87 protein-coding genes and 1 pseudogene (1 of these 88 running past the window's edge) are annotated in these 115,343 nt (G+C 66.7%); 48 read left to right on the forward strand and 40 right to left on the reverse strand.

Annotation, left to right across the window (positions count from 1 at the left end; translation table 11 throughout):
- Both AC1Q6P_RS05015 and AC1Q6P_RS05020 read right to left on the reverse strand, forming a co-directional pair.
- The coding region (locus AC1Q6P_RS05015; RefSeq protein ID WP_492664531.1) for an RHS repeat domain-containing protein at positions 1-2,594 on the reverse strand (2,594 nt) is incomplete at its 3' end.
- Positions 2,595-3,997: 1,403 nt separating this feature from the next.
- A complete protein-coding gene (locus AC1Q6P_RS05020) occupies positions 3,998-6,202 on the reverse strand; it encodes a TonB-dependent receptor plug domain-containing protein (RefSeq protein WP_492664530.1) in 2,205 nt (734 codons plus the stop codon).
- Positions 6,203-6,565: 363 nt separating this feature from the next.
- On the opposite strand from AC1Q6P_RS05020, the gene lplT reads away from it, so the two are divergent.
- Positions 6,566-7,849, forward strand: a complete 1,284-nt coding sequence (gene lplT, locus AC1Q6P_RS05025; protein WP_492664529.1) for a lysophospholipid transporter LplT — start codon at positions 6,566-6,568, stop codon at positions 7,847-7,849.
- A gap of 39 nt (positions 7,850-7,888) precedes the next feature.
- Here the strand turns inward: lplT and AC1Q6P_RS05030 are convergent, their stop codons facing one another.
- On the reverse strand, positions 7,889-9,148 hold the full coding sequence (locus tag AC1Q6P_RS05030) for a glycosyltransferase family 4 protein (protein ID WP_492664528.1): 1,260 nt from the start codon (positions 9,146-9,148) through the stop codon (positions 7,889-7,891).
- Between the two features lie 233 nt (positions 9,149-9,381).
- On the opposite strand from AC1Q6P_RS05030, the gene AC1Q6P_RS05035 reads away from it, so the two are divergent.
- A complete protein-coding gene (locus AC1Q6P_RS05035; RefSeq protein WP_492664527.1) occupies positions 9,382-10,014 on the forward strand; it encodes a hypothetical protein in 633 nt (210 codons plus the stop codon).
- Positions 10,015-10,077: 63 nt separating this feature from the next.
- Here the strand turns inward: AC1Q6P_RS05035 and AC1Q6P_RS05040 are convergent, their stop codons facing one another.
- Entirely contained in the window at positions 10,078-11,727 is a 1,650-nt protein-coding gene (locus AC1Q6P_RS05040) for an aminotransferase class III-fold pyridoxal phosphate-dependent enzyme (protein WP_492664526.1), read from the reverse strand.
- A gap of 88 nt (positions 11,728-11,815) precedes the next feature.
- Between AC1Q6P_RS05040 and asd the strand changes: the two genes are divergently transcribed.
- The 7 genes from asd (at position 11,816) to AC1Q6P_RS05075 (ending at position 26,356) form a co-directional block, all read left to right on the forward strand.
- Positions 11,816-12,724, forward strand: a complete 909-nt coding sequence (gene asd, locus AC1Q6P_RS05045) for an archaetidylserine decarboxylase (RefSeq protein WP_492664525.1) — start codon at positions 11,816-11,818, stop codon at positions 12,722-12,724.
- A 430-nt stretch (positions 12,725-13,154) separates the two neighbouring features.
- Positions 13,155-15,929 (forward strand): TonB-dependent receptor, encoded by a 2,775-nt coding sequence (locus AC1Q6P_RS05050; RefSeq protein ID WP_171827518.1) that lies wholly within the window; start codon positions 13,155-13,157, stop codon positions 15,927-15,929.
- A 145-nt stretch (positions 15,930-16,074) separates the two neighbouring features.
- A complete protein-coding gene (locus tag AC1Q6P_RS05055) occupies positions 16,075-19,626 on the forward strand; it encodes an EAL domain-containing protein (protein WP_492664524.1) in 3,552 nt (1,183 codons plus the stop codon).
- A 211-nt stretch (positions 19,627-19,837) separates the two neighbouring features.
- A complete protein-coding gene (groES, locus tag AC1Q6P_RS05060; protein WP_102768033.1) occupies positions 19,838-20,128 on the forward strand; it encodes a co-chaperone GroES in 291 nt (96 codons plus the stop codon).
- 58 nt (positions 20,129-20,186) lie between these two features.
- Positions 20,187-21,836, forward strand: coding sequence for a chaperonin GroEL (groL, locus tag AC1Q6P_RS05065; protein WP_171827516.1), 1,650 nt, complete (start codon positions 20,187-20,189; stop codon positions 21,834-21,836).
- A gap of 262 nt (positions 21,837-22,098) precedes the next feature.
- Positions 22,099-24,117 (forward strand): DUF1631 family protein, encoded by a 2,019-nt coding sequence (locus AC1Q6P_RS05070; RefSeq protein WP_492664523.1) that lies wholly within the window; start codon positions 22,099-22,101, stop codon positions 24,115-24,117.
- The gene (locus tag AC1Q6P_RS05075; RefSeq protein WP_492664522.1) at positions 24,107-26,356 is read left to right on the forward strand and encodes a patatin-like phospholipase family protein; all 2,250 of its coding nucleotides are present in this window, start codon (positions 24,107-24,109) and stop codon (positions 26,354-26,356) included. The genes AC1Q6P_RS05070 and AC1Q6P_RS05075 overlap by 11 nt, the downstream gene beginning before the upstream one ends.
- A gap of 145 nt (positions 26,357-26,501) precedes the next feature.
- On the opposite strand, the gene yihA is transcribed toward AC1Q6P_RS05075, so the two are convergent.
- Entirely contained in the window at positions 26,502-27,293 is a 792-nt protein-coding gene (gene yihA / locus AC1Q6P_RS05080; RefSeq protein WP_102768037.1) for a ribosome biogenesis GTP-binding protein YihA/YsxC, read from the reverse strand.
- A gap of 71 nt (positions 27,294-27,364) precedes the next feature.
- Between yihA and AC1Q6P_RS05085 the strand changes: the two genes are divergently transcribed.
- From AC1Q6P_RS05085 to AC1Q6P_RS05145, 13 genes and pseudogenes are all read left to right on the forward strand, one after another.
- Positions 27,365-27,994: a c-type cytochrome gene (locus tag AC1Q6P_RS05085; RefSeq protein ID WP_102768038.1), complete on the forward strand. Its 630-nt coding sequence runs from the start codon at positions 27,365-27,367 to the stop codon at positions 27,992-27,994.
- Positions 27,995-28,277: 283 nt separating this feature from the next.
- The gene (locus AC1Q6P_RS05090) at positions 28,278-30,386 is read left to right on the forward strand and encodes a cytochrome c biogenesis protein ResB (protein WP_492664533.1); all 2,109 of its coding nucleotides are present in this window, start codon (positions 28,278-28,280) and stop codon (positions 30,384-30,386) included.
- Positions 30,383-31,768, forward strand: a complete 1,386-nt coding sequence (gene ccsB / locus AC1Q6P_RS05095; RefSeq protein WP_171827513.1) for a c-type cytochrome biogenesis protein CcsB — start codon at positions 30,383-30,385, stop codon at positions 31,766-31,768. The genes AC1Q6P_RS05090 and ccsB overlap by 4 nt, the downstream gene beginning before the upstream one ends.
- A gap of 132 nt (positions 31,769-31,900) precedes the next feature.
- Positions 31,901-32,635 carry a substrate-binding periplasmic protein gene (locus tag AC1Q6P_RS05100; protein ID WP_492664521.1) on the forward strand — a complete coding sequence of 245 codons (735 nt, stop codon included), beginning with the start codon at positions 31,901-31,903 and terminating at the stop codon, positions 32,633-32,635.
- Positions 32,636-32,768: 133 nt separating this feature from the next.
- Positions 32,769-33,767 (forward strand): protein-methionine-sulfoxide reductase catalytic subunit MsrP, encoded by a 999-nt coding sequence (gene msrP / locus AC1Q6P_RS05105; RefSeq protein ID WP_492664520.1) that lies wholly within the window; start codon positions 32,769-32,771, stop codon positions 33,765-33,767.
- A gap of 11 nt (positions 33,768-33,778) precedes the next feature.
- A complete protein-coding gene (gene msrQ, locus AC1Q6P_RS05110; RefSeq protein WP_171827510.1) occupies positions 33,779-34,390 on the forward strand; it encodes a protein-methionine-sulfoxide reductase heme-binding subunit MsrQ in 612 nt (203 codons plus the stop codon).
- Between the two features lie 43 nt (positions 34,391-34,433).
- Positions 34,434-35,210: pseudogene (locus AC1Q6P_RS05115) on the forward strand (NAD(P)/FAD-dependent oxidoreductase); the annotation flags it as partial.
- 210 nt (positions 35,211-35,420) lie between these two features.
- Complete coding sequence (locus tag AC1Q6P_RS05120; RefSeq protein WP_223696736.1) at positions 35,421-35,789, forward strand: dihydroneopterin aldolase; 369 nt, start codon at positions 35,421-35,423, stop codon at positions 35,787-35,789.
- A gap of 154 nt (positions 35,790-35,943) precedes the next feature.
- A complete protein-coding gene (ttcA, locus tag AC1Q6P_RS05125) occupies positions 35,944-36,927 on the forward strand; it encodes a tRNA 2-thiocytidine(32) synthetase TtcA (RefSeq protein WP_409994053.1) in 984 nt (327 codons plus the stop codon).
- A gap of 85 nt (positions 36,928-37,012) precedes the next feature.
- Complete coding sequence (locus AC1Q6P_RS05130) at positions 37,013-37,636, forward strand: DUF4136 domain-containing protein (RefSeq protein ID WP_171827507.1); 624 nt, start codon at positions 37,013-37,015, stop codon at positions 37,634-37,636.
- Between the two features lie 119 nt (positions 37,637-37,755).
- Positions 37,756-39,147, forward strand: coding sequence for a bifunctional UDP-N-acetylglucosamine diphosphorylase/glucosamine-1-phosphate N-acetyltransferase GlmU (gene glmU / locus AC1Q6P_RS05135; protein ID WP_492664519.1), 1,392 nt, complete (start codon positions 37,756-37,758; stop codon positions 39,145-39,147).
- Between the two features lie 139 nt (positions 39,148-39,286).
- Positions 39,287-39,757 (forward strand): hypothetical protein, encoded by a 471-nt coding sequence (locus AC1Q6P_RS05140; RefSeq protein WP_492664518.1) that lies wholly within the window; start codon positions 39,287-39,289, stop codon positions 39,755-39,757.
- 113 nt (positions 39,758-39,870) lie between these two features.
- On the forward strand, positions 39,871-40,410 hold the full coding sequence (locus AC1Q6P_RS05145; protein WP_492664517.1) for an SRPBCC family protein: 540 nt from the start codon (positions 39,871-39,873) through the stop codon (positions 40,408-40,410).
- Between the two features lie 163 nt (positions 40,411-40,573).
- Here AC1Q6P_RS05145 and AC1Q6P_RS05150 read toward each other — a convergent pair whose 3' ends face one another.
- Together AC1Q6P_RS05150 and AC1Q6P_RS05155 are read right to left on the reverse strand one after the other, a co-directional pair.
- A complete protein-coding gene (locus AC1Q6P_RS05150; protein WP_492664516.1) occupies positions 40,574-41,512 on the reverse strand; it encodes an REP-associated tyrosine transposase in 939 nt (312 codons plus the stop codon).
- A gap of 136 nt (positions 41,513-41,648) precedes the next feature.
- Positions 41,649-42,155: a thioredoxin family protein gene (locus tag AC1Q6P_RS05155; RefSeq protein WP_492664515.1), complete on the reverse strand. Its 507-nt coding sequence runs from the start codon at positions 42,153-42,155 to the stop codon at positions 41,649-41,651.
- A 107-nt stretch (positions 42,156-42,262) separates the two neighbouring features.
- Here AC1Q6P_RS05155 and AC1Q6P_RS05160 point away from each other — a divergent pair, with 107 nt between their 5' ends.
- The 4 genes from AC1Q6P_RS05160 (at position 42,263) to AC1Q6P_RS05175 (ending at position 45,222) form a co-directional block, all read left to right on the forward strand.
- Positions 42,263-43,189, forward strand: a complete 927-nt coding sequence (locus tag AC1Q6P_RS05160) for a DUF808 domain-containing protein (protein WP_492664514.1) — start codon at positions 42,263-42,265, stop codon at positions 43,187-43,189.
- 85 nt (positions 43,190-43,274) lie between these two features.
- The gene (locus tag AC1Q6P_RS05165) at positions 43,275-43,502 is read left to right on the forward strand and encodes a hypothetical protein (RefSeq protein WP_102768052.1); all 228 of its coding nucleotides are present in this window, start codon (positions 43,275-43,277) and stop codon (positions 43,500-43,502) included.
- A gap of 59 nt (positions 43,503-43,561) precedes the next feature.
- On the forward strand, positions 43,562-44,209 hold the full coding sequence (locus AC1Q6P_RS05170) for a UPF0149 family protein (RefSeq protein WP_492664513.1): 648 nt from the start codon (positions 43,562-43,564) through the stop codon (positions 44,207-44,209).
- Positions 44,210-44,223: 14 nt separating this feature from the next.
- Positions 44,224-45,222, forward strand: a complete 999-nt coding sequence (locus AC1Q6P_RS05175; RefSeq protein WP_492664512.1) for an AraC family transcriptional regulator — start codon at positions 44,224-44,226, stop codon at positions 45,220-45,222.
- 50 nt (positions 45,223-45,272) lie between these two features.
- Here AC1Q6P_RS05175 and AC1Q6P_RS05180 read toward each other — a convergent pair whose 3' ends face one another.
- A complete protein-coding gene (locus tag AC1Q6P_RS05180) occupies positions 45,273-46,136 on the reverse strand; it encodes an alpha/beta hydrolase (RefSeq protein ID WP_171827499.1) in 864 nt (287 codons plus the stop codon).
- Positions 46,137-46,350: 214 nt separating this feature from the next.
- Between AC1Q6P_RS05180 and AC1Q6P_RS05185 the strand changes: the two genes are divergently transcribed.
- The 3 genes from AC1Q6P_RS05185 to AC1Q6P_RS05195 are packed head-to-tail and all read left to right on the forward strand — an operon-like array spanning position 46,351 to position 50,671.
- A complete protein-coding gene (locus AC1Q6P_RS05185; RefSeq protein ID WP_492664511.1) occupies positions 46,351-47,685 on the forward strand; it encodes a hypothetical protein in 1,335 nt (444 codons plus the stop codon).
- The gene (locus tag AC1Q6P_RS05190; RefSeq protein WP_492703073.1) at positions 47,682-49,640 is read left to right on the forward strand and encodes an MORN repeat-containing protein; all 1,959 of its coding nucleotides are present in this window, start codon (positions 47,682-47,684) and stop codon (positions 49,638-49,640) included. Before AC1Q6P_RS05185 ends, AC1Q6P_RS05190 begins: the two co-directional genes overlap by 4 nt.
- Before the next feature lie 17 nt (positions 49,641-49,657).
- Positions 49,658-50,671, forward strand: a complete 1,014-nt coding sequence (locus AC1Q6P_RS05195; RefSeq protein ID WP_492664509.1) for a M14 family metallopeptidase — start codon at positions 49,658-49,660, stop codon at positions 50,669-50,671.
- Between the two features lie 33 nt (positions 50,672-50,704).
- On the opposite strand, the gene AC1Q6P_RS05200 is transcribed toward AC1Q6P_RS05195, so the two are convergent.
- The 5 genes from AC1Q6P_RS05200 to AC1Q6P_RS05220 all read right to left on the reverse strand — a co-directional run bounded on the left by AC1Q6P_RS05200 (position 50,705) and on the right by AC1Q6P_RS05220 (position 55,747).
- Positions 50,705-51,079 (reverse strand): VOC family protein, encoded by a 375-nt coding sequence (locus AC1Q6P_RS05200; protein ID WP_492664508.1) that lies wholly within the window; start codon positions 51,077-51,079, stop codon positions 50,705-50,707.
- Positions 51,080-51,206: 127 nt separating this feature from the next.
- Positions 51,207-51,785 (reverse strand): methionine biosynthesis protein MetW, encoded by a 579-nt coding sequence (gene metW / locus AC1Q6P_RS05205; protein WP_102768058.1) that lies wholly within the window; start codon positions 51,783-51,785, stop codon positions 51,207-51,209.
- A complete protein-coding gene (gene metX / locus AC1Q6P_RS05210) occupies positions 51,782-52,924 on the reverse strand; it encodes a homoserine O-succinyltransferase MetX (RefSeq protein WP_492664507.1) in 1,143 nt (380 codons plus the stop codon). Before metX ends, metW begins: the two co-directional genes overlap by 4 nt.
- Positions 52,925-53,084: 160 nt before the next feature.
- Complete coding sequence (gene sppA / locus AC1Q6P_RS05215; RefSeq protein WP_492664506.1) at positions 53,085-54,956, reverse strand: signal peptide peptidase SppA; 1,872 nt, start codon at positions 54,954-54,956, stop codon at positions 53,085-53,087.
- A 146-nt stretch (positions 54,957-55,102) separates the two neighbouring features.
- Positions 55,103-55,747: a glutathione S-transferase gene (locus AC1Q6P_RS05220; RefSeq protein ID WP_492664505.1), complete on the reverse strand. Its 645-nt coding sequence runs from the start codon at positions 55,745-55,747 to the stop codon at positions 55,103-55,105.
- Positions 55,748-55,909: 162 nt separating this feature from the next.
- On the opposite strand from AC1Q6P_RS05220, the gene AC1Q6P_RS05225 reads away from it, so the two are divergent.
- Complete coding sequence (locus AC1Q6P_RS05225) at positions 55,910-56,599, forward strand: response regulator transcription factor (protein ID WP_133155181.1); 690 nt, start codon at positions 55,910-55,912, stop codon at positions 56,597-56,599.
- Positions 56,600-56,726: 127 nt separating this feature from the next.
- Here AC1Q6P_RS05225 and AC1Q6P_RS05230 read toward each other — a convergent pair whose 3' ends face one another.
- Positions 56,727-59,462, reverse strand: coding sequence for a prolyl oligopeptidase family serine peptidase (locus tag AC1Q6P_RS05230; protein WP_492664504.1), 2,736 nt, complete (start codon positions 59,460-59,462; stop codon positions 56,727-56,729).
- Positions 59,463-59,563: 101 nt separating this feature from the next.
- Between AC1Q6P_RS05230 and AC1Q6P_RS05235 the strand changes: the two genes are divergently transcribed.
- Entirely contained in the window at positions 59,564-59,866 is a 303-nt protein-coding gene (locus tag AC1Q6P_RS05235) for a hypothetical protein (protein WP_492664503.1), read from the forward strand.
- Positions 59,867-60,056: 190 nt separating this feature from the next.
- Here the strand turns inward: AC1Q6P_RS05235 and AC1Q6P_RS05240 are convergent, their stop codons facing one another.
- Positions 60,057-63,092, reverse strand: coding sequence for a TonB-dependent receptor domain-containing protein (locus AC1Q6P_RS05240; protein ID WP_492664502.1), 3,036 nt, complete (start codon positions 63,090-63,092; stop codon positions 60,057-60,059).
- A 734-nt stretch (positions 63,093-63,826) separates the two neighbouring features.
- Between AC1Q6P_RS05240 and AC1Q6P_RS05245 the strand changes: the two genes are divergently transcribed.
- Positions 63,827-65,611, forward strand: a complete 1,785-nt coding sequence (locus AC1Q6P_RS05245) for a serine hydrolase (protein WP_492664501.1) — start codon at positions 63,827-63,829, stop codon at positions 65,609-65,611.
- A 118-nt stretch (positions 65,612-65,729) separates the two neighbouring features.
- On the opposite strand, the gene AC1Q6P_RS05250 is transcribed toward AC1Q6P_RS05245, so the two are convergent.
- On the reverse strand, positions 65,730-67,151 hold the full coding sequence (locus AC1Q6P_RS05250) for an esterase-like activity of phytase family protein (RefSeq protein WP_492664500.1): 1,422 nt from the start codon (positions 67,149-67,151) through the stop codon (positions 65,730-65,732).
- 194 nt (positions 67,152-67,345) lie between these two features.
- A complete protein-coding gene (gene uvrA, locus AC1Q6P_RS05255; RefSeq protein WP_492664499.1) occupies positions 67,346-73,084 on the reverse strand; it encodes an excinuclease ABC subunit UvrA in 5,739 nt (1,912 codons plus the stop codon).
- A gap of 371 nt (positions 73,085-73,455) precedes the next feature.
- Between uvrA and AC1Q6P_RS05260 the strand changes: the two genes are divergently transcribed.
- From AC1Q6P_RS05260 to ylqF, 4 genes are all read left to right on the forward strand, one after another.
- Positions 73,456-73,974 carry a response regulator gene (locus tag AC1Q6P_RS05260; RefSeq protein ID WP_492664498.1) on the forward strand — a complete coding sequence of 173 codons (519 nt, stop codon included), beginning with the start codon at positions 73,456-73,458 and terminating at the stop codon, positions 73,972-73,974.
- Between the two features lie 160 nt (positions 73,975-74,134).
- Entirely contained in the window at positions 74,135-75,718 is a 1,584-nt protein-coding gene (locus tag AC1Q6P_RS05265) for a malonate--CoA ligase (RefSeq protein ID WP_492664497.1), read from the forward strand.
- A complete protein-coding gene (locus tag AC1Q6P_RS05270; RefSeq protein WP_492664496.1) occupies positions 75,715-75,945 on the forward strand; it encodes a cysteine-rich CWC family protein in 231 nt (76 codons plus the stop codon). Before AC1Q6P_RS05265 ends, AC1Q6P_RS05270 begins: the two co-directional genes overlap by 4 nt.
- A 48-nt stretch (positions 75,946-75,993) precedes the next feature.
- Positions 75,994-77,013 carry a ribosome biogenesis GTPase YlqF gene (gene ylqF, locus AC1Q6P_RS05275; RefSeq protein WP_492664495.1) on the forward strand — a complete coding sequence of 340 codons (1,020 nt, stop codon included), beginning with the start codon at positions 75,994-75,996 and terminating at the stop codon, positions 77,011-77,013.
- 16 nt (positions 77,014-77,029) lie between these two features.
- On the opposite strand, the gene AC1Q6P_RS05280 is transcribed toward ylqF, so the two are convergent.
- The 5 genes from AC1Q6P_RS05280 to AC1Q6P_RS05300 all read right to left on the reverse strand — a co-directional run bounded on the left by AC1Q6P_RS05280 (position 77,030) and on the right by AC1Q6P_RS05300 (position 81,738).
- Complete coding sequence (locus AC1Q6P_RS05280) at positions 77,030-78,055, reverse strand: S1/P1 nuclease (RefSeq protein WP_492664494.1); 1,026 nt, start codon at positions 78,053-78,055, stop codon at positions 77,030-77,032.
- 126 nt (positions 78,056-78,181) lie between these two features.
- A complete protein-coding gene (locus tag AC1Q6P_RS05285) occupies positions 78,182-78,637 on the reverse strand; it encodes a type 2 periplasmic-binding domain-containing protein (RefSeq protein WP_223696728.1) in 456 nt (151 codons plus the stop codon).
- A 32-nt stretch (positions 78,638-78,669) separates the two neighbouring features.
- Positions 78,670-79,878: a hypothetical protein gene (locus tag AC1Q6P_RS05290; RefSeq protein WP_171827479.1), complete on the reverse strand. Its 1,209-nt coding sequence runs from the start codon at positions 79,876-79,878 to the stop codon at positions 78,670-78,672.
- A 240-nt stretch (positions 79,879-80,118) separates the two neighbouring features.
- Positions 80,119-80,505 (reverse strand): nuclear transport factor 2 family protein, encoded by a 387-nt coding sequence (locus tag AC1Q6P_RS05295; RefSeq protein ID WP_492664493.1) that lies wholly within the window; start codon positions 80,503-80,505, stop codon positions 80,119-80,121.
- Positions 80,506-80,550: 45 nt separating this feature from the next.
- Entirely contained in the window at positions 80,551-81,738 is a 1,188-nt protein-coding gene (locus AC1Q6P_RS05300; RefSeq protein ID WP_492664492.1) for a YbfB/YjiJ family MFS transporter, read from the reverse strand.
- A 95-nt stretch (positions 81,739-81,833) separates the two neighbouring features.
- Here AC1Q6P_RS05300 and AC1Q6P_RS05305 point away from each other — a divergent pair, with 95 nt between their 5' ends.
- Positions 81,834-82,685 (forward strand): M90 family metallopeptidase, encoded by an 852-nt coding sequence (locus tag AC1Q6P_RS05305; RefSeq protein WP_492664491.1) that lies wholly within the window; start codon positions 81,834-81,836, stop codon positions 82,683-82,685.
- Between the two features lie 15 nt (positions 82,686-82,700).
- Here AC1Q6P_RS05305 and AC1Q6P_RS05310 read toward each other — a convergent pair whose 3' ends face one another.
- From AC1Q6P_RS05310 to AC1Q6P_RS05330, 5 genes are all read right to left on the reverse strand, one after another.
- Entirely contained in the window at positions 82,701-83,291 is a 591-nt protein-coding gene (locus AC1Q6P_RS05310) for a protein phosphatase CheZ (RefSeq protein ID WP_492664490.1), read from the reverse strand.
- A gap of 180 nt (positions 83,292-83,471) precedes the next feature.
- Complete coding sequence (locus tag AC1Q6P_RS05315; RefSeq protein ID WP_492664489.1) at positions 83,472-84,152, reverse strand: CBS domain-containing protein; 681 nt, start codon at positions 84,150-84,152, stop codon at positions 83,472-83,474.
- Between the two features lie 25 nt (positions 84,153-84,177).
- Positions 84,178-85,407 (reverse strand): GGDEF domain-containing protein, encoded by a 1,230-nt coding sequence (locus AC1Q6P_RS05320; RefSeq protein WP_492664488.1) that lies wholly within the window; start codon positions 85,405-85,407, stop codon positions 84,178-84,180.
- Between the two features lie 42 nt (positions 85,408-85,449).
- Positions 85,450-86,322: a Rossmann-like and DUF2520 domain-containing protein gene (locus AC1Q6P_RS05325; RefSeq protein ID WP_171827472.1), complete on the reverse strand. Its 873-nt coding sequence runs from the start codon at positions 86,320-86,322 to the stop codon at positions 85,450-85,452.
- A gap of 41 nt (positions 86,323-86,363) precedes the next feature.
- A complete protein-coding gene (locus tag AC1Q6P_RS05330; protein ID WP_271008294.1) occupies positions 86,364-87,224 on the reverse strand; it encodes a class I SAM-dependent methyltransferase in 861 nt (286 codons plus the stop codon).
- Between the two features lie 406 nt (positions 87,225-87,630).
- Between AC1Q6P_RS05330 and AC1Q6P_RS05335 the strand changes: the two genes are divergently transcribed.
- From AC1Q6P_RS05335 to AC1Q6P_RS05345, 3 genes are all read left to right on the forward strand, one after another.
- Positions 87,631-87,975 (forward strand): zinc ribbon domain-containing protein YjdM, encoded by a 345-nt coding sequence (locus AC1Q6P_RS05335; RefSeq protein WP_102768089.1) that lies wholly within the window; start codon positions 87,631-87,633, stop codon positions 87,973-87,975.
- A gap of 175 nt (positions 87,976-88,150) precedes the next feature.
- Positions 88,151-89,023: a DUF4399 domain-containing protein gene (locus tag AC1Q6P_RS05340; protein ID WP_492703076.1), complete on the forward strand. Its 873-nt coding sequence runs from the start codon at positions 88,151-88,153 to the stop codon at positions 89,021-89,023.
- A gap of 95 nt (positions 89,024-89,118) precedes the next feature.
- Positions 89,119-89,424 (forward strand): hypothetical protein, encoded by a 306-nt coding sequence (locus AC1Q6P_RS05345; RefSeq protein ID WP_492664486.1) that lies wholly within the window; start codon positions 89,119-89,121, stop codon positions 89,422-89,424.
- A gap of 90 nt (positions 89,425-89,514) precedes the next feature.
- Here the strand turns inward: AC1Q6P_RS05345 and AC1Q6P_RS05350 are convergent, their stop codons facing one another.
- Positions 89,515-89,976, reverse strand: coding sequence for a VOC family protein (locus tag AC1Q6P_RS05350; RefSeq protein WP_492664485.1), 462 nt, complete (start codon positions 89,974-89,976; stop codon positions 89,515-89,517).
- Positions 89,977-90,237: 261 nt separating this feature from the next.
- On the opposite strand from AC1Q6P_RS05350, the gene AC1Q6P_RS05355 reads away from it, so the two are divergent.
- Positions 90,238-90,891: a LysE family translocator gene (locus AC1Q6P_RS05355; RefSeq protein ID WP_492664484.1), complete on the forward strand. Its 654-nt coding sequence runs from the start codon at positions 90,238-90,240 to the stop codon at positions 90,889-90,891.
- A gap of 25 nt (positions 90,892-90,916) precedes the next feature.
- Complete coding sequence (locus tag AC1Q6P_RS05360; protein WP_492664483.1) at positions 90,917-91,795, forward strand: AraC family transcriptional regulator; 879 nt, start codon at positions 90,917-90,919, stop codon at positions 91,793-91,795.
- Positions 91,796-91,805: 10 nt separating this feature from the next.
- Here AC1Q6P_RS05360 and AC1Q6P_RS05365 read toward each other — a convergent pair whose 3' ends face one another.
- The gene (locus AC1Q6P_RS05365; protein ID WP_102768093.1) at positions 91,806-92,276 is read right to left on the reverse strand and encodes an Lrp/AsnC family transcriptional regulator; all 471 of its coding nucleotides are present in this window, start codon (positions 92,274-92,276) and stop codon (positions 91,806-91,808) included.
- A gap of 127 nt (positions 92,277-92,403) precedes the next feature.
- Here AC1Q6P_RS05365 and AC1Q6P_RS05370 point away from each other — a divergent pair, with 127 nt between their 5' ends.
- Entirely contained in the window at positions 92,404-95,991 is a 3,588-nt protein-coding gene (locus tag AC1Q6P_RS05370; RefSeq protein WP_492664482.1) for an indolepyruvate ferredoxin oxidoreductase family protein, read from the forward strand.
- A gap of 166 nt (positions 95,992-96,157) precedes the next feature.
- Positions 96,158-96,895, forward strand: coding sequence for a substrate-binding periplasmic protein (locus AC1Q6P_RS05375; RefSeq protein ID WP_492664481.1), 738 nt, complete (start codon positions 96,158-96,160; stop codon positions 96,893-96,895).
- A 12-nt stretch (positions 96,896-96,907) separates the two neighbouring features.
- Here the strand turns inward: AC1Q6P_RS05375 and AC1Q6P_RS05380 are convergent, their stop codons facing one another.
- The 4 genes from AC1Q6P_RS05380 to AC1Q6P_RS05395 form a co-directional block, all read right to left on the reverse strand.
- Positions 96,908-97,552, reverse strand: a complete 645-nt coding sequence (locus AC1Q6P_RS05380) for a 2-hydroxychromene-2-carboxylate isomerase (RefSeq protein ID WP_223696727.1) — start codon at positions 97,550-97,552, stop codon at positions 96,908-96,910.
- A gap of 118 nt (positions 97,553-97,670) precedes the next feature.
- Positions 97,671-100,970, reverse strand: coding sequence for a CHAT domain-containing protein (locus AC1Q6P_RS05385; RefSeq protein WP_492664480.1), 3,300 nt, complete (start codon positions 100,968-100,970; stop codon positions 97,671-97,673).
- Complete coding sequence (locus tag AC1Q6P_RS05390) at positions 100,967-101,680, reverse strand: hypothetical protein (protein WP_492664479.1); 714 nt, start codon at positions 101,678-101,680, stop codon at positions 100,967-100,969. The genes AC1Q6P_RS05385 and AC1Q6P_RS05390 overlap by 4 nt, the downstream gene beginning before the upstream one ends.
- On the reverse strand, positions 101,680-102,228 hold the full coding sequence (locus AC1Q6P_RS05395) for an RNA polymerase sigma factor (RefSeq protein ID WP_165794578.1): 549 nt from the start codon (positions 102,226-102,228) through the stop codon (positions 101,680-101,682). The genes AC1Q6P_RS05390 and AC1Q6P_RS05395 overlap by 1 nt, the downstream gene beginning before the upstream one ends.
- A gap of 314 nt (positions 102,229-102,542) precedes the next feature.
- Here AC1Q6P_RS05395 and AC1Q6P_RS05400 point away from each other — a divergent pair, with 314 nt between their 5' ends.
- Genes AC1Q6P_RS05400 through AC1Q6P_RS05415 form a run of 4 tightly spaced genes read left to right on the forward strand, consistent with a single transcriptional unit; the run spans position 102,543 to position 107,725 of the window.
- Complete coding sequence (locus tag AC1Q6P_RS05400; RefSeq protein ID WP_492664478.1) at positions 102,543-104,477, forward strand: hypothetical protein; 1,935 nt, start codon at positions 102,543-102,545, stop codon at positions 104,475-104,477.
- Between the two features lie 46 nt (positions 104,478-104,523).
- Positions 104,524-105,513: a hypothetical protein gene (locus tag AC1Q6P_RS05405; protein ID WP_492664477.1), complete on the forward strand. Its 990-nt coding sequence runs from the start codon at positions 104,524-104,526 to the stop codon at positions 105,511-105,513.
- Positions 105,513-107,162, forward strand: coding sequence for a caspase family protein (locus AC1Q6P_RS05410; protein ID WP_492664476.1), 1,650 nt, complete (start codon positions 105,513-105,515; stop codon positions 107,160-107,162). The genes AC1Q6P_RS05405 and AC1Q6P_RS05410 overlap by 1 nt, the downstream gene beginning before the upstream one ends.
- Positions 107,163-107,203: 41 nt before the next feature.
- Entirely contained in the window at positions 107,204-107,725 is a 522-nt protein-coding gene (locus tag AC1Q6P_RS05415) for a hypothetical protein (protein ID WP_492664475.1), read from the forward strand.
- A 61-nt stretch (positions 107,726-107,786) separates the two neighbouring features.
- On the opposite strand, the gene AC1Q6P_RS05420 is transcribed toward AC1Q6P_RS05415, so the two are convergent.
- From AC1Q6P_RS05420 to AC1Q6P_RS05450, 7 genes are all read right to left on the reverse strand, one after another.
- Complete coding sequence (locus AC1Q6P_RS05420; RefSeq protein WP_492664474.1) at positions 107,787-108,707, reverse strand: COG1361 family protein; 921 nt, start codon at positions 108,705-108,707, stop codon at positions 107,787-107,789.
- Positions 108,708-108,864: 157 nt separating this feature from the next.
- Positions 108,865-110,538: a S41 family peptidase gene (locus AC1Q6P_RS05425; protein WP_492664473.1), complete on the reverse strand. Its 1,674-nt coding sequence runs from the start codon at positions 110,536-110,538 to the stop codon at positions 108,865-108,867.
- Positions 110,539-110,679: 141 nt separating this feature from the next.
- Positions 110,680-111,138, reverse strand: coding sequence for a hypothetical protein (locus AC1Q6P_RS05430; RefSeq protein WP_492664472.1), 459 nt, complete (start codon positions 111,136-111,138; stop codon positions 110,680-110,682).
- A gap of 72 nt (positions 111,139-111,210) precedes the next feature.
- Positions 111,211-112,887 (reverse strand): GNAT family N-acetyltransferase, encoded by a 1,677-nt coding sequence (locus AC1Q6P_RS05435; RefSeq protein ID WP_492664471.1) that lies wholly within the window; start codon positions 112,885-112,887, stop codon positions 111,211-111,213.
- A 196-nt stretch (positions 112,888-113,083) separates the two neighbouring features.
- Positions 113,084-114,214 (reverse strand): acyl-CoA dehydrogenase family protein, encoded by a 1,131-nt coding sequence (locus tag AC1Q6P_RS05440; protein ID WP_171827452.1) that lies wholly within the window; start codon positions 114,212-114,214, stop codon positions 113,084-113,086.
- 78 nt (positions 114,215-114,292) lie between these two features.
- Positions 114,293-114,964 (reverse strand): PEP-CTERM sorting domain-containing protein, encoded by a 672-nt coding sequence (locus tag AC1Q6P_RS05445; protein ID WP_492664470.1) that lies wholly within the window; start codon positions 114,962-114,964, stop codon positions 114,293-114,295.
- A 366-nt stretch (positions 114,965-115,330) separates the two neighbouring features.
- On the reverse strand, positions 115,331-115,343 hold the final stretch of the coding sequence (locus AC1Q6P_RS05450) for a hypothetical protein (protein ID WP_492703078.1). Its footprint extends 1,394 nt past the window's final position; 13 of the gene's 1,407 nt are visible here — the last part of the coding sequence; its start codon lies off the right edge, out of view — the gene reads right to left on this strand; the stop codon is at positions 115,331-115,333.

Consider the following 115,343-nt stretch of genomic DNA (forward strand, 5'->3'; position numbering starts at 1 on the left):
AAGAGGCCGGCTTCCTGCTGGTCGGTGATGGCGGTGACGTTGCCGTTGGGGTCGTAGCTGTACTGGTCTTGCATGACGCCAGCGTCGCGGTTCACCAGAGGCAGGCCGCGCAGGTTCTGCGTCAGGCTGTGGGCAATGCCGTTGCCCAGGGTGTAACTCGCCACCGCGCCATTGGGGTGGAACTTCACGGCGCTGGCGTAGGCGCCCACCTGGCTGGGCTCGCCCAGGGCGTTGGGCGCGTAGTTCACCACCGGGCCGCCTGTGGGGTAGCTCAGTTTGCTCAGGCTGCCGTTGCTGTCGTAGCTCCAGCGGAAGTCGAAGGTCTGGCCGGCGTAGCTGAAGGACTCGGTTTCCAGCAGGCGCAGGCTGTTGTAGCCGTAGGTCCAGGTGTCGCCGCTGCTGGTGCTGATGGTTTCGAGCTTGCCGTCGGGCGTGTAGCTGCGCGTGACCGAGGGGCTGCCGTCGCCGTAGCGGGTGAGTTCCAGCTGGTTGACCTTGTCGTGCTGGTGCGTGATGCGCGCGGTTTCTGGCACCAGGCTTCGGTCGCAGGTGTCCAGCCCGGTGTGGGTCTGGCCGGGTGCGCGCCAAGCGATGTTGCCGGCGGCGTCGTAGTCTTGAATGGTGGCGCCGGTTTCAGGCTCCACCGTCTTGCACAGGCGCTGGCCCTCGTCGTAGACGTAACTGCGGGTGACGCTGACACCGTGGCCGCCACGGGTGATGCGGGTGGGCTTGCCAAAGTCATCGCGCTCGATGCTGATGCTCATGCCGCCAGGCAGGCCGTCACCGGCGGGCACCTCGATGGCGCTGAGCTGGGATTCGGAGGGGTTGTCCAAGGCCCACAGGGTTTGCGTGCTTTGCTTGCCGCGCGGGTTGGTGTGGCGGACCTGGAAGCCGCTGAGGTACTCGGTGCTGCTGCTCAGGGGGCCGAGTTCGCTGTCGGCGACTTGCTCCTCCAGGCGGCCCAAGGCGTCATAACGGCTGCGTTTGCCGGGTGAGCTGACGGCCACGGTCTCGAAGTTGCCCTGCGGATAGCTCTCGAAGGTGACGCGGCCGTCGGCGTCATAGGACTTGACCGTGACCTTGCGGGTGTTGGCCTCGTCGCCTGCATCAAAGCTGCGCGTCATCACCGGGCGCCAGAGGGCGTCGAAGTAGGTGAGGGTTCGTGCATTGCCTTTGCTGATGGTCTGGCGCCAGTGGCCGGCGGGCAGGCCGTACTCGTCGGTCTGCACGGGCTCGAAACGCAGGGTCGTGGCGGCCCAGCCCGCAGGCGGGGTGATGCTGGCCAGACGGCCCATGCTGTCGTAGCCATAGCCGGTGGTGATGCCAGCAGCGCTTTTGACACTGGTGACCAAGCCCAAGTCGTTGACGACCGCGCTCTCGCTGCTGCCGTCTGGGTAACGCACCGCCTGTGGCAGACCGCGCTTGTAGTTGTCGAAGTAAGTGGTGTGGTTCCGTCCGTCGGTGCGGCTGGCCAGGGTGCCGTCGGTGTTGAAGTGCTGGGTGAACTGGGCGATGCCGTAGCTGCTGCGAGAGGAAATGTTCAGCTTCGAATCAAAGCCGTGTTGTACCGCGTTAAGGCCATTGATGGTTTGACTCTCTGTCAATCCGAGCACCCACATGGATGCATCGTCACGGAACTGCGTGCTGCGGTTTTGCTCCACATCGGTACCGATGCGCCGCTCTCGCGTCGTGCGCGCAAAGACATCAAACTCTTGTGCTTCCCACACAAAGCTCCGGCCTTGTTGCGTGGTGGTGATCTTGAGCTGAGGGCGATTGAGCGCGGTCAGTGGCCCGTCCCCGTTGACATCGTGGCTGAACCCGAAACGGGATGAATAGGTGGCGCCGGTTGCTGCGGCGTACTCGTACACCGTGCTACGCAGCGCGCTTGTGCCATTCCATCCATCATCGCGACGCAACAAGAGCCCATGATTGAACACAGCCTCGGCAGGATCCTGGTTGACCGCAGGCATCTCCAAACCGAAGGTGTATCGAGTGTTGCCTTGGTCGGGCGACGTCACTTCAAAGCTACCCTGACTGTTGCTGACGACGTAGTCGCCGTAGCTCCAAGTCGCAGCGTTCAAGCCAGGGCCCGACAGTTTTTTTCGAATCAAGCTCAAACGTTCGGCCAGAACCTGATTCGCGTTCAAGGTGTGGAAGGAAATCTTGCCCGCACGCATCGGCCCGACACGGCGCGCCAAAGTGAAGCTGCCCACCAATCCAGAAGGGTGGACAAAGTTCTTGGTCTTTTCCCCGGCTGACAGCACGTACGACGTTCCGACCAGCGGCTTGTACTGGAGAGAGGCACCGGAGAACTCCCAGGCACTTCCATCGGGCTGTCGAACACGCTTCAACAGCCGCAAGGACGCTTCGGATCGATCCGCGGTCTTGCTGCCTGTGTCTTCGTATTCGTAGGTCCAGGCACGACTCGTATCGCCTGCGATGGGAACGTTGACCCCAGAGATCAACTTGTTGGTGTACTGAAAGTTCACCACCCGCCCATCACTGCCGCTGATGCTGTCCAACTGCCAGGGGTCTTGGGCGTTCCAGAGGTAGTCCAGGGTGTTGCCAAAGCGATCTTTGACTTGGGAAGGCACCAACCTGACCTCGAAGCGCTCCACCTGAACACTGAGGTGAGGCGATAAAGGAGCTTCGACCTGCTGCTCTTGTTCGAAGGGCGCTGAACTCGCCAACGGTGAAGCAGGCTGTTGCGCGCTGGAAAAAGACAGGCGTGTCGCGGGGCGCGGGCCGCCCAGCGGCGACGGCTTGGTGGTTGGCAATACCCTTCGGCTGATCAATCGATCAAACCGATATTCAACACCCTGCGGGCTGACCGCGACAAAGCCCTCGCCTTCGTACGCAGGCGCAAGCAGGGGAATGCAGTAAAACTGCCAGCCGCTCTTGGTGACGGCAGTCACGGTCCTGGCTGCCAAAGTCGGGCGCGTACCGGCTGGGTCCAGCATTGCTTCGCTGACACCACCCAAAGCGACCATAGACGCTTGTGCAGCCGTTTCGACGGGATAGCTGAAGCTACTGGCCTCATCCCAAAAACGGCTGCAACGCGCATTGTTGTGGCTGGGTGTCGACTTCACGCCGACCTTCCAAGTGGGCTCTCCTACGATGGCCTTGATGTGCGGGTATTCAAGTTCCCAGTCGGCAAACATTCGCCGGGGCTCGTCCCAATGCGCAGCGGTGATGACGCCTGTGGTCAAGGTGCGGGCCACTTCAAGGGGCAATGCGGAATTGCCTGGAATGCTCACGTCCACTTGACGGAAGGAGACCGCCCCGGTGAACGGATCCCACCTCTCCCCAAAGGCATCTGCACCGACGGCCCGAGGCTTCTGGTGCCCACGCACAAGGCCACCGTCCTCGAAATAGTGTTGAAGGCCAGAGCTTTGTGCTGACCCCATCAACGCCAGCAAGCCCAAGACCAGCAGAAACCCCGCTCCCCCCGAATTGCTCATCACGTTCACTCGTTGTGTTTTTGAAAGACGGCAGCGTCGGCTTGAGGCCGCTCTGCACCTTGCCGCCGCCCCGTCCTGTTCATCCTATGCCTGTGGACCCACTGACACGATCCGGCTCGCTCCAGCGAACAGATCGCGAGCCATGGCGCTGCCATTGAACGCAATGGCGCAGCATTCATTCACGAAGGCCAGCAATGCGTGCCGTCTCGACGACGCAACTTGACTCATGGAACTCCCCCCAATTGAATAGTCGCCGTGATGCGACCCAACCATGCTGTTTGTCGTGGCGCCAGCATCAGGTACCGGCGGCTTTATTCTTGGTGCCGGAATCTCTCTGACAGCCACCCAGTTGTCCACCTGTAAAACCCGACAGATTGACAGCAAAGGTGAGTTGCAATAGGCGTCAACAGCAGCCCTGTACCGGCACTTCTTGGCAAGCTACGGCCATAGGCGCGGCAGCGAACTCAGCCCATCATTCGGCGCCCGCCCTTCACCCATACCCTTCACGGCGGCCATTGCGACTTCAGCGTTTGAGCTCAGTACTTGGCGTCCAAGTTGATCATCCAGCTTCGCTGTGCGGCCCGATCCTGGTCGCGACGCAGGGCCTGGCTCGTGGGACTTTGCGCAAACAGGGATCGACTCTCCTTGTGCCTGGCGAGCAGATTGCTGACTTTGAGCCGAAGCTGCAGTTCGGGACTGAAGCGCCAGCCGAGGCTGGCGTCCAGATCCCAATGAGCACCGACGTCCATCAATTCGTAAGGGCTGATTCTCGTCAAGCCGCCGGCCTGCCAGCGTGCATCCATGCTCCAGTTCAGAGGCAGACTCTTCAACTGCTGACCGAGACCCAGCTTGGCACTGCCACGCCCCTGATCGGCCAGATGGTTGTACGGTGCCGGGAGGGTTGCATCGCGAGAGCGGTACACGCTGGCCGACGCACGCAACAGCCAGGGCGGCAACGAGGAGGAAAGCATGTCCAACCTTTGCTTGAGCTCCAACTCCACACCCTGGCTCCAGGCTCGGCCGAGATTCAGGGGCAGATTCACCCAACGCGGTACGGAGGCCCATTCGACCGGCTGCTGAACCAACGCCAAAGCCAGGCGGTCCTGCAAGCGCCGATGGAAGAAGCCCACGCTGAACAAGCCCTCGCCCTCCAGGCTGCGCTCCCACGACGCATCCAGCCCCCAGGCACGCTCCGGGCGTAGCGCCGAGTTGCCAGCCGTATCGGGATGGAGCAATGAGTTCGTCAGATCGCAAAGGCGATCCGGCGGACACGGGAAGAACGGGCTGATCGTGGGCCTTTGCATCAACTGACTCAGCTCAGGCGCCTTGAAGCTGCGCGACAAGCCCAATCGAATCTGGTCACGGCCGGCCTTGTCCAGCTTGTGCAGCAGGTTGACTGAGGGCAGATGGACGCTGTAAGCGTTGCGCCGGTCGTAGGCCCCCAAGTTCCCAGCGAGACGCGAATGCTGCCAGCGCCAGCCCAGATTGGCACTCCAGCCCGGGCTCAGCTCCCATTCGTCTTGCACGAAAACAGCCAACTCATGCCGGCCGTACATGCCGGCCCCAAGGTAGCGCGACAACTCCAGATCCGGTTCACCCTGACGCCAGCGTTCGATCTTGGTGGTCTCGCGTTCGTAGGATCCCTCCAGGCCCGCGCTGAGCTGGTGGCCTTCCCGAAGCCCAGTGTCGTTCCACTTCAGCCCCCAGGAGGCGCGGCGCTTGTGCTCGCGACCGATACGCAGACGCTCCAGCAATGTGGCGGGGTCGTCGATGGCCTCCTGTCGCCTGGCATGTGAGTCGGCCCTGAAGTCAGACAGGCCCGACTCCAGCTTGATGGTGCCCGACTCTCCCCAGGGGCGCTGCCAACTCAGCTCGCTGTTGATGGCTTGCCCATCTCGCCGGCTTCGTGTGCTGACGTGGTCAAACGGCAGAGGATCCGCACTGCGCTGAGACTGTTGAACCTCGGAGCGATTGCCGAACACAAAGCCACCCAGATTCAAGCCCAGCTCACCCTGTTCGACGTTCTGCACCCGAGCCCGGACGCGTGCATTGACGGACTTGACCCGTCCTTGATTGGCAGTCTCGACATCGACCGCCCCCTGCCCTTCCCGGCCTTCCATTTCGCGGACCCGACCCGACCATTGAAAGCTGCTGTAGCCCAGCGAGCTGGTGTAGCTGGTGTCGCGGGTCCACTGACCATGGCGGACCCAAGACAACGATGGCGTGACGCCGCGGGAATCCACTCCGGCGCTGCCGCTCCACTCGTTCATTCGTTTGCGAGGCTTGACCGTGCGCAAGACCAGATTGATCGTGCCGCCGATGCCCTGACCGGCAAACTCTGCGGTGGCGCCCCGCAGCACCTCGACGCGTTCCAGCTGCGAGAGCGGAAGGTCCAGCGCTTGCACACCGGGCGCGGGCGGTTTGCCATCCACCAGGATTTGCGTATAGCCCTGCAAGCCTCGCAGGGCCAGGCCGCCATAACGGTTCAGTTCGATGCCCGGCAACTGCTTCAACAGCTCAGCAGCATTGGCTCCACCCAGACGTTCGATCTCTTCTCGACCGAAGGTCTGCTTTGCAGCTGTACTGTTCTTGCGATGAGCGAGGTCCGACTGCTGCCCGGTGACCTCCACCTTCTCGATCGAACCCTTGACCTCTGGCTTCGCTTCGCTCGCCTCGATGAGCGCTGAAAAGGAAAAGCCCAAGGCAAAGGCAATTCCTACACGCGTGTTGACGTTCCGCACAGCACCCTCCCCTTGACTCACACGTGACGCTGCGACCAGTTCTGCACCCCGGAAGCACCACCTGTGCACGACAGCCGCAACGCGCGACGGCTGCCTGTCTGCTCTTTGAAATATGTTCTTGAATCAGCGCACCCATGAAGAACGCAAATGGGTGCGCGGCGCAGACTACACAACGAGGGACTTTTGTCAGCCTGTAAGAACTGACAGTTTGACCCGCGTACGGAAAGATGATTTCACATCACCGCGACCCATGCAGGTGTCGCCGAAGATGTCCCGGGCGGCCCTGTCACCACGGTTTCACACCCCCCTGTCACGCTGCCGTCTTTCTTCTGATCGCCCGCGACAGCGCGGCGAGCCCACCCCATGCCCCCTGGCTTTCATCGGCTGATCGCGGCCCAGTTCGCGTCGGCGCTGGCGGACAACGCCTTGCTCATCGTCACGATTGCCCTGTTGGTGGAGCAGGGGTTCCCGGGCTGGTGGGCCCCGCTGCTGAAGTTCGGCTTCACCTTGTCCTATGTGCTGCTGGCGCCCTTCGTGGGGCCGCTGGCGGATGCCGTGCCCAAGGCGCGTCTGATGGCCTGGATGAATGGCGTGAAGATGGTGGGCGTGCTGGGCTTGCTGGCCGGCGTGCACCCGATGGCGGCCTTCACCCTGATCGGCTTTGGCGCGGCGGCGTATGCGCCGGCCAAGTACGGCCTGGTGACCGAGCTGGTGCCCGCCCAAGGCCTGGTGCAGGCGAACGGCTGGGTGGAAGTCTCGGTGGTGGGCGCGGCCTTGCTGGGCACGGTGTTGGGTGGGCTGCTGGTCAGCCCCTGGTTGCTGGGATCGGGCCTGTATGCCGCCGCACGTGAGGGTTTGGAAACCCTGGGGCTGACCCAGGCCAGCGGCCTGAGCCTGTCCATCCTGGCGCTGATGGCGGTGTACGGCAGCGCCAGCTGGCTGAACCTGGGGGTGCCGGACAGCGGTGCGCGCTATCCGGCCTGCCACCTCCGCCTGGGCCCGCTGCTGCGCGATTTCAGCGAGGCGAATATGAAGCTCTGGCGCGATGCCGAGGGCGGCCTCTCGCTGGCGGTGACCACCATCTTCTGGGGCTTTGGTGCCACCTTGCAGTTCGCCGTGCTGCGCTGGGCGGCCGATGCCCTGCAGCTGCCACTCAACCAGGCGGCCTACCTGCAAGCGGCCGTGGCCGTGGGCGTGGTGGGCGGCGCGGCAGCGGCCGGGCGCTGGGTACCGCTGCGCGCGGCCAAGAAGATGCTGGGATTTGGCGTGCTGCTGGGCCTGCTGGTGCCGGCCGTGGCCTGGATGCCCTCGCTGGGCCTGGCCCTGCCCTTGCTCGTGGCGGTGGGCGTGGTGGGCGGCTTGCTGGTGGTGCCGCTCAACGCGCTCTTGCAGCACCGCGGCTACTGCCTGCTCACCGCCGGTCGTTCGATCGCCGTGCAGGGTTTCAATGAGAACGCCAGCGTGCTGGGCATGCTGGCCCTGTACGCCCTGCTGCTCAAGCTGGAGCTGCCCATCATCACGGTGATGAGCGGATTCGGCCTGAGCATCGCGGCCACCATGGCCTTGCTGTGGCGGCGCGAACGCCGGCGCAGCGGCGCGGAGCGGCGCAGCGCCTTGCAAGACTTGCCCGACAGCGCCTTGCTCTGAGCCGGCGCCCCGCGGCCGCTCAGCGCCGCGAATGCAGGTTCACACCGCCGGGCGCTTCTTGCTCGCCTTGGCCAGCAGACCGACACCCAGGCTGCTGGGCACCGTGGCGCGGTGCATGACCGAATCGAGCACGCCTTCGAAGCGGGCGACGATGGCGCTCCAGTCCAGCTCCGAAGCCGTCTGGCAGGCGGCCGCGCCCATCTGGCGGCGCAGCGCGGCCTGGTCGGCCAGGCTGAGGGCTGCGCGGACGAAAGCGGCCTGGTCGTCCATGGGCACCAGCAGGCCGTTCTCGCCGCTGCGGATCAGCTGGGCGGCGGCGGCGTAATTGAAAGCCACCACGGGCAGACCGCTGGCCATGGCCTCGGTGGTGACGTTGCCGAAGGTTTCGGTCAGGCTGGGGAAGAGGAAGAGATCGCCCGAGGCATAGTGCGCCGCCAGATCCTCACCCTTGCGTTGGCCGGCAAAGATGGCTTGCGGCCAGCGGGCCTGCAGCTCGGCCTGCTGCGGTCCACTGCCCACCACCACCAGGCGGGCGCGCGGCTGCACTTGCTGGATGGCTTCGAAGGCAGCCGTCAGCGCGGCCAGGTTTTTCTCGGGCGCGATGCGGCCGACGTAAACCACCACCAGATCATCGTCCGCCACGCCCCACTCGGCGCGCAGCGCGGCGCTGCGGCGGCTGGGCGAGAACTGCTGCGTGTCCACACCGCGCGAGACCACCGTCAGCTGCTTGAAGCCGCCGGCCTCCAGATCGCGCTTGAGCGCTTCGGTCGGCACCATGGTGCACTGGGTGCGGTTATGAAACTTGCGCAGGTAGGCCATGATGGGCTTGTAGAGCCAACCAATGCCGTAGTGCCGGCTGTAGGCATGGAAATTGGTGCGGAAGTCCGAGCACACCGGCAGCTTGAGATGCAGGGCCGCCTGCAGGGCCGACCAACCCAGCGCGCCCTCGGTGGCGATGTGCACCACATCGGGCCGGTTCAGCGACCAGAGCTGGACCAGCGCCTTCTTGGACGGCACGCCCATGCGCAGATTGGGATAGCGCGGGATGGGCAGGCCGCGCATCAGCACCTCGTGGAAACGCACGCTGCGCTCGGCCGCATCGCTGGCATCCTGGCGCGGGCGGATCAGCTGCACATCGTGGTTGCGCCGGTGCAGGCCCTCAACGATGCGGGCCAATGTCATGGCCACACCATTGACCTCGGGCGGATAGGTCTCCGTCACGAAGGCAATCCGCAGTGACCGCTGGGCAGCGGGATAGTTGTCGACAACGATGCTGTCCGCGCTGGGTGTGGGTTCCATGCAGGGCATCTTGCCTAGGAGAGATAACAGTTCAATGACAGTGACCGGCACGCGCGTCGGCCGATGGGCACGGGGCGGGCGCCGCCTGGTTCCTTCGGCGCGGCCATGGTCACGCAGTTTTCATGCAGCAGCGTCACCATCGCGTCACGCAAGCCGATCGGGGCTGCGCCTGGGCGGCCAGCTCCCGGCTTGGCCGCCTCTTCCCCTTCACCATCACACCGCCGAGGTGACGCGTGCGCCACAACTTCCTGAAGAACCTTGCCCAAGAGCTGCGCGTGCAGCGCTGGGACGACCACCGCTACTACCACCACAGCCGCATCAACCAGAGCCTGCACCTGCTCAGCGCGATCAGCTTTGTGATCTCCTACGGCCTGCTGTTCGTGGACCCCGCCATGGCCGCACTGCTGGCCTGGTGCGTCTCCATGACCAGCCGCCAGGCCGGCCATTTCTTCTTCGAGCCGCGCGGCTACGACGAGGTCAATCAGGCCACCGACGAGCACAAGGAAGCGATCAAGATCGGCTACAACATCCGCCGCAAGATCGTGCTGCTGGCCGTCTGGGTGGCGCTGCCGGCACTGCTGTGGCTGCAGCCCTCGCTGTTCGGCCTGATCGAGCCGGCCACCGATGTCCGCGGCTTCCTGCACGATGTGGGCATCTCCTGGCTGTCGCTGGGTGTGGCCGGTCTGCTGTTCCGCGTGCTGCAGCTCTGGCAGCAGCAAAGCCTGATGACCGGCCTGACCTGGGCCACCAAGATCATCACCGACCCCTTCCACGACATCTGGCTGTATCACAAGGCGCCGCTCTACCTGCTGCGCGGCGAGTTGATCGACCCGATGGACCACGTGCAACACCCGCAAAGCCGCTGACACATCGGCTGAGAGAGCACAGGGCGCCCGAGGGCGCCCTGTTTTGCACTCCGCCGTCGCAGCTCAGAAACGCTGCTGCAGCATCTCTCGCAGCACCGAGCGGCGGATGGCCTTGTTGGTCAGCGCCTCGTCCTCCCACCACCAGCCATCGGCCTGCATGGCCTTGCAAGCCTTGACGAAGCGCTGCAGCACTGCCTCGAAATCCGCGTCGCTGTAGTTGAGGCTGAAGATCAGCCGCCCGGTCCCCACCCAGCTGAGAGCCAGACCTTGTTCACGCAAATAGAACTGCAGCATCCAGTTGTAGCGCGAAGGCTGGGTGTAGAACACCGTCCAGACCGATTGCAGGTGGGCGATCTGCACCGGCACATCGGCCACCTGCAGGGCTTCGTTGAAGTGCTGGGCCCGCTGATCCCAGCGCTCATCGGCCTGGGCGTAGATGGACTTCACCGGCGCGCTGTCCAGCCGGTCCAGGAACACCTTCATCGCGCCCATCACATAGGGGTGCGAGTTGAAGGTGCCGCGGGCGAAGCAGATGTCGGCCGGGCGCTGCTCGCGGAAACGCTTCATCAGATCGCGCCGGCCGCAGACCACGCCAACCGGCAGGCCGCCGCCCAGGGTCTTGCCGTAGGTGACCATGTCGGCGCGCACGCCGAAATACTCCTGCGCGCCGCCGGCGGCCAAGCGGAAGCCCAGGAAGACCTCGTCAAAGATCAGCACGATGCCGCGCTCGGTGCAGACCTCGCGCAAGGCCTTGAGCCAGCGGGTGTAGGCCTCGCGGTCGAAGCCGGCGCGGCGGCCGCTGTCCAGCAAGGACGAATCCCCCGGCGCGCCCTGGTTGGGGTGCAGGGCTTGCAGCGGATTGATCAGGACGCAGGCGATGTCGCGGCGCGTGCGCAGCACCTGCAGGCTGCGCGGATCCAGGTCCTCGAGCGTGTAGGTTTCGCGCGGCGGCAGCGGGTTGCCCGGGCCGGGCTGCACATCCTCCCACCAGCCGTGGTACGCGCCGCAGAAGCGCACCAGATGGCGGCGCCCGGTGTGATAACGGGCCAGGCGCACGGCCTGCATCACCGCCTCGGTGCCAGACATGTGGAAGGACACCTCGTCGAGCTTGGAGATGGCCTTGAGGCGCTCGACGTTCTCAGCCACGCAGGGGTGGTAGGCGCCCAGCACCGGGCCCAGCTTGTGGGTCAGGGCAATGCCCTGGTCCACGCAGTCGCGGTAGAAGTCATAGCCAAAGACGTTGACACCGTAGGAGCCGGTCAGGTCGTAGAAGCGGTTGCCATCCAGGTCTTCCACCATCACGCCGCTCGAGGCCTGCAGAAAGCTGCCGGTCTTGAGATGCTCGCGCAGGTAGGGGCTGTACTGGAAGGGCACGCGGTAGCTGCCGGTGAACTGCAGGTCCGAGATGCCCTCGCGCGCGCGCGCCGTCATGGCGATGCTCTGGGCATAGCGCTCGGCAAACACGCCGCTCAGGCGCTGGAAGCCGACGCGGCGCTGCGCCTGCACCGAATCAGGCGCACCGTCCGAGCCAAAAAAACGGGCCTCGTCGTAGGCGTAGCCAGGAATCCAGCCCGCCAGGCGTTTGGCCATGCGCGAGTGGCCCGCCAGCGAGCGGTGCTTGGCCCGCGACAGCTCGAGGCGCCGCTTGGCCTTCGGCAAGGTCCAGGCCAGAGCGGCCAGAGCCAGGGCCGAGAGAGCAAAAGTTTCATTCATTCAGCGTGCCTACCTTGTCCTCGCCACCTCGGGGTGAGCGAGCTTTGTTGCGCAGACCTCTTGTCTAACAGTCCGAATTGACAGACGCATGAAAAGCAGCCTTCAAGCCCGCACTCGGGCATTTCTCACACCCCGCCTGTGGGTGCAGCGCCTGCTGCAACAGGAAGACCTGAACTTCCTGCTCACCAACCGCATCCCGCGCATGGCCCTGACCCGCTTCATGGGCTGGTTCAGCCAGCTGCGCCAGCCGCAGCTGGCACGCGCCTCGATTGCGGTCTGGCGCCTGTTCACCGACCTGGACCTCAGCGACGCCAAGAAGCAGCGCTTCGACAGCCTGCACGACTGCTTCACCCGCGAGCTGCGCGAGGGCGCACGCAGCATCGACCCGCGGCCCGAAGTGCTGAGCAGCCCCTGCGACGCCATCGTCGGCGCCTGCGGCCGGGTGGAAGCCGGCCAGGTCTACCAGGCCAAGGGCTTCCCCTACGCGCTGCAGGATCTCTTCGGCCCGACCCAGGACACGCGCGTCTTCGAGGGCGGGCTGTTCCTCACCCTGCGCCTGACCTCGGCCATGTACCACCGCTTCCACGCGCCAGCCGATTGCCAGGTCGAGCATGTGACCCACATCGCCGGCGACACCTGGAACGTCAACCCGATCGCGCTCAAGCGGGTCGAGCGCTTGTTCTGCCGCAACGAGCGCGCCGTGCTGCGTTGCCGCCTCAACGATGCCGAGCGCACGCCGATTGCCCTGGTGCCGGTGGCGGCCATCCTGGTGGCCAGCCTGCGCCTGCATTTCCTCGACCTGCTGCTGCACGTGGGCTACCGCGGTGCGAACGAATTGCCCTGCCAGGCGAACTTTCTGAAGGGCCAGGAAATGGGCTGGTTTCAGCATGGTTCCACCATCCTGGTGTTCGTGCCGCCGGGCTTTCGCCTGTGCGAGGGCATCGCCACCGGGCAGCGTCTGCGCATGGGCCAGGCCTTGCTCTGCCGCGCCGACTGAAACTCACCGTATCTATGCGCGATATGCGCACACTCAACAATCAATCCCGAGAAACTGACTCAAGAACTTACGAAACGAACGCCTATCGCACAAGCGAACCCGAGCAATCATGACCAATGGCACTGCCCCTACACGTAAACCCTAGCAGACCGCCGCGACCGCACGATGAAACACAAGGGCCAAAAGTCACCCAGCAAATCCAAAAGATGCACTAGCGATACGCCATTCGCCCAGACCTGGGGCAATTACACGAAGCTCAGGGGCCACACGAAAAGTTTGTCGCAGCAGCCTGACAAGGATTGACCCTCTCAAGCCCCAAGAACCCCACTCCTAGACTGACCTGCGTCGCAGCGCACACCGTGCCAGATGCCGAAGTGATGGCACGGTTTTGCCGCGTTATGGATACCCAACCTCGCAGGAGATTCCCCGTATGTTGAAACAACAACCGAAATTCAGCGCCATCAGCGCTGCTGTCTTCCTGGCTGTGGCCGCATCGGCCCAAGCTCAGGCACCGACCCAGATGGAGCGTGTGGAAGTCACCGGCTCCTCGATCAAGCGCGTGGATTCGGAATCGGCCCTGCCGGTCACCGTGGTCACCAAGGAAGAGATTCGCCGCAGTGGCGTGGCCAGCACGGAAGCCCTGTTGGCTTCGATCGCCTCCATCGCCTCCGCCGGCGGCTTGAACACCGCAGCCGGCGCTGGCAGCTCGACCTACGGCCTGTCGTCCGTGTCGCTGCGCGGCCTGGGCTCGGACCGCACCCTGGTGCTGGTGAACGGCCGCCGTGTGGCGCCTTTCGCTGGCGGTGGCGGCGCCACCGTCAACGTCGCAGCCATCCCGCTGGCCGCGATCGAGCGCGTGGAAGTGCTGAAAGACGGCGCATCGGGCGTGTATGGCTCTGACGCCGTGGCCGGTGTGATCAACTTCATCCTCTCCAAGAGCACGACGGGCGTGGAGTTGAGCGCCACCGCGGGCTCGCCGACTGCCAAGGGCGGCGGCAAGAACAACCGCGCCAGCATCGTGGCCGGCTATGGCGACCTGGACAAGGATCGCTTCAACATCACCGCCTCGGCCAGCCTGGAAAAGGAAACCGCCCTGTTCGGCCGTGATCGCGATTTCGCCAAGACCGGCAATATCGACCCCTACATCGTGTCGGGTGCCACTGGCCACGGCAACATTGAAGGCCCCTACACCCCCGGCAAGGTGGTGAACGGCAAGTGGGTGGAAGGCACCGCCGGTACGGACTTCCTGGGCGGCTCCGGCTACGGCAACCCCCTGGCCCAGGCCGACAAGTGCGCCGACATCAAGATGTTCAAGAACCCGACGGTCAACGGCACCTCCAAGATGCCGTTCTGCGCCTATGACTCGGCCCCCTTCGTGGGCCTGGTTCCCAAGCGTGACCTGACCACCTTGAGCGCCAACCTGACCGTCAAGCTGAACGAGAAGACGGAGCTGTTCGGTGACCTGCTGTACAGCCAAAGCAAGGTGCAGCAACAGTTCCAGCCCAGCCCCATCCGCAACGGCTTCCTGGTCAGCGACGAAGAGTTCGCCAAGCAGGGCGTCGATCCTGTGATGCTGCTGCGCCCCAACAACCCCAACTACAAGATCGCCGCCGACTACCTGACCAAGAACGGTTTCGGCGCTCTGGTGGGCCAGCCCCTGGGCGTGACCGCCCGCGTCTACGACTTCGGTGACCGCACCGAGCTGTCCACCGCTGACCAAAGCCGTTATGTCGTTGGCGTGCGCGGCGAATTCGCTGGCCACGACTATGAACTGGCAGCCTCGCACAACGAAGGCAAGACCCACGGCAAGGTGACCGACGGCTACTTCTCGCAAGTGGCCTTCGTCAAGGCCGTGAACGCCGAGAACAGCGACTACAACCCCTTCTCCTTGACCCAATCGGAAACCTTCCGCAAGGCCATCGAAGGCGCCAAGTACATCGGTGACACCACGACCTTCAAGTCCAAGGTCGATGTGGTGGAAGCCAAGGTCTCGGGCGATCTGATGGCCCTGCCGGCTGGCTCGCTGATGTACGCTGCGGGCGCCCAGCTGCGCAAGGAAAGCTACTCCAAGTCGCCGTCGCCCGCCATGTTCAGCGGCGACATCGCCGGCCTCGGTGGTGCCACCAAGCCCCTGGACAAGAGCCGCAACGTGAAGGCCGTGTTCGCTGAGTTCAACGCGCCCATCATCAAGACCCTGGAAGCCGGCCTGGCCCTGCGTCACGACAAGTACAACGACGCAGGTTCGACCACCAACTACAAGGTTAATGTGCGCTTCCAGCCCACCAAGCAGCTGATGCTGCGCGCCTCGGCAGGCTCGGGCTTCCGGGCTCCGACCCTGGTGGACCTGTGGGATCCGCAAGTGCTGGGCACCAGCGCCCAGTTTGACGATCCGGGCACGGGCGAGAAGAAGATCCAGGTGCCGTCGTTGACCGGCGGCAACCCGCTGCTGAAGCCGGAAAAGTCCACCCAATCGAGCTTCGGTATCGTCGTCTCGCCGATCAAGGACATGACCCTGTCGGCCGACGTGTTCCGCGTCAAGATGACGGACATCCTGTCGCTGGCTTCGGTGCAGGAAATCGTCTCGGGCTTCCGCAAGGGTGATGCCTCCTACGTCAACCTGGTCAAGCTCAACCCCTCGGGCTCGATCAAGCAAGTGGATGTCGTGCAGTCCAACACCGGCAGCGCCGATGTGCAGGGCGTGGACCTGGAAGCCAACTACCGTCTGCGCTTTGAAGGCAGCCGCCTGGACCTGGGCTTCAACGGCACCTACATGACCAAGTTCGACCAGATGAGCCCCGGCGGCGTGATGTCGCACAAGGTCGGCACCATCGTCGACAAGGCCGGCAACCCGGTCCTTGGCGCCGACCAAGGCGGTGTGGTGCTGCGCTGGAAGCACAGCCTGCAAGCCACCTACACCACCGGCAACTGGGCAGGCACCTTGGTGCAGGACTACGCCAGCGGTTACGAAGCCGGCCATGATCTGAACGACAAGCCGCACTTCATGCCCAGCATGGCGCTGTACAACGCCAGCGTCAGCTACAGCGGCTTCAAGAACCTGCGTCTGACCCTGGGTGCACGCAATGTGTTCGACAAGAAGCCCGCTGTGTTCACTCCGGCATCGAACCAGTTCCAAACGGGCTACGACGTGACCCAGTACGACCCGCGCGGCCGCTTCGTCTACGTGACGGCTGGCTACAAGTTCTGATCCTCACCGTCAGCAACTAGCCTCCAAAAGGCCCCTTCGGGGGCCTTTTTTCATGGCGCGCCAGGCCCTAGACTGCCCCAAAGCCCAGCCCGCATGCCGAAACTCCCGGCAGACAGGTGCCAGGCTCCGGGAGGTTCTCTCATTCATGAAGCCCGCCTCGCGCTTTGAACGCCGAGTTCCGCTGGCCTTTGCCGCAGCTGCCGTGGTCGTGCTGAGCCTGATGCTTCAGGCTTGGCGGATCGCGGGTCAGGCGGCCGATGCGGCACAAGAGCTCGGCCACAGCCAGTCGGTGCTGGCCGATCTGGCACGCGTGCGTGCCGAGACCGCCCAGGTCGAGCTGCACACCCTGGCCTATCGCAGCAGCGGCGACAGCGCCCGGCTGCAGGAGCGCGATCAGGCACTGGCTCGGCGCGAGACGCTGCTCGAGCGCCTGCACCTTCAGAATGCCGAGCACGCCGCGCAGCAGGCACGCTGGCAGCAACTGCGCGAGGTGGTGAACGAGCGCATCGCCTTGTCCCGCCAAATCGAAGCCCGCATGAAGCAGGACGGCCCCGCCGCGGCCCAAGCCCTGGTCGCCCGATCCAGCCTCGCGGAAACCCGGCGCCGCGCTGAACGCTTGCTGGGGGATATGGAGGCCGCGGAACGCGAGCAGTTGGCCGCGCGCGAGCGGACCCACGAAGCGCTGCGCGCGCAGTTGCTTGCCTCGGTGGCTACGCTGAGCTTGGTCTTGCTGGGTCTGCTCGGCGGCAGCTTCCACCTGCTGCGCCGCGAACTGCGTGACCACGAGGCGCGTCGCCTGGCCCTGGCCGACAGCGAAGAGAGCCTGGCCTGCCTCTGGCAGTCCATGGCCGATGCAGTGCTGGCCACCGACACCGAAGGTCGGGTCACACGGATGAACGCGGTGGCCGAACAACTCTGCGGCTGGCCTGTCAACCAAGCGCTTCGCCGACCCGTGCGCGAGTTGCTTCCCCTGATCGAACAAGACAGCCGCCTGCCGCTGGAAATCCCCTTGGCCTTGGTGATGACAGGCGGGGGCACTCACAGCGTGGGCCAGGCGCCCCTGCTTTGCCCGCGCGAAGGCGGCGAACGGCCGGTGAGCCTGCACCTCAGCCCCATCCGCGATGGCAATGGCCGGGTGCGCGGATTGATCCTCGTGCTGCGTGAGGACGAACGGGCGCGCCTCGCCCGTCAACAAGCCTTGGATCAACGCGCGGAACTGGAGCGTCAGGCCCAGGAGCACAGCCAGCGCCTGCACGACAGCGAGCAGCATCTGCGCAGCATCCTGGGCCATGTGCCGGCGCTGATCGCCTTCATCGACACGGAGCTTCGTTTCGTCTACGCCAACAAGCGCTACTGTGAGAGCTTCGCCCCCGATCTGGACGAGCTGGCCGGGTTGGAGCTCAAGGCCGTGCTGGGCGAGGCGGGTTTTGCCAGCGTCGCGCCCCTGGTCCAGCGCGCACTGCTGGGCGCGGCACAAGAGCTCGATTGGCAGCCCAGCCCCGAGCGCTGGCAGGCCTTGCGCTACCTGCCGCGCTTCAACGAGCAAGGCCGTGTCGATGGCTGCTATGTACTGGGCGTGGACATCACCGAGCGCCATGTGGCCCGCCAAGCCTTGCTGTACAGCCAGCAACAGCTGGCCCGGGTGATCGAGGGCTCGGACCAGGGCTACTGGGAATGGGATTTGCGCAGCAACCATTTCCAGGTCAGTGCGCGCTGGGAGACCATGCTGGGCTACCAGCGCGGTGAGATGCAGGTGGCCCCCGAAAACTGGTCCCAACTGGTTCACCCCGAGGACCTGCCGCGCGCACTCGAATCGATCCAGCGCCACCTGAACGGCGAGATTGCCACCCACGAGTTCGAGATTCGAGTGCGCACCAAAGCCGGCGAATGGCACTGGATCCTGACCCGCGGCGGCGTGGTCCAGCGCGGCGCCGACGGCACGCCTTGGATCATGTCCGGCACCCACACCGACATCCATGAGCGCAAGCTTCTGGAGCTGGCGCAGCGCGAGGCGCGCGTGGTGTTCGAGAACTGCTACGAGGGCATCATGGTCACCCAGGCCGACGGCCTGATCACCAAGGTCAATCCGGCCTTCAGCCGCATCACCGGCTACAGTCAGGAGGAGGTGCTCGGCCAGTCACCGCGGGTGCTGTCTTCGGGTCGGCATGAGGCGAGCTTTTTCCAGGACTTCTGGCAATCGCTGAAGGAACAGGACTTCTGGCGCGGCGAGATCTGGAACCGCCGCAAGGACGGCGACTTGTTCGCGGCCTTGCAATCGGTCTCGGTCGTACGCGACCGCCAGGGACGCGTCAGCGACTATGTCAGCGTCTTCACCGACATCAGCCAGCTCAAGGCCCACGAAGCCGAGCTGAACCGGGTGGCCAATTTCGACCCCCTGACCCTGCTGCCCAACCGCCGCTTGCTATCCGACCGGCTCAATCAGGCCATCCACCGCGCTGACCGCAGTGGCCGCATGACGGCCGTGTGCTTCCTGGATCTCGATGGCTTCAAGGCCATCAACGACCAGCATGGCCATGCCGCCGGCGACGAGCTGCTGATCGGCGTGGCCCATAACCTCAAGCAGGTGCTGCGGGTCGATGACACCCTGGCCCGGCTCGGTGGCGATGAGTTCGTCATCCTCTTGACCGAGCTGGACAGCCCCGAGGAATGCGCCCTGGTGCTGGAGCGCCTGCTGCGCTCGGTGCAGGCACCGGTGTCGGTAGAGGGCCGTGAGCTCAGCATCTCGGCCAGCGTCGGTGTCAGCCTCTATCCTCTGGACCACGCCGATCCGGACACCTTGATGCGCCATGCGGATCAGGCCATGTACCTGGCCAAACAAACCGGGAGAAATCGCTACCAGCTCTTCGACACCGAGATCGACCGCGCTGCCCGCCAACACCGCGAGCAACTGGCCCGCCTGCAACAGGCTTTGCAGCAAGACGAGTTCTGTTTGTTCTACCAACCCAAGGTCGATCTGCGCCACGGCGCGGTGGTGGGCGTGGAGGCCCTGCTTCGCTGGCAGCACCCCGAGCGCGGCCTGCTGCCGCCGGGCGAGTTCCTGGGCCAGGTGCATGGTGGCGAGTTGGAGCGCCCGCTGGGCGAATGGGTCATGGAGGCGGCCCTGAATCAGCTCGAAACCTGGGCAAACCAGGGCATGGACCTGCCCATCAGCATCAATATCAGCGCCACCCACTTGCTGCAGCCAGGCTTCAGCGAGCATCTGGCGGACAGCCTGGCGCGCCACCCGCGGGTGGCGCCGGCACGGCTGGAGCTGGAGGTGCTGGAAACCTCGGCCCTGGGCGAGATGCAACAGGCGGTGGCGGTGCTGGAGCGCTGCATGGCCTTGGGCGTGCAGTTCGCGCTCGACGATTTCGGCACCGGCTACTCCTCCCTCACCTACCTGCGCAAGCTGCCCGTGGCCACGCTCAAGATCGACCAGAGCTTTGTGCGCGACATGCTGGTCGACCCCGACGACCTCAGCATCGTCAAGGGCGTGATCGAACTGGCGCACGCCTTCCACCGCGAGGTGATCGCCGAAGGCGTGGAAAGCCTGGAGCATGGCGCCCGCCTGCACGCCATGGGCTGCCACCAGGTCCAGGGCTACGGCATCGCCCGGCCCATGCCGGCCGAGGCGCTGCCGGCCTGGCGCGCCCGGTGGCAGGCCGGGCAGGCCTGGTTGCACCTGGGCACGGACTGAGCGGCACCGCCCCCGCTTTTCTTGCCTCGCCCCCTCTTGAAAGCCCGAGGGCCACCCCTATAATCCTCCTGCTAGCACTCACCAAGGTCGAGTGCTAACGAACTCCAAAACCGGCCCAGGCCGGTGCGCGAGTTCAGGTTTTACCCCCATGACGGTGTGAACGGCCCGGCCGCCACACCCGATCAAGCCCCGAAAATCTCAAGGAGATGTGATGAAACTGCGTCCTCTGCACGATCGCGTGATCGTTAAGCGCCTCGAACAAGAAACCAAGACCGCTTCGGGCATCGTCATTCCTGACGCCGCTGCTGAGAAGCCGGATCAAGGCGAAGTGCTGGCCGTCGGCGCCGGCAAGCGCAATGACAAGGGCGACCTGATTGCTCTGAACGTGAAGGTCGGTGACCGCGTTCTGTTCGGCAAGTACTCGGGCCAGACCGTCAAGGTCGACGGCGATGAGCTGCTGGTGATGCGCGAAGAAGATCTGTTTGCGGTTGTCGAGAAGTAATTCTTCGCCCGACCCGCAACAAGTTCTGACCCTTTTCTAAGAATTCGGAGAAATACACATGGCAGCAAAAGACGTGATCTTTGGCGGCGAAGCTCGTGCTCGCATGGTTGAAGGCGTGAACATCCTGGCTAATGCGGTCAAGGTGACCCTGGGCCCCAAGGGCCGCAACGTGGTGCTCGAGCGCTCCTACGGCGCCCCCACCGTGACCAAGGACGGTGTGTCCGTGGCCAAGGAAATTGAGCTGAAGGACAAGCTGCAGAACATGGGCGCGCAGATGGTCAAGGAAGTGGCTTCCAAGACCAGCGACAACGCCGGTGACGGCACCACCACCGCCACCGTGCTGGCCCAAGCCATCGTGCGCGAAGGCATGAAGTACGTGGCCGCCGGCATGAACCCGATGGACCTGAAGCGCGGCATCGACAAGGCCGTCACGGCCCTGGTCGCCGAGCTGAAGGCCGCTTCGAAGGCCACCACCACCTCCAAGGAAATCGCGCAAGTCGGCACCATCTCGGCCAACAGCGACGCTGACGTCGGCCAGATCATCGCCAACGCGATGGACAAGGTCGGCAAGGAAGGCGTGATCACCGTTGAAGACGGCAAGAGCCTGAACAACGAGCTGGACGTCGTCGAAGGCATGCAATTCGACCGCGGCTACCTGTCGCCCTACTTCATCAACAACCCCGAGAAGCAAGCCGCGCTGCTGGACAACCCCTTCGTCCTGCTGTTCGACAAGAAGATCTCGAACATCCGCGACCTGCTGCCCACGCTGGAGCAAGTGGCCAAGGCTGGCCGTCCGCTGCTGATCATTGCTGAAGAAGTCGAAGGCGAAGCCCTGGCGACCCTGGTGGTCAACACCATCCGCGGCATCCTGAAGGTTGTGGCCGTCAAGGCGCCTGGCTTCGGCGACCGCCGCAAGGCCATGCTGGAAGACATCGCCATCCTGACCGGCGGCAAGGTCATCGCCGAAGAAGTCGGCCTGACCCTGGAGAAGGTCACCCTGGCCGACCTGGGCCAAGCCAAGCGCGTCGAAGTGGGCAAGGAAAACACCACCATCATCGATGGCGCCGGTGCTGCTGCCGACATCGAAGCCCGCGTCAAGCAAGTGCGCATCCAGATCGAAGAAGCGACCAGCGACTACGACCGTGAGAAGCTGCAAGAGCGCGTGGCCAAGCTGGCCGGCGGTGTTGCCGTGATCAAGGTCGGCGCTGCCACCGAAGTCGAAATGAAGGAAAAGAAGGCTCGCGTGGAAGACGCGCTGCACGCCACCCGCGCTGCCGTGGAAGAAGGCATCGTGGCCGGCGGTGGCGTGGCCCTGCTGCGCGCCAAGCAAGCTGCTGGCGAGATCAAGGGCGACAACGCCGATCAAGACGCCGGCATCAAGCTGGTGCTGAAGGCCATTGAAGCCCCGCTGCGCGAGATCGTCTACAACGCCGGTGGCGAAGCCTCCGTCGTCGTCAACGCCGTGCTGGCCGGCAAGGGCAACTACGGCTTCAATGCAGCCAACGACACCTATGGCGACATGATCGAAATGGGCATCCTGGATCCGACCAAGGTGACCCGCACCGCGCTGCAAAACGCCGCTTCGGTCGCTTCGCTGATGCTGACGACCGAGTGCATGGTCGCCGAAACGCCGAAGGAAGAAGCTGCCGGCGGCGGCATGCCCGGCGGCATGGGCGGCATGGGTGGCATGGGCGATATGGGCATGTAATGCCTGCCCGGCAGGCCCCGGGGCCTGTCACGCTGACCTCCGAAAAGGGGCACCGCAAGGTGCCCCTTTTTTCATGGCCCGTACATTCCGCACTGGCCCGGCGGCGAACACCCCGCATCTCGAGGGGTCGACGCGGCTGCCGCGTGCCAATCCGCACACCGGGCCGCGGCGCGCCACAGCCGCTGCTGCCCGGGCGCCACACGCTCGCGCCAGCAGGCCCACTCACGCTGATAATCAGCGGCAAATCCGGCACCCCGCTCGCATGTCCAACGCACCTACCCTGCATTCCCTGCTGACCGAAGCCATGACCCAGGCGCCGGGCCTGAGTCGTCACCTGCTCAATGCCATCCAGGACGAGTTGGACAGCCGCCCCAAGCACTTCCACCTGCTGGACGGCTGGCGGCGCATGCGCGCGCGCTTCCCCAACGATTTCGAAACCGCCCTGCTGCCCCTGCTGCAGGCCTCGGCCCGCGGCGAAGACCCGCTGCAGCGCAAGCTGGACGACATCAACTCCCTGAGCCTGGTCGACGACCGCCAGGCCCTGCAGGACGTGGCCGTGGCCCATGTGATCCACGCCGTGGAAGAGCACGCCCGCGCCGAGCTGCACCAGCTCGGCAATGTCTTCGCCGCCCTGCGCGGCACCGCGCGGGCCTTGAAGAACGAGAACCCGGTGCGCCCGGCCCTGTTTGCCCAGGCCCTGCTGGTGGCTCTGTCCAGCGTCGAGATGGAGCCGCAGGCGCGTTACGAGCTGATGCAGGCGGCCTCGCAACCCATGGCCAGCGGCATGCTGCGCGTCTACAGCGCCCTGTGCGCCCAGGTGCGTGCGGCCGACCTCAGCCCCATGGTGGCCAGCCACGCAGCCCAGCGCAGCAGCCCCGAGTCCGACATGCGCCTGGCCTTGGCGCGGCGCAGCACCCAGCCCGCCACCCTGGACGGCCTGGCTCGCCGCGTGCACGAGCACAACAGCCGGCCCATGCCGCTGCCGCCCGCCGGAAGCAGCCAGGCCTCAGGGACCGCGGCGCCCGTGTTCCGCGCCGGCCCCGGTCCCGATCTGCTGAGCCGGCTCTACGACCAAATCCTGGCCGACCCGCGCCTGCTGCCGCCGCTCAAGGCTTTGCTGGCCCGACTGCAGGTCGCCGTGGTGCGCCTGGCCCGCAGCGATGCCAATCTATTGCACAAGCAGGACCATCCGACCTGGCAACTGCTCAACCGCGTGGCCGCGCATGGCATGGCCTTCGAGCGCGCCGATGACGAGCGCCTGCAGAGCTTTCTGCGCATCGTCGAAGGCGAAGTCCAGGGCCTGATCGACGCTGCGCTGCCGAGCGCCGCCCTGTTCCAGCAGGCACTGAGCCGGGTCGACGCCCACATCAGCAGCCAGGCCCAGCAACGCAGCGAACGCAGCGCGCAGGCCCTGGGTGCGCTCGAGCGCGAATCCATGCGCGAGGCCTGGCTCAAGCTGCTGCGTGAACAGCTGGCGCAACAGACGGCCGAAGCCCCGCTAGGCCCCAAGCTGCGCCGCTTCCTGGGCACGGCCTGGGCCGAGGTGATCGTGCAGGCCATGGTGCTGCACGGCCGTGAATCCAGCCAGGCCCTGACCCGCATCGAATGGGTGGACCAGTTGCTGGACAGCCTGCACGACGCGCCTGACGAGCGCTCGCGCCAGCGTCTGCGCCAGAAGCTGCCCGCCTTGATCGACGGGCTGCGCAGCGGCTGCGATGCCATCGCCCTGCCCGAGGCGCAGCGCGAATCGGTGCTGCAGGAGCTGATGTTCCAGCATGGCCGCGTGCTGCGCGGCCAGCACGCCCTGCCCGAAGCGGCCAAGGCCATCGAGGCGGCCCAGCGCAGCGCCGGCAAGCAGGAGCTCAGCCCCGAGGAATTGCTGCAGCGCCTGCTGGTCGAACGCGAATCGCAGATGTCCACGCAATGGGCCCACACCCGGGTCAACCGCGGCCACCTGCCCACGGTGCCGGTGCAGCTCTACGACCAGAACGACTCGGCCGAGGCGCGCAGCGCTCTCAGCGCCTGGCTGGACGCCCTGCACATCGGCGGCTGGTACCACCTGTTCGTGCAAAGCCACTGGCTGACTGCCCAGGTCGCCTGGATCAGCGAGAGCGGGCAGTTCTTCCTCTTCGTCGGCCAGGACCCCGACCAGCGCCACTCGCTGACCCGCGCGGCCCTGGAACGCCTGCTGACCCATGGCCTGATCACCGCCCTTGATGAAAACAGCCTGGTGCAACGCGCCGTCGATACCTTGATGCAAGACCTGGACGATGAGGCCTGAGGCCCGATCCGGCCTGTTGCTGGCCCTGGCGCTGCTGATCGGCAGCCCGCTTGCCCAAGCCCAGGCGCAGACCACCGGCCCGGCCGAGCGAGCACCCATCGGCTTGGTGCTCTCGGGCGGTGGTGCGCGCGGCCTGGCCCATGTCGGCGTGCTCAAGGTGCTGGAGCGCGAGCGCATCCCGGCCGATATGGTGGCCGGCACCTCCATGGGCGCCATCATCGGCGGCCTCTATGCCAGCGGCATGAGTGCGCGCGATCTCGAGCGCGAGCTGCTGGCCGTCAACTGGGGCACCGTGTTCAACAGCCGGGTCGACCGGCAGCAGCTCTCGCAGCGCCGCAAGGAAGAGGATTTCGAATTCTCCCCGGCGGTGGAGGTGGGCATGCGCGACGGCGAGATCCGCCTGCCGCAAGGCACGCTGTCCAGCCGCGGGCTGGAAATCCTGCTGCGCCGCTTCACCCTGCCGGTGCGCAATGTGCAGAACTTCGACGATCTGCCCACACCCTTCCGGGCCGTGGCCACCGATCTGGAGACTGGCGCCCAGCTGGTGATGAGCCGGGGCGATCTGGCCCTGGCCCTGCGCTCCAGCATGAGTGTGCCCGGCGTGTTCGCGCCGACCGAATGGCAGGAGCGCATCCTGGGTGACGGCGGCCTGGTCAACAACCTGCCGGTCGATGTGGCCCGCAGCCTGGGTGCGCAGCGCCTGATCGCCGTCAATGTCGGCACGCCGCTGTCGGGCCGCTCGGCACTCAACTCCCTGGTCGGCGTGACCGGGCAGATGATCAACATCCTGACCGAACAGAACGTCCAGCGCAGCCTGGCCACGCTGGCGCCGAGCGATCTCTTGATCACGCCGCAGCTGGGCCCGCTGGGCGCCAGCGATTTCGACAAGACCCGCGAACTGATCGCCGCCGGCGAAGCCGCGGCCGAAGCCATGCTGCCGCGCCTGCGCAACCTGGCCGTGTCGCCCGAGGCCTATGCCGAATGGCAGCTGGAACGCGTGCGCCGCAACCAGCCCAAGGCCATGCTGGCAGCGGTGCAGTTCGAAGGCAGCAGCATCACCAACCCTGAGCGCTTCAAGGCGCAGCTGGAATCGGCGCCGGGCCAGATCTTCGACACCGAGCGGGCCGAGCGCGATGCGCGCCTGCTGGCCTCCTCGGGGGACTATGAGCGGGTCGACTACCACGTCGAGCAGCGCGCCGGCGGCGACGCGCTTGTCTTCACCATGGATGACAAGCACTGGGGCCCGAACTACTTCCGCATCGGCCTGGACCTCAGCACCGATTTCGACGGCGAAAGCGCCTTCAATCTGCGCATCTCCCACAACCGCCACTGGCTGACCCCGCTGGGCACCGAGTGGCGCAACCAGCTGACCATCGGCCAGACGCCGCGCTTCTACAGCGAGATCTACCAGCCGCTGAGTTTTCAGCTCGGCCGCTCGAATGACTGGTTTGTCTCCGGCTGGGCCGAGCTCGATCGCCGCAATTTCACGCTCTACCAGGACACCAGCGATGTCGCCGTGGCGCGGCTGCAGCGCCAGGCCGCGACCTTCGGCGCCGATCTGGGTCAGCCCTGGGGCCGCCTTGGTGAGCTGCGCTTGGGTCTGCAGCACCAGAACTGGCGGGTCACACCCAAGCTGGCGCCGGCCCTGCTCAGCGACAACCGCCTGGACAAGGTCTGGAGTGAAACCGGCCTGCGCCTCAAGGCGGTGGTGGACCAGCTGGACTTCGCCAACTTCCCGCAGCGTGGCTACCGCGTGCTGTTCGAGGCGATTGCCGGCCAGCAAAGCGGCGGCAGCGTGCGCCACGCGGCCTTCCACCGCGCCGAGCTGCAAGGCACTTGGGTGCGCAGCTGGGGCACGCACACGCTCAATCTGCATGCCCGCACCTTCCTGGCCCGCCAGCCCGAAGACTCAGCGCAAGGGCCGTATTCGCTGGGCGGATTCCAGCAGCTCTCGGGCTACCAGCCGGGGCAGCTGATCGGCGACACCCTGATCTTCGGCCGCGCCACCTACTACCGCCGCCTGCGCGAAACGCCGCTGCTGACGCGTGGCTTCTTCTACGGCGGCTCGCTGGAGATCGGCAATGCCTGGGGGCAGAACGACAAGGTCTCCAGCAAGGACCTGCGCACGGCCGCCAGCCTCTTCATCGGCGCCGACACCGGCATCGGCCCGCTCTACCTGGCGGTGGGCATGGCCCCACAGGGCAGCAAGGCCATCTACCTCTTCATCGGCCGGCCCTGAGCGCTTGCGCGCTGTCTTGCTGCGCCACCGCCATGCGACGTTGGCCGGTGCTCGGAATCCTCACGTAGCTCAAGTACGTTCCGGTTCCTGCGCGCCGTCCGCCTTGCCTGACGGCGGCTCGCAACAGACAGTACGCCAGCGCCGATTACTCGGCAGCAGGCCGCACGGCCTCGTCCACCTGGGCCGCCGGGTCGGGCAGGTCCTCGGGGTTGAAGCTGGCCTTGACCAGGGTGGCGCTGTGGGCCCACTCGTACAGGATGTGGGCGACATCGGCCACGCCCTGCTTCTTGAGCGCGGAGAACAGGGTCACGCGCACATCCGACTCTTCGGTGACGATGTCGCCGAGGAAATCCTGGGTGGCGAAGAAGGCTGCATCGGCCTCCTTGCGATTGAGCTTGTCGGCCTTGGTCAGCAGCACCAACAGCTTGATTTCGCCATTGCGCACGCGCGGAGTGACGAACTCGAGCAGCTGCTTGTCCAGATCGGTCAGGCCCAGGCGCGAGTCCACCATCAGCACCACGCCCGACAGGCTGCGCCGCACCTCCAGATAGTCGGCCATCACCTTCTGCCAGCGCAGCTTGGCGGCCTTGGCCACCGCCGCATAGCCGTAACCGGGCAGGTCGGCGAACAGCGCGTTCGGCGCGTCCTTGGGGCCCAGATGGAACAGATTGATGTGCTGGGTGCGACCCGGTGTCTTGGACGCAAAGGCGAGGCGCTTTTGCTGGGCCAGGGTGTTGATGGCCGTGGACTTGCCGGCGTTCGACCGACCGACGAAGGCGATCTCGGGCAGCTCATTGGGCGGCAGGTGGACCAGCTGGCTGGCGGTGGTCAGGAAGCGAGCAGTGTGGGTCCAGCCCAACACCACCTTGTCGGTGGGGGCGGCCGCGGCAACCGGATTTGGCGCGATTTCTTGCGGCTCAGAAGTGGTGTTGGTCATGAAGTATTCAGGCTTGATGGATTGCCATTGTAAAATCTATGGGTTGCGCTTACCGAATCAATAAATTCATGATGAAGACTGCTGCTGTCCTGACCACGAGCCTCGTGCTTGCATTCGCCACTTTCTCGGCGGCACAAGCCAGCGAAGCCAAGGCCTCCGCCAAGCCCGACCTGGCCAAAGGCGGCACCATTGCGGCCCAGGTCTGCGCCGCCTGCCACACGGCAGACGGTTCGCGCGGCAGCCCGGCCAACCCCATCCTGCAAGGCCAACACCCCGAATACCTGGCCAAGCAGCTGACCGAATTCAAGGCAGGCATCCGCAAGAACGCCGTCATGCAAGGCATGGCCGCCACCGTGTCGGACGAAGACATCAAGCATGTCGCCGCCTTCTATGCCTCCAAGCAAGCCAAGCCGGGTTTCGCCAAAGACAAGACCCTGGTCGAGCTGGGCGAAAAGATCTACCGCGGCGGCATTGCCGAGCGTTCGATCCCGGCCTGCGCCGGCTGCCACAGCCCCAACGGCGCTGGCATGCCGGCCCAGTACCCGCGTCTGGCCGGCCAGCACTCGGATTACACCGAAGCGCAGCTGATCGCCTTCCGCTCCGGCGCCCGCGGCAACAACGCCCAGATGATCGGCGTGGCCGCCAAGCTCAACGATCGCGAGATCAAGGCCGTCTCCGACTACATCGCCGGCCTGCGCTGAGCCCAAGCGAGCCTTCGGCCGCTGCACCTGATCACAAACAAGGCCGGTGGATTTCACCGGCCTTTTTTCATGGTCTCGCCCTCGACGCCTCTCGCCCACCGACAATCCTGCTTCCATGAGCGACACCCTACCTTCCAGCGAGTACGCGCACGACACCGTGCCGGCCGAGCCGCCGCCATCGGCCCCGCCCGAAGCGGCGGCGCCGACCCCCGCGCCTCAGGCTGGCCCAGCCCCTGCCCTGGCCCCGGTGGCCGTGGCGCCGCATTCCGCTGCCCGGGAGCTGATGGATTTGCTGGCCTCGATGCGTTTCGCCATCGCCTTGCTGACCGTGATCTGCATCGCCTCGGTGATCGGCACCGTGGTCAAGCAGCGCGAGCCGCTGAACAACTACGTCAATCAGTTCGGACCTTTCTGGTCTGAGGTGTTCGGCAAGTTCGACCTCTACACCGTCTACGGCGCCTGGTGGTTTCTGCTGATCCTGGCCTTTCTGGTGGTTTCGACCAGCCTGTGCATCACACGCAACACGCCCAAGATCCTGCAGGACATTCGGAACTTCAAGGAGTCGGTGCGCGAGCAGTCCCTGCAAGCCCACCACCACAAGGCCATCCTGCAGCTGAGCCGCGCGCCCGAAGCCGCGCTCGCTGATTTGAAGAGCCGCCTGGCGGCGGGCGGTTGGAAAACCAAAGTGCAGGTGCGTGACCGTGGCGTGATGCTTGCGGCACGGCGCGGCGCCAGCAACAAGATCGGTTATCTGGCGGCGCATTCGGCCATCGTGCTGGTCTGCATCGGCGGCCTGCTGGACGGCGACCTGCTGGTGCGCGGCCTGATGTGGGCCCAGGGCAAGACGATTTACGAAGGTGGCGGCCTGATCAGCGAGGTCAAGCCCGAGCACCGCCTGCCGCCCAACAACCCCAGCTTCCGCGGCAACCTGATGGTGCCGGAGGGCGCCACGGCCGGCACGGCCATCCTGTCCATGCCCAGCGGCGTGGTGCTGCAGGACCTGCCCTTCGATGTGGAACTGAAGAAGTTCATCGTCGAGTACTACGACACCGGCATGCCCAAGCTGTTCGCCAGCGACATCGTAATCCGTGATCGCGAGACCGGGTTGACGACCGAAAAGCGGGTCAAGGTCAACGAGCCGGCCCAGCACCGCGGCATTGCCATCTACCAAAGCAGTTTTGAAGACGGTGGCTCCAGCCTCAAGCTGCAAGCCCTGCCCATGGGCCGCAAAGCCGCTGCAGCAGCGGCCAAGCCCTTCGAGATCGACGGGGTGGTCGGTGGCAGCACACAGCTGGATGGCTTCGCCCCGCAAGATGGCGGCAAGCCCAGCGACAGCCTGCGCCTGGAGTTTGCCGGGCTGCGCGTCATCAATGTCGAGAACATGAGCGGCGGAGGCGCGGGCAAGGCCGACAGCACCGATGTGCGCGCCGTCGATCTGGTCAACAAGCTGCAGAACCACATGGGCAGCGGCGCCCGCGCTGGCGCCGACAAGGAGCTGCGCAATGTCGGCCCCTCGTTCAGCTACCGCCTGCGCGATGCGGCCGGCCAGGCCCGCGAGTACAACAACTACATGCTGCCGGTCGATCTGGAGGGGCAAAAAGTTTTCCTCGCCGGCGTGCGCGAAACCCCGTCCGAAGCCTTCCGCTACCTGCGCATTCCGGCGGATTCGGAACTGAGCATGGACAGCTGGATGCGCTTGCGCCAGAACCTGCTCGACCCGGAGCTGCGCGAACGCGCCGCCCGCCGCTATGCCGTGGTCGCCACGCCCAATGACAAGCCGCAGATGACGCCACAGCTGCAGGCCACCGCGCGCCGCGCCCTCAATTTGTTTGCCGGCGCCGAAGGTCAAGCCAAGGTCGACACCGGCGGCGGCTGGGGCGGCCTGCCGGCTCTGAGTCAGTTCATCGAGAGCGAAGTGCCCGAAGGCGAACGCCAGCGCGTCTCCGAAGTGCTGCTGCGCATCCTCAACGGCAGCCTGTTCGAGCTCTACAAGCTGGGGCGAGAACAAGCCGGCCAAGGCCCGGCCCCAACCGACAGCGCCACCCAGGCCTTCATGACCCAGGCCGTGCTGTCCCTGTCGGACAGCATGTTCTACCCGGCGCCGGTGCTGCTGCAGTTGCAGGACTTCAAGCAGGTGCAGGCCAGCGTGTTCCAGGTGACGCGCGCACCGGGCCAGAAGCTGGTGTATCTGGGCGCGGTCTTGCTGATCGTGGGCGTGTTTGCCATGCTCTACATCCGCGAGCGCCGCCTCTGGCTGTGGCTGGAGCCCAGCCCGGGCCAGCCGGAAACCACCCGGGTTCGCATGGCCATGGCCAGCACCCGAGAATCGCCCGATATGGCCACCGAGTTCGAACAATTGCAAGGCTATCTCTCCAAGGAAGAAGGCGTATGAACAGCGCAAGCAGCAGCAGCGGCACCCTCCGCAGCACCGGCCGGCCGGTGCGCAGCCAGGACCTGGGCTACTTCTCAGGCCGGGACGCCCTCGACTGGGGCTTCGCCGCCCTGATCCTGATCGGCGGCCTGTTCGCCTTCTCGCGCTACGGCGCCTCGATGGATGGCTATGAAAAAGGCATCCTGGTCTGCGCCATCCCCTCGCTGATCGCGCTGGGCTGGTTCTGGGCGCCGCTGCGCTGGCTGTGCGCCGGCGTGGGCGCGGCCAGCCTGCTGGCCATCGGCCTGTACGTCCAGACGCCCGATGCCTTCGGTGCCGATCTGGCCGCGGCCGACAAGGTCTTCTGGCTCAAGTACGCCCTGTCCAGTCAGAGCGCCATCTTGTGGATGAGCGTGCTGTTCTACATGGCCACCTTGTTCTACTGGGGCGGCTTCTTCACCAAGAGCGGCGAGAACAGCGCCGCCGAAGCCATCGGCTCGCGTCTAACCTGGGGCGCCGTCTTCATGGCCCTGGTGGGCACCATGGTGCGCTGGTTCGAAAGCCACCAGATCGCCCCGGACATCGGCCACATCCCGGTCAGCAACCTCTACGAAGTCTTCGTGCTGTTCGCCTGGATGACGGCGCTGTTCTACCTGTACTACGAAGCGAAATTCAAGACCCGGGCCCTGGGCGCCTATGTGCTGCTGGTGATCAGCGCGGCGGTCAGCTTCCTGCTGTGGTACACGGTGGCGCGCGAGGCGCATGAGATCCAGCCCCTGGTGCCGGCCCTGCAAAGCTGGTGGATGAAGATCCATGTGCCGGCCAATTTCGTGGGCTACGGCACCTTCGCCCTGGCCGCCATGGTGGCCCTGGCCTATCTGCTCAAGACGGCCAGCTTGCGCGCGCTGAGCCTGGGCCTGATTGCCATGCCCCTGGCCCTGATCGCCATGATTCTGGCCGCCCGCTTCGGTGCCGATCTGCCGGCCGAGACCATCGCCGGCCTGGACGGCTGGGCCCGCAAGATGGCCGGCCTGCTGGTCTTCTTCGTGCTGGCCGTGGCCTTGCGCAGCCGCCTGACGGCCCGCCTGCCCGAGCTGAGCACTCTGGACGACCTGATGTACAAGGCCATCGCCCTCGGCTTTGCCTTCTTCACCATCGCCACCATCCTGGGCGCCTTCTGGGCTGCCGAGGCCTGGGGCGGCTACTGGAGCTGGGACCCGAAGGAAACCTGGGCCCTGATCGTCTGGCTCAACTACGCCGCCTGGCTGCACATGCGCTTGATGAAGGGCCTGCGCGGCGCCGTCTCCGCCTGGTGGGCGCTGGCGGGGCTGGTGGTCACCACCTTCGCCTTCCTGGGCGTGAATATGTTCCTCTCCGGCCTGCACTCTTACGGCACGCTCTGAGACCCTGAGCCCCCAATGCGCCGCCAGCCCGCCCCGACCATGACACTGCGAAGGATGCTGGCAGCGCTGGGTAGAGGGCCCCTGGGTAGATGGGCGCTGGGGTGGGGGGCACTGCAGCTCAGCCTCTGCGGAATGCTGGCCAGCACGGCCAGCCACGCCGTCGCCACGCCGCTGCGCATCGCCACCGGTGAACTGCCGCCCTATGCCACCCAGAACCGCCAGGACCAGGGCATTGCCCTGGACATCGTGCGGCGTGCCTTTGCCCTCGCCGGCTACCAGGTGCAGTACCACTTCCTGCCCTGGGCCCGCGCCCAGCAGGAGACCCGCCAGGGCCTCTACGACGCCTCCGCCTACTGGGGGGCCTCGGCCGAGCGGCGCCGCGATTTCCTGCTCAGCGACAACGTGCTGACCGAGCAATGGCTGCTGGTCTACCGCCGCGAACTCAAGCTCGACTGGACCACCCTGGCCGATCTGCGCGGCTACAAGGTCGGCTATGTGCGCGACTACACCTACACGCCCGAGTTCTGGTCCAAGATCCAGAGCGGCGAGCTCGACGGTGACGCCACGCCCACCGACCTGGCCGGCTTGCGCAAGATGCTGCTGGGCCGCATCGATGTGCTGCCCATGGAGCGCAACGTCGCTTGCGATCTGCTCGGCCATCATTTCAAGCCGGCCGAAGCGGCCCAGTTCGCCGCCCACCCGCGCCTCTTGACCGACAGCTTCAGCACCCACCTGATCTTGCCGCCACAGGTGGCGCGCAGCGCCGAGCTGTTGCGGGATTTCAACCTCGGTCTCAAGAAGCTCAAGGACAGTGGCGAACACGGCCGCCTGCTGCGCGCCCTGCCCTGCCCCGCCGGCTGGAACTGAGGCCGGCGCCTGGCGCCACAGCCACCCGCCCGCGGGACATTGACACCTGGCCCGGCAAAATTTTGCGGCAGCCCGTAAGCTCAAGGCTCGTTCTCGCGACAGAGACCCACCTCCTCTTCGATTGCTGCCCGCCATGCGCCACACCGACCGCCACCTTGCCCCGAGCACGCCCATCCTGGCCTCGGAGATCACGCCGCAGGCGGTCTACCAGCAGCGCCGCCACTGGCTGCAGCTGATGGCCAGCGGTGCCGCCGGCGCCGGCTTGGCCAGCTGGGCCGGCCGCGAGGCCCTGGCGCAGACCGCCGGCCCCGGCAAGCTGGCCAAGCTGCCCGGCGCCAAGAGCACGGTGGCCGGCGCCATGAGCCTGGACAAGCTGACCCGCTATGAAGACGCCAGCAGCTACAACAACTTCTACGAATTCGGCACCGACAAATCCGATCCGGCCCGCACGGCCGGCAGCCTGAAGCCGCGCCCCTGGACGGTCGCGGTGGAAGGCGAAGTCGGCAAGCCCGGCAACTTCGATCTGGACCAGCTGCTCAAGCTCAGCCCCATGGAAGAGCGCATCTACCGCCTGCGCTGCGTCGAGGGCTGGAGCATGGTGATCCCCTGGGTGGGCTATTCGCTGGCCGAGCTGATCAAGCGGGTCGAGCCCAATTCGCGCGCCAAGTATGTGGAGTTCATCAGCCTGGCCGATCGCAGCCAGATGCCGGGCCTGCGCTCGGGCGTGCTGGACTGGCCCTACACCGAGGGCCTGCGCATCGATGAAGCCATGCACCCGCTGAGCCTGCTGGCCTTCGGCATGTATGGCGAAGTGCTGCCCAACCAGAACGGCGCGCCGGTGCGACTGGTCCTGCCCTGGAAGTACGGCTTCAAATCGGCCAAGTCCATCGTCAAGATCCGCTTCGTTGAAAAGCAGCCGGTGTCCAGCTGGACCCGCGCCGCGGCCAGCGAGTACGGCTTCTATTCCAATGTGAACCCGCAGGTGGACCACCCACGCTGGAGCCAGGCGAGCGAGCGCCGCATCGGCGAAGACGGCCTGTTCGCCAAGAAACGCCCCACCCTGATGTTCAACGGCTATGCCGAGCAGGTGGCCTCGCTCTACGCCGGCATGGACCTGAAGAAGTTCTACTGAGGCCGCCCCGCATGGCGCGCCGTTCCCTCTGGCTGCACCCCGCGGCCAAGCCCCTGCTGTTCCTGCTCTGCCTGGCGCCTCTGGCCTGGCTGATCGCGGCCGCCGCCACCGACCGGCTCGGCGCCAACCCGGCCGAGGCCTTGATCCGCGGCCTCGGTGACTGGAGCTTGCGCGGCCTCTGCCTGACCCTGGCCGTGACGCCGCTGCGCGTGCTCAGCGGCCAGCCGGCCCTGGCCCGTTTTCGCCGCATGCTGGGCCTGTTCAGCTTTTTCTACGCCAGCCTGCACCTGCTGGCCTACGGCTGGCTGGACATGGGCCTGGAGCTCGGCGACATCGGCCGCGACATCCTCAAGCGGCCCTTCATCCTGATGGGCTTTGTCGCCTGGCTGCTCTTGCTGCCCCTGGCCCTGACCTCCTTCAACCGCGCCATCAAGGCCCTGGGCGCGGCGCGCTGGCAGCGCCTGCATCGCGCGGTCTATGTGCTCAGCCTGATCGCCCTGGCCCACTTCATCTGGATGCGCGCGGGCAAGAACAACTTTGCCGAGCCGGCGCTCTACGGCGCCATCCTCGGCCTGCTGCTGGGTTGGCGGCTGTGGCGGGCCTGGGAGCGGCGCAAGGCGTGAACTGGGATAATCCGGCGCCTTGACCCTCGCGCCGCAGCCCCCCATGCCCCACACCTCCAACGCACTCCCTCCGCAGCTCGATGTCGCCATCCTCGGCGGCGGCCCGGCCGGCTGCAGCGCGGCCTCCTGGCTGCAGCAGCTGGGCCTGCGCGTGCTGTTGGTGGAGCGGGCACCGCAGCTCTGCGCCGGTCTGCAAAGCCTGCAGTTCGGCCAGGATTGGGTGCTGGGCGCGCCGGGCCAGAACCTGGCCACCCTGGGCCAACAGTACGCGCGCCAGATCGAGGGGCTGAGCGAAGTGCACACGGTGCTGGGCCAGAGCTGCGCCCATCTGGACTGGCTGGTCGGCGAAGGCTGGCGCCTGCGCCTGGAGGACGGCCGCAGCGTTCAGGCCCGCGCCCTGCTGCTGGCCACCGGCCTCAAGCCGCTGCGCCCCGAAGCCTTCTTCCCCACGCCCTTGCCCCACCCGCGTGTGCTCGATGCGCTGAGCCTGACCGCCTGCCGCGAACAACTGGCGCCGGCGCGCATCCTGCTGCTCGGCGGCGGTGACAACGCGGCCGAGAACGCGCTCTACCTGCAGGCGCGCGGCCACCAGGTCACGCTCTGGTCGCGCAGCGACTGGCGCGCCCAGCAGCGGCTGGTGGAACGCATCCAGGGCCTGGCCCGTGCCGTCCAGACCCGCCTGCCCTGCCCGATGCCAAGCCGGCTGCTGCCGGACGAGGCCGGTGTCACGGTTCAATCTCAGGCCTTTGGCGAGGAACGTTTTGACCATGTGGCCGTGCTACTCGGCTTCGAAGCGGAGCCCAGCGCCTGGCTGCAGGTGGGTGACGCCCTGCAGCGCGCCGGCATCACGGCACCGTCTCACCCGTTCCGCGACGAGCCGCGCTTTGCGCCCCTGGGCCTGTTCGTGGCCGGCGACGCCAGCGGCCGCCAGCATCCTTGCGTGCAGACCGCGCTGGGCGACGGTGTGGTGGCGGCCAAGGCGGTCGAGGCCTTTTTGCGCCCGCTGCAAGAGGGCCAGCCCAGCCTGGCCCTGCGCCGCAACAACCGCCAGATCATCCACATCACCGGCCTGCGCTTTGGCGCCAACCTCGGCGTGCTGGACTTCGAGCGCGAAGGCCCGCAACCGATCCAGGTCGATGCCGAGGTCAACCTCGGTGCCCAGCAAATCGTCTCGCGCGATGCCGACATCGGCCATGTGCTGGACTACCGCCGCGTGCGCGCCATCATCATCGACGAGTGCACGGCCGAGCACACCGACCTGCTCGAAGCCTTGCTCGGCAAGCTCTGCACCCGCTTGATGAAGCTGCCCGGCGTGGCCGGCGTGCGCATCAAGGTCACCAAACTCGAAATCTTCCCCGACTGCCAGGTTGCCATCAGCGCCGAATGCGGCCAGTGGTAGTGGACCACCCCGACGCGCTTCGCGCACCCCTCAAGGGGCAGCGCCCGGTGGCCCGGCAGAGCCGGCTCCACGCGCGCCACGCGAAGATTCGCAGCCCCTGGCGGGGCGCTCAATGACACAGACTGCCGCGATAGCAAGGACAGACCCCATCATGCTGAACACCCAAGACGCCCCCACCCTGAACCTCGATCTGCCCAGCCAGCTGGAAGCGGCCGCGCCGGCCAGCGACGAAAGCGCGGCGCAGGACAAGAAGGTCTCGCGCGAGATCAACAAGCTGTCCAAGCGCCTGCACCGCCAGGTGGGCCAGGCCATCGTCGACTACAACATGATCGAGAACGGCGACAAGGTCATGGTCTGCCTGTCCGGCGGCAAGGACAGCTACTCGCTGCTGGACATCCTGCTGAACATGCAGAAGCGCGCGCCGATCCAGTTCGACATCGTCGCCGTCAACCTCGACCAAAAGCAGCCCGGCTTCCCCGAGCATGTGCTGCCGGAGTACCTGAAGTCGCGTGGCATTCCCTTCCACATCGAGGAGCAGGACACCTATTCCATCGTCAAGCGCCTGGTGCCCGAGGGCAAGACCACCTGCAGCCTCTGCTCGCGCCTGCGCCGCGGCAACCTCTACCGGGTGGCCAGCGAGCTGGGTGCCACCAAGATCGCCCTGGGCCACCACCGCGACGACATCATCGTCACCCTGCTGCTGAATATGTTCTTCGGCGCCCGCATGAAGGGCATGCCGCCCAAGCTGGTCAGCGATTCAGGCGAGCATGTGGTGATCCGCCCCCTGGCCTATGTGGCCGAGCCCGATCTGGTGCGCTGGGCCGCGCACCGCGAGTTCCCCATCATTCCCTGCAACCTCTGCGGCAGCCAGGAGAACCTGCAGCGCGTACAGGTCAAGGCCATGATCAACGAGTGGGAGAAGAAGTACCCGGGCCGCATCGAGAATATGTTCACCGCCATGGGCAATATCGTGCCCTCGCACATGATGGACCGGGACCTCTTCCCCTTCCAGACCATCAAGGCCGATGGCAAGCCCGACGCCAATGGCGACATCGCCTTCGACGAGGACGAGGCCTGCAGCACGCCGCAAGCCAGCGCCAGCCCCTCGGTGATCAGCATCCACCGTCAAGAAACGTAAATCCTTCGACAACACAAGGACAACAAAGCGGGCTTGGATTCGGTTCACAATCAAAGCCATCAGAACAATACGTTAGGAGCCCGCCATGCACATTCCTCGTCGTTCCCTTCTGGCTGTCTTCGGTGCCGTGGCCGCGCTGGGCCTGAGTGCCTGCAGCGGCCCCTACAGCATCAGCAGCGAAGTCTCCAGCTTCGGCACCTGGCCCGAGAGCCGCAAGCCGGGCAGCTTTGCGTTCGAGCGACTGCCCTCGCAAGCACAGGCGGGCGCAGTGGCCGAGGCCCAGGCCCGCATCGAAGCCGCAGCGCGCGCGGCTCTGCTGAAGGCCGGATTCACCGAAGCCGCTGACGCCAAGAGTGCCGATGTGCTGGTGTCCCTGGGCATGCGCGTGGATCCGCAAGAGCGCGCGCCCTGGGACGACCCGCTGTGGTGGCGCTGGCAGGGCAGCTATGCCCACTGGCGCTACGGCGGCCTGGGCCGCATCGGCTTCTACCACCCCTCGGACATGCTGGATCGCCGCTACGACCGCTCGGTCGCCGTGCTGCTGCGTGACCGCCGGACCGCCGAGCCGCTTTACGAAGCCCGCGCCAGCAATGAAGGCATGACCCAGGGTCCCAGCGAACTGGCCGGCGCCTTGTTCGAAGCTGCGCTGAGCGACTTCCCCAAGGTGCGGCCCGAGCCGCACCGCGTGGTGGTGCAAGCGATCCGCTGAGCACGGTCGCCCCGCCGGACTACTCATGGCAAGCCCGCAGCGGGCTGTCATCCAGGCCGGCTGATAATCAGCGCTTCACTGAAACCTCACGGGGCGGTCACCGCCCCGCTTGCATTCACATGGCGCTGAACATTGTCATCATGGCCGCGGGCAAGGGCACCCGCATGAAATCGGCCTTGCCCAAGGTCTTGCACAAGCTGGCCGGCCGCTCCTTGCTGCGCCATGTGCTGGACATGACACAGGGCCTGCAAGCCCAGCGCAATGTGGTCATCACCGGCCATGGTGCCGAGGCGGTAGAAGCCGCCGTCGCCGGCCCCGGCGTGCAGTTCGTGCGCCAGATGCCCCAGCTGGGCACCGGCCACGCCATCCAGCAGGCCGTGCCGGCCCTGCCCGAGGACGAGGGCACGACCCTGATCCTGAACGGCGATGTGCCTCTGATCAAACAGGCCACCGCCCAAGCCCTGGTCCAAGCCTGTGATGGCAAGGCCTTGGTGCTGCTGACCATCCACCTGAGCGACCCGACCGGCTACGGCCGCATCGTGCGCCAGGGCGGCCAGGCGGACGGCAACGTGCTGGCCATCGTCGAGCACAAGGACGCGAGCGCTGAGCAGCGCGCCATCCGAGAAGGCTACACCGGCATGATGGCCGCCCCCACCGGCGCGCTGAAACGCTGGGTCAGCCAGCTGAAGAACGAAAACGCCCAGGGCGAGTACTACCTGACCGACATCGTCGCCATGGCCGTGGCCGAGGGCGTGCCGGTGCTGGGCATTGCCGCACCGAACGAGACCGAGGTGCTGGGCGTCAACAGCCCGGTGCAGCTGGCCGACTTGGAGCGTCGTTTCCAGTTGGAACAAGCCGAAACCCTGCTGGAAGCCGGCGTGCGCCTGGCCGACCCGCACCGCTTTGATGTGCGTGGCAGCTTGAGCTGCGGCCAGGACGTGGAAATCGATGTCAACTGTGTGTTCGAAGGCACCGTCGTTCTGGGCGACAACGTTCGCATCGGCGCCAACTGCGTGATCCGCAATGCCAGCATCGGCGCCGGCACCCGCATCCATGAGTTCACCCACATCGACGGCGAGAAGGCCGGCGGCGCCCAGGTCGGCGCCGGCGCCCTGATCGGCCCCTTCGCCCGCCTGCGCCCCGGCGCCGACCTCGGTGACGAGGTCCACATCGGCAATTTCGTCGAGGTCAAGAACTCCACCCTGGCCAAGGGCGCCAAGGCCAACCACCTGGCCTATCTGGGTGACGCCACCGTGGGCGAGCGCGTCAACTACGGCGCCGGCTCCATCACCGCCAACTACGACGGGGCCAACAAGCACCGCACCGTGATCGGCGCCGATGTGCATGTGGGCAGCAACTGCGTGCTGATCGCGCCGGTCGAGATCGGTGCCGGCGCCACCATCGGCGGCGGCTCCACCATCACCAAGCCGGTGGCAGCCGGCGAGCTGAGTGTGGCGCGCGGCAAACAGGTGGCCATCGCCGGCTGGAGCCGGCCGCTCAAGAAACGCTGAGATCGGCCGAGCGGGCGTGATAATCGCACGCAGGCCGAGCCTGGCCCGGCGCTTCACCCCCGTCTGCGGGGGCGCGCCGCCCGGGCCCAGCGCCTAGGATTTCGCAACAGGTTCCTTCAGCAGTCTCAAAGGGCACATCATGGCGCGCAATCTCGCAGCATCCGCACGACGTCTGGCCGACAACTCGGCCGACGCGGCCAGTTCCCTCGGCGAAGAGGCATTCTTGATCGACAGCTCCTGGCAGACCCTGGACGAGATCCAGGCGCGCGAAGAACAGAACGCGCGTGCCGAAGCCCTGGAAACCCAGGCCCTGTACCAAGCGAAATGCGATGACGCCGCCAGCGCCTGCTGGTACCTCTGCCGCAGCCTCGGTCTGGCGCGCCAGATGGAAGCCGACGGCGAGCCCACGCTGGAGCTGCTGTTCCAGTTGCTGGGCGCCCTGGCCGATCTGCCCGCCGAAATCAGCAGCGCCCCCGTCCCCGAGGCCGAAGGCGCCGACAACCTGGGCGTGTTCGAGCTCTGCCAACAGCTGTCGGCCGCGCGCGAACTGAGCCAGGAAGCCTGGGTCGATGCCGAGCTGGCGGCCCCTCGCCTGGCCCTCACTCACTGAGTCACCCACAGAGGCGAGCACCGCCGCAACCCCCGCAAGGGCGCCGCACCTCCGTGCCGCGCCCTTTTGCTTTTTCATTCCGCCCGCATCGGGCTTGCCAAGGAGCCTCTGCCATGAAAGCACTGAAGTTCATCGCGCTCGCCCTGATCGCGCTGCTGGCCGGCCTGCTGCTGGGCGGCTTGCTGCTGTCGCCGAAGTTCCAGGTCAGCCGCACCGTGCAGATCCAGGCCAGCCCTGACGCCGTCTATGCCCTGGTGGCCAGCCCGCGGCAATGGAAGCTCTGGAGTGTCTGGAACCAGCGCGACCCAGCCATGCAGATCGAGTACAGCGGCCCGGAATCCGGGGCCGGCGCGGTCTGGGCCTGGAAAAGCAAGACCGAGGGCGATGGCACCATGAGCTTCACGGCCGCCGAGCCCGGCCGGCGCGTGGCCTACGCGCTCTACTTTCCCGACTTCGGCACCACCTCATATGGCGAGCTGCGCCTGCAGGCGCGCAACGGCGGCACCGAGCTGAGCTGGACCATGGACGGCGATATGGGCAAGAACCCCTTGTTCCACTGGTTGGCCCTGTTCGCCGACGGCATGGTGGGCCCCGATTTCGAGGCCGGCCTGGCGCGGCTGAAGCAGGTGGCCGAACGCGGTTCCGGCGCTTGAGCGCACGGCCGGACGGCCGTCATGCACCGTGCTCAAAAATGAAGCAAACCAAGGAAACGCCAGACAGATCAATCACTTGGCAGGGCTATGGGCAGCTTGCCCACGAACTTATCCACAGCGGGCGGGGATAGTCTGATCAGGCGCGGAAGCCGCCACGCGAGCGTCACGACAGCAGGCCGCGCTCCACGCCTGAAATCAAACGGCTGACGCGCGAGACCGACAAGCCCAGCTCGGCCGCCAAGGCGCTCATGCTCCAACCGGCCTCGGTGTGAGCGCGGTAGAGCGCTTGCTCGCGCGAGCCGCTGTGCGCCAGCACCTCGGCCCAGGGCGGCCGATCCGTGGTGGCGGCTCTCGAGCGCGCAGTGGATGGAAGTCGAGCCGCTGGATCAGCCCGCCCCTGGGACGCAGGCTTGGCGCGCGCCTGGGCCTGCTCAGCCTGATCGGCGGCACGAACCGCGGCCCGCATGCGCTTCACAAAGGCTGCATCGCCAAGAAAGATCTGCTGCCGCAAGCGCCCCGGCCACAAGGCCAGATCGGGCTCGCTGGCCAGCAGTTGGGCATAGCGGTCGGCCGCGCGGCGGCGGTCCAGGGCACCGCGCAGCTCGCGGCCCAGGACATAGGCATGCAGGCCATCGGCGTCGAGCCAAGCCGGTGCCGGCTCCATGCCCACATGGGCCCGGTAGCTGGACCAGGGCCAGTCGGCCAGCTCGCGAACCAGGCCCAGGCGCAGGGGGTTGAGTTCGACGTAGCGACAGGCGTCCAGCAGATGCGCCTCGCGATCGACCAGCACGCCCTTGAAGCGGCCATGGAACAGCGGCCCTTCGCTGCCATGACGGCGGTTGTGATACTGGGTGTAGACGCCGTTGAGATGGCGCATCAGGCGCGAGAGATTGGCCTGGCGGGTGAACAGCAGCAGATGGAAGTGATCGGGCAGCAGGCAGTAGGCCAGCACCTGGGCATCAAAACGCTGCATGGTCTGCGCGATCAGCGCCAGCAGGCTGCGGCGGTCGGCGTCATCCTCGAAGGCGCGCACGCCAGCATCGCAGCGTGAGCTGAGGTGGTACACAGCGCCAGCGAGCTCGATGCGGGGAGGACGTGCCATGCATCAACTTAGGTGAGCATGGTGCAAAAGACAAGGTGGCAGGCAAGGCTTGACCCCCAAGCCGGTGACAGGCCAGTGAGCTGGCTTCGAAAACAGCCCACCGGACTCACGCGCCACCGCCCGGCAGGCGCCGGGGTCAGGTCTTGCTGTGCAGGCCTTCCAGCACCTTGAGCACGGCCTCGTCGCCCATATTGCGGGCGTCGGCCAGCTCACCGCCGTTGGTGGCCTTGATCACGCTGCCGTCGTTGGCCAGCACGGCCACGGCTGGGATGCCCTTTTTGAGCGACACGCCGATCTGTGCCGCCAGGTCGACATTGCGATCGAAGCGACCGACATTGACCTTGAGCACCACCAGGCGCTTGCCCACATGCTCGGACAGGCTGCCGGCGCTCATCTTGCGGTCCAGGGCCAGGCAATCGCCGCACCAGTTGGCGCCGAACACCACCAGCACGTTCTTGCGCTGGGCCTGCGCGGCAGCCAGAGCCTGGTTCAACTCGGCGCGGGCATCGGCCAGCTCGTTGTAAACCAGCTTGGCCACGGTGGGCGCTGGCGCCGTGGCCGCAGGTGCCACTGCTTGGGCGTGGGCGGCCGAGGCAAACATCAGGCTGCTCAGCAGGCCGAGGGCGAGGACGGTCTTTTTCATGGCGGGCAATCCCTGTGCTGGAAATGGGCGCAGTGTGCCACGGCAAATGCGGTACAAAGCGGCCTCGCAGTTTCTGCGCCCAACCCACACAAGGCACGCTTGCACCCATGGCCGCTTCCAGCCTCCTGGCTCTAATCGATGACATCGCCACCATCCTCGACGACGTGGCCCTGCTGTCCAAAGTGGCAGCCAAGAAAACCACCGGCGTGCTCGGAGACGATCTGGCGCTGAACGCCCAACAAGTCGCCGGCGTCTCGGCCGAACGCGAACTGCCCGTGGTCTGGGCCGTGGCCAAGGGATCCTTCCTGAACAAGGCCATCCTGGTGCCGGCCGCCCTGGCCATCAGCGCCTGGGCGCCCTGGGCGGAGACGCCGCTGCTGATGCTGGGGGGTGCCTACCTCTGCTTCGAGGGCTTCGAGAAGCTCGCTCACAAATTCCTGCACAGCGCCGCCGAGGTGGAGGCGGAGCACCAGGCACTGAGCGAAGCCGCCCTGAACCCGGACCAGGACCTGGTGGCTTTCGAGCGCGACAAGATCAAGGGGGCGATCCGGACCGATTTCATCCTCTCGGCCGAAATCATCGCCATCACCCTGGGCACCGTGGCTGGTACCAGCTTCAGCACTCAGGTGTTGGTGCTCAGCGGCATTGCCCTGGCCATGACGGCCGGGGTCTACGGTCTCGTCGCGGGCATCGTCAAGATCGATGACGCGGGCCTTTACCTGAGCCGCCGGCCGGGTGCCTTCCAGCAAAGCGTGGGCCGCATGCTGCTCTCGGCCGCCCCATGGCTCATGAAAGGCCTGGCGCTGGCCGGCACGGTGGCCATGTTCCTGGTCGGCGGCGGCATTCTCAGCCACGGCCTGCCCGCACTGCACCATGCCGGAGAAGCCCTGGCGCAGAGCCTGGGCGCCCTGTCCTGGCTGGGCCCCTTGTTGTTCGATGGTGCTGTGGGTCTGGCGGCCGGTGCGCTGTGCCTGGCCGGGTTGACGGTCGTGACGCGGCTGCGCGCCGTCTTCAGCGCCAAGAACCAGGCTTGATCGCCGGCCTCGACCGCACGGGTCGCGCAGCGGGTAGGAGGCTGGCATCATCCAGCTTCCGCCCCGCCGGTTAGGATTCGACCCCATGAAGACGTACACCATCGAGATCCAGAAATTCAAGGCCGCCTCCAACAACATCCACGGCCAGATGCTGCTCAAGGTCGACGCCCTGGTGAGCCCCAAGGCCCCGGTCGAAGGCATCGAGCCCAGCACCATCCTGACCCTGACCGAGGCCAATGCTCGCGTGCTCATGGCCCTGCTCAAAGCCCAGTTGCTGGAGTTCGACAGCAAGAAGGCGCGCAGCCGCTTCTGATTCCAGGCCCGCACTGAAGCCGGCTGCCGCAGCGCAGCCGAAGCAGCGACAATCGCGCCATGGAATATCCCCAATACAAGCCTCAGTCCGACCACCTGCCCCTCAACGACGAGGAGCTGTCCACGCTGGACGACATGCTGATCAAGTTGCCGGTCGAGGCGGCGATGAACATCGAAGCACTCGACGGCTATCTGGCCGGCCTGCTGCTGAGCCCGCAGCGCCTAGCCGATCTGCCCGGCGCCGCGTGGCTGCCCACGGTCTGGGGCGGCGACGGGGATGACCTCGAAGCCGGCAGCAAATCCGAGAACTACCCTTTCGTCAGCGGCAAGCAGCGCAAGCGCGTGACCCTGCTGGTGCTGCGCCATCTGCAGTCGATCGAATGGCAGCTCAATGCCAAGCCCGAACTGTGGGAGCCCATCTTCAGCGTCGCAGAAGACGAGGACGGTGATCTGGTCGATGCCGAGGAATGGGCCATCGGCTTCCTGACCGCGGTGGACCTGGCGCCGGAATCCTGGGCACCGCTGTTCGAGGATGCGGTCAGTGGCCCGCTGCTGGAGCCCATCGCCCTGCTCGGGGGCGACGAGTCCACACTCAGCGAGGCCCAGCGCGCCCAGCTGGCCGATCTGAAGCACAAGGACGAACTGAGCCGCGCCGTGCTCGACAACGTGCTCAAGCTTTGGGAACTGCGCAAAGCCCGCCGGGGCTGAACCACCGCTTCGGCATGCCCAGCGACTCCAGCGCCGCTCACCGGCTGCGCCACGCCCAGCGCATGAACGCGCTGCTCGATCACATCGATCGACACCTCGACCACACGCTGGACCTGAGCAGCCTGGCCGAGCGCATGCACTTCTCGCCCTTTCATTTCCACCGCGTGTTCGCGGCCTGGATGGGCGAAACCCTGGGCGACTACCTGCGCCGCCGCCGCCTCGACGTGGCCGCCCTGATGCTGGCCCAGCCCGAGCCGCGCTCGGTGCTGGAAGTCGCCCTGGCCGTGGGCTTTGGCTCCAGCGAAGCGTTTGCACGCGCCTTCAAGCTGCGCTTCGGCCAAACGCCCACCGCCTGGCGCCAGGACAGCCCGCAGCGCTGGGCGCGCGACCTGGCATCCTCCAGAGAGCAGCAGACGCGCCGTCATCGACCGCCCGCGGCGCTGCAGAGCAATCTGGATCAGTGGGAGCGCAATCTCGATCAGGCCGACACAGCGCATGCTGAAGATGATGCAGGCTCTTCTTGTTTCACTTCAGAGAGCACCATGCAAGTCCGTCTCCAACAACTGCCCGCAAGCCGGGTTGCCTATTTGCGTCACATCGGCCCTTACGGCCTCGGCGTGCACCAGTTCTGGATGAACACCGTGCTGCCCTGGCAGCAGGCGCAGGGTCTGATCGGCCGAACCTGCTACGGCATCGGCCATGACGACCCGCACGTCACAAAGGCCGACAAATGCCGCTACGACGCCTGCGTTGAAGTCGACGCCGACTTTGTGCCGCGCAGCCCGGCCAGCATCCAGAACCTGCCCGGCGGACGTTATGCCGTGGCCCAGTTCCGCGGCACCCTGGCTGATTTCAGCCACGCCTGGACCGAACTTCTGCGCGCATGGCTGCCCGGCAGCGGCCTGCAAATTGACGGGCGCCCCGTGTTTGAACGCTACCCGCCCGGCGCCGAGTACGACCCCAGCACCGGCGTTTTCAGCTGCGAACTGTGCCTGCCTGTGAAGGCGGCCTGAAACCGGCGGATTGAGGCCCGGCCGTCAGCCGCGCGCCGGGCGTCTGCAACTCAGAAGCGGCCGCTCAGCCACGACTCCAGAGCCGCGAACACCTGTTCACGCTCAGGTTCGTTGAAGATCTCGTGGAAAAGCGGGCCAAAGCATTGGGCGCGCAGGATGGCGGGCGGGGCCGCGGCCGCAAACTCGGCGCTGCCGGAGGGGGCAACGCAACGGTCGCTGCCGGCCCAGAGCAGCAAAGTGGGCACCACCCAATCGGCGGCGTGCTGACGCACCAATTCACCGGCATCGACAATCATGCGAGCCAAGGTGGGCGTCAGGCGGTCGTGCACCAGCGGGTCGTCGACATAGGCCTGCACGACGGCGGCATCGCGGGAAATCCAGCGGGTCTTGAGCCCATTGCCCACGGCCAGATGCGGCACCAGGGTCTCGCCCAGCAGCAGTTGCAGGCGCTGGAAAGCCGACATGCCCGGATCCAAGGCGGGCGAAGAAAGCACCAGGGCATCCACCGGGCGGAACCACATGGGCAGCTGACCGCCGCTGCTGGCCGCAAGGCCTCCAGCGACGAATCTCGCCGCCACCAGGCCACCCATGCTGTGTCCCAACAGGATCAAGGGACCGCGGCCCAGTTGCCGATCGGCGCGCAGCTCGTCGATCACCAAGCCCAGGTCTTGCAGCAGCCTTTCGGCATCGGGCACATCGCCACGCGGGCCGCCGGAAGCTCCATGACCGCGCTGGTCATAACCGGCCACATGCCAACCCCAGTGGTTGAGCTTGGCCGCCAGAGTTTCGTAGCGCCCCACATGCTCTCCCAGACCATGGACCAACAGCACGGTGCCACGGGCTGGCTCCAGGCCCAGCTTGCTCCACTGCCGCCAGTGCAGGGGGATGCCATCATCGGTTCTCAGAGTTCGCATGCGGCTCAGTGTAGGCAGGGCCCCACGCAGGCCACCCCAGGGCTTGCCCGGGGCGGTAAAACTACCTGGGAAGCGTCATCAAACTCGGCGAGCATGCCGTCCGCGCCCCAAGGCCGATGAACAATGGCTCAAGGGCAGGGCGGCCCCGATTCTGACGCCAGCTCGGCCCCCTACACTGCAAACTTTTGTTACTCCTTGACCCGGATTTGATGCGATGAGAAATCTGCTGTCTCTGCTCATCTGTCTGCTGCTGACGGCCTGCGCGTCGGCGCCCAAGTACACCGTGGATGATGGTCGCCCGGTCAATGAGACCTTGCTCGGCAATATCCGCGCCTTTGGTGCCGGCGAGCAAGCGGTGCGCCCGGCCATCGCCCGCAGCGCCGCCCTCAAGGACCCCGACTGCGACAAGCAATGGGAGCTGCCCTTCGCCCTGGCCACCAGCAACGGCTGGGCCGAGAACGACCGCGTGGCCTGGGTGCGGGCACTCAATGTGGACGAGCGCCTGACCGTGGTGGCTGTGGCGCCCGGCTCGCCCTTGCAACTGGGTGACAAGGTGGTGGTGCTGGCCGGCCTCAGAACCGAGGACACCGAACAGATGCTCAACGGCCTGGCCGAGATTCGCGACCGCGGCCAGCCCTTTTCCGTGGAGCTGTCCACCGGCAAGCAGCATGTGATCACACCGTTCGAAGTCTGCCGCGGCTACACGCGCTTTGCCCCGCCCAGCACGCCCGAGGTGCAGGATTACCACTGGCTGCTCAGCATGCATTCGCTGGAAGTGCCCAAGGTGCAGCTGACCGAAGACGAGGCGCTCTGGGCCGTGCTGTGGACGCAGGGCCTGTCCGAAGAGGGCGGCGCGCGCATGAAGACCTTTCACTACGGCAGCAAGATCGTCGGCACGCTTTACAACCTGGTCACCCTGGCCTCGGGTTTGAAGGGGGCGGCGATGGCGGCCGAAGCTGCCGTGACTGCCGCCAAGAGCGCGGCGCAGAACGTGGTGACCGAAGTGCTCAAACAACAGCTGATCGAGCAAGGCAAGAGTCTGGCGGCGCAGAAGTTGCGCGAAGGGCTGACCGATGCCGCCGAAAAACTGACCCGGCAGCAGGTGGTCAATGCCCTGCAGGCGGCGGCCGCCAACCGAGGCTCGCTGTCCGGCGTGGCACGCGTGGGCGCCACGGTCTTTGATCGCGCCGACGCCTGGGCGTTCGAACGCGTGGCCAAGCTCGGCGGCAACCCCCTGGGCGGCTTTCGCCTGCATCAGAAGCTGATCGAGAACAGCTTCACCAGCAATGCCTTTGCCTTCGACGCCGAACGTCTTGACGCGCTCAGCAAACTGGCCGATGCCAAAGGCCTGGGCTACGAGGTGCAGGCCATCCTCAACGGCTTCAAGCCCGAGGAACTGCTGTTTGAGATCGGCGCCATGCCGCTCGCCTCGGCGCCCGCCGCTTTTTCCTTTTCGGGCCCTGAAGACATGAACCAAGGCCGCTTCGCACGCGGTCTGATCGACGCCATGCTGGACATGCCCATGGCCTCCGGCCCCGCCAAAAAATGACGCATCCTTTGCCGCAGCCCCTCGGTTTCCCCCCTCGCGCTCTCGCGCGCTTGCGCGCCGGTGATGTGCGTCGTCTCATCGGCCTGGCCATGCTGCCCTGGTGCAGCGCCACCTGCCTGGCTCAAGCGCTTGCGCCAGCGCCAGCCCCAACGCCAGCACCGGCCGTGGCCGCCGCTTCGGCGCCGGTCGTGGGCGTGCCGGCCGGCGCGGCTCCAGCCGCCAGCGCTGCCTCGGCGGCAAGCGATGCCCTTCCTCCGGCGCCACCGCCGCCCAGTTGCTCGGCCCTGACTGCCAAGGCCATGAGCAGCGATTTGCGCGCCGCCACGGCGCAAGCCCAAAACAAGGCGCTGGAAGACCTGGCCAAGGCCTATGAAGAGGCTATCTCGCTATGGACCCAGGCCGCCCTGGGCTGCAACGGCCGGGCCCAGGAGCGCGCCCAGCGCGCCCTCAGCGACAACGAGCGCCAGCGCGCTGCGGTGGCCGAGCGCCTGGCGGCCGGCTCGCAATGCGAGCTCTCGCACCGCGATGCGGCCTCGCTGCAGGAACTGGCGGCCAAGGCCTTTGGCGAACGCCGCTTTGCCGATGCCGCCTCGCTCTACAGCAAGGCCGAGACCATGTGGGACCTGGCCGCCGAGCATTGCACCGGCAGCCAGCAGCAGATTGCCCAGCGCCGCCGCGAGCAGACCGAGATCGACGCCCACAACGCCGAGTACTGCGCGCCCATCTTCGAGAAAGCGCGCGAGTTCACGCAGAAGTTCCGCACCGCAGCGCCCGGCTTGCCGGTGACCGAGCGCCAGGCTCAGTCCCTGATCGCCGAGACCGCCTGGCGCCGCGCCACCACCCTTTGCAAGGACGCGGCCCTGGACAACGCCAATGCCTTCATCCAGACCCTGGCACGCGAACGCGGCACGCCCTGGACGGCCGTGGCCCTGCCGGACAGTTTCCAGTCCGTGCTGCCCAAGCCGCCCGCGCCGCGGCCCAGCACCGTTGCGGCCGCCCCGGCCACACCCGCCCAGGGTGCGAACAAGGTGGCGGGTGCTGCAGGCGCCGCAGGTACAGCAGCCACCACGACAGCCGCAACGACGGCGGCCGCCAGCAGCGAGGCCAGCACAGGCGGCCTGGGCGCCGTCATCAGCGGCGCCCTCGGTGCGGTGAAAAACGCCGTCAGCAGCCCGAGTACCGAGGCTGCGCCCGGCCGCAATGCACTGGAGGCGGCCAAGCCGGCGCCGCAGGAGATGGACATCCGCGCCGGTGACACCCGCTACAAAGGACAGTTCGTGCGCGAAGAGGGCCAGGTCGTCAGCGGCAACGGCCGGGTCGAATGGTCCAACGGAGACGTCTACATCGGCAGCCTGGTGCGCAGCGTGCGCCAGGGCAAAGGTGAATTCATCTGGGCCAATGGCCAGCGCTATCTCGGCGACTGGGTGGCCGACAAGGCCACCGGCCAGGGCAAGCTCAGCTTTGCCAACGGCAATCAGTACGAGGGCAGCGTGGTCGACGGCAGCCCCGAGGGCGTGGGCCAGCTGAGCTTTGCCAGCGGCGATGTCTACAAAGGCCAGATTAGCCAGGGCCTGCCACACGGCAAGGGCCTGTACCGCTGGGCCAATGGCCAGCAGTACGAGGGCGACTATGTGCGCGCCGAACCGCAGGGCCGCGGCGTGCTGCGCTATGCCAATGGCAACCGCTACGAGGGCAGCATCCAGGCCGGTCAGCCCCATGGCCAGGGGCGCATGGAGCTGGCCTCGGGCGACCGCTACGAAGGCGAGTTCCACCTCGGCAAGCCGCAGGGCCAGGGCAGCTATTTCTGGAAGAGCGGCGAGCGCTACGTCGGCGCCTGGGTCGGCGGTGTCAAGCATGGCCAGGGCGTTTTCCACTGGCCCACGGGCGACCGCTGGGAAGGCCTGTTCCAGGCCGACGAGCGCACCGAAGAAGGCACCTTGCACCGCAAGGAATGAGCATGGACAAGCACGGAATGAGCGCACCCACCGCAGCCCCCCCTCCCGCAGCCCCGGCCAGCGACACCCCGGTCGAGCTGAGCCCGCCCGACATCCGCCCCTACCGGCACGGCAGCGGCGCCAGCGGCGTCGACTACGTCCATGTGCTGGACTCCGGCCGCCCCGGCCCCACAGTCATGGTGCAAGCCCTGACCCATGGCAACGAGCTCTGCGGCGCCATCGCGCTCGATTGGCTGTTCCAGCAAGGCATGGGCCGCACGCTGCAGCCGCTGCAGGGGCGGCTGATCCTGAGCTTCGGCAATGTCGAGGCCTACGCCCGCTTCAACCCGGCCGACCCGCATGCCGCACGCTGCGTGGACGAAGACCTGAACCGCGTCTGGAGCGATGAGCAGCTCTTCGGCCCACGTGACACGCTGGAACTGCGCCGCGCCCGCGCCCTGCGGCCCTTTGTCGACAGCGCCGACTACCTGTTCGACATCCACTCCATGCAGGACGCCTGCCGGCCGCTGATGGTCTGCGGCCTGCTCGACAAGGGCGCCGCCTTCGCGCGCGAGCTGGGCATGCCCGGCGAGCTGCTGATCGACACCGGCCACCCCTCGGGCCTGCGCATGCGCGACCGCGGCGGTTTCGGCGACCCGGCCAGCCCGAAGAAGGCCTTGCTGATCGAATGCGGCCAGCACTGGGAGCAGCGCTCGGCCGAGGTGGCCATTGATGGCCTGGTGCGCTTTCTGCGCATGACCGGCATGGTCAGCGCCGACTGGGCTGAGCCGCGCCTGCGCCTGCCTCTGCCCGAGCGCCAGCGCACCATCCGGGTGGACGAGGCCATCACCGCCATCAGCCGCGACTTTCACTTCACCCTGCCGGGCCCGGTACGCGGCCTCGATGTCATCCCCGAGGCCGGCACCGCCTTCGCCCGCGACGGCGACACCGTGTTCAAAACCCGTTATGCCAACACGGTGCTGGTGATGCCCAGCCTCAAGCACGGGCTGCCGGGCAACACCATGGTGAGGCTGGGGCGGGTGGAGGGCTGAGGTTCTTCGAGCCGGAGCCGCAAGCCCAGCTCTTTACTCAGGTTTCATGCAAAAGGCATTGAGCTTGTTGCCATCGAGATCACGGAAGTAGCCAGCGTAGAAGCCGCCGCCGCGCGGGCCTGGTGCGCCTTCGTCCTGGCCGCCCAGCTCCAGCGCCTTGGCATGCAGGGCGATCACCTTCGCTTCGCTGTCCACGGCCAGGGCGATCATCACGCCGTTGCCGACGGTGGCGGGCTGGCCATCAAATGGGGTGAGCAGGCCAAAACCCGGCTGGTCCATGCTGCGCCCCCAGGCGTAGCCGCGGTCGAAGGTCATCAGCCTCTGGATGCCGATGACCGCGAACAGCTGGTCGTAAAAGGCTGTGGCGCGGGGCAGGTCATTCGTGCCGAGGGTCGTGTAGCCAATCATGGTGAGCCTTTCATGGGGAAGAGTTGGAGCCGTGAATGGTGAAGCGTGAATCGCGATTCGTAAATCGGGAGTCAGCTCTGCCTTGGGCGCACAGCGCCCACCCTTCGCGGCTCGCAATGTCCCCTCTTCAACCCCGATCGAACTTGAACACCGCCATGCTGGCCATCAGATTGGGGAAGCTGCGCACCGTCTGGCCGTTCTGGATGCCGAAGCTGTCCAGCACGCGCAGGCGGTTCTTGCGCGCCAGCACCTCAAAGTCGGCATAGGTGCCGACGCGGATATTGGGCGTGTCGTACCACTCGTAGGGCAGCACACGGGTCACCGGCATGCGGCCCATCAGCACCTGGGCGCGGTTGGCCCAGTGGGCGAAGTTGGGGAAGCTGACGATGCCGATGCGGCCGACACGCGCGGTCTCGCGCAGCATGGCTTCGGTATTGCGCAGATGCTGCAAGGTTTCAAGTTGCAGCACCACGTCAAAGCTCTGGTCCTCGAAGATGGACAGGCCCTCTTCCAGATTGAGCTGGATGACATTCACGCCGCGCTGGGCGCAGGCCAGCAGATTGGCGTCGTCGAGCTCGACGCCGTAGCCGCTGCAGCCTTTGTGGCGGATCAGGTGGTCGAGCAACTCGCCGGTGCCGCAGCCCAGGTCGAGCACGCGCGAGCCAGCGGGCACCAGGGCGGCAATGTGTTGCAGGATGGCGCTCATGGCTGTTGTTCTCCGGCGATGCGTTGGAAGTAGGCGCGCAAGACACCGTGGTAGCGCGGGTCCTCGAGCAGAAAGGCGTCGTGGCCATGGGGCGCGTCGATCTCGGCATAGGAGACATCGCGCTTGTTGTCGAGCAAGGCCTTGACGATCTCGCGCGAGCGCGCCGGCGAAAAGCGCCAGTCGGTGGTAAAGCTGGCCAGCAGGTATTTGCAGCGGGCGCTGGCGAAGGCGCGGCTGAGATTGCCGCCATGCTCTCGCGCCGGGTCGAAGTAGTCGAGCGCACGCGTGATCAGCAGGTAGGTGTTGGCATCGAAGTAGTCGCTGAACTTGTCGCCCTGGTGGCGCAGATAGCTCTCGATCTGGAACTCGATGTCCTGCGTGCTGTAGCCCAGCTCGGAGGCGCGCAACTCGCGGCCGAACTTCTGCTCCATCGCATCGTCGGACAGGTAGGTGATGTGGCCGATCATGCGCGCCACACGCAGGCCGCGCTTGGGCACCACGCCGTGCGCGTAGAAATGGCCGCCGTGGAAATCGGGGTCGGTGATGATGGCGCGGCGCGCCACCTCGTTGAAGGCGATGTTCTGTGCCGACAGAGCCGGTGCCGTGGCAATCGCGATGCAATGGCGCATGCGCTCGGGGTAGCGCAGTGACCAGTCCAGCGCCTGCATGCCGCCCAGCGAGCCGCCCAACACGGCCGCCAGCTGCTGCACGCCCAGCGCATCGAGCACGCGCGCCTGAGCATCCACCCAGTCCTGCACCGTCACCACCGGGAAATCGGCGCCGTAGACCTTGCCCGTGGCCGGGTTGATGTGCATGGGGCCGGTGGAGCCGAAGCAGGAGCCGAGGTTGTTGATGCCGATGACGAAGAACTTGTCGGTGTCCAGGGGCTTGCCGGGGCCGATCAGGTTGTCCCACCAGCCTTCGCTCTTGTCCTGGCCTTCGTAGGTGCCGGCCACATGGTGGCTGGCGTTCAGGGCATGGCAGACCAGCACGGCGTTGTTGCACTCGGCATTGAGCGTGCCGTAGGTCTCGTAGACCATTTCGTAGTCGCGCAGCTCGGCGCCGCTGCGCAGGCGCAAGGGCTGAGCAAAGGCCATGCGCTGGGGGGTGACATGGCCGAGCTGTCCTGCATGGGGCATGGGGGACTCCTGAAAAAACAAAACCGGCGCCGCTGGGGGAAAGCGGACGCCGGCGGTGCGGAGTCCCTCTTTAGCGGCATTTTTTGAGCGCCCGCAATTCGGAACAAATCGGCGCTGAGTTGCAATTATAAGGAGCAAGCGCCGGACGGCGCCGCCCCGATCACGGTGGCGTGCACAGGCAATGAGCGAAGGTGCTGAAAGGCCGGCCGCCCTGCGCGCGTGCGCTGACAAAGGCCAGATCGCGCTGCATCTCTTGCGCTGCCTTGGGCAGCAAGCTCGCCGCCTCGCCCAGACCCAGCTCGGCACGCACGGCCGCGGCGATCGAGGGCGCGACGATCTGATCCAGGCTGGACAGCAGGCGCTCGACGCGGCCCATCTCGCGCTCGACATAGCTCAGCGGCGGCGTGCCCTCGATCTTGGCCAGCTTGGCGGCGGCGCGCACGGCGTCGTCGAAGCGGCCCAGGCGATCGATCAGGCCGCGCTCCTTGGCCTGCGCGCCGGTCCAGACCCGGCCCTGGGCCACGGCATGGATCTCGGCCACGCTCTTCTTGCGCGCCGCCGCGGTCTTGCTGGTGAACTCATCGTAGATGTGGTTGATGCCTTGTTGCACCGTGGTGGCCAGGCGCGGGTCCAGCGGCCGGCGCGGATCGAAGCCGCCCGCCAGCCAGTTCGTCGTGTAGCCACCGGTGTGCACCGAGAGCTTGTCCAGCAGCTTGTCGCCCGTGGGCAGCATGCCGTACACGCCTATCGAGCCGGTGATGGTGGCCGGGTCGGCGATCACCTCGTCCGAGGACATGGACACCCAATACCCTCCCGAGGCCGCCACATCGCCCATGGAAATGACGACCGGCTTGCCGGCCTTCTTCGTCAGCTCCAGCTCGCGGCGGATGACCTCGGAGGCGAACGCACTGCCGCCGGGCGAATTGACGCGCAGCACCACGGCCTTGACCTTGTCGTCCTCGCGCGCCTGGCGAATCAGGCGGGCGGTGGAATCCCCGCCGATGCGGCCTGCAGCGGCATCTCCATCGACGATCTCTCCCTCGGCCACCACCACGCCGACGCGATCACCCAACATGGGTTTGGGCTTGATGTAAGCCTGGTACTCGGCCATGGAAACCTGGCGGAAGCTCTTGCCCTTGTCGTCTTTGGCGCCACGCGCCATCAGCAGCTCGCGCATCTCGTCGCGGGTCTTGAGGCCATCCACCAGCTTGGCTTGCAAGGCCAGTTGCGCGGAGTCGCCCTTGAGCGCGGTCAGCGCTTCAGGCAGGGAGTCGATGCTCTTGCCGAGGCTGCCCTTGGGCAGCTTGCGTGCGGTCTCAACAGCCGCGGTGTAGCGCGCCCACAAGTCATCGTAAAGATAAGCCTCGGCCTGCAACGCTTCCTTGGACGGACTGTTGGAAAAGTAGGGCTCGGCCGCGTTCTTGAAGGCGCCGACACGCAACACATTGGCGCTCACGCCCAAGCGGTCCAGGGCATCCTTGTAGTACGCGCGGTATCGGCCATAACCCTCCAGCTGAACGGCACCCAAGGGATGCAGATAGACCTCGCTGGCTCGCGCCGCCAGGAAGTAGCCGCGCTGGCTGTAGCCGTCGCCATAGGCCAGCACCGGCTTGCCCTTGGCCTTGAAGCGATCCAGCGCGGCAGCCACCTCGCTCAAGCCGGCCAAGCCACCGCCCGAGAACTCATCCAGGCTCAGCAGCACGCTGCCGATCTGCGGGTCTTGCGCGGCCGCGTCCAGCGTGCTCAGCACATCACGCAGCCGGGTCTGGCGCTGGTGGTTGCCCTGCAGCTGGGCCATGGCCTGGTCGCGGGCCGAGCCCGAGAACTGCTCGACCAGCGGGCCTTGCAGGTTCAGCACCAGGGTCGTCTTGTCCGCGAGAGGTGCCGGGCCTCGTGAGACGAGGCTCACCACGATCAGGACCAAGATCAGCAAGAGCAAGAGGTTGAGCAGGGCTCGCCGGCTGGCGTCCAGCACCCACCAGAACTTGCCCACGGCCCACCAAAGGCCCGAAAACACCTTTTTCACTGCCATTCAGGCTCCCAGATGAATGAAGGATGGCCCGGCACGCGGCTCGGCTGAGCCAGCTTCAGCTCCGGACCCCTGCTTGATTGTGCAGCAGGCCTGCCGGCCGGGACGAAAGGCAGGGATCGGGGGGCCGGGGTCGAAGCAGGATCGATTCAGCCCGCAATCGGGCTCTCGTCCCAGACGGGCAGCTTCTCCATCACCGCCTCGAACAGCGCCGTGGCCAGCAAGCGCTGCAGCCAGGCCTGCAACGCCGGCACCGGCGCTGCCGCAAAGGCCTCAGGATCCACCGCTGCGAACTGGCGCACAAAGGGCAGCAAAGCCATATCGGCCAGGCCGCAGCGTGGCCCACACAAGAAGGCGTGGTGCTGCAGCGCCGCTTCCATGGGCTGCAGTTGCAGCGCCAGTGCGGCTGCGAACATGGCCTCGGGCACATCGGGTGGCTGCTGCCGCTGCGGGTACTTGTAACGGTCGAGCAAGCACTTGAAAGGCCCGTCGTTGCGCTCGATCCAGGCCAGTTGCTCGGCCAGCGGCGCCGCGCCGAGCCAGCCCGCCGGGTCGTTCTGCGCCAAGGCCCAGCGCATGATGTCCAGGCTCTGCTCCAGCACTCGGCCATCGGGCAGCACCAGCACCGGCACCGTGCCCTTGGGCGATGCCTGCAACAAGGCTGCCGGCTTGGCGCGCAGCTGGATCTCGCGGCCCTGCACCGCCACGCCCGCCTGCCGCAGGGCCAAGCGCGCCCGCATGGCATAGGGGCAGCGCCGGAAGGTGTAGAGCACAGGCAGCGAGGTGTCGGTCACGGTCAAACCCGTCAGTGAAGGCGGCCGATTGTGCGGCATGCGCATCCGCGAATGCCGGCCTTGCGTGCGATGCGCCACCGGCCCGCTTTCAACACCCCGGATCGCGGGGTTGTTGCACCAGGGCAGGGCTGCACAATGCAGCGCTTGCATTCCATGATCCCCATGTCCTCCGTTTTCCTGCTGCGCCGCGCGTCCAAATCCCTCGAGTCTTCGCGCACAGCCCTGGCCGAAGACGGCCGCTGGCAGATCGCCGGCAGCAGCGAGCGCGCCACCGATTGCCTGCCCGCCCTGCGCGCCAGCGGCGCCCAGTTTCTGGCCTGCGATCTGCGCCTGGCCGACGGCCATGTGCGCCGCCTGCTGCAGCAACTGCGCCGCCTGCCCGAGGCGCCCAAGGTGCTGCTGCTCAGCTCCTGCGCCCACGACACCATGCTGTTCGACACCCTGGCCGATGGCGCCCATGGCTATATGGTCGAGTGCGAACGCGGCAGCAGCCTGCCTCAGGCCCTGAGCCAGCTGCAAGACGGCCAGGCCCTGATGTCACCCGAGCTGGCGCGCCAGACCCTGCAGAGCATGGGCCTGAGCCGCATCAGCCTGGAACGCGCACAGGCCCTGTCCGCCGCGCAAGACCTGACCCCAGCCGCGGGCCTGGATTGCGAGCCCGACCAGGTGTTCAACGAGCTGACCCGAGCCGACCAGCACCTGCTCAGCCTGATCGCCCTCGGCCGCCTGCCGGCCGAGATCGCCCAGCTCTGGCGCCTGGCCAGCGAGGACGTCGGCCGCCGCCTCAGCGCCATCTACGGCAAGCTGCACCGCTGGCAAGCCGCGCGCAGCCTGGATCTGGCGCTGGCCTGAAAGAGGCACTCGACACACCCCATGAAAAAAAGGGCCTGCCGAATCGGCAGGCCCTTTTTTCATCCCGAGGCTTTGCGTCAGACAAGGCCCGGGGTCAGGCCTTGTTGCCGCTCAGCCCCTCGCAGGCTCACGGCGTGACGCGGCCCAGATGCTGCAGCCAGAAGGCTTCGTACTTGCGGTGCCAGCCCACGGTCTTGACGGCGCCGCCCATGCCGTGCTCGCCCTCGGGGTCGAGGAAGAGGTCGACCAGGCCTTCCTTGCCGGACTCGAGCAGGGCGCGGTAGACATTGACCGTGTCCTGGTAGAGCACGTTCGGGTCCATCATGCCGTGCACCAGCAGCAAGGGCTTGCGCAGGCCCTTGGCCATGGGGATCAGCGAGAACTTGCGCAGATTGGGCTTGCTGCGATCGGTCTTGCCGATGGTGCGGCCGCTGTACCAGCTGTTGTAGTTTTCCCATTCGGTCGGGCCGGCGCCGGCGATGCCGGCGGCGAACAGATCGGGCTTGCTGAACATCGTGTACTGGGTCTGGAAACCACCGAAGCTCCAGCCATTCAGGCCCACGCGCGCGGGATCGATGCCGAAGTCTTTGCTCATCAGCGCATGCAGGTCTTCCAGGTCCTCGGTCTGCGGCAGACCGGGGTTCTCCCAGTTGGCGTCCGAGAAGCGGCGGCCGTAGTTGCTGTGGCCGCGCGAGTCGATGGTCACCATCACATAGCCATGCTTGGCCGCCATGTACATGGCGAAAACGTAGGCGCTGGGCTGGAAGCTGTCGCTCTCGACCGAGTGGCGGTCGTTCAGCGGGCCGCCGTAGATGTAGACCACAGCCGGGCGCTTGTCGCTGGCCTTCCAGCCCTGCGGCTTGAAGACATAGGCCGGGATGCTGTCGCCATGGCGGTTCTTGAAGCTGAAGCGCTCGGGGCGCAGCACATCGACCTGGGCCCAAGCCTTGTCGTGGCTGTCGGTCAGGGTCTTGAGCGTGGGCTTGGCGCCGGTCTCGATCAGCTTGAGCTCAGGGCGCGACACCCAGTTGCCGGCATTGGCCGCCAGCCACTGGCCGTCGTGTGAAACCACGGCATTGCGGTGGTACTCGCCCGGCACGCCCAGGGCCTGCATGCTGCCATCAGCCATGCTGACGCGGAACAGGTTCATGCTGGCCAGATCGTCCTTGTTGGCCGCCACGAACATGCTCTTGCTGTCGGGCGTGAAGCCCAGCACCTGATGGGCCTCGAACTCGCCCTGAACCAAGCGGCGCAGCTTGCGGCTGCTCAGATCCCAGGCATAGGGCTGACGGAAGCCGGCCTCATCCAGCACCAGCACCAGCTGCTTGCCATCGGGCGTGAAACGCGGGCGCACCACGTTGACCACCTCGTGGCCAACATCGCCACGGCGCTCCAGCACCATCTCGGGCTTGGCGCTCTCATCGGCGCTGCCCACATAGACACGCAGCAGCTCTTTCTCGCGCTCCCAGGTGCTGAAAGCATAGCGGCTGCCATCACGCGCCCAGGCGATGGGGCTCATCTCGAACCAGACATCGCCACCGGCATGGGTAAACACGGGCGCCGATTGCTTGGCCGGCGCTTCACCGGCGGCAGGCACCTTGCGGATGTACAGCGCCAGCGGCTTGTTGACACGTTTGTCGTCGGAGACTTCGCGGTCCACCTTCTTGGCTTTGGCGAAGCGCTCGTTGTAGCCCATGATCTCGACCTGACGGCCGGTGGGCTCGGGCACGGGCTTGCCGTCATCGCCGGCCGGCTTGCTGGGCGCGCGGCCGATCAAGGCCATCCAGCGGCTGTCTTCGCTCAGCGTGGTCGATTCGATGGCGTACTTTTTGTCTGCGTCATCGGGGTGAATCAGCTCGCGGTTGAGCACCTGCACGCCACCCTGGCTGAAGCGGGCGCGCAGCACGCGCTTGTCGTCCATGAAGACATAACCGGCATCATCGGCGGTGTAGGCCACCATGCGCAGATTGCGCTGCAGGTCCAGCAGGGGCTGCAGCTTGCTGTCGCCCGCCACCCAGCGGAACAAGGCGCCGCGGTACTGCAGGATCAGCTCATCGGCCTTGTTGGCCCAGACGATCTGCGTCACGCCGGGGTAGAGGTCGCTGGGCTTGAGCTTGTCGCGCAGCTGTTTTTTCTTCAGCTCGTCGCGCCATTCCCAGAGTTCCTTGTCCTTTTCAAGCTTGGCGTCGGGCTTGGTCTCGGCCTTGGCTATGGCGCTGGGTGCCGATGCCGCCGATGCCGCAGCCTCTGCCGGGACCGGCTTGCCGCTGCGCTTGGCTTCCAGCGCAGCCGCGGCCTTTTTCTCAGCCTCGGCCTCGGCCTTGTCGGCGGCCTTCTGGGCCTCTTCCTTGGCCTTCTTGGCGGCGAATTCCTTCTTCACCAGCTCCAGCTGGGCGGCTTCCCACTGGCCCAGGTCCACGTTCTCGCCACGCAGATAGGCGGCTTGGGCCACCTCGCGGGCCTGGCGCTCGGCGGTCTCGCTGCGCTTTTGCTGCAGCTTCTTGTCAAAACGCTGCAGATCCTCGGGCGCGTCAAAGGCAGCCATGATGGCCGGCGAAGTCAGGCGCAGGCTCTTGCCGGTCTTGCTGTCGTGCACATAGAGATCGGTGCCCGGCTCGCCAAACGGGTTCCAGAGATAGGCCAGATAGCGGCCGCTGCGGCTGAACTTGGGCTCGCGAGCGTTCTCGCCCCGGTAGGGCTCGGCGCGGAACACCTGCTCCAGGCTCAAGGTCGAGCTCAGGGGCGCGGGCGTGGCCGCGCCGGAACTGGCCGCCGAGGCCGTGAAGGAAAAGCTCGCTGCGCTGAGCAGGGCCGCCAGCAGGCAGCTCGTGCCTGCCAGTCTTGAAGGTTGATTCTTGAACAATCCAGTCTCCGCACACGCCCCGGTTCAGGGCAGCGCGCATTCTAGAAACTCCTGCAAATCAGATGTTCGCGTTGCGGCACTTGCGCGAAACTCGGGGCATCATGATCGCCAACGTCTTTGCCGCCCTCGGTCTGCTGACCTGCCTCTTGCTGGCCCTGCGCATGGCCCTGCCCGCCGCGCGCCAGCGCCAAGTGGACGCAGCGCTGCGCCGCAGCTGGCTGCGCCTGCGCGAGCTGGCCTCCAAGCTGCGCCACTGGCGCAGCCACCGCCAGCTCCGCAAGCAGGCCGCCGCCGAAGCGGCCGAGCTGATCCGCCGCGCCAAGGCGCGAGAAGACGTGGACCGCGAAGGCAATGTCTACCGACCCAAGCAGTTCGATCCGAAGAAGCGGCGCGATCTGCACTGAGCGCAGGCCCGGGCCGGCGAGACAGCCGCCCCATTGCCATGTCCATTGGCATTGCTGAACACCTGAACCCGCGCGCAGCGGCGAGGCTCAGGGCCTCCAAGCCAGGGGCAGCCACATGAAACAGGCAAAAAAAACCCTGTGACATGCACAGGGTTCTGTCAGACGGGGCTCATGCCCCCCGTCAGGACCATCACTTGAAGTGCAGCTGGGCTTGCACGTAGAAGCGGCGGCCGATCACGTCATAGGTGGAAGGATCGGTGCCCGATTGCACATTGGGCGAGTACACCGGCGGTTGCTTGTTCATGGCATTGTTCAGGCCCACGCGAATGCTCATGTCCTTGCGGAACTCCCAACCGGCGCCCAGGTCCAGATAAGCGACCGATGGCACGCCACCGAAGGCTTCGCCCGGGAAGTTCTTGGCCATGCGGTTGTCCATGGCGCCGATGTAGCGCACACGGCCATCCACCGAGAAGCCGCTCCACTTGTAGCGGGCATTGAAGATGCCGCGGGTCTTGGGGAAGGTCTGACCCAGCCCGGCGCCGAAGTAGGCCACAGTGCCTTCAAAGTCCTGGCTGTCGAGGTAGGCAGCCGTCTTGGACTGGTACTTCAGTAGCACGTTGAAGTTGGCGCCCAGATCCAGACGGCCCGGGCCAAGCTTGGTACCCCAAGCCGCCGAGAAGTCCAGACCGCTGGTCTTCAGTCGACCGCCGTTGCCGCCCGCGAACAAACCGTCGGCCACGTAGCCGTTGGTCATGCGCGTGATGTCGGCACCGCCACCGCGCACGATGCCCTTGCAGGCGGCGTGGTCCTTGCTGTAGGCCGCATTGCTGCCGTCGTAGTTGTAGCAGCTGGCGATCAGCTGGTTGGCATCCGGGGTGAGGATGGCATCCTTGACATCGAAGCTGTAGTAGTCGACCGAGCCGCTGAATCCTTGCAGCGGACCTGAGGTGGGCGCGAACACCAGGCCCAGAGTCAGGCTGTTGCCCTTCTCAGGCTTGAGGTCGATATTGCCTGTGGTGTTCACGGACAGCTGGCTGCCGGGAGCCTGAGCAAATGTCGGCAGCACGGTCGCGCCGACACCCGTGGCCTGGCACAGCGCACTCAGCTTGGCGGCATCAGCACCCGTGGTACGGCCCACGGAGCCTGCGGAGCAGGGGTCAAAGATCTGCGGCGCACTGCCGCTGCCGTCGAACAGCTCGCCAAAATTGGGCGCCCGCACCGCCTTCTGAATCGAGAAGCGAGCGCGCAGATCCGTGGTGGGCACCCAGGTCAGGTTCGCCGAGAAGGCATTGCTGCTGCGGCTGTCGGTGCTCTTGTCCTTGATCAGATCAGAGGCTTTGGAGGTCGACTGACGTGCCGCCACCGACAAGTCCAGCGAGCGGGCCCAGGCCGCGCGGCTCAGCAGCGGGATCTGCACTTCGGCGAACACGTCCTTGAAGGAGTTCTTGCCGGAAGCCGGGCTCTGGGCATTGAAACCCGAGATCGGTCCACCGCCTGCACCTGGATCAAAGCTGTACTTGAAGTTGCGGAATTCCACACCGCCGACCACGGACACCGGGCCGGCCGGCAGCTCGCCCAACTCACCCGACACAAAGGCCTGGCCAATGCTCTGATCAAAGGTCGTTTGCTGGCCGCCCGGGGCTGCCAGATAGGTTTGGCAGGCAGCCGACAGGGGCTGACGACCGAAGGGGTTGACACCGCCTTCGCACAGAGACTTGCCACCGTCGGCCGCACCCAGGGCGTTGATCAGCTTGTTGGTGTCTACATTGCCGCGCACATCATTGATGATCTTGGTGCGGCCTTCCGACAGATAGGCCTCCCAGGTCCAGGCATCGGACCAAAGCTCGCCCTTGGCGCCGGCCACGACCTGGGTGACTTCGTTGGTCAGGCGGCTCTCACGCAGCCCCAGAGCCACGGTTCGCCAGTTCATCAGGAAGGGCTCGGTGGCGCCGGAACCGACGAGGTTGGGGTTGTCGCCCGTTCGGGAATCCAACAGGGTCTTGAGATCCTTGGGAATGAAGGGGTTGGTCACAGGCACGGGCAGCAGGTTGCCCGTCGACTTGCCGACTTCGACCAGCGAGCTCGCGCCTTGGTTGGACTTGGCGTTGGCCGGGTTCAGCACGTCAATCGTGGGAACCGGCGTGGGCGCCAGAGCGGTACGCGACTCATAACGGGTGTAGCCGAAGTTGGAGAACACCTCGGTCTTGTCAGTGACCTTGAAGCTCAGCTTGCTCATGAGAGAGCGTCGCTCCATGGGCAAGGTCAGGATGTTGACCGCGTCGAAGTTGTACGAGTACAGATCGGGGAACAGACGCGTGTTCACGCCCGAGTCCACCGGATAGCGCCAGTTGATGACGTCCAGGGTCTTGTTGTTGAAGACACCGGGATAAAACAGGGTGCCGTCCGTATTGAACGAATGCGCGGACCCCCGCGGGATGGTGCCGGCAGGCGTCTGCGCATAGCCCGCGTACAACGCGTCGATGGCTGCTTGGCTCGGCGTGTTCGTGCCGGGGCGGTAGGCGCCTTCGGGCCAGGCACCGGTGGTCGCCGTGGCGACGGCAGCAAAGGGGCGCTGGCCCTTGATCAGGCCTTCACGCTTGGAGTACTCCATCGCGATCACCGCATTGCCGCGGTTGTCAGCGAAATTGCCACCCAGCGTCAGGCTGACGTTTTTCTCTTCAGCATCGCGTTCCTTGGCGGCATTGGACAGGCCACCACGAATCTCGAGCCCTTGGAAGTTCCGCTTCAGCTTGATGTTGACCACGCCGCCGATGGCATCCACACCGTAAACGGCGCCGGCACCGCCGGTGATCACTTCGATGCTGTCGATCAGCGCCACCGGGATGGTGTTCATGTCCACCGTCTGGTTCGACTGCGACACCATGGGGCGGCGGCCATCGATCAGGACCAGGTTGCGGTTGGCGCCCAGACCGCGCAAATCGATATTGGACTGGCCGCCGTTGCCGGGGTTGTTCGAGGTCGTGGTTCCGGCCGGATTGATCTGCGGCAGCGCATTCAGGATGGTGTCCAGCGTGATGTCTTGATTGGCCCGCAGTTCCGCCGAGGTGATGGTCAGAATCGGGCTGGGCGCTGTCAGGTCAACTTTCTTGATCCGGCTGCCCGTGATCTCGATGCGCTCGAGCTTCTCCTGGGCGAACGCAGGTGCGACTGCCGCCGAACCCAAGGCGATCAAGACCGCCTTGCTGATGACTCTCTGTTTGAACATGAACTCACTCCAGACGCGCCGCTGAGGGCGCAAATAGGGGTTGAAAATTGAGTACCGCAGCGCGCGAGTCTTATCGAGCGTGCCTTTCGGCCTTCTTGGTAGAAATACCATTGATTTGCTGACGAGGGCCTCAGCAGATGCGTTGAAATCCTTCTGCCTTGCTTTCACGAGACCCTGGCCTTGGCGAACCGCCGTTTCGGCCCAAATCGCCGTTGTCAACACACGACAACTTACCCTCTTCGACCACAAGAAATACCCCGATGCCTGCAAGGTCTAACACCCAACAAGCACGCACTTTCAATCCCTAGCCTGTGGTGCCTGGCGGACAGGGTGGTCTGTGCAGCAGGTTGTCACTCGGATCTGCAGATGCGTCCAAGGTCCACCTGAACTGAAGTTGGAAGATGGAGCTGACCGGCTCATCGCTGAGCTCGCGCGGCTCCGGTCACAAGGGCTTGGCTCGAAAGCGACGCAATGAGCGCCTCGAATCACCGAAGGAACTGCAGCTCGAACCCGCAACGGTGCGTTCTGTCGCACACGGATCGCCAGGTTGAAACCCGCTCGGCACAGTGAGCCCTGTGTCCGCGCAAGCTCCGAGCAGCGATGAACCATGTCATGCTCTCCCTTCACCGAAACCAGCTGAGCCTCGCTTCGGCGGCACGGATTGCAGTCCCCTCGGGCGCCAGTCTTCTGAGCGCCCGCTTCCTGTTCGCTTTGGATACGAAAGGTCCCCACGGATGAAATCCCTGATTCTGAGCACGGCCCTGCTCGCCAGTCTGAGTGCCCATGCGCAAGGCGCGCCCACACTCCCGCCTGAGTTTGCCGACTGGGACGCCTTCATGGCCCAACAGCTCGCACTGTGGAAGGTGCCGGGCGCCTCCATCGCCATCGTCAAGGATGGCCAGGTCATCCTCTCGCGCGGCTATGGCCTGCGTGATGTGGCCAAGCAACTGCCCATGACCGAGAACACCGTGCAGCCGATTGCCAGCACGACCAAGAGCTTCACCGTGGCCGCCCTGGCCACCCTGGTGCGCGACGGCAAGCTCAAGTGGGACGAGCCGGTGCGGGAGTACCTGCCGGACTTCCGCCTGCACAGCGACTACGCGACCCAGACCGTCACCCTGCGCGATATGGTCAGCCACCGCACCGGCCTGCCGCGCCACGACTGGGTCTGGTTCAACAGCACGCTGAGCCGTGAGGAACTGATCAAACGCGTGCGCCATTTCGAGCTGAGTGCCGAGCCGCGCGCGCGCTTCCAATACAACAACCTGATGTACATGACCGCGGGCTATGTCGGCGGCAAGGTCGCGGGCAGCAGTTGGGAAAGCCTGGTTCGTGAGCAGGTCCTGAGCCCGCTGGGCATGAAGTCCACCAACTTCGCCATTGCCGACCTTCTCAAGGCACCCGACCATGGCACCGGCTACGCGCTCGATAACGCCCAGGTCGCACAACCCAAGCCCTATGTGCCCATCGATGCCATGGGACCGACCGGCTCGCTGAACTCCAACGCCCGGGACATGAGCCAGTACCTGCTGATGCTGACGGCCGATGGCAAGTTCAAGGACAGAACGCTCATCCAGTCCAGCGACCTGCGCGCCATGACCACGGGCCAGATGGCCCTGCCCGACCCGCGCCTCTGGCCCGAACGCAGCAGCCCGCAGTACGGCATGGGTTGGTTCGTCAGCAACTACCGCGGTGTCACCCTGGTCGATCACGGCGGCAATTTGCCCGGCGCCGCCACCGCCCTGGGCTTTGTGCCGGGCCGCAATATCGGCGTCTACACCACGGTCAACATCGGCAACAGCGCCTTGCGCGACGTCATCCTTTACGCCGCCATGGACCGGCTGCTGGGCCTGCCACCGGTGGACTGGAGCGCCCGCCTGCACGGCAACTATCTGAAGGGCCTGGCGGCCGAGAAGGCGGCCGAAACCCAGAAACTCAACACCGGCAAGCCCGGCACGCAGCCGGCCTTCGCCTTGAGCGAGTACGCCGGTGAATACGAGCATCCCGGTTACGGCATCATCACCGTGGGTGGCGGCTCAACGGGGCTGGAGCTGCAGTACAACGGCTTGAAAGCCGCCCTGCCGCACTGGCATTACGAAGTTTTCCAGACCCCCCAAAACAAGCTGAGCGAGCTCAGCGAGACCCGGGTGCAGTTTGTTTCCAACTTCGAAGGCGATGTCGATGGGCTGCGCATCGAGATCGAGCCTTCGGTCAAGCCCGCCCTGTTCAAACGCCTGCCCGACAAGCGCTTCAAGGACCCGGCCTTCCTGTCCAAGCTGGTCGGTGTCTACGCCATCGGCACGAACGAGATCCATATCGTGCTGCGCCCGGACGGTGTGCTGACGGCCGGCGGCCGCACCGGTGCACCCAATGAGCTGATCGGACTGCGCGGCACGCGCTTCGAGGTCAAGAGTCGCAACGGCAACACCGTCGAGTTCCTGGCCGACGCCAACGGCCGCTACACCCAGCTGGCACTGCGTCAAAACGGCAGCACCACGGTGGCCGAACGTCGCAACTGAGCTTCAGCCGAAGACCCGCGCAACAACAAGAAGAACGGGCTCTGGATTTCGATCCAGAGCCCGTTTGCTTTGCGGGCCCGGCGCCCGCCCGATCCCTTGCCCCCAGGGCCGGCTCGGCTTACTTCTGGCTGCGGCGGCGCGCCAGCCCACCCAGGGCCAGGAGGCCGCCGGCCATCAAGGCCCAGCTGCTCGGCTCGGGCACCGGGGCGGTGTAGTTGCCCAGTTCCGCTTCGCTGATGGTGTAAGCATGCAGCACACCCGGCAGCAGGCGGTAGCTGCCATCCTGCGGCACGCTGCTGGCCGCGCCCGTGCAGCCAATCACCGTGCCCAAGGGGCATTGGATGGACGTGGCGTAAGGATTGGCATCACTGAAGCGGAAGTAGACGTCGAACTGCTCACCGCTGGCGTTCTGGGTCACGCTGTAGTCGTTGTCGGTGCCGGCCAGGATCAGGTAATTGCCATTGGCCAGCTTGGGGCCGATGGCCAGGCCTTCCCACTTCTCGGGCGACTTGCCGCCCAGGGCGGCCAGGGTGTTGGCGTCCAGGTCGAGGATCTGGCCCGACTTGCTGACCTTGGTGTAGCTGCCGGTGCTGAGGTTGATGCCGGAAACATCGGTGGCACCGCTCAGGTCGATGCGGTAGACCTCTTTGTCGGCCGTGGCGAACTCAGCGCCGACGCCGACGCCGCGGTTGTTGCGCTCCAGCACATAGAACTCGTGGTCGTTGATGGCGACCAGGGCCGAGATGCCCTGGCCCTGGCCGCTGCGCTTCATCTGGTAGGCGTACTGGGCCACGGCTTCGCCGGTGGCCGTGTCGAACTTGACGATGCGGTTGACCGAGCCATTGCCGCCGCCTTCGTCCAGCATGGCGCTTTGCAGCATGGCGTAGGCGTACTTGCCATCGGGGCTGATGGCCAGGCCTTCAAAACCGCGGTTGGTGCGCTTGCCGGCGGTGTTGCCGGTGTCGTCGGCATAGTTGGCCACGCCGGTGGCGGCATTGCGCGGCACCAGGTTGGCCGGCGTGTTGAAGGTGCGGATCAGCTCACCGCTGCGGCTGAATTCGCGCACCGAAGGGCCGTATTCATCGGACACCAGGAAGGTGCCGGTGCGCGGGTTGATGACCACGCCTTCCGGATCGAAAGCCAGGCCCAGCTGGTTCTTGGGGTTTGGTGCCAAGCCGTTCAGGCCTTGGCCGGCACTCTGGAACACCACCGTCTCGGCGATCTTGAAGTTGCTGATCGCGCCGGTGTTGAAGTCCACATCGAGCGTGAAGCGCTGGACGCGGGTGTTGTAGTTCAGCGTGCCGCCGCCCGGGCCGCGGTCCGACAGGCCCCACCACTCATTGCGCTTGCTGTCGTAGTAGATGTCGGAGAAATAGCCGAGGCGGCCGTTGTTGACGCTGCTGCCGCCGGACAGATCCAGGGCCGCGCCATCGAGCGCCAGGCCGTTGACGAAGCTCGGTGCGGCCTGGGCCGACAGCGAAGCAGCTGCCAGCAAGGCGGCCGCGGACAGGGTGCGCAGGGTGAGGATCGGAGTCGGCATGGTGGGTGGGGGCGGCCGGGTGCGCAGGCGGACACAAAGCACCCGCGCAGCACAAGCCTGCAATAAGTCACGAAGTAGCCCGCAGGCTAGGCCGCCTGCATGACGAAGTCGTGACAAACCACCGAGCTGAGGGGGTGCGCCGCGGCACTCACGCGCCGCACGCACCCAAGTCCTGAAACGCTTCGGCGCTCAGCTCAAGCCGCCACGCGCCCCAACACCGGCCGCAGCGCCTGCCCCGTGTGCGAGCCCTTGGCCACCACCTGCTCCGGCGTGCCGGCCACCACCACCTCGCCGCCGGCCGTGCCGCCGTCCGGGCCCAGATCGATGACCCAGTCGGCTTCGGCGATCACATCGAGATCGTGCTCGATGACCACCACCGAGTGGCCGCCAGCCACCAGGCGGTGCAGCACGCGGATCAGGCGCTCGACATCGGCCATGTGCAGGCCCACGGTGGGTTCGTCCAGCACATAGAGCGTGTGCGGCGCCTTCTGGCCGCGGCGGCCCACTTCATCGCGCACCTTGACCAGCTCGGACACCAGCTTGATGCGCTGCGCCTCGCCGCCCGACAGCGTCGGTGAAGGCTGGCCCAAGGTCAAATATCCCAGGCCCACATCCTGCAAGAGCTTGAGCGGGTGGCCGATGGCCGGCATGGCGGCGAAGAACTCGACCGCCTCGTCCACCTCCATGGCCAGCACATCGCCAATACTCTTGCCACGCCAGCTGACGCCCAAGGTCTCCGGGTTGAAGCGCTGGCCATGGCATTGATCACAGAGCACCTTCACATCGGGCAGGAAGCTCATCTCGATGGTGCGCATGCCCTGGCCTTCGCAGCCGGGGCAGCGGCCCTCGCCGGTGTTGAAGCTGAAGCGGTTGGGCGCATAGCCACGCGCCTTGCTCTCCAGCGTCTCGGCAAAGAGCTTGCGGATCGCGTCCCAGAAACCGATGTAGGTGGCCGGGCAGCTGCGCGGGGTCTTGCCGATGGGAGTCTGGTCCACCTCCAGCACGCGGTCCACCTTTTCGTGGCCCTCGATGCCGGCGCAGCCAATCCAGTGGGCCGGCGCCTTGCGCAGAGGCACGGCCACCGCCATATTGGCCAGCAGCACATCACGCGCCAGGGTGGACTTGCCCGAGCCCGACACACCGGTCACCGCCACCAGGCGGTGCAGGGGCACATCGATGTTCACTTTCTGCAAGTTGTGCAAGGTGGCATCGAGTACGCGCAGGCGCGGGGCGTCGTCCAGCATCTCGCGCCGTGCCTGCAACGGGTGGATCAGCGGATGCGCCAGGAAGCGGCCGGTGACCGAATCGGTCTGCAAGGCCAGATCGGCCGCCGAGCCCTGGGCCACCACATGGCCGCCGCGTTTGCCGGCGCCGGGGCCGATGTCGATGATGTGATCGGCGCGGCGAATCGTGTCTTCGTCATGCTCCACCACCACCAGGGTGTTGCCCAGATCGCTGAGCCGGCCCAGGGCCTTGAGCAGGATCTGGTTGTCGCGCGGATGCAGGCCGATGGTGGGCTCGTCCAGCACATAGCAAACGCCTTGCAGATTCGAGCCTAACTGTGCGGCCAGGCGGATGCGCTGCGCCTCGCCGCCCGAGAGCGTGGGTGCGGCGCGGTCCAGGGTCAGATAGCCCAGGCCCACCTCTTCCAGGAACTCCAGGCGTCCCTGGATTTCGCTGACCACATCGCGGGCGATCTCGGCGTCACGACCGAGCAGCTCCAGGCTGTCGACCCAGGCGCGCGCCTGCTTGACGCTCCAGGACGCCACCGTGCTGATGGCCTGCGACTCAAAGGTCACGGCGCGCGCCGAAGGGTTCAGGCGAGTGCCATGGCAATCGCCACAGGGCTGGTCGGCCAGGCCTTCGATGTCCACCTCCTGGCCGGCAAAGCTCTGCTCGCGGCCGCCCTTGTCGTCGACGACCGAGTCGTCCAGCGCCTTGCGCTGTTCGCGCGTCAGGGCAAGACCTGTCCCCACGCAGCTGTTGCACCAGCCATGCTTGCTGTTGTAGCTGAACATGCGGGGATCGAGCTCACCATAACTCGTGCCGCAGGTCGGGCAGGCGCGCTTGGTGCTGAAGACCTTGACGGTGCCCAGACCCGCGGTCGAACGGCCGGCAGCGATGGCTTCGTGCAGGCCGTCCAGCGGGGTCAGCAGATGCAGCACGCCCTTGCCGAAATCCAGGGCCTTGGCCAGCAGCTCGCGCAACTCGGCCTCTTTGTCCACGCTGATGATGAGGTCGCCGACCGGCAGCTCCAGCGTGTGCTCCTTGAAACGATCCAGGCGCGGCCAGGGCGCGGTGGGCGTGAACTCGCCGTCCACGCGCAGATGGGTGTAGCCACGGCCCTTGGCCCATTTGGCCAGGTCGGTGTAGAGGCCCTTGCGGTTGACCACCAGGGGCGCAAGCAGGCCCACATGCTGGCCCTTGTGATCGCGCAGCAGCTGGGCGGCGATGGACTCGACACTCTGCGGCCGCACCGGCGTGCCGTCGTGCACACAGTGCTGCACGCCTAGCTTGACGTAGAGCAGGCGCAGGAAATGCCAGACCTCGGTGGTGGTGGCCACCGTGCTCTTGCGGCCGCCGCGGCTCAGGCGCTGCTCGATGGCCACCGTGGGCGGAATGCCCCAGACCGCATCAACCTCGGGCCGGCCCGCCGGCTGCACGATGGAGCGCGCGTAGGCATTGAGCGATTCGAGATAGCGGCGCTGTCCCTCGTTGAACAGGATGTCAAAAGCCAGGGTCGATTTGCCCGAGCCCGAGACGCCGGTGATCACATTGAACTTGCCGCGCGGGATGTTGACGTTGACCGACTTGAGGTTGTGTTCCTTGGCATTGACGATCTGGATGTTGTTGTCCAGGTTGGCCGACTGCCGGCGCGCGCGGATCAGGCTTTGCAGCGGCCGGCCCTCTTCCACCTTCATGGCGGGGCGGTCCATCTGCGCCGAGTACTCGCGCAAGGCCAGGGCGGTGTGCGAAGTGGGGTGCTCCTTGACTTCTTCGGGTGTGCCCACGCAAACCAGCTCACCGCCGTCTTCCCCACCCTCGGGGCCGAGGTCGATCAGCCAGTCGGCCGCACGGATCACATCGAGGTTGTGCTCGATCAGGATCAACGAATGGCCGATGGCCAGCAGCTTGCGCAGCGCGCGCATCAGCTTGGCGATGTCGTCGAAATGCAGGCCGGTGGTGGGCTCGTCGAACATGAAGAGCGTGCCCTTCTTGGCCACGGCCTGGCGCGGCTTGCTCGCAGCCTCGGCCAGGAAGCCGGCCAGCTTGAGCCGCTGCGCCTCGCCGCCGGAGAGCGTGGGCACGGGTTGGCCCAGCTTCACATACTCCAGGCCCACATCGATGATGGGCTGCAGCTTGGCCAGCACCTCGCGGTCGTCCTTGAAAAGGCGCACCGCTTCGCTGACCGTCAGCTCCAGCACATCGGCCACGCTCATCTCGCGCTCGGCACGCTGCAGCTTCACATCGAGCATCTCGGCGCGGTAGCGCCGGCCATCGCAGTCCGGGCAGCGCAGATACACGTCAGAGAGGAACTGCATCTCCACATGCTCAAAGCCCGAGCCGCCGCAGGTCGGGCAGCGGCCATCGCCGGCGTTGAAGCTGAACATGCCGGCCGTGTAGCTGCGCTCGGCCGCCAGCGGTGTGGCGGCAAACAGCTTGCGCAGCTCGTCAAAGGCACCGACGTAGGAAGCCGGGTTGGAACGCGCGGTCTTGCCGATCGGCGATTGGTCCACAAAGACGGCATCGGCCAGCCAGTCGGCGCCGAGCAGGCGATCGTGTTGGCCCGGCGTCTCGGTGGCCTGGCCGAAGTGGCGAGCCAGGGCCGGGTACAGCACATCCTGCATCAGCGTGCTCTTGCCCGAACCCGACACGCCGGTCACCACCACCATGCGCTGCAGGGGGAACTCGACGCTGACGTTGCGAAGGTTGTGCTCCCGCACGCCTTCGAGAATCAGCTTGGGCGTGCTGGCCTCAACCGGGCGCTTCAGGCCCATGCCGACGAATTTTCGCGAGCCGAGGTAGGCGCCGGTCAAGGTGTCGGCCGCGCGGATGGCGTCCGGCGTGCCGTCAAACACGATCTGCCCGCCCTTCTCACCCGGGCCGGGGCCCATATCAATCAGCCGATCGGCCGCCAGCATCACGGCCGGGTCATGCTCGACCACCACCAGGGTGTTGCCGGCATCGCGCAGGCGGTGCATGGCCTGGACGATGCGGTTCATATCGCGCGGGTGCAGGCCGATGCTGGGCTCGTCCAGCACAAACAGCGTGTTGACCAGCGAGGTGCCCAGGGCCGTGGTCAGGTTGATGCGCTGCACCTCGCCGCCGCTGAGCGTGCGGCTCTGGCGGTCCAGCGTGAGGTAGCCGATGCCGACATCGCAGAGGTATTTGAGCCGGTTTCGGATCTCCTCCAGCAGCAGCTTGAGAGCATCGTCGAGCAGGCTGCTGGGCAGCTGCAGCTGATCCAGAAAGCTGCGCAGGCGATGGATGGGCAGCTGCATCAAGTCATGCAAGGCCAGGCCCGGCAAGGCTTCCAGCTGGGCACGATTCCAGTCCACGCCCTTGGGCATCAGGCGCTGAGCCGGGGGCAGCAGCGAATCGGCCAATTCCTTGGAGCCGACCCGCCAGAGCAGGGCCTCGGTCTTGAGCCGGGCGCCATCGCAGGTGCCGCAGGTGGTGTAACTGCGGTACTTGGACAGCAGCACCCGGATATGCATCTTGTAGGCCTTGCTCTCCAGGTACTCGAAGAAGCGCATGACCCCGTACCACTGCTTGTTCCAGTTGCCGGTCCAGTTCGGCGAGCCGTGAATCACCCAGTCGCGCTGGGCCTGCGAGAGCTGGTTCCAGGGCGTGTCGCGCGGGATGCCGGCCTCGCCGGCATAGCGCAGCAAATCGTCCTGGCTGTCCTTCCAGGCCGGGGTCGAGAGCGTCTTGATCGCGCCATTGCGCAGGGTCTTTTTCTCGTCCGGGATCACCAGGCCCAGGTCCACGCCGATGACGCGGCCGAAACCACGGCAGGTCTCGCAGGCGCCCATGGCGGAATTGAAGGAGAACAGTGCCGGCTGGGGCTCTTGGTAACGCAGATCGCTGTCGGGGCAATGCAGGCCGGTGGAGTAACGCCACAGGACGGCGTCACCGTCCTGGCCGTTCGCCGGGCCGCTCCCAAGAACGGCCGCGCCCCCTTGGGGGACCGCCTGCGTACCCGCAGGCGAGGGGCCAGGAGTTGCGGGCAAGACATACACGTTCAAACGACCCGATCCGCGCTTCAGGCAAAGCTCGATCGCTTCCATGGCCCGTTGCTTGTCGGCGCCCTGCAGACGAAAACGATCCGCCACCACATCGAGCAGCTTGCGCGGCCCGGTGGGCGTGGCGACTTCACGCTCGGCCTGCACGCGCGTGAAACCGCTGGCCGACAACCACTGCGTCACTTCCTCGCTGCTGGTGGTGGCCGGCAGCTCGACCGGGAAGGTCAGCACGATGCGAGGGTCGTGCTCCTTGGTGCGCTCTAGCAGTTCCAAGTAAATGGTCTGCGCCGTGTCGTGGCGCACCGCCTGGGCGGTCTTTTTGTCGAAGAGCTGGGCCGAGCGGGCGAACAAGAGCTTGAGGTGGTCGTTCAGCTCGGTCATGGTGCCGACCGTGGAGCGGCTGGTGCGCACCGGGTTGGTCTGGTCGATGGCAATCGCCGGCGGCACACCCTCAACCTTGTCCACCGCCGGGCGGTCCATGCGGTCCAGGAACTGGCGGGCATAGGCCGAGAAGGTTTCGACATAGCGCCGCTGACCTTCGGCATACAGGGTGTCGAACACCAGACTGGACTTGCCCGAGCCGCTGGGGCCGGTGACCACGGTCAGCTCGCCCGTGTGCAGATCCAGATCGAGGTTCTTGAGATTGTGTTGACGGGCGCCGCGGATGCGGATGGTGCCTTCGGACATGGAGAGTGCCTGCTGCTGCGCTGGGAGCAGGCATTCTAGGGAGGGGGCCGACCCAAAGCTGTCAGCAGGGTCGCACGGTCAAACCAGAGAAAAAGCCAAGCCTTTCGCGTGCCGGCCGTCAAGAGCCCGTCCAGATCACTCCGGGGAAACCCCAGGCGTCCGCGCAGCCTGCCGCGTTGCGCTCGCTCTGCGCACAGGCAACAATGGCGAACAGCGCACAGATCACCGAGCGAAGTCGAATTTCCCCGAGGATTGGCGAGCGCAGGCGCAGATCGAATAAATTGCGCGAGGGAGGGCTCTGAGCTGCCGCAAAAGCAGCCGTCAGCCCGGCAATGCTGATGGTTGTTGATGCAGAGTTTTGGGGTCGGGGAATGAACACACATGGTTTCGAGCGCGCCATCCAGGCCAACTGGATGCGTTTGGTCGCGCAAGGCCCCGCCCGCCCGGCGGCGCCTGAGCGCAGCCCCGGCGGCGACTCCGAAGCCCAGCCCCAAGCCCGCCGCCCCCTGGTCCTGCTGGTGGAAGACAACCAGATCAACCAGGTCGTGGCCCTGGAGTTCCTGGCCCTGATGGGCGTGGAGTCCCTGCTGGCCAACAACGGCCAGGAAGCCCTGCAGGCCTGCACGCGCGCCACCCCGGACCTGGTGCTGATGGACATTCAAATGCCCGGCATGGACGGCCTGGAATGCACCCGCCGCCTGCGCAGCCTGCAAGAAGCCGGCAGCCTGGCGCGCTTCCCCATCCTGGCCCTGACGGCCCATGCGCTGGAAAGCGATATCGCCGCCAGCCTGGCCGCCGGCATGGACGAGCACCTGACCAAACCCCTGGACTTCAGCGCTCTGCGCCAGCACCTGAGCCGCTGGCTGGTGCTGCCGGGCATGAGCAGCTGAGCGAACCGCGCAAGCGTTCGGCCTCGGGCTGCGTTCGCTGGGCGAAACTCGCTGAAATCGAGCGCCCGGTATTTTTCACGAACGATCACGGTGCGCACACGCACGCGCCGTCTTGCGCCCGCGCGGGGCCTCATGGGCGCCCTGCAGCAAAATGCGGAGCATGAAGAGCCCCGCCCCCCTGCCCTCCGCAACCTCCTCCGCGCCCAGCGCAGCCGCCACCGGCAATCTGTTCGCCGCCCTGCGCGCCGCCTTCCCTGAAGACCTGGACGCCTGCGCCATCGAATGCGCCGATGGCGAGGGCCTGCGTTACAGCTGGCGGGATCTGGAGCGCGGCACGGCCATGCTGGCGAACCTGCTGCTGAGCCTGGACCTGCCCGAGGGCAGCCGCATCGCCGCCCATTGCGAGAAGAGCGTGGAAGCGCTGATGCTTTACCTGGCCGTGATGCGCGCCGGCTTCGTCTACCTGCCGCTGAACCCGGCCTACCAGGCGGCCGAGCTGGGCTACTTCATCCAGGACGCCGAGCCCGCCGTACTGGTTTGCGCCGGCAAGAACTTCGGCTGGGCCAGCAAGCTGGCCTTCATGGCCGGGGTGCAAAACGTCTTCACCCTCAACGAAGACCGCAGCGGCACCCTGCTGGACCGCGCCGCCGCCATGTCCGACCAGCACTCGCCCGCCCTGCGCCGCAGCGAGGACCTGGCCGCCATCCTTTACACCAGCGGCACCACCGGGCGCAGCAAGGGCGCCATGCTCAGCCACGGCAATCTGCTCAGCAATGCGCTGACCCTGAAAGACCTGTGGGACTGGCAGCCCGGCGATGTGCTGATCCACGCCCTGCCCATCTTCCACGTGCACGGCCTCTTCGTCGCCTCGCATGGCGCCCTGCTCAACGGCAGCCGCATGATCTGGTTCAGCAAGTTCGAGCCGCGCGCCGTGCTGCGCCGCCTGCCCGAGGCCACGGTCTTCATGGGCGTGCCCACGCTCTATGTGCGCCTGCTGGCTGAGCCTGGCCTGAACCTGCAAGCTTGCCGCAGCATGCGGCTTTTCATCAGCGGCTCGGCGCCACTGCTGATCGAGACCTTCCGCGACTGGCAGGCCCGCAGCGGCCACACCATCCTGGAACGCTACGGCATGAGCGAGACCCTGATGCTCACGTCCAACCCCTGCCGCGCGGCAGACGGCGCGCGCATCGGCGGTACGGTCGGGCCGGCCCTGCCCGGCGTGAGCCTGCGTGTGCGCACGGCCGAGGGCGGCGATTGCGCCACCGGCGACATCGGCCAGATCGAGGTGCGCGGCCCCAATGTCTTCGGCGGCTACTGGCGCATGCCCGAAAAGACCCGAGAGGAATTCACCGCCGACGGCTGGTTCAAGACCGGCGATGTCGGCTGCGTGGATGAAAACGGTTATGTGAAGATCGTTGGCCGCAGCAAGGACCTCGTCATCAGCGGCGGCTTCAATGTCTACCCGGCCGAGATCGAAGGTTTTCTCAACGAGCTACCCGGCGTGGCCGAGTCGGCCGTGATCGGCGTGCCCCACCCCGACTTTGGCGAAGCCGTGGTCGCCGTGCTGATCGCCAAGCCCGGCGCCAGCCTGGACCCTGCCGCCATCAGCGCCACGCTCAAATCCCGCATCGCCGGCTTCAAAGTGCCCAAGCAGATCCTGCTGGCGCCCGAGCTGCCGCGCAATGCCATGGGCAAGGTGCAGAAAAACCTGCTGCGCCAGCAGCATGCCGGCCTGTTTGCATGAGCGCCCCTGGCCCCGCCCCGGCGCTTTTGAACGACCGCTGCCCGCGCTGCGGCGGTGGTTTTCATTGCGGGGCGCAGGAGGCGCACTGCGATTGCTTCGACCTGCGCCTGAGCCCGGCCTTGCGTGAGCGTCTGGCGGCGCAGTACAGCTGCTGCCTGTGCATCGCCTGCCTGCGCGAGCTGGCGGCGCAAGAGGCCAGCACCGGCACAACGCCCGGGCGACAATAGCCCCCTCGCGGCCAGGGCCGCGCCTTTTCTTCAGAGCAGCACACAAGCATGGCGATCAACTGGTTCCCGGGGCATATGAACTCCACCCGCAATGCGATCAACGATCGCATGAAGGCGGGGCTCGATGTGGTGATCGAGCTGCTCGATGCGCGCCTGCCCGGCTCCAGCGCCAACCCGCTGCTGGCCCAGCTGACGGCGGGCAAGCCCACGCTCAAGCTGCTCAACAAACAGGACCTGGCGGACCCCGAGCGCACAGCCCTCTGGCTGGCCCACTACAACAGCCAGCCCGACACCCGCGCCATCGGCCTGGATGCCAGCAACAAGGCCCCCGCCCAGGCCTTGATCAAGGCCTGCCGCGAGCTGGCGCCGCTGCGCGGTGGGATGGTCAAGCCCCTGCGGGTGCTGATCTGCGGCATTCCCAATGTCGGCAAGTCCACCCTGATCAACACGCTGGTTTCCAAGCGCAGTGCCAAGACCGGCGATGAGCCGGGCATCACCAAGGTCGAGCAGAAGATCGTGCTGGACCAGGACTTCTACCTCTTCGACACGCCCGGCATGCTCTGGCCCAAGATTGCCATCGAGGAAAGCGGCTACAACCTGGCCGCCAGTGGCGCGGTGGGCCGCAATGCCTTCGATGAAGAAGAGGTGGCCTTGGAGCTGCTGGCCTATCTGCGCCGCCACCCGGCCTACCTCGACATGCTGAAGGCGCGCTACAAGCTGGGCGAGGTCGAGGGCCTGAACGATGAGCAGTTGCTGACCGAGATCGGCCGCAAGCGGGGCGCCATGCTGGGCGGCGGCCGGGTCAATTTGCAGAAGGCCGCCGAGGTGCTGATGTACGAGTTCCGGCAAAAGGTGCTGGGCCCGATCTCGCTGGAAACGCCCGAAGAGTTCAAGGCCTGGGCCGCGGTGGCCGAAGAGCGCGAGGCTGCACGCCAGGCCAAGGCTGCGGCGCGCAAGAACAAGCGCCTCAAGGGCCCGGCCACAAGGGCGGAGCGCGATGCCTCCTTGGCCGCCCCCGAGAACCCTGAAAGCACGGAGCTCGACGAGGAAGCCGAGCGCGAGGGCTGAGCATGCCAGCCGGCCCTCAGGGCATCACCGCCCGCAGGAGTTCTGCAAGGCGCGCGCCAGCCTTGATGATCTGAGCGCGCTGCAAGGCGCTGCGTTCGCGGCTGTAGCTGGGGCCATGGCTGGCCTTCCAGCGCCCATCGGGATTTTGCGGGCCGAACTTGAGCGCAGCCAGTGCGGGAAGGCCCGACTGCAAGGTGTCGCTGGCCCAGCGCTCGGCCCATTCATCGAGCGGACCCGGTGTTGCCGACACCTGACGGGCCTCGCTGGCCCCCTCGCCGGCCAGCAGCTTGACGGCCAGCGGCCCCGGGATGCTGTCCCACAAGCCATGCAGCTTGCTGCTGCCGAGCAGGATGAGATTGCCGCCCTTGGTCGAGGCTTTGGCCACGCGTTTGGGATCCTGCCCTGGCTGATCCGGGTCGAAACTGAGCCCGGCAGGGTCGAGATAGGCCGACACCACATGCAAGGGCTGATGCAGATCGCCCAGGTAATGCGCGAGCAGGCGCAGGGCTTCTTTCTTGCTGCGGATGTTGAAGGGCGCTGGCGCGTCCTGGCCTTGCAGCACGCGGATGCAGGCGTTCACCGCATGGACGATGTCATGGTCGCTGCTGCCCGCCAGGCCCGGGGCATAGGCCTCGCGCAGCGGGGAGATGTCGGTGTAGTGGTAGGACTTGTGGCGGCAGCTCTCGTCGCTGGAGTTGCTGTAGCAGCTCTTGGCATTGCGCTTGACGAAGGCCACCAGCGCCGCCTGGCTGGCCGGGTTCTCGTAGTAATCGCACTCAGGGTAGGGGCCGCTGCCATCGTAGGCAAACGGTGCGCCGGCCTTGACCTGGCCCACACCTTTGGCGCAATCGGCCCAGACGGACGCGGTTTGCAAATTGGAGCCCAGCACAGCGCGCACCGCCTTGGCCGTGGAGCTGCCGGCCAGCAGCTGGTCGGCAATGCCTCCGACTGTCTGATGCCCATGCGGCCCGAAGGCCTGGGCCGCCGCACTGGACACCAACACGCAAGCGGCCAGCAGCCGCGACAGGAAATGAACTCGCATGGCCCGCGTCCTTCCTCGTTCTTCGATGCCGAGGTGGCCGCAGCATAGGCCGAAGCCAGCGCGGCGCCACCCCTAGCTCCGTGGCGACGGAAGTGACGAAAGCGAACAGGCCCCGGGCCGCCGGGCTCAGTTCACCGAGAGCACGACCTTGACGCTGGCATCCGCGGCGGACTTCTCGATGTAGCCGATGGCATCGACATTGCTGGCCACGAATTTGCGGATCTCGACCGAGCTGGCCATGGCGCGCGGCGGCGTGCCCTTGCCGGAGAAGGTCAGGCGCGACCAGGCCGCCTTGACCTGCGAGCTCGATTTGCCGGCCACCTTGGCGTAGAACTCTTCGTAAAGCGGACCGGCTTCCAGTTGGTCCACCGGCGCCGCCGTGCCGCCCGAGGGCATGACGTTCGATTTGCCCAGGAACAGCGCGCTGACCTGCTCGGCACTCATATTGGCGACCGGATTCTTCGGGTTGACGATGATGACCATCTCGGCCCAGGCGCTGCCCAGGCTGAAGCTGAGCAGCAGGCCCGCCAAGAGGCGAGCGACGGGGCGAGCGCAGACGGGGGTCGTGAGGTTTGGTTTCATAGTTTTCTCCTGCGATGGAAGTCGGGGCACGCTCAGAACACGGTGTCCAGCGAAAGGGACAGCAGCTTGGAATTGCCGACAAAATCGAGTGCCGGGCCGGACTTGTCCTTGAAGCGGTCCCACTGCAGCTTGAGCGCTGTAGCGCGGCCCAGCTCGTAGCGCAGCGACAGGCTCAGCGTGTCGTCGCGCTGCACGGTGTCCGGCGCCCAGCGGTTGGTCTCGCGATAACGCCCGAAGGTCAGCATGGGCGTGAACTTGCCGATGCGCCGCCCCACCGCCACGGCCACACCATTGGCCTTGTAGGCGAAGTCAGAGCGGTCGAAGATGCTGTACTCGGAGCGAAGCAGCCAGTCTTCCCAATCGATGTTGGCAGCCACGCCATAGATCAGCTGCGACTTGTCTTGCGTCACCTGGGTGCGCGTGCCATCGCTGTAGTCCCACTGATCGACCTTGTTCTTGATGATGTTGAAGCGCAGGGTCAGCCAGTCATTGGCCACCTCGAGATCGGCGCCGATGATGCGCTTCCAGGTGATGTCCTGGCGGGCCTCGTAGTAGATCTTGGCAGCGTCGTTGTCCTTGGTCGCCTCGCGGCCGGCAAAAGCGCTGCCGCGCAGCGACCAGTCACCGAGCTGGGTGCTGTAGGCGGCGGTGAAGCCGTTGAAGTTGATCGCCTCCCAGCCGTAGACGTCTTGCGGCGGACGGATCCAGTTGTAGGCATAGCCCACGTCCTGAAAGTCCGAGTAGTAGAACAGCGGCAGGCGCTTGCGCCCGGCTTGCAGGGTCCAGTGGCTGTCGGGGGTGTAGCTCAGGTAGGCCCATTCCAGGCCAGCCTTGAGGCCGTCGACATCGCGCACCACCACCTGGCCGGTGGCCGACCACTGGCTGCCAAACTTGACCGTGCTCTGCAAGCCCAGCTTGGACTCGGGCGAGGCGCTCCAGGACTTGCGGTACAGCCCGCCATGGCCGTAATCGGCGATGGCGCAAGGGCACTCGAATCGACCGAACAAAGGCGTGTCACGCGAACCGTTCAGCACCTTGCCCACGGCCAGGGTGCCGAAGCCTTTGAAGTCGAAATCCTGGGCCCGCGCTGGCTGAGACAAGCCCAGGGCCAATGCGAGCAAACCCAGACCCAAAAGACCTGGCAACGCCAGGCGCCAGGGCGAGGCCGAGTGGGACTCAGGCGGCAACGCAGCGGCGCGCGACACCGACGTCGAAGAGGAGCGAGGAGACGTCTGCGACATGACAGTCCTTTCCAGACAGCCAGGGCACGCGGACATCGCGCACCCTCCTCCACTCCCTCCGTCAGGCTTGTGTCGCAGCCTCGGCTGCGTCCGGTTTCATGTCTGCGCATCGGCCCGGCCCAACGGTCGAAGGCAAGTATTGCAAAGCCTTGCAAACAGAAAACTGACAGGCGGCATCCGCACCACAATCGCCGCCGAAAACGCGCCAACTACTGCACACAAGTGCTACGCAGGCCGCTCTCAATAGCGCTCGACGGCGGCAATCATGCGCTGCGGCGGTTCGTATTCGCTGGGCCAGAAGTCGCGGATCTCGGTGATCTGCCCGTCCTTCAGTTCGAAAAAGGAGATGCCGGTTTCACTGCCGCGCGCGGTCAGAAAATCGATCACCGACACCGCGCCGCGCTCATCGACGATGCAGCGCGTCAGCTCGGCCCGCCAGGCCTCGGGCCAGCTGCGAAAGAACTCGACGAAGTGCTCGCGCCCACGGATGCGCTCGCGCGTTTGCGGCACCAGGTAGACCACATCGGGGCTGAGCAAGGCCTCAAAGGCCGACCAATCGCCGTCATTGGCCGTGCGCCAAAACTGTTCGATCAGGTCTCGGTGTGTGCTGCAAAGCGTGAGGTCCATGGCAAAAGTCTCCGTGCTGAAGCCGGCGCATGATACTGGATGTAATCACAGCTCATGCTCCAGGCGGATCAAGGCCAGCAAGAGCCCCATGCCCACGAGCAAGACCGCCGCGGTCAGCCACAGCGCGCCGTGAAACGAGCCGCTGGATTGAACCCAGAGACCGCTGAGCGCCGGCGCGCCCACCTGCGCCAGACCATAGCCCAGGGTCAGGCGCGCCATGGCCTTGCCCGGGTTGGCTGGAGATCGGCGCCCCACCAGGGCCAGGGTCAGGCTGACGATGCCGATGAAGGTGGCGCCGTAGAGCAAGGCGCCGCCCAGGGCCGACCACAAGCCACCGTGCAAAGCCGGCAGCAGCACGCCGATGATCTGCAGGCCAAACGCCAGCAGCAAGGCCTTGAGCTCGCCCAGGCGACGTGCCACCCGGTCCCAGGCGAACACCGCAGGCACGGCGGCCAGGCCAACCAGCAGCCAGGCCCAGGGCCCTTGGCCAGCCAGCAAAGGCTGGCGCTCGACGATGGCCACGGTGAAGGTGGCGTTGATGACAAAGCCCCAGCCGGCGCAGAAATACATCAGCCCCATCAGCCAGAGCCAGCGCCGCGAAGGCAGCTCGGCCGGCACGATCGCCGCCACCGGCGCAGGTGGCACCGGTGGCCGCCAGGCCCAGGCGGGCGCCAGCGCCAGCAGGCCGGCAAAGGCAAAGCCCTGCCACTGCAGCGCCCAGTCCAGCGGCGCCATGGCCATGGCCCCCAAGGCCGAGACCACGATGCCCAGGCCCAGGCCCATGAAATGCAAGCCAAGTTCGGGCCGCCTGCCCTGGCGCATCAGCCAGCCCAGCACCAGGCCCGAGCCCAGCAACATGCCGGCCGCACCGCACAAGCCACCCAGATAGCGCGAGGCCGCCCACAGCCAGACATTGGGCGCCAGGCCCATGGCCAGGGTCACCAGCAGGCTCAGGCACAGGCCGATGCTGTAGAGCCGGTGGCGCAGACGCCCGTCCTCCAGGCGCGCCGCCAGCAAGGCACCGCTCATATAACCGAGGTAATTGATGGCGGCCAACCAGCCGGCCGCGGCATCGCTGAGCCCCGCCTGCGCCTGCATCAGCGGCAGCAAGGGCGTGTAGGCGAAACGGGCCAGGCCGACAGTCAGCACCAGGCCGCAGATGCCGCCGATGATGACCTGGGCCGGCCGCAGCTCCGCCGTGACGGGCGGCAGGGTCGGAGGGGCGGCGTTCATGGCCGAAGGGTAAACGAGATGCAGCGTCGTTCTTGTGCGCTCTTGTGTTTTGCGGCGTCGGGCGCATGTGCAGAGCCACACTGCCTCCCGCCGCCATGCCCAGCTCCACCTCCGCCCTGACCCTGCTGCTCACCCTGGCCGCCGCACTGGGCCTGATGGTCTGGCTGATGGCCGCCCCCTGGCTGCAGCGCCGCCGCCGCGCGCGCCTGCGGGCGCAGGCTTTCCCGCAGGCCTGGCGCCGCATCCTGCGCCGTCGCTTTCCGCTGCTGCAGCGCCTGCCGGCCGATCTGCAGCTGCGGCTCAAGCAGGAGATGCAGGTCTTTCTGGCCGAGAAACCCATCATCGGCTGCGGCGGCCTCACGGTCACGGACGAGATGCGCGTGACCATTGCCGCCCAGGCCTGCCTGCCCCTGCTGGGCGCACGCCGCGGCTACTACCCCAAGCTCAAGCAGATCCTGCTCTACCCGGGCGCCTTTGTGGTCGACCGCCTGCACCAGGCGCCGGGCCTGGCCGAGGTGCAGATGGAGCAGCGCCGGGCCCTGGCGGGTGAGAGCTGGGTGCAGGGTCAGGTCTTGCTGTCCTGGCAGGACGTGCTGGCCGGCGCCATGGACCCGAGCGATGGCCGCAATGTGGTGATCCACGAGTTTGCCCACCAGCTGGATCAGGCCAAGGGCTATGCCAACGGCGCGCCCCTGCTGGGCAGCACCGCGGCCTACCGCCGCTGGTCACGGGTGATGCAGAACGAATTTGATGCGCTGCGCCAGCGCCTGGCCTGGGGTGAGCAGGACGGCCTGATCGACGCCTACGGCGCCACCGATCCGGCCGAGTTCTTTGCCGTCACCAGCGAGCTGTTCTTCGAGCGGCCGGGCGAGCTGGCCCAGGCGCACCCGGCGCTGTACGGGCAGCTGAGCAGCTTCTACAAGCTCAACCCGCTGAGCTGGCACTGAGCCCGCAAGCCGGGCTCAGAAGCCCAGCGAAGCCAGCAGGTCGTCCACATCATCCTGCTGCAAGGCCTTGTCGGGCGTTTGCACGCCGGCCAGGGTTTGGGCGTCGGCCGGTGCGTCGCTGGCGGGCGGGTCGAAATCGGCCAGCAGATGTTCGAGCGGCTTCTCGGCCCGCTCCAGCATGCCGATCACCTTGTTGATGACCTGGCCGGACAAATCCTGGAAGCCCTGGGCCATCATGATTTCGGTGTGCAGAGACTTTTCGCGCTCGGCAAAACCTGCGGCGGTGGCGGCATAGGCCGCGCAGAGCTTGAGCATGGCGCGGGCGCGCTCGACGCTGAGCTCGGGGGCGGCAGCCATGCGGCTCAGAGAGTCGGACAGGTCATGGCCCTGGCGGCGCACCTGCTCGGCGTTCTCCTGGGCGGTGTCGACCAGGCCCAGCACCGTGGTGGCGGCCTGCTCGGTCATCTGTCGCACATAGGCCAGGCGCTCGCAGGCGTCGGGCAGCTCCTGCACCACCTTCTGCAGCACCACAGCGGGGTGCTCCGCGCCGTGGTAGCCCGGCTGCTGATGCGTGGAGGTCTGCGCCTCCGAACCTACAACTAACATGCAGCGACTCCCTAGACCCTTGAATGCCGCCGAAGGGCGACGTGCGCACATCACCTTTTCGGCAGCGCGGTCGGAAATATTAGCCCCAAGCCCTGCCGACGCCCAGCGCTTCGCTCAATTCCGGGCTGCGGCGGCAAAAAGATGCCGAAATCTGCAAATTTGACGGCCGCGGCTGCCGCATCAACCCCACAAGTCCAAGGGCGGCTCCCGGCTCAGGCCGCGCAAGATGTCGCTGCGCGAGATGAAGCCGACCAGCTCACCGGCCTCGTCCAGCACCGGCAAGCCGGGCAGGCGCAGATCGAGCAAGGCCTGCGCCACCTCACGGATGGGCGTGTCGGGCCGGGCCGCGGGCACCGGGCTCCACATCACCTCGCCCACCGGCCGGCTGAACCAGCGCGCCCAGGCGGCGGCGTCCTGAATATCCCGCGGCACCGGCAGCAAATCGGCGCGCAGCAGCAGGCCGACCAGGCGCTGCTGAGGGTTCAGCACCGGCGCCTGGCCGACACGGGCCTCGGCCAGGAGGTCCAGACCCTGGGCCACGCTGGCCATCACCGGCACGGTGATCAGCTTGCGGCTCATCAGTTGCTCGGCCAGGGTCAAGGGCTGGCGGCCGCCCGCCCCGGTACTGCCACTGGCGGCCTCCTGCTGGGCCTGGGTGTAGGCCGCCAGGGCGCCCTGCCGGCCCGGCTTGCCGCCGGGCGCGCTGGGGCTGGGCAGACCGCGCTGCAGGCTGGATTCCTGATCGCGCTGCACCGGCTCGACCGCGCGCAAGCGCGCCACCGCCTGCACCGGGCCCAGCTCACGCAGCCCTTCGAGCGAGCCGCTGAAGATGCGTCCGTTGAGGCCGTAGACGGTGAGCATGGTGGCGAAAACTCGAGGGGGTGCGTCAGTCACGCGGCACGGCTGGCGGTAGCGCAGGCTGGCCTCCCGGCAGCAGGCTGCTCATATCGGCCAGCTCCACCCGGTTGCGGCCGCCCTGCTTGGCGCGGTACATGGCGGCATCGGCCGCAGCGACCAGGCCGTCCACCGTGTGTGCGCCGCTGATCACGCCGCCCGCCACACCGATGCTGATGGTGACGGAAATGCTGTGTGCCCCCCATTGCGTGGGCGAGGCCTCCACCGCCTGGCGCAGCGCCTCGGCCAGGGTGGTGGCGCCCTCCAGATGGGTGTCGGGCAGCATGAGCAAGAACTCCTCACCGCCGAAACGGCCGATCTGGTCTTGCGCACGCAGACGGCTTTGCAGGGTACGGGCCACGCCGCGCAGCACGGCATCGCCGGCCTGATGGCCGTAGCCATCGTTGACGCGCTTGAAGTGATCGATGTCCAGCATCAGCACGCTCAGGTATTGGCCCTGCCGCTGGGCGCGCGAGACGGCCATGTGCAGCTGGTCGCTGATGGCGCGGCGGTTGGACAGGCCGGTCAGCATGTCCTTCATCGCCAGCTCGAAATTGCGCTGCTCGGCCCGCTCCATGGTCATGTAGACGAAACCCAGCGAGATGCTGATCACCGCGCACAAGGCCACCACGAAAACCATGGTCAGCCAGAGCCGCCCGGCCTCGTCGTTATTGCTGCTCATCCAGCCCATGGCCGCGGCCAGGGCGCGCAGCAGCAGCGAGCTCAGCAGGGCAAAGAAGGCCGTCAACAGGATGTAGCGGCCACGCCCCGGGCGCGGCAGGCGCGGGTCCAGCAAGGCGCGCAGGATGAAGCCAATCTGCAAGCAGAACACAAGCGAGCCCATCACCACGCGGGCAGCGTACTGCTCCATCAGCAGGGTGTAGAGCAGCGCAATGGCCAGCACCGGCAGCAAGAGCTGCAGCTGCACCCAGACCGGCGGGCCGGCATTGCTGTCCAGACCGTCGAAGCGACGCATGGCCAAGAGCATCAGCGAAAGCGCAATGCCATACGCCATATTGCCGGCAACCACGAGGCCGGACGAAGGCACGACATTGAGCACGGCAAAGATCACATGGCTGGCCGCATAGGCCACCAGGGCCAGGCCCCAGGCCCAGAGCGCATCACGCGCGGGCTTGCCCCAGGCCATGAAGCTGACCCAGCCGGCCATCAACAAGGCCACCAGCGTCACCACAGCGAACAGGGTCGGGACATCCAAACGCATGCCGGATTCTAGGAGCCGCCCGCGCCCGGACGGCACAAGAAATTAGCGCGACTGCAACAGCTGCAGCTGACTGCGCAGCAGGGCCAGCAGCGCCTCGGGCTGACGGCCGGCTTCAGCGGCCAGATCCAGCTGGCGGCTCAGCAATGCGCGGTAAAACGCCGCATGCTCGGCGCCCAGTCCCTCCAGGGCCTGCAGATGGGCGGTCAACACGCCGGCATCGCCGCGCGCCACCGGGCCTGAGAGTGCGCCAGCCAGGCCGCGCGACTCGGCCGCGTCCAGCGTGCCGCGCGCCAGCGGCAGCAGGGCGGCCAGGGCAGCCTCCGGCGGCAGGCCGATGGCGGCCCAGACCTGGCGCGCTTCGGCCAACACCGCGAGCAGGCTGCTGGCGGCCAGATTGGCCGCCGCGTGGTAGGCCGCCCGGGTGCCGGGGCGCAGTGACAGCGGCTTCAGCCCCAAGGCTGCGGCCAAGTCGTGCAGGCGCGCGCTCAAGGCCGCATCATTGGCTTCGATGCCCACCGTGCTGCCTGCGAGCAAGGCTGCCGCACGTGCGGGGTCGGAAAAAATCTGCAGCGGGTGGAAACCGCCGATGCGCGCGCCGAGCGCTTCAGCTGGCGCCAGGGCCGCCAGCTCGGTGGCGCCGCTGCAGTGCAGCACCGCCTGCCCCGGGCGCCAGGGCAGGCGGGCAGCGACCGAGGCGATGGCGTCGTCGGCCACGGTCAGCAGCACCAGATCGGCCGAATGCACGGCCGCCTCGGGCGCCAGCGCCTGACAGCCCGGCAGGTGCAGGGCCAGGTCTTGCGCGGCGCCAGGCTGGCGGCTGGCCACGGCCACCACCCGCTGGCCGGCCGCCGCCCAGGCCGGGGCCAGGGTGCGCGCCAGCCGGCCGGCGCCGATGAAGGCGATGCGCTCGAACATGAAGGCGTTCAGCGGCTCGCTGCTGCCAAGCTCAGGCCCGCTCAGGGCTTGACGAATTTGAGCGTCATGCGATCGCTCTCGCCGATGGCTTCATAACGAGCGCGGTCCTTGTCCTTGAGGCCGAAGGTCGGCGGCAGGGACCAGACGCCACCTTCGTGGTCGGCCGTGTCCTTGGGGTTGGCATTGATCTCGGAGCTGGCGGCCAGCTTGAAGCCGGCCTTCTCGGCCAGCTGGATCACATAGGCCTGGTGCACATAACCGCTGGAGGCCTTGGCATCCTGGGCCTGCGCGACCGGGCGGCGGTGCTCGACCACACCAAACACGCCGCCGGGCTTGAGCGCGGCGAAGGCGCTGTTGAACACGGCCTGCGCCTTGCCCTCACCCGCCGAGATCCAGTTGTGGACATTGCGGAAGGTCAGCACCAGGTCGGCCGAACCCGGCTTGGCGTAATCGAACTTGCCCGCGCCCGGCGCGAACACCGTCACCTGCACCTTGTCGTACACGGCCGGCAGGGCTTCGAGCTTGGCTTTCATGCGGGCGGCGCTGCGCTGGAAATACGGCACCTCGGAAGCCGGGTCGTCGCCGGCCAGGATCAGCTGACCTTTGTCACGCAGATAGGGCGCCAGAATCTCGGTGTACCAACCGCCGCCGGGCGAGAGCTCCACCACGGTCTGGGTCGGCTTGATGCCGAAGAAGCTCAGGGTCTCGTAAGGATGGCGGGCACCGTCGCGAGCCACGTTGGCCGGCGTGCGGTGGCTGCCGGCAATGGCGGCCTTCAGCGCCGCATCTTCTTTGGCAACAGCGTCTGTCGCCGCGTGGGCAGGCGCGGCGGCCAGAAACAGGGCGGCACTGGTCGCCAGCGCCAGGCGCAGGCTCAGAGACAAGGGGCGGGTCATCGTCATGGCAGGTCTTCCAGGTCAGCGGTGAACACGGGTTTGGGGTGATGCGCGGCGACCGCCACAGAGCCATCCAAACAGCTGACGCCCGCGCAATGAACGAGCGAAGGGATGCTTGAGTGAATGGGCCGTGTCCAGCGAAACCGCAGGGCGGGGCCTTGCCCCGCCTTGATGATCGCTTGCGGTTCGTCCGCGCTGCCGGCGAGAGTATGGCCGCAAGCGCAAATCCATGCCGGAAGGCATGGCGACCGGCCAGCGCCCCCCCCTGACTGAGGCATGCGCGGCAGCGCTTTCAGGACCGCATGCGCTGAAGCACTCGGTTACAGTGTCGCGCGATTCGCACAAACCAGCCGCAAGAAACCCTCGCTCCCGCAGTTCACGCGACGGGAAAAGCTAAAGCCAAGAACCCGCCATGTCCACGCCGCCCGCCTGTCCCCAATGCACGCTCGAAAACACCTACACCGACGGTGCGCAATTCATCTGCCCCGACTGTGGCTTTGAATGGTCGTCCGAGGCCCCGTCCGCCGACGAGCCCGGCGAGGCCGCCAAGGTGGTGCGCGACGCCAACGGCCAGGTTCTGGTCGATGGCGACAGCGTCATCCTGATCAAGGACCTGAAGGTGAAAGGCTCGTCCATCACCCTGAAAAAGGGCAGCAAGGCCAAGGGCATCCGCCTCGTTGATGGCGACCACGATGTCGATTGCAAGATCGACGGCGTGAGCCTGATGCTCAAGTCCGAGTTCCTGAAGAAGGCCTGATTCACCAAAACCCCTGCCAGCCCCGACCGGCGAGGAGCGCTGAACCCCGCAGTTTGTAGTCAGTCCCCCCTCCACCAGCACTCCACCGACACGAACAGACGGGCGCCCTGTGGGCAGCCCGCTTTCGCAGAATGAAGAATTCGTAGAGAAGAAGTCGATGATGAAGATGAAGACGATGTACACACTGAAGCCGCGCCAGACCCAGCACTCCCGGACCGGCAGCGCCGCGTCGCTGCTCGCGCGCCTGAGCTTGCTCCTGTCCCTGACGCTCCTCGGTGCAGCGCCGGCTGCAGCCCAAAGCTCTTCGGGCTCAGCGCCCCACCCCTGGCTGGCCTCCGCGCCACGGCTGGCACAACAGACCCATTTCACCAATCTGCAAGACGGCGCCAAGATCGAGACGCCGTTCCTGCTGACCTTCGGCCTGACCGGCATGGGCATTGCGCCCATCACCAAGCCGCAGAGCAAGACCGGCCACCACCACCTCCTGATCAACCGCGACCTGCCGCTGGATTTCAACCAGCCCCTGCCCTTCAACGAGCAGTACATCCACTTTGGCAAGGGCCAGATGGAAACCGTGCTGACGCTGAAACCGGGCGACTACACCCTGCGCCTGGTCTTGGCCGACCACCGCCATGTGCCCAATTTCGTCTACAGCAAGCCGCTGAAGATCACGGTCACGAAATTCAACGAAAACGTCAAGCCCGACTCCCTGAGCCAGCCCGGCATCAGCCTGCGCGTGGCGGGCAGCGGCGATAAGAGCAACGAGGCCCGCGAAGGCAGCCCCGTGCAGGTGCTGTTCCACGCCTCCAAGCTGAACGTCTCGCACCAGGCCCTGCAAGAACCCGGCACCGGCCACTTCCGCCTGAGCGTCGCGCCGGAGGGTGGCGGCAAGGCCGAAGTTTTGAGCTTCCCCGGCGGCGAAACCGAAGCCTGGCTCAAGCCACCCAAGGGCAAATACCAGCTCAAGCTCGATTTCGTGGACAACGTGCAGGCCGGGAAGGTGCTGTTCAGCGCGGGGGCGCAGGGGCTGCAGGTGGTGGGGCGCTGAAGTGATCAGCGTGCTCCAGCGCTGCTTGCGTTGCACGCCCCTCACTCATCGACAAGGCGACGCCTCGAACATAGAACACGTAGGAGGAGACACCCATGGCACTGAGCAAAGACGACTGCTACCAATGCGTTGCCGAATGCATGATGGATTCGCTGACGGACACCCGCTGGAAAACAGCACGCATGGACGTTGAGTTGAACGGGCGCGAGATCAGCGTGCGCTACGCCTACACCTCAGGCCTTTTCAACAAGCAGACAGCCTTCAAGACCAGCAATGTGTTCGCCCCGCCCAATGCCATGAAAGCCCTGCGGGACATGATGGCGGCTGAAGGTGAACCCTGGTCGCGCGCCAGCTTTTCGCTGAAGCCTGATGGCAGTTTTCAGTTCGAGCACAGCGCCTGACCCCGGCCCTGTGACGCGAGCAGGCGCGCCGGCAGACATGTGGCGCTTACCCTTGAGCACCGGCCCGCATACGCGCTTCCCCGCGATCACTCACTGCAACGCGTAGTCATTCCTCTCGCCCAGGTCTAGCGACAAGTACTCAACAAACTCAAACTGCAGCCCCTCCCGGGCCATCACGTAGGCGCTCTTGCGAAAGGGGTGGGCGCCGCCCCAGTGGTCAGGGGTGTAGCCGGCGGCAGCCAGTCTTTGCAGCGTCTCATTCAGCGACGGAACGACGATGCCGATGTGCTTGGTGCCGAGGGCTGAGCTGCGCCAGTCAGGATGCACCCCTTCCCCGCCGCCACTCTGCAGGGCGATGTAGGAGTGCTCGATCCCGACGTGCAGCCAGCGAATCGTCCGATGGCCAAACCAGTCCAGCCGGGCTTCGCCGCGCACGCGCCAGCCGGGCAAAGCACAGAGCAGCAGGTCCTTGACCTCATCGAGATCGCGAACGGTCACATTGGCATGCTCCACATAGGCGGGAGACCACGCGGCTGTCTGATTGCGCTCCATGAAAAAGCTCCTTGCTTTCAGTCCTTGATGGTCTTGCTGACCGAGGCCTCGAATCTTGAAAGTTCAAGTGCACTTCATGTCAAGTCAGCGAAGCCCATGAGGCCAGCGGCAGCACACGCCGCCCTGCAATTTCATCCAATACAAACCCGCCCCGCTTCACCACACTCGCGCTCATGCTGAACAGGCTCAAACCCAGCCGCAGTGCTGGCGGCAGAGCGATATGAGACGTCAAGATGAAACGAGATGAGGAGGGTGCGCGCGATGGAAAACGCGGTGTGGATGTCCATGGTGCTGTTTGCCCTGGCGGGCGCGATTTCACCGGGGCCGGTCAATGTGATGGCCTCGGCGGTTGGGGCGGCGCAGGGCTTTGTGCGGGCCATGCCCCTAGTGCTGGGCGCGAGCCTGAGCTATGGCGCGGTGGTCTGGCTGGCGGGCAGCGGCCTGCAGATCAGCCTGGTCGCTCACCCACAACTGGCGCGGCTGGCGCCCTTGGCGGGCGCGGCCTATTTGCTGCTGCTGGCCTGGCGCATCGCCACAGCGCCTCCCGGTGCGCCGACTGGAGCGCCGACCGGAGCGCTGGCCGAAGAGGCGCCGCCGCATGGCACAACAGCCCTGCGAGCCTGGACACATGGCCTGCTGCAGGGGGCCTTGACGCAAGGCCTGAACCCCAAGGCCTGGCTGGTGGCCCTGTCCGGCGTGGGCCTGTTCGTGCCGAGCGGGCCCGAGGGCGCAACGCGCCTGCAGCTGTTTTGCGCCATCTCCTTGCTGGTGTGCTGGCTCTCGGTGTCCACCTGGGCGGCGCTGGGCCTGTGGATTCGGCGCTGGCTGGCGCGGCCGGCCTACCAACGCGGCTTCAACCGGCTGCTGGCCGCCCTGCTGCTGCTGACCATTTACGGCATGCTGGCTGGCGGCTGAGGTGGCGGGTCCGGAAACCACAGGCGTGAGCCCGCTCGCTACCATGCGGCCCATGCCGCTCGCCCACCCGCACCGCTTTGTCCGCCACCAGACACTGCTGCCCCATCTGGAGCTGCGCCTGGCCAGCGGCAGTCGCGATTGCTACCAGACCCATACCCATGAGGAATACGCCTTTGGCACCGTCGATGCCGGCGAGGCCCTGTTCCGCCACGGGCGCGGCGAGGAAACCCTCAGCCCCCTGCGTGCCGGCATGACCGTGATGATGGAGCCCGGTCTGGCGCATTCCTGCAACCCCAGCGAAGCGCAGGCCTGGTCCTACCGCATGCTGTATGTCGATGCGAGTTGGCTGCATCGCAGCTTCCTGCCCTTGGGCGGAGAGACAGGCGCCCTGCCACTGAGTCAGCACGCCAGCGACTCCCGCGAGGTCTACGCGGCCCTGAGCCTGATCTGCGAGGCCCTGGCGGCTCCGTGCCCGCCGGACCCGCTGGAGCTGAACGAGCAGTTGCTGAATTTCGTCGCCGATCATGCCTTGCAGGCGCGAGCGCCTGAGGCCTCGCCGACGCCGCTCGCCGCCGGCGCGCCTGCATCGGACGATGCCGCCTTGCACGCCGTGCGCCAGCGGATCGAGACGCAGATGAGCCAGGCCCTGTCACTCGAGGAACTGGTGCAGCTTGGCGGCTGGAGCGAGTTCCAGCTGCTACGCCGCTTCAAGCACGCCTTCGGCCTGACACCGCACGCCTACCAGATCGACCTGCGCCTGAACCGCGCCAAACGCCTGCTCAAGCAAGGCCTGCCCTTGAGCGAGGTGGCACTGGAGCTCGGTTTCAGCGACCAGTCGCATTTCCAGCGGCATTTCAAGAAACGGCACGCCACCACGCCCGGCAACTACCAGAGCCGCGATTGAGCGACCGAGCTCACCCCACCGGCAGCGCCGTCTCGTACTTCACCTCCCTCAGCACCACATTGCTGCGCACGCTGGCCACGCCGGGCACTTTGAAGATCTGGCTTTGCAGAAAGGCGTCATACGCCTTCATATCGGGCACGACGACCTTGATCACGTAATCGGCCTCGCCGGTGATGCCGTGGCATTCGATGATTTCGCGGCTGGCCAGGACCAGGCGCTCGAACTGCTCCACCGCGCCCTCGCTGTGCCGCACCAGCGAGACATTGGCCAGCACGCAGATATTCAAACCCAGCTTTTCACGGTCCACCAGGGCCACATGGCGGCGGATCACGCCGCTGTCTTCCAGCTCCTTGATGCGGCGCCAGACCGGTGTGGCCGAGAGGCCCACCTGGTCGGCCAGGGCCTGGGTGCTCTGGCGGCAATCGGCCTGCAGGGCTTCGAGAATCTGGCGCGTGGCCCGATCGAAACGATCCATCTCCATTAGTGACTCCTTTGAGAGGAATTCTCTCATTCACCGGCTTGACAGCGGCAAACAGAGCAACAAACACTTGGCTCTCTGACGAAAAATCCCCGGCAGCCATCGTTCGTTCGTCCCGCGAGGAAAGCCCATGTCCAGTTCAGAAACACCCACCGTCAGCCCTGCGGCTCCTCAGGCCCCCGCGCTGCGGGACTACAAGCTCTCGGACAACCTTGCAGCGAACAGCGGCGCGGTCTTCCTGACCGGCACCCAAGCCCTGGTGCGCCTGCTGCTGGCGCAAAAAGCGCAGGACGAAAGCAAGGGCCTGAACACCGCCGGCTTTGTCTCCGGCTACCGTGGCAGCCCGCTGGGCATGGTGGACCAGCAGCTGTGGAAGGCCAAGAAGTTCCTCGACGGTTCACGAGTCAACTTCCTGCCCGCCATCAACGAAGACCTGGCCGCCACCGCCTGCCTGGGCGTGCAGCGTGTGGCGCTGGACCCGAAGCGCACGGCCGACGGCGTGTTTGCCATGTGGTACGGCAAAGGCCCGGGCGTGGACCGCTCGGGCGATGCACTCAAGCATGGCAATGTCTACGGCACCTCGAAGTTAGGCGGCGTGCTGGTGGTCTGCGGTGACGACCATGGTTGTGTCTCGTCGAGCACCCCACACCAGAGCGATCTGGCCCTGCAGGCCTGGCACATGCCCATCGTGCACCCGGGTAATGTGGCCGAATATTTGGAGTTCGGCCTCTACGGCTGGGCGCTGAGCCGTTTTTCGTCCACCTGGGTCGGCTTCAAGGCGATCTCGGAGGTGGTGGAGTCCGGCATGACGGTGGACCTGGACAGCGTGCCGCTGGACTTTGAGCTGCCGGTGGACCACAAGCCGCCGGTGGACCTGCACATCCGCGCGGTCGACCTGCCCTCGCTGGAATTGGAGACCCGCCTTGAGCACAAGCTGAACGCCGTCAAGGCTTTTGCCAAGCTCAACAGCATTGACAAGCACATCGTCGTGAGCCCGCGCGCCACCCTGGGCATCGTCACCGTGGGCAAGGCGCACTACGACTTCATGGAAGTGCTGCGCCGCCTGGACCTGGACCCCAATGCCCTGGCCGCCGCCGGCGTGCGGGTCTACAAGGTGGGCCTGGTCTTCCCGCTGGAGAGCTCACGCATGAGCGAGTTCGCCCAGGGCCTGACCGACATGCTGGTGATCGAGGAGAAAGCCCCGGTCGTCGAGCGCCAGATCAAGGAGCTGCTCTACCACCTGCCCGATGCGCAGCGCCCGCGCGTGGTGGGCAAGACCGATGAGCATGGCCAGGCCGTGCTGAGCGCGCTTGGCGAGCTGCGCCCCTCGCGCATCATGAACACGGTGGCCGACTGGCTGGCCCGCCTCAACCCCGCGCTGGACCGCCGCCATTTGGTGGTGGACTTCCTCACCCCCTGCCTGCTGTCCAACGCGGCCGATGGCGTGCGCCGCCAGCCCTACTTCTGTTCGGGCTGCCCGCACAACACCTCGACCAAGCTGCCCGAGGGTTCCAGGGCGCTCGCCGGCATCGGCTGCCACTTCATGGCCAGCTGGATGGAGCGCGGCACCTCGGGCCTGATTCAGATGGGCGCCGAGGGCGTGGACTGGGCGGCCCACAGCCGCTTCACGACCGAGAAGCATGTGTTCCAGAACCTCGGCGACGGCACCTACTACCACTCGGGCTACCTGGCCATCCGCCAGGCCATCGCCGCCAAGACCAATATCACCTACAAAATCCTCTACAACGACGCGGTCGCCATGACCGGCGGCCAGCCGGTGGATGGCACCACCAGCGTGCCCCAGATCGCGCGCCAGGTGGAGGCCGAGGGTGTGAAGCGCCTGGTGGTGGTCAGCGACGAGCCGCAGAAGTACCAGGGCCACGAAAACCTCTTCCCGCCGGGCACCACCTTCCACGACCGCAGCGAGCTGGACGCGGTGCAGCGCGAGCTGCGTGAGATCGAAGGCGTGACGGTGCTGATCTACGACCAGACCTGCGCCGCCGAAAAGCGCCGCCGCCGCAAGAAGAAAGAGTTCTACGACCCACCGAAGCGCATCTTCATCAACGAGCAGGTCTGCGAAGGCTGCGGCGACTGCGGCCAGGCCAGCAACTGCCTGTCGGTCGTGCCGGTAGAAACCGATTTCGGTCGCAAGCGCGTGATCGAGCAAAGCAGCTGCAACAAGGATTTCTCCTGCGTCAACGGCTTCTGCCCGAGCTTTGTCTCGGTGCACGGCGCACAGCTGAAAAAGCGGGCCGGCGCCAGCTACACGCCCGCCGATCTGGTGCGCGAGCTGGCCGCCATCGCGGCCCCCAAACCCTGGAACTGGACGGGTCCCTTCGACCTGCTGGTCACCGGCGTGGGCGGCACCGGCGTGGTGACGGTGGGTGCGCTGATCAGCATGGCCGCGCATCTGGAGCGCAAGCAGGCCTCGGTGCTGGACTTCATGGGCTTTGCGCAGAAAGGCGGCTCGGTGCTGTCCTTCGTGCGCGTGGCGCCGACGCAGGACCTGCTCAACCAGGTGCGAATCGACACCCAGCAGGCCGATGTGCTGCTGGCCTGTGACATGGTGGTGGGCGCCAGCCCGGACGCGCTGGGCACGGTCAAGCCGGGCCGCACCGTCATCCTGGCCAACACCCATGAGCTGCCCACCGCAGCCTTTGTGCGCAACCCCGATGCCAGCCTGCAGGCCGACTCACTGCTGGCCAAGATGCAGCATGCCGTCGGTGGCGACGCTGGCCTCATGAGCACCATCGACGCCCAGGCGATTGCCCAGGAGCTGATGGGCGACACCATGCCCAGCAACATCATCATGCTGGGCGCCTGCTGGCAGCGTGGCCTGGTGCCGCTGTCCGAAGCTGCACTGATGCGGGCCATGGAGCTGAACGGCGTGGCCGTGGAAGGCAACAAGACCGCCTTCGCCCTGGGCCGCCTGGCGATCGCCGCGCCCGAGGCCCTGCGCCGCCTGGCCGGCCGCAGCCAAGCGGTCGTGCAGGTGCTGAACTTCGACAAGCTCGACGGCCCGGACGGCCTGCTGGCCCGCCGCAGCGCCCACCTGACGGCCTACCAGAACAGCGCCTACGCCCAGCGCTACCTGGCCCTGGTGCAGCGCGTGCGCGGCGCCGAAGGCCAGCTGGGCGAGGCCGGCAAGAACGAGCGCCTCACCAAGGCTGTGGCCCGCTACTACGCAAAGCTGCTGGCCATCAAGGACGAGTACGAAGTCGCGCGGCTCTACACCGACGGCCAGTTCGAGCGCGCGATGAAGGAACAGTTCGAGAACTGGGAGCGCCTGAGCTTCCACCTGGCGCCGCCGCTGATCTCCAAGCCCGGTGCCGATGGCCGGGCCAAGAAGATCGAGATGGGCAGCTGGACCTTCCAGGCCTTCAAGCTGCTGGCCAAGCTCAAGGGCCTGCGCGGCAGCGCGCTCGATGTCTTCGGCAAGACCGAAGAGCGCCGCATGGAGCGCCAGCTGATCCAGGACTACGAAGCCCTGGTGGACGAGCTGCTGGCCGGCCTGACGGCCGACAAGCTGGAAGTCGCCCTGCAACTGGCCCGCCTGCCCGAACAGATCCGCGGCTACGGCCACGTCAAGCATGCCAATGTGGTGACGGCCCGGGCCAAGCAGAAGGCGCTGCTGGACCGCTTCCACGGTCGCGTGCAAGAGGCGGCGGTGGCCATGCCGGTACCGGCCGCGCGGGTCAAGGGCGTGGCCGAGCTGTAAGCAGGACGTCACAGGCACCCGGGGCAAGCCCGATTGAGGCGGGCTGCATTTGGGCTTAGGGTGGGCCCAGATGTTGTTGACGATACGGTCTCGCCCCCCTGCCCCCATCCTCCACGCTGATGCGCCGGCCTGGGGCGCGCGCCTGCTGGCCATCTGGCTTCTGGCCGTGAGTGGCACTGCGTTCGCGCAAGGCAGCGCGCCACCCGCAACACATTCGACCGCCACGCGCCCCACCGTGCGCGTCTGCGTCGGCGATTTCCCGCCCTACAACAGCCCGCGCCTGCCGCGCATGGGCCCGGTGCTGGATCTTGCACAGCAGGCCTTGCAGCGCGCGGGCTACGCCATGCAGGCCGAGTTCATGCCCTGGGCACGCATCTTGAAAGAGGGCGAAGAGGGCCGCTGCCTGATCCTGGGCATCTGGCGCAATGCCGCGCGCGACCAGCTGTTCAGCTACAGCGCCCCGCTGCTGGAACAGGAGTTGGGCTTCTTCGTGCGGCGCGGCGAGCAGCCGGCAGTGGCCAGCCCCGAGGCGCTGCAGCGCCTGCGCATCGGCGTCGAGCGCGGCAGCTACCTGCCCGAGGCGCTGCGCCAGCCCGGTCTCAAACTCGATCCGACCAGCGCCTTGAACACCAACCTTCACAAGCTGGCCAAGGAGCGCATCGACCTGGCCTTCGGCGAACGCGCCGCCGGCCTCTACCGGCTGGCCCGCGAGCCCGAGCTGCGAGCCAAGGTCCTGTGGCTGGAGCCGGGTCTGGAGCGCAAGCCCACCTATCTGGCTTTCAGCCTCCGCGACCCGGAGGGTGAAGCGCTGCGCCTGGCCTTCGATCAGGCCTTCCAGGCCATGAAGCAGGACGGCAGCTACCGGCGCCTGCTGCGCGCCGCAGGGCTGACGCCCCTGCCCTGATTCAGGCGCGTTTCACACCAGGCCCTTGAAGGGCCCGCTGGCCAGCCAGCGCTCGATCTGCGCCTGGCGGTCATTGCCCCAGAAGGCTTCACCGTCGATCAGGAAGTAAGGTGCGCCGAACACGCCGGCGGCAATCGCGGCGCTGTTGACGGTCTTGAGCTTGTCCTTCCAGACCGGGTCGCTCCAGGCCTGCTCGGCCGCGTCGGCATCGAGGCCGCTCTCGGCCGCCAGGGCCTTGAGCTGGGCCGGGTCGTCCAGCGACACACCGCGGGTGAAATAGGCCCGCAGTCCGGCGCGGGCCCAGGCCACCGCGGCCGCCGCGCCCTGCGTCTCATGCAGCCACCAGAACACACGGGCGGCGTTCTGCGTGGCAATCGGGAAGCGCGCGGGCTGCAGGTAAGGCAAACCGGCAAAAGCAGCCGAGCGGGCGAAATCTCGAAACGCGTAATCGCGTTTGAGCGGGTGCTCGATCTGCGGCTTGAGTTCGGCCGCCTGGAAGGTCACGCCCAGCAAGATGGCATGCCACTGCACGCGCCGGCCATGGCGCGCCGCGACGGCATCGACCCACTCCGAGGCGATGTAGCTGTAGGGCGAGGAAAAATCGAAATAGAAATGCAGCGGGCCTTTTTGCATGGCTTGCGCTGAACGTTCGGGCATGGTGGTTTCAAGCATCCTGGAACCATAGACCATTCGGGCCCGTTCTTGCAGCCAGACTTACCAGCAGGCGCGGCACCCGGTGCGGCTGGCGCCCGGGCTGAGCGCCCCAAAACCGGCTTCAGCGCTGCGTGGCCGCACGCGCCAGATAGAAGGCGCCCCAGTAGAAAGGATGCGATTGCCCGCCCGCAGACCGCGCCAGAAACTCGCGCTGGGCCGACTGCAAGGCGCGCGCACTGTCACCATGGCGGCGCAGGGCGGCATAGAAGGCCCGCATCCAGCGCCGGGTGGCGGCGTCGTCCACGCTCCAGAGGCTGGACAAGACTTCGCTGGCGCCAGCCTGCAAAAGGCTGGCATTGAGCCCGGCCACCTCGGCCCCAGAACCATCATCGCCGCCACCCAGACCCGTGGAACAGGCCGACAGCGTCACCAGCTGGGTGTGCGTGAAGGGCATGCGCGCCAGCTCAGCCAGGTGCAGGCGCTGACCATCCCCCAGGCGCAGCCAGGAGCGCGACATCACGCCTGGCCGCAAGGTGAAGTGCGTGCCCAGATGCAGGAGGCCGCCCGCTTCCTTACGAGCTGCCGCTTGCAACTCCTCCTGCAAGGTGCGCTGGGTGAAGCTGGCATCCAGCCAGCCCTGGCCCCGCCACAAACCCGGCCCGCCCGTGCAGACACCTGTGCCCAGCCCCTCGATCGGGCCCGCCACCAACTCGCAGATTTCCTGCGCCACGGCCGGCAGGGCTGGCAGACCGGCCACGGCCTGGCTGCTGCCGAAGGCACGCAAGCGCCGCTCGGTCCATGGCGGCGAGCGGGCCGCCAGCTCACGGGCACCGCCCTCGGGCAGGCGTTGCACCACGCGCAGGCTCTGGCCGAGATAGCCCTCGGGCCCGCGCAGCAGGCCCAGGGGCAGGTAGCGCAGCGCACCGTCGAGAACCAGCTCCACTTGCTTGGCCTTGGCATGCCGGGCGGCCCGCAGCAGAGGATGGCCCAGGCGCTGGAACCAGTGACGCAGTTCGGCTTCGACCGGCTCGCGCGCCTCGATCTTGCGCAGCAGCTCGGCCACATCCTGGCCCAGCTGACGCGCCGGCCAGGCCAGCTCGATCTGCGACTGGCCGCCGGCATAAACCATCAGCAGATTGAGCCGCTCCTGGCCCGAAATGCTCCAGACCTCCAGCACGCCGGCCGCAGGCCGCTGCCGCCTGGTGCCGGCCGGCAGCCCGGGCCTGGCCGCCAGGGGCTGTGCGGGTTGGGTCTGCATCATCTGCTGCATCCACTGCTGCCATTGCTGCAGCCTCATTGCTTCGCCTTCTCGTTGGGCACGCCACTGCTGCTGAGACTGCGCCAGGCGGCGCGGGCTCAAGACCTCGCTGCCTGGCGAGGCTGCGGGCGGTGCATCGGCCCCGCCACGTTCGAGGCCGGCGGCGCTGGGGCTGAAGCCCAGCAGTGCCTCGGGCGCCCGCAAGCGGGCCGAGCGCCGCACGCGCAGCTGCCCATCGCTGAACTCGTCGAGCTCCAGCGCCGACCAGTCGCGCAGCACATCCTGCGCCTCGGCGATGCGCCCCGAGCGCGCCAGCCAGGCGGCCTGGTCGCGGTACACAAAGGACAGCTCCTGAACAAAGCCGCGCTCCTGGCCCGGCCGCTTGCCGCGCAGATCCTGACGCATCAGCTCGATCTGATCCAGGCTCTGGCGACCCAGCTGCATGGCCAGGTCCTCGCGGCCACGCAAGGCCCAGTGGCGTGCCAGGCCATGGAGGTTGTCCCACAGCGGGGCGGGCGCCGCATAGCTGCCCGCAGCGGCCAGACCGCGCAGATGGTGCTCCAAGGCGGCCGGCCAATCCGCGAGACTGTCCTGCCATTGCGCCAAGGTCTTGTGGGAGCGCGCCCGATCGGCCGGCGGCAGGCCGTCGTAATCGGGGTGCTGCGCCAGGAACTGCTGCAGTTCCTCGCAAGGCAGGGCCGAGCCGCGCTGGGCCACGGCGGCACGGCAGCGGCCGTTGTACGCTTCCAGCAGCAGCGAGGGCGTGTCACCGACGATCTGGCGCAAGGCCTGCAGGGCTTGTTCGTAATCACGGGCGGCCAGGGCCGGCTGGCCCAGCTGCATTTGCACCGCCGCATGGCTGAGCAGCAAGCGCGATCGCCAGTAGCCCAGGTCTTTGCGCCCTTCGCTCTCGGACAGGAGCGGCGTCAACAGCTCGGCGGCGCGCCGGGGTTGACCCAGCCGCAGCCACAGCACCGACTGCAGATGGCGGGCACGGATGAGTCGGGCCAAACCCACCGTGCCAAGCATGTCCGGGCTCAGCAAGGCATCGAGGGCCTCGCTGGCCGTCAAGGCTTCGCCCAGCTGGCCCTGGCTCATGCGCAGATTCAGCAGCGTCATGCGATAGGGCAGCACGCGCGGGCTCTTGGCCCCGAACGTTGCTTCGGCCAGCGCCACGGCGCGCAGCGCCAACGCCAGCGCTTCGTCAAGACGGGCGTAGTGCAGGTAATTGGACGAAAGGTTGTGGAACACGCCCAGCTGAGCCGAGGGGTTGGCGTCGGGGTGGCGCTCGATGATGCGCAGCGCGTCCTCCAGGGCCTGCTGCGAGCGGTCCATGCGCTCCATCTGCCCGTAGATCGCCGCCATCGAGGCCAGGGCATCCAGCATATCGGGCGCATCACCGCGCCCCATCTGGCGCAGCAGCTCGGCCTCCTGCTCGGCATAGCCGGCGGCCAGGGCCAGCTGATCCTGGGCATGGCTGACGACGGTGCGCAGATTCAGGATCTCACCCATCAGCGCGCTGACGGCCAGGCCTTGACCCTGCAGCAGGGCTTCGGCTTCGCTCAGGCTGGCCTCGCTGCGCTCCACCCAACCCGGCGCTTGGCGGCGCCAGCTGGCGGCCACCTCCAGCAGCCGCAGTTGAGCCCGCATGGCGTCTCCCTCTGCGCTTGCCGCCGGAAGCCGGGACTGCAGGGCCAGGGCCTCGGCCACCAAGGGCACGGCCTCGTCACGGGCGGCACGGTCCAGGAGGGCGCGCGCGGCCTGCATCAGGTGCCAGACCCGTGCCTCCTCGAAACCAGGGGCCTCAGCCGCCGGTTCCAGCCGGGCCAGCATGTCTTTCAGCTCGGTGCTGAAGGGTCGCTCCAGCAACTGCCAGGCCATGCGGGCCTGCTGCAGGGCCACGGCCAGGGCGACCGCTTCCTTGGGGGGCTGGGCGCAGACCCGGGCCAGCGCAGCGGTGGGTTCACGCAACAGCTGCTCCAGCATGGGCCAGCGGGGTTCGCCGGCTGCGGGCGCCCCCTCGCACAGGGTCAGCAAGGCCTGACGGCTCGTCTCAGGAACGGCGCGGCTGTCGGTTCGGCTGCCCGGTGCTGCGGCCCACGCAGGCACGGTCAGCAGGCCCATGGCCAGCAGCCAGGCCGCCACACCCCCGCGCCACATCATGGTCGGGCGGGCGCCGGGCCGGCGCTCAGTTCCAACATCAAGACCCCGTCGCTCGGCCAGGGAATGCTGCGGCGTTTCAGAATCGCCTGCACCACGGGCAAACGTTCGGCGCTCAGGCCGCTCAACTCCACATCCAGACCCAGTCGGCCCAAGCGCTCATAACGCCTGACTTCCAGACCCTGGGCTTGCAGATCCTGGGCCAAAGCTTCGCGCCATGCCTGCGGCTCGGGCACCCGCAGCTGCAGCACGCCGTCGCTGCCCCGGGTCACCTCACTCTCGCCGGACGCACTGGCCGCGGGCTGTGCCGCTTCATCGCTGGGCCAGTTTGCATCGTGCGGCAAGCCCAGCCACACCATCAAGCTCAGCGCCAGGGCGCCCGAGAAGGCTCCGCCCCAGCGCCAGGCGGGCGCCTGCCAGACCCCTCGCATGGCCTCTCGCAAGTCCTCTCGCCAGACCCGGCAGCGCTGGCAGCCCGTCGAACGGAACAAGCCCTCGCGCTCGGCACGCGCCAGCGCCGCCTCCAACTCGCGCGGGGTCAACAAGGGAAGCTCGGTGGGCGTGGCCGACACGGCGCGCTGCAGGCATTGGCCTTCGGCATGGGCTTGCGGGCCGGCACCGGGCGCCGGCGTTTGCTGGCCACGCAAACCGCACAGCCAGGCGTCCAGCTCGGCCTCTTGCGCGCGGCTCAGGGGGTCTTGTTGATCGGCCATCATCGTTCTCCTCCGGCCACCTCGGCATACCAGGGCGCCAGATAGTGCCGCGCCTTGCGACGGCATTGGTACAGGTACTGCCGCGTGGCCTGAGGCGTGCGATTGAGCAGTCGGGCCACGTCCTCGATGCTCAGCTCATCCTCGGCAATCCAGCGGATGACGGCGGCGGCCTCAGGTTCGGCCTCGCGAAAGCGGGCCTCGCACTCGCGGTAACGCGCCAGGGCCAGGCGCGAGGCGGTCAAGGCCTCAGGCCCGGGCAACTCGTCGGGCAAGGCGGGATCGGGCTCCTGCGCCGCCGCCAGGCTGTGGCTGCTGGGCGGTCGCACCGCGCTGGCACGCAACTCGTCGATGGCCACCGAGCGCGCCACCCGCTTGAGCCAGGGAAACAACTCGGAATCCCCACGGTAGCTGGCACAGGACTTCCAGATGCGCAAGAGCGCGTTCTGCAAGGCATCGCGCGCCGCCTCCGGGTCCCGCAGGCACATGCTGCATTCGCGCAGCAGAGCGCGGCCATAGTCCTCGTAGAGCTGACGAAACGCGAGCCGCATGTCTTCGCCTCCTTGCGCACAGGCCCGCTTGAACACCTCTCGTTCCATATCGCCGATTGCTCCCACCGGTTCTTGTAACAAAGTGAGTCTAACGAGCAATTGCGACAGCTTGTCAGCGCTGAGGCCGCTTACCGGGCCAGAAAGCCGCCAGCACAAGCCAGAGACGTAGCGATGAAGCCAACGTCAGGGCCAGATGGATCACAAACACCCCGGTGAAAACCCCAGGTCATTTGCCCCTGACGAATCGCCCGGCGCTCCGTCCCTGCCTCCATGCCGCTGCATTGCGGCGCCAAAGCCCGCCCTGGAGGAAGCCCGTGAACCCTTGCCATCCACCGATTGCGCCCCACCGAGCGCTGCGCCTGCCGAGTCTGCCCCTGCTGCTGGTCCTGATGACGCTGGCCGGCTGCGCCAGCAATCCGATTCAGAAGATCAAGGACAGCATGCCGGATCTGCCCTTCGTCACGCCCCCCTCGCGCACCCACGGCGGATTGCCAGCGATCGCGCCACCGCCCGTGGGTGCAGGTGGCAAGGCCGTGATCAGCGACGCTTTCATCGACCAGTTCTTCCAGAAAAAGCAGGTCAGCGGTGAAGAGCTGTTGTTTGAGCTGATCGCCATTCGCCAGACCGCGAGCAAGCTCAAGAGCGGCGCCGGTTGGATGGATTTGGTGGGAGCGCAGGACCTGGCGGCCCGGCCCGGCAGCGGCGTCGACAAAAGCTCAGTGGCAGCGGAACTCCAGAGTGTGGCGATCGGTGCCGCCCTGAGCGGGCTGGAAAGCCAGCTCGACAAGATGCTCAAGAGCAATGGATCTGCCCAGGAGCTGGATCAATACCTCGGCGCATTGCTGGAGGCCAAGCAGGCCTTGGCCGACGAAAAGATCGAGCTGCCCTCGGGCGCCGGCCTGAATGCCCAGCAGAAGCGCCGCCTGGTCAGCATGGCAGCCATGTTGGTGGCCATGCGCCTGAGCAACAAGCAGCTCGACCAGGCACGCAAGGACTTTGCCGGCATCGAGGACGACTTCCTCAAACTGATCGAGCGCCGCGAGCAGGCGGCAGGTCTGCTCTACGAGCTGCTGCAGCAAGGTGGCGCCAGCAAGGCCAGCCAGGCCGCGGGCTTCAGCCCGGCGGACCAGGAGTTTCTGGCTCAGCGCCGCAACAGCCTGAGCCTCAAGGAATTCTCCAACGATATGGGCGTGCAGAACCTGGCCCTGCGCCTGCTGCGTCAGCGCGACCCGGCGCTCTACGCCGACTACCGCAGTGGCGTGGACCGCAGCAGCAAGCGCACGCAAGCCTATGTGCGCTCCATGGTGGGCGGCGCGGCTTTCGGCAGCCTGGTCTCGGGCTTCGGGCGGCAGTTGCTGCGCGTCTACAAGGACAAGAAGAACGAGGAGATGCTGGCCGCCCTGCCCCTGGTGCTGGCCTATGGCGTCGAGGTCAAGCGGGGCCTGGGCTTGAGCTGGGACGTCAGCACCCAGGGCATCTTCCCCGACCTGGGCAAGGTCGTGCGGCCGGCCCGCTTCCGCCTGAGCCAAGGCGAGCAGACCCTGGAGCTGGGCAGCGCCGCCGAAGTGCTGGCCGAGCTGGACAAGAGCGAGGCCGGCGGCCTGCTGCGCGAGGCCTTGTTCCGCGACCACGCGCTGGGCCTGATCTACCGCGTCTACCTCTGCGACCGGGCCGAGGCCGGCCGCATGCTGGACCGCACCATGCCCGCCGATCAGCGCGACCTGGCGGCCCGGGCCTACTTCAAACAGGCGGACCTTCAGGGCTTCAGCTTCGCGGCCAGCTTCTCCGGCCGGCCCGACAACGCCCGCGAGCTGGAGCTCGGCGACAAGCTGCTGCGCCGCGACCACCGGCGGCTGAGCGACGACAGCGGCGGTGCGCTCTCGCAGATCCAGCGCAGCGTGAGCGAACGCAGCCGCGAGCTGAGCAATGACCAGCTGCTGCGCCTGATCTTCGCCAACCGTGAGGGCTCGGCCATGCGCGCCAGCCTGGACCTGGGCCGCGTCAGCGTGCGCGCCGTCCCATCGATGCAGGCCGTCTATGCCTACGAGGCCCAGGTCGATGGCTGCCGCAGCCTGGTCACGCCCGTCGCCGGTGAGGACCAAGGCAACCCCGCGCCGCCCGCGCCCAAGCCGCGCGACAAGGTCGAGCAAAGCCGCCAGGACAAGGACAAGGCCAGCGGCGGCAAGACGGCGGCCGGCGGCAAGCCCGCAACCAGCACGCCGGCCAAGTCCCAGCTCACAGGCCGTTGAACGCCCCTCCCCCCCATCCCCACCACTCACCGACGGAGCTTTCGCCATGCCTCGCCTCTGTTCCCCCACCCAAGCCGCCTCGGCCGCCCTGACCTGCCTGCTGCTGACCCTGGCCGGCTGCAAGAGCAACCCGCCCAGCCCGCACGAGAAAGACAAGATCGAGCTCAGCCAGGGCGCCATCCGCATGCCCTCGGGCGTCTACCTCGGCGGCCTGCAAACCATCGACCAGGCCGCCCGCACCAAGCTCTACGTGAGCATGGAAAGCATCGGCGACCCCAGCAACCCCAAGCTGCTGTTCCCGCCCGAGATGGCCCAGGCCGTGGGCCTGAGCAAGCGGCAGATGAACCGCAATCTGATGGACACCATCCTGGCCTCGCGCCGCTTCGACGTGCTGGAGATGGGCAACAGCGTCACGGCCGAGGCCTCCAGCTTCCAGGTGGCGGCCATGGTCAAAGATGCCTGGCAAAGCCTGGAGCCCATGGAAGGCGGCCGTCGCGTGGCGGTGACGCGCGTGCTGCTGTCCTTGCAGATCAAGGACCTCTACACCGGCGAGTTGCTGCAGGACCGCGCCATCTCGGTGGAAGGCCAGAGCGGCCAGAGCAGCGGCGACCGCACCGTGCTGGGACCGCAGGACAAGCCCAACCAGCCCCAGGTGCAACAGGCCCTGGCCAATGACTACAAAAAGGCCATGCACCGCGCCTTCAAGGAGGCCACGCTGCGCATCCAGGAGGTGTTCCGCCCCCTGGGCAAGGTGGTCTCGTTGGACGGCGACACCATGGGCCTGTTCGGCGGCATCCGCCAGGGCTTCCAGGGCAAGGATGAGCTGGTGGTCTTCCGCGTGCGCACCCTGCGCCTGCCCAATGGCAAAGAGGAGATCAGCAGCACCATCCCCGTGGCGGCGGTTCGCTGCGACGGGGTGGGCAGCAACACCAGCCAGTGCGACATCATCCGCAAGCACCCGCAGCACCAGGTGCAGCCGGGCGACTATGCCGTGCTCAGCGAGTACTCCAAGGATAACGGCGCGAGGATGGAATGATGGAGCGCCGCCTCACCCCACCACCCCTGCCGCAGCTGAGCCGGCGCACGCTGATCCAGCGCAGCACGGCCCTGGGCCTGAGCCCCAGCCTGACCACGCTGGGCACTGCCTCGGCCGGCCTGGGCTTGCTGGCCGCGCCCCGGCCGGCCGGCTCGGCGCCCTCGCCCCAGGCCCTGCCCGTGACCGTGCTGTACCGCCGCGAGGCGGCCGGTGCCTCGGCCCGGCTGGACCCGGTCGTGCAGACCGCCACCCTGGCCCTGGAAGAAGCCTTCCAGCAGCAAGGCCTTCGCGTGATGCAGCCCAGCGCCCAGGTCTATCAGCTGATGGATGGTGGCCCCGGCGTGGTCGTCACCTTCGCTGAAGATGCCGGTTACTCCATGGTCTTCAGCGCCTACCGCAATCTGCGCCCGGTGCCCGGGCAGGAAGCCGGCATCGCCGAGGTGCGGCTGCAGGCCCGCGTCTTCGTCGGCCGCCAGATCCTGGTGTCCGATGAAGGTCGGGGTCAGATGTTCACGCGACTGGAGGATGGTCAGCAGGAGTTTGGCGAGCGCCGTGCCCTGGAGCTGGCCGCCCGCCAGGCCGCCCGCGATCTGGCCGAGCGCACCGGCCAGCGCCTGCGCCAGCACAGCCTGGCGCCCGTCAAGCCCGGCGGCAACGCCGATCTGGTGGCCAGCAGCCAGACCATCAGCACGCCGGAAACACAGCTGCCGCCAGCCGCGCCTCCCCCCCCTCCTCCTCCTCCGCCACCCGCAGCGCCCCCAGCTGCACCTTCGCCGGCGCCCACTCCCATGCCACCCGCAGCAGCCAATCCCAGCCTCAGCCTGCCGCCGCCCAGCAAGCGCTGGGCCCTGGTCGTGGGCATCTCCGATTACTCCAGCGTGCGCCAGCGCGAGGGCATCGAGATCAGCGATCTGCAAGGCGTGGCCAAGGACACGGAGAACTTCGCCCAGGCCATGCTGGACATGGGCATGCCACGCAAGAACCTGGCCGTGCTGCGCAATGCCGACGCCACCAGCGAGGCCATCCGACGCGCGCTCAAGCAACTGGCTCGCCAGGTGGCGCCGGACGATATGGTGGTGTTCGCCCTGTCCGCCCATGGCGGCTCCAAGGACATCTCGATCTCGGGCTATGGCGCGCCCATCCTGGCCGATTTCAAGCGCAGCGGCGACAACGCCTCGGCCCTGGACTTCTGGGAGCTGCAAAGCCTGTGCAAATCGCTGCCCTGCCAGCAGGTGCTGTGGGTGATCGACACCTGCTTTTCGGGCAATGCGGCCCGCGATCTGGTGACTGTCGAGATTTCGACCCAGGGCGTGCAAGCCGCCCAGGGCATCGGCGGCCCCGATGCCAATCGCGTGGCCCAGGGCTTCGGTGCCGGCGACGGCAAGGCCTTTGCCGTGGTGACGGCCGCCAGCAGCGAAGAGGTGTCTTGGGACACCCCCGCAAAAGGCGGCATCTTCACGGTACACATGCTGGCAGCCCTGCGCGCAGCCCAAGGGCGCAGCTCCATCGAGCAATTGGTGGTCAAGGAGATCCGACCCAAGGTGATCGAGCAATCGCGAGACATCTGCCGGCGCCGACGTGACTGCCCCATGCCGCAGCAGACCCCGGTGTTTGCCTACGCCGGACTGGGCAACCAGATCAAGCTCTGATCGCCGGCTTCGACACACGCCGACCTGCCAGGATCTTCACGATGAACGCCTTGAACGCCCCGTACCGAAAGGCCGCGTCGAGCGGCACTGTCTTGTGGTCGCTGCTGTGGGTGATCAGCATGAACACGGCCCACAGCTCACCCCGGGCTCCAGCCCCGGCCGCAGGACGCTTTCTGATCAGCGAAACGGAGTGGAAGCTGGAACGCGCCACACCGCCGCCGCCCAGCCCCAAGTTCAGCCCCGCGCCGGGCGCACCACGGCTGGAGCTGCTGCAGCCCAAGCCCGGGCCGGAGACCCTGGCCAGCCCTTTTGACATCCAGCTGCGCTGGAATGCCGAGGGCGAGGCCCGCATCGAGCCGCAGACCCTGCGCATCCGCTACGGCTGGATGGGGCTGGACATCACCCAGCGCGTGCTGGCCCAGGCCGAAGTGACGGCCGAGGGCTTGCGCATCCGCAAGGCGGCCCTGCCCAGCGGCGAGCACAAGCTCGCCGTCGAGATCGCCGATTCCCTGCAGCGGGTGGGGCGGCGGCAGTTTGAAGTCAAGGTGCAGGCCGCGCCCTGAAAACGCAAACAGGGCCGCAGCAGGCGGCCCTGTTCAAAGGGTGCGGATCAAGAAGACGGGTTCAAGGCGTCATCAGGAGCGCGCGGTCGTTGCTGCTGTCGCTGTCACCACGGGCACGCACGGCGGCTTCAAAGACCAGGCCGGCACGCTGGCCCGGGGCGAAGCTGTAGGGCAGGCGGAAGACCAGGCTGCCGTCCTTCGGCAGGCTCGCCACGGTCATGCCCACGGCCTTGAGTTCGGTCGGGCAGACGGCGCCGCCGCTGGCGCTGCAGCTCATGGTGCCCAGGGTGGCGGCGTTCTCGCTCGGCGAGCTGACCAGCTGGTTGGCGATCAGCACATCCTTGGCCGCGTCGGGGCCCTTGTTGCTGACGGTCACCACATACTCAAAGCTGCCGCCGGCCGGAACGGCGCTGCTGGGGCCGGTGGCCTGCACGGCGACATCGGCGCTGTAGGCCTTGAAGCCCACGCCCATCTTGCTGCTGGACAGCTGGGTGCCCGTGCCGGTGGTGGCCGAGGCTTCCAGATTGACCGTACCGCTGGTGCCGAGCTTGACGGTGCCGGTGACATCAAAGGTGAGCGTGGCGCCCGGTTGCAAGTTGCTGACCGTCATGCGCGACCCGGTGGCGGGGCAGGCGGTGCCGGCGTTGTCGGATTGGCAGTTGACGACCTTCATGCCCTCGAGCAGCGCGTCGGCGACGATGTTGACATCGGTGGTGGTCGCCACGCCCTTGCCGACATTGCGCAGCTTGATGGTGGCCATGGTCTGGGTGTAGCCCGAGGGAACCTGGGCGTCCGGCAGGCTCATGGTGACCATCAGATCGGGCGCAGGGGTCGGCGGCGGCGGGGGCGGGGGCGTGACTTCACCACCGCCGCCACCACCACCGCCACAGGCGGTGAGCGCCACCAGAGACGACAAGGCCAGAGCCGCCCAGACCGGACGAAGACGAGGAGCAGAAGCGAGACGGGTGGGCAGCGAAGACATGGGTTTTCCTGATTTTTGCGATGCGGGCTGAGTGGTTTTCAGGCCAGGTCTTCGACCTGCTTGGCGCCACTCAGATTTGGAAACGCAAGTGTAGAAACCCTAGGCAAGGCTGTCTGTGTACGTTATGTACAGCCCGCCTTGCGCCGAACCCTGGCGCTCAGCGCCCGGCGCTCGGCGGGCTGGAGGGCAAGCGCGCCAGCGCGGCCTCCAGCACCTCGTCGCGGCCGGCCCGCCAGCCGCTCAGCGTCGGCCGAGCCAGCAGGTCGGGCTGCAAACCCTTGCCGACAAACTCGGTGCCATCGGGCAATAGATCACGCTTGCTGCAGACCCGCGCGCTGCCGCCGCCCGGCAGCTTGAAGAACAAGGGCTGGCCGGTGCTGCCACCGGTGGCTTCGCCCACCACGGGTCCGCGCGCCATGCGTTTGAACGCAGCCACAAAGTCTTCCGCCGCCGAGTAGGTGCCCCCACTGGTGAGCACGGCAACCGGGCCGGTGAACTGACGCTGCGCATCGGGCTGCACCAGCTCAGGGCTGCCGCCTTCGATGGTCAAGGGCAGGCCCCAGGCCCGCCAGGCCGAGACCTGCGAGCGCGTCCACCATTGCGAAGTCTCGAAGGCCTGCGGGCTCAGGGTCGCGAGGATGCGATGGCCCACGCTGCTGTTGCCACCGCCGTTCTCACGCAGATCAAAGACGATGGCGCGTGCCTTGGCAATCTGCTCAAAGGCCGCGAGATAGGCCTGGGCCGCGCTGTTGTCGCCAAAGCTGCGCAGCTCGACCACGGCCACTTCACCAGGCAGCATGCGCCAGCGAAAGCTCGCATCGTCCGCCTTGGCCAAGAGGGCCGCGCGCGCCTTGCCATCCAGCCGAGGCACCCGCAGCACCCGGCTTGCGCCGGCCTGCGCATCCTTCAGCGTCAGCCGCAGCGCGCGCCGGGCATCGCCGCGCAGCAGGTTGTAGTCGTAGAGCCGCTGCGCCAGGTCCTGCGGCGTGGATGCCGAGGTGAAGGGCTGGACATGGCGCTGCACATAGTCCGCCACCGGCTGGCCGTCGATGGCCGTGATCTCCTGGCCCACGGCCAGACCCAGTCGAGACAGCTCGGGGTCCAGCAACTGCGTGATCAGCACCCGACCCTCGATCCAGCGCGTGCGCAGCGCCGGCCGGGCCTGCATGCGGTCCCGCAGAGGCTCGGGCAAGACCAGCCCGCTGTGGCCATCGTGCAGCTGCGCCATCATGCGCATCAGCTCGCGGTAGTAGCCCTCGCTGCGCGGGGTCCGGCTGACCCGCGCCAGCGTCTGCAGATAGAGCGCGTCCCAGTCCAGCCCAGGCACCAGCTCGAAATTGACGAAGTGGGTCTTGACCTCGGCCCAGAGGCGCGACAGCCCGGCCAGGCGCTCGTTGAGCGGCAGGGTTTCGCGAAACGGCGTCTCAAGCGCGGCAGCGCCGTAAAGGCGCTCGCGCAAGGCATCCGATGCACGCGCGCGGGCCACTGCATCCGGCCAGCGGGGGTCGGCGCGCATGGGCGCCAACTCCTGGGCGGTTTCCAGCCACTTCGCCGGCACCATCTGGCGCTCGTCGGCCATGCGGGCCAGGGTCTGCCAGGCGGCGTCCAGCTGGCCGGCCGCGGCCTGCAGCTGCAGGAGCAGCCAGGCATTGCGCAGCAGCAAGCCCTCATCGCTGACATCGGCCTGCACCAGGGCCAGCGCTTCATCGACGCGACCGGCCTTTTGCAGCAGCTCGGCCTGATCCAGGCGCTGCTTGGCCGGCGGCCGCGGCGCCGCCTGGCTGAGCAAGGGGCTGCTGCCGCCCGCCACAAGCAGCAACAAAACCAGCACGGAACACAGGGGGCGAACGCTTGGCCTCATCGGACTCTCCAGGACCACCATCGGTCAAGCTCAAAGGTCCGGATTCTCAGCGCAGCGACCCCTGGGGCGCCAGCGCCAGAAGTGATGGCGGATGGCAGGAGCGGGCGAGCTTCAGCGTGCGATCGACGTGTAGGCGTTGTTGAGCGCGCTCGGGTCGCCCTTGGCCAGGGCCGTGGCATTGAAGATCAGGCCGGAGTTCACGCCGGGGGCGAACTGGTAGGGCAAGGTGATCACCAGGCGGCCACCGCTGGGCAGTTGCAGATCGGTCAGGGCACTGCTCTGCAGATCGGCCGGGCAGACGGCCCCGCCGCTGGCCACACAGGTCTTGGCGCCCAGCACCGGCATGCGGTCGGCCGCGGCCAGCAGCAGCGATTCCAGCCGCACCTTGCGCGAGGGATCGGGCCCGGCATTGCTCAGATCCAGCACATAGGCAAAGCTGCCACCCGAAGGCATGCGCTCGGTCGGCCCCTGGCCCACGAGAACCAGATCGGCGGCATAGGTCTGGAATTTGTGTTCTACGCGCTTGTCGCTGCTGCCGGTGTCCCCCACGGCCTGGGCGGTCAATGCCACCGTCGCCACCGTCGCCACTGCCGCAGGCGCTCAAGCCCAGACTGAGGCTCATCGGCAGCAAGGCCCAGGCCCTCAGGCCTCCGGCAAGCTCACCCCCGCCGCCTGCGCCAGCCGCGCCGGCAGCACGGCCAGCGCGGCTGCGTCCCAGGCGCCCATCAGGCAGATCTGCAGCCAGTTGCGCTGCTGCAGATAGGCGCTCTGCCAGGCCAGCTTGAAACCGGCCCGCTCCAGCTGCGCGCCGATGCGAGCGGCCTGCAGATGCGGCGCCAGGGCCAGGGTCAGGATGCCGGGCATGGCGTGCTCGGACGACACCAGCACACGCCAGGGCTGAGTCGACGACGGCGAGAGGCTGCAACCCAGGACGCGGCGCAGTTGGGCATCGGCGCTGCGCACGGCGCGCCAGCGCGCGGTCCAGTCGATGCCGAGTGCTGCCTCCAGCGCGGCCAGCAGATTGGAGCTCTGGGTGTAGGGCACGCCGTCCGCAGGCGCGAAGGCCGCCAGATCGATGGCACGCGGCAACTGCCCCTCAGGCTGCAGTGCGCCCTCTTGCAGCACGATGGCCAGGCCGGGGAACGCACCCAGAGCCTTGCCGCTGACGGCGCTGGCCAGCCAGACTCCACGCAGATCCAAGGCCTGTTGGCCGAGCGCGCTGACCGCATCGACGCACAAGCGCACGCCGTGCCGGCGGCAAGCCGCACGCAAGAGGCCCAGGTCGTTGCGCATGCCGGTGGAGGTCTCGCTGAGCACGGCCCAGAGCCAGGCCGGGCGCTGCGTTTGCAAGGCCTGCTCCAGCGCCTCGGCCGAGAGCGGCTGGCCCCAATCCAGGCGCAGGGCCTGGTGCGGCAAGCGCCAGCGCCGGGCGTGGTCGAGCAGGCGTTCACCAAACTCGCCGTTGCTGATCACCAGGCCAGCGCCGTCCAGCAGCGAGAGCTGGCCGGCGATCGCGTCGTTGGCCAGGGTGCCCGTGCCCGGAAAGATCAGCGCATCCTCGCTGCCGCTGAGCGCGCACAGGCGCTCGCGCACCCGGGCCAGGCGCAGCAGATGCTGCGACCCGCGGTGCGAATGCGCCGGTTCGGCCAGGGCCTGCACCACCGCATCGGACATGGCCACCGGGCCGGGCAAAAAGCTGGCATGGCGGCCATCCGACAGGAACTCCAGATGCGCGCAATGCGCAGCGTAATCGGGCAGGCGCATCAGCATGGGCTGGTAAGGCGCCTCGGCGCTGCCCACCAGCGGGCCGAAGGGGTGAAAGCCCAGATGGCGGTACAGCCGCGTCTGGCGCAGCGTGCCCGAGATCAGGGCCAGATCGCAGCCCTGGGCGCGGAAGTGCCGAGCCAGCACGCCCGACAGGCGTGCGAAGACACCATGCTTGCGGAAGTTGCGGAAGGCAGGCGCCACCGCCAGCAGGCGCACCTCCATTGCCCGCTGGTGCGGCGGCAGATGGCGGTCGAGATCGGGCAGCTTGCCGTCCAGCGAGAAGGGCCGGGCGCTGCGGCCGGCGATCATGCCGACCAGCTCGCCCTCGTGCAGGGCGATGGCGTAGGTGTTCTCGTCGTGAAAGCGGTCCACCAGGCGCCGCGCCGCATTGGGCGCATGTTGCGGGATCTCTTCGACGAAGGTGCGGTAGTTGAGGCGGTGGATGGCCTCGAACTCCCAGGCCTGATCGGCGATCTTGAAACTGAGGGCTGTTTGAGGCCGATCGCCCTCGGCTTCAGAGTCGGGCGCAGAGAGAGTTGCAGTCGTGTTCATCGGGGGCTGATGCTCCTTTCGCATCCTCCGGCCTTGCAGGCACCGACCGGGGAGCGAGAAAGAGAACAGCACACGGGGGACAGCAAGGCGGTCGGGCGGCCCGAGGCAAGGCGGGGCAGGTCATGCTAACCAGCAATGCCCGCGGATCGCAAGCCGGGCGAGAAGCATCGCTTCACGCGCCCGGCGGCATCGATCTTCAGGCCAGGGCGCGGCCGATCAGGATTTTCTGCACTTCGGAGGTGCCTTCGTAGATCTGGCACACGCGCACATCGCGGTAGATGCGCTCCACCGGGAAATCACTGACATAACCGTATCCACCATGTACCTGGATGGCCGCGGAGCAGACGCGCTCAGCCATCTCGCTGGCAAAGAGCTTGGCCATGGCCGCTTCCTTCAGGCAGGGCTGGCCGGCGTCCTTCAGGCTGGCGGCATGCCAGATCAGCTGGCGCGCGGCCTCGATCTGGGTGGCCATCTCGGCCAGCTTGAACTGGATGGCCTGGTGCTGGAAGATGGGCTGGCCGAAACTCTCGCGCTCCTTGCTGTACTTGAGCGCCGCTTCGAAAGCCGCGCGCGCCATGCCCACGCTCTGGCTGGCGATGCCGATGCGGCCGCCCTCCAGGCCCGAGAGCGCGATCTTCAGGCCCTGGCCTTCTTCGCCCAGGCGGTTGGCCGCCGGCACACGGCAGTTCTCGAAATTGATCTGCGCCGTGTCGCTGGCGTGCTGGCCCATCTTGTCTTCGATGCGGGCCACCTGGTAGCCGGGCGTGCTGGTGGGCACCAGGAAGGCGCTGATGCCCTTCTTGCCTGCGGCCTTGTCGGTGACGGCCATGACGATGGCGACATCGCCGTTCTTGCCGCTGGTGATGAACTGCTTGACGCCGTTGAGCACGTACTCATCGCCATCGCGCACGGCCGTGGTGCGCAGGCCGCCGGCCTCCGAGCCCACATGCGGCTCGGTCAGGCAGAAGGCACCCAGCATGTCGCCGCGCGCCAGGGGCTTGAGGAAGCGCTGCTTCTGGTCCTCGTTGCCGAAGGCCATCAGGATGGAGCAGACCGGGCAGTTGTTGACGCTGACCACGGTGGAGGTGGCGCCATCACCAGCGCCGATCTCTTCCAGGATGATGGCCAGAGCCAGATAGTCCAGGCCGGCACCGTCGTACTCGGTGGGCACGGCCACGCCGTAGCAGCCCAGCTCGGCCAGGCCCTTCAGCTCGGCGGCGGGAAAGTGGTGGCTCTTGTCCCACTCGGCCGCGTTGGGCGCGATCTGGTCTTGGACGTAGGAACGGATCGCGTCCTGGATGGCGCGGTGGTCTTCACTGAGCAGCATGGGTCGGTTACGGCGAGTTTCGTCGCCGCGATTGTGCCAGTCTGCCCCCGCCCGCCATCGGGCGGGCACCCGCTCCGCTCAGGCCTGCTTGCGGCGGCGGGCCAGGGTCATGCCGGCCAGGGCCAGGCCCACCAGGGCCAGCGAGGCCGGCTCGGGCACCTGATTGCGCTGGCTCAAGCTCACATCGTTCAGGGCAAAGAAGTCGGAGTTGGTGTCGCGGCCGCCGGCGCCAAAGCCATAGCCGATCCAGCGCATGGAGTAGCTGCCTGCGGCCAGGCCGCTGCTCAGCGTGATGTGCTCGGTCGCGCTGGTGGTGGCAGAGGAGGCCGTCAAGTCGGCAGCCAGATCGGTCCAGCCGCTGCCGCTGTTGATCTGCACCGCGTACTTGTAGCTGGGCCTGGTGTTGCCGAAGTTGTGATTGTGATAGTGGGTGAAGGACAGGGTCAGGTCATTCAGCGAGTTCGCCAGCGTGAAGCTCAGCGAGAGCGTGTTGCTGTTGCTGCCGAAAAACTGCGTCCCCACGACATTTCCATAGGGGGCACCCCAGTTCCACACGCCCGCGTTGGCCGTGCTGAAGTTGGCGTTGCTCACGCCCGCTGCGGCCGTCGATGCGGCAACGCCGCCGGCCTGGCCGGGCGCCGCGTTGTCAAAGTTCCAACCCACGACCACACCGGCCTGGGCGCTTGCTGCCAGAGCCAGGGCCACTGCGCCGAAGCTCACTTTGGAAATCAGATTGTTGGTTTGCGTCATTTGTCTTGTCCGTCCGAGCAATGAATGAATGGATGCATGCATGCATGAATGAATCCATCGTTCTCTCAATCCATGAACCACCTCGTCGATCTGTCCCTCAACTCCGGTCCAGATCCCCCCTGCCAAACCGCGACCGCAGATCGCTGGGCGGAGCGGATTATTCAAGAGCAGCGGCCCGCCCTCACCCCCGCAGGCACGGGTGTAAAAAGTTGGCACTTGAGCTCCGGTCTGCTGGGCCGAGGCCGCACAGGCCCGATGGCATCGGGCTTCTCCGGTCGGCTGCACCTCCAGCGACGCCAAACGCCGAATCCCCCCTGACTCAGGGGGCGGCCCGGGCGGTATCGCGCGCCGCGATACCTCGCTTCGTCAGAGCGGTGGC

This window comes from Roseateles sp. GW835-FHT13E02, from assembly GCF_058794035.1.

Bases quoted from the DNA above. Each gene is read 5' to 3' on its own strand.
- metW (WP_102768058.1), bottom strand. From the start codon at position 51,785: ATGAGCGCCATCCTGCAACACATTGCCGCCCTGGTGCCCGCTGGCTCG.
- AC1Q6P_RS05130 (WP_171827507.1), top strand. From the start codon at position 37,013: ATGCACATTCCTCGTCGTTCCCTTCTGGCTGTCTTCGGTGCCGTGGCC.
- AC1Q6P_RS05040 (WP_492664526.1), bottom strand. From the start codon at position 11,727: ATGAATGAAACTTTTGCTCTCTCGGCCCTGGCTCTGGCCGCTCTGGCC.
- AC1Q6P_RS05325 (WP_171827472.1), bottom strand. From the start codon at position 86,322: ATGTTCGAGCGCATCGCCTTCATCGGCGCCGGCCGGCTGGCGCGCACC.
- AC1Q6P_RS05445 (WP_492664470.1), bottom strand. From the start codon at position 114,964: ATGACGCAAACCAACAATCTGATTTCCAAAGTGAGCTTCGGCGCAGTG.
- ccsB (WP_171827513.1), top strand. From the start codon at position 30,383: ATGAACAGCGCAAGCAGCAGCAGCGGCACCCTCCGCAGCACCGGCCGG.
- AC1Q6P_RS05055 (WP_492664524.1), top strand. From the start codon at position 16,075: ATGAAGCCCGCCTCGCGCTTTGAACGCCGAGTTCCGCTGGCCTTTGCC.
- AC1Q6P_RS05380 (WP_223696727.1), bottom strand. From the start codon at position 97,552: ATGCCCGAACGTTCAGCGCAAGCCATGCAAAAAGGCCCGCTGCATTTC.
- AC1Q6P_RS05440 (WP_171827452.1), bottom strand. From the start codon at position 114,214: ATGCTGCTCAGTGAAGACCACCGCGCCATCCAGGACGCGATCCGTTCC.
- ylqF (WP_492664495.1), top strand. From the start codon at position 75,994: ATGGCGATCAACTGGTTCCCGGGGCATATGAACTCCACCCGCAATGCG.
- AC1Q6P_RS05030 (WP_492664528.1), bottom strand. From the start codon at position 9,148: ATGGAACCCACACCCAGCGCGGACAGCATCGTTGTCGACAACTATCCC.
- AC1Q6P_RS05260 (WP_492664498.1), top strand. From the start codon at position 73,456: ATGAACACACATGGTTTCGAGCGCGCCATCCAGGCCAACTGGATGCGT.
- AC1Q6P_RS05165 (WP_102768052.1), top strand. From the start codon at position 43,275: ATGAAGACGTACACCATCGAGATCCAGAAATTCAAGGCCGCCTCCAAC.
- asd (WP_492664525.1), top strand. From the start codon at position 11,816: ATGAAAAGCAGCCTTCAAGCCCGCACTCGGGCATTTCTCACACCCCGC.
- AC1Q6P_RS05160 (WP_492664514.1), top strand. From the start codon at position 42,263: ATGGCCGCTTCCAGCCTCCTGGCTCTAATCGATGACATCGCCACCATC.
- groL (WP_171827516.1), top strand. From the start codon at position 20,187: ATGGCAGCAAAAGACGTGATCTTTGGCGGCGAAGCTCGTGCTCGCATG.
- AC1Q6P_RS05330 (WP_271008294.1), bottom strand. From the start codon at position 87,224: ATGACGATGACCCGCCCCTTGTCTCTGAGCCTGCGCCTGGCGCTGGCG.
- yihA (WP_102768037.1), bottom strand. From the start codon at position 27,293: ATGACCAACACCACTTCTGAGCCGCAAGAAATCGCGCCAAATCCGGTT.
- msrQ (WP_171827510.1), top strand. From the start codon at position 33,779: ATGGCGCGCCGTTCCCTCTGGCTGCACCCCGCGGCCAAGCCCCTGCTG.
- AC1Q6P_RS05405 (WP_492664477.1), top strand. From the start codon at position 104,524: ATGCCTCGCCTCTGTTCCCCCACCCAAGCCGCCTCGGCCGCCCTGACC.
- AC1Q6P_RS05145 (WP_492664517.1), top strand. From the start codon at position 39,871: ATGAAAGCACTGAAGTTCATCGCGCTCGCCCTGATCGCGCTGCTGGCC.
- AC1Q6P_RS05245 (WP_492664501.1), top strand. From the start codon at position 63,827: ATGAAATCCCTGATTCTGAGCACGGCCCTGCTCGCCAGTCTGAGTGCC.
- uvrA (WP_492664499.1), bottom strand. From the start codon at position 73,084: ATGTCCGAAGGCACCATCCGCATCCGCGGCGCCCGTCAACACAATCTC.
- metX (WP_492664507.1), bottom strand. From the start codon at position 52,924: ATGCCCCATGCAGGACAGCTCGGCCATGTCACCCCCCAGCGCATGGCC.
- AC1Q6P_RS05435 (WP_492664471.1), bottom strand. From the start codon at position 112,887: ATGAACACGACTGCAACTCTCTCTGCGCCCGACTCTGAAGCCGAGGGC.
- AC1Q6P_RS05150 (WP_492664516.1), bottom strand. From the start codon at position 41,512: ATGGCACGTCCTCCCCGCATCGAGCTCGCTGGCGCTGTGTACCACCTC.
- AC1Q6P_RS05340 (WP_492703076.1), top strand. From the start codon at position 88,151: ATGTACACACTGAAGCCGCGCCAGACCCAGCACTCCCGGACCGGCAGC.
- AC1Q6P_RS05050 (WP_171827518.1), top strand. From the start codon at position 13,155: ATGTTGAAACAACAACCGAAATTCAGCGCCATCAGCGCTGCTGTCTTC.
- msrP (WP_492664520.1), top strand. From the start codon at position 32,769: ATGCGCCACACCGACCGCCACCTTGCCCCGAGCACGCCCATCCTGGCC.
- AC1Q6P_RS05085 (WP_102768038.1), top strand. From the start codon at position 27,365: ATGAAGACTGCTGCTGTCCTGACCACGAGCCTCGTGCTTGCATTCGCC.
- AC1Q6P_RS05390 (WP_492664479.1), bottom strand. From the start codon at position 101,680: ATGGCCGATCAACAAGACCCCCTGAGCCGCGCGCAAGAGGCCGAGCTG.
- AC1Q6P_RS05240 (WP_492664502.1), bottom strand. From the start codon at position 63,092: ATGTTCAAACAGAGAGTCATCAGCAAGGCGGTCTTGATCGCCTTGGGT.
- AC1Q6P_RS05310 (WP_492664490.1), bottom strand. From the start codon at position 83,291: ATGTTAGTTGTAGGTTCGGAGGCGCAGACCTCCACGCATCAGCAGCCG.
- AC1Q6P_RS05185 (WP_492664511.1), top strand. From the start codon at position 46,351: ATGAGAAATCTGCTGTCTCTGCTCATCTGTCTGCTGCTGACGGCCTGC.
- AC1Q6P_RS05155 (WP_492664515.1), bottom strand. From the start codon at position 42,155: ATGAAAAAGACCGTCCTCGCCCTCGGCCTGCTGAGCAGCCTGATGTTT.
- AC1Q6P_RS05295 (WP_492664493.1), bottom strand. From the start codon at position 80,505: ATGGACCTCACGCTTTGCAGCACACACCGAGACCTGATCGAACAGTTT.
- AC1Q6P_RS05075 (WP_492664522.1), top strand. From the start codon at position 24,107: ATGAGGCCTGAGGCCCGATCCGGCCTGTTGCTGGCCCTGGCGCTGCTG.
- AC1Q6P_RS05355 (WP_492664484.1), top strand. From the start codon at position 90,238: ATGGAAAACGCGGTGTGGATGTCCATGGTGCTGTTTGCCCTGGCGGGC.
- groES (WP_102768033.1), top strand. From the start codon at position 19,838: ATGAAACTGCGTCCTCTGCACGATCGCGTGATCGTTAAGCGCCTCGAA.
- AC1Q6P_RS05225 (WP_133155181.1), top strand. From the start codon at position 55,910: ATGTCCTCCGTTTTCCTGCTGCGCCGCGCGTCCAAATCCCTCGAGTCT.
- AC1Q6P_RS05370 (WP_492664482.1), top strand. From the start codon at position 92,404: ATGTCCAGTTCAGAAACACCCACCGTCAGCCCTGCGGCTCCTCAGGCC.
- AC1Q6P_RS05170 (WP_492664513.1), top strand. From the start codon at position 43,562: ATGGAATATCCCCAATACAAGCCTCAGTCCGACCACCTGCCCCTCAAC.
- AC1Q6P_RS05190 (WP_492703073.1), top strand. From the start codon at position 47,682: ATGACGCATCCTTTGCCGCAGCCCCTCGGTTTCCCCCCTCGCGCTCTC.
- AC1Q6P_RS05385 (WP_492664480.1), bottom strand. From the start codon at position 100,970: ATGATGTGGCGCGGGGGTGTGGCGGCCTGGCTGCTGGCCATGGGCCTG.
- AC1Q6P_RS05335 (WP_102768089.1), top strand. From the start codon at position 87,631: ATGTCCACGCCGCCCGCCTGTCCCCAATGCACGCTCGAAAACACCTAC.
- AC1Q6P_RS05100 (WP_492664521.1), top strand. From the start codon at position 31,901: ATGCTGGCCAGCACGGCCAGCCACGCCGTCGCCACGCCGCTGCGCATC.
- AC1Q6P_RS05180 (WP_171827499.1), bottom strand. From the start codon at position 46,136: ATGCGAACTCTGAGAACCGATGATGGCATCCCCCTGCACTGGCGGCAG.
- AC1Q6P_RS05195 (WP_492664509.1), top strand. From the start codon at position 49,658: ATGAGCGCACCCACCGCAGCCCCCCCTCCCGCAGCCCCGGCCAGCGAC.
- AC1Q6P_RS05070 (WP_492664523.1), top strand. From the start codon at position 22,099: ATGTCCAACGCACCTACCCTGCATTCCCTGCTGACCGAAGCCATGACC.
- AC1Q6P_RS05320 (WP_492664488.1), bottom strand. From the start codon at position 85,407: ATGCGTTTGGATGTCCCGACCCTGTTCGCTGTGGTGACGCTGGTGGCC.
- AC1Q6P_RS05090 (WP_492664533.1), top strand. From the start codon at position 28,278: ATGGATTTGCTGGCCTCGATGCGTTTCGCCATCGCCTTGCTGACCGTG.
- AC1Q6P_RS05285 (WP_223696728.1), bottom strand. From the start codon at position 78,637: ATGAAACCAAACCTCACGACCCCCGTCTGCGCTCGCCCCGTCGCTCGC.
- AC1Q6P_RS05365 (WP_102768093.1), bottom strand. From the start codon at position 92,276: ATGGAGATGGATCGTTTCGATCGGGCCACGCGCCAGATTCTCGAAGCC.
- AC1Q6P_RS05290 (WP_171827479.1), bottom strand. From the start codon at position 79,878: ATGTCGCAGACGTCTCCTCGCTCCTCTTCGACGTCGGTGTCGCGCGCC.
- AC1Q6P_RS05415 (WP_492664475.1), top strand. From the start codon at position 107,204: ATGAACGCCTTGAACGCCCCGTACCGAAAGGCCGCGTCGAGCGGCACT.
- AC1Q6P_RS05280 (WP_492664494.1), bottom strand. From the start codon at position 78,055: ATGCGAGTTCATTTCCTGTCGCGGCTGCTGGCCGCTTGCGTGTTGGTG.
- AC1Q6P_RS05300 (WP_492664492.1), bottom strand. From the start codon at position 81,738: ATGAACGCCGCCCCTCCGACCCTGCCGCCCGTCACGGCGGAGCTGCGG.
- sppA (WP_492664506.1), bottom strand. From the start codon at position 54,956: ATGGCAGTGAAAAAGGTGTTTTCGGGCCTTTGGTGGGCCGTGGGCAAG.
- AC1Q6P_RS05410 (WP_492664476.1), top strand. From the start codon at position 105,513: ATGGAGCGCCGCCTCACCCCACCACCCCTGCCGCAGCTGAGCCGGCGC.
- AC1Q6P_RS05175 (WP_492664512.1), top strand. From the start codon at position 44,224: ATGCCCAGCGACTCCAGCGCCGCTCACCGGCTGCGCCACGCCCAGCGC.
- AC1Q6P_RS05420 (WP_492664474.1), bottom strand. From the start codon at position 108,707: ATGTCTTCGCTGCCCACCCGTCTCGCTTCTGCTCCTCGTCTTCGTCCG.
- AC1Q6P_RS05200 (WP_492664508.1), bottom strand. From the start codon at position 51,079: ATGATTGGCTACACGACCCTCGGCACGAATGACCTGCCCCGCGCCACA.
- AC1Q6P_RS05345 (WP_492664486.1), top strand. From the start codon at position 89,119: ATGGCACTGAGCAAAGACGACTGCTACCAATGCGTTGCCGAATGCATG.
- AC1Q6P_RS05270 (WP_492664496.1), top strand. From the start codon at position 75,715: ATGAGCGCCCCTGGCCCCGCCCCGGCGCTTTTGAACGACCGCTGCCCG.
- AC1Q6P_RS05350 (WP_492664485.1), bottom strand. From the start codon at position 89,976: ATGGAGCGCAATCAGACAGCCGCGTGGTCTCCCGCCTATGTGGAGCAT.
- AC1Q6P_RS05305 (WP_492664491.1), top strand. From the start codon at position 81,834: ATGCCCAGCTCCACCTCCGCCCTGACCCTGCTGCTCACCCTGGCCGCC.
- lplT (WP_492664529.1), top strand. From the start codon at position 6,566: ATGCCCCCTGGCTTTCATCGGCTGATCGCGGCCCAGTTCGCGTCGGCG.
- AC1Q6P_RS05265 (WP_492664497.1), top strand. From the start codon at position 74,135: ATGAAGAGCCCCGCCCCCCTGCCCTCCGCAACCTCCTCCGCGCCCAGC.
- AC1Q6P_RS05235 (WP_492664503.1), top strand. From the start codon at position 59,564: ATGATCGCCAACGTCTTTGCCGCCCTCGGTCTGCTGACCTGCCTCTTG.
- AC1Q6P_RS05395 (WP_165794578.1), bottom strand. From the start codon at position 102,228: ATGCGGCTCGCGTTTCGTCAGCTCTACGAGGACTATGGCCGCGCTCTG.
- AC1Q6P_RS05250 (WP_492664500.1), bottom strand. From the start codon at position 67,151: ATGCCGACTCCGATCCTCACCCTGCGCACCCTGTCCGCGGCCGCCTTG.
- AC1Q6P_RS05315 (WP_492664489.1), bottom strand. From the start codon at position 84,152: ATGCTCACCGTCTACGGCCTCAACGGACGCATCTTCAGCGGCTCGCTC.
- glmU (WP_492664519.1), top strand. From the start codon at position 37,756: ATGGCGCTGAACATTGTCATCATGGCCGCGGGCAAGGGCACCCGCATG.
- AC1Q6P_RS05140 (WP_492664518.1), top strand. From the start codon at position 39,287: ATGGCGCGCAATCTCGCAGCATCCGCACGACGTCTGGCCGACAACTCG.